The sequence below is a fragment of the Cellulosilyticum sp. I15G10I2 genome (assembly GCF_900095725.1).
GTDB lineage: Bacteria > Bacillota > Clostridia > Lachnospirales > Cellulosilyticaceae > FMMP01.
Window position 1 is genome coordinate 1 of the sequence record NZ_FMMP01000028.1, and the last position, 115343, is coordinate 115343.

Annotated in this window: 115 protein-coding genes, 1 rRNA gene, 1 riboswitch and 2 other annotated features (1 of these 119 running past the window's edge); of the genes, 22 read left to right on the plus strand and 94 right to left on the minus strand. The window is 34.5% G+C overall.

Features of this window, described 5'->3' with window-relative positions:
• The 9 genes from BN3326_RS18890 to BN3326_RS18930 all read right to left on the minus strand — a co-directional run.
• Window positions 1-402: ribosomal RNA gene (locus BN3326_RS18890) — 16S ribosomal RNA — on the minus strand; the annotation flags it as partial.
• 562 nt (window positions 403-964) lie between these two features.
• On the minus strand, window positions 965-1780 hold the full coding sequence (locus BN3326_RS18895; protein WP_070000813.1) for an HAD family hydrolase: 816 nt from the start codon (window positions 1778-1780) through the stop codon (window positions 965-967).
• A gap of 28 nt (window positions 1781-1808) precedes the next feature.
• Complete coding sequence (locus BN3326_RS18900; protein WP_070000814.1) at window positions 1809-2612, minus strand: response regulator transcription factor; 804 nt, start codon at window positions 2610-2612, stop codon at window positions 1809-1811.
• On the minus strand, window positions 2590-4320 hold the full coding sequence (locus BN3326_RS18905; protein WP_070000815.1) for a sensor histidine kinase: 1731 nt from the start codon (window positions 4318-4320) through the stop codon (window positions 2590-2592). The genes BN3326_RS18900 and BN3326_RS18905 overlap by 23 nt, the downstream gene beginning before the upstream one ends.
• Before the next feature lie 58 nt (window positions 4321-4378).
• Window positions 4379-6034, minus strand: coding sequence for an ABC transporter permease (locus tag BN3326_RS18910; protein ID WP_070000816.1), 1656 nt, complete (start codon window positions 6032-6034; stop codon window positions 4379-4381).
• On the minus strand, window positions 6027-7145 hold the full coding sequence (locus BN3326_RS18915; protein ID WP_070000817.1) for an ABC transporter ATP-binding protein: 1119 nt from the start codon (window positions 7143-7145) through the stop codon (window positions 6027-6029). The genes BN3326_RS18910 and BN3326_RS18915 overlap by 8 nt, the downstream gene beginning before the upstream one ends.
• A gap of 78 nt (window positions 7146-7223) precedes the next feature.
• Window positions 7224-8312 carry an ABC transporter substrate-binding protein gene (locus tag BN3326_RS18920; RefSeq protein WP_070000818.1) on the minus strand — a complete coding sequence of 363 codons (1089 nt, stop codon included), beginning with the start codon at window positions 8310-8312 and terminating at the stop codon, window positions 7224-7226.
• Window positions 8313-8570: 258 nt separating this feature from the next.
• The gene (locus tag BN3326_RS18925; protein WP_070000819.1) at window positions 8571-9707 is read right to left on the minus strand and encodes an isocitrate/isopropylmalate family dehydrogenase; all 1137 of its coding nucleotides are present in this window, start codon (window positions 9705-9707) and stop codon (window positions 8571-8573) included.
• 131 nt (window positions 9708-9838) lie between these two features.
• Entirely contained in the window at window positions 9839-11212 is a 1374-nt protein-coding gene (locus tag BN3326_RS18930) for a beta/alpha barrel domain-containing protein (RefSeq protein WP_070000820.1), read from the minus strand.
• Window positions 11213-11586: 374 nt separating this feature from the next.
• Between BN3326_RS18930 and BN3326_RS18935 the strand changes: the two genes are divergently transcribed.
• The gene (locus tag BN3326_RS18935; protein WP_070000821.1) at window positions 11587-11796 is read left to right on the plus strand and encodes a hypothetical protein; all 210 of its coding nucleotides are present in this window, start codon (window positions 11587-11589) and stop codon (window positions 11794-11796) included.
• Window positions 11797-11813: 17 nt separating this feature from the next.
• Window positions 11814-12071, plus strand: a complete 258-nt coding sequence (locus tag BN3326_RS18940; RefSeq protein WP_070000822.1) for a hypothetical protein — start codon at window positions 11814-11816, stop codon at window positions 12069-12071.
• A gap of 92 nt (window positions 12072-12163) precedes the next feature.
• Here BN3326_RS18940 and BN3326_RS18945 read toward each other — a convergent pair whose 3' ends face one another.
• Window positions 12164-12544, minus strand: coding sequence for a hypothetical protein (locus tag BN3326_RS18945; RefSeq protein WP_070000823.1), 381 nt, complete (start codon window positions 12542-12544; stop codon window positions 12164-12166).
• Between the two features lie 134 nt (window positions 12545-12678).
• Between BN3326_RS18945 and BN3326_RS18950 the strand changes: the two genes are divergently transcribed.
• Together BN3326_RS18950 and BN3326_RS18955 are read left to right on the plus strand one after the other, a co-directional pair.
• Window positions 12679-13191 (plus strand): hypothetical protein, encoded by a 513-nt coding sequence (locus BN3326_RS18950; protein WP_070000824.1) that lies wholly within the window; start codon window positions 12679-12681, stop codon window positions 13189-13191.
• Between the two features lie 24 nt (window positions 13192-13215).
• Window positions 13216-13485: a hypothetical protein gene (locus tag BN3326_RS18955; RefSeq protein ID WP_070000825.1), complete on the plus strand. Its 270-nt coding sequence runs from the start codon at window positions 13216-13218 to the stop codon at window positions 13483-13485.
• On the opposite strand, the gene BN3326_RS18960 is transcribed toward BN3326_RS18955, so the two are convergent.
• Both BN3326_RS18960 and BN3326_RS18965 read right to left on the minus strand, forming a co-directional pair.
• Window positions 13440-13982 carry a gamma carbonic anhydrase family protein gene (locus BN3326_RS18960; RefSeq protein WP_070000826.1) on the minus strand — a complete coding sequence of 181 codons (543 nt, stop codon included), beginning with the start codon at window positions 13980-13982 and terminating at the stop codon, window positions 13440-13442. The genes BN3326_RS18955 and BN3326_RS18960 overlap by 46 nt on opposite strands.
• 59 nt (window positions 13983-14041) lie before the next feature.
• The gene (locus BN3326_RS18965; protein ID WP_070000827.1) at window positions 14042-14629 is read right to left on the minus strand and encodes a TetR/AcrR family transcriptional regulator; all 588 of its coding nucleotides are present in this window, start codon (window positions 14627-14629) and stop codon (window positions 14042-14044) included.
• A 137-nt stretch (window positions 14630-14766) separates the two neighbouring features.
• Here BN3326_RS18965 and BN3326_RS18970 point away from each other — a divergent pair, with 137 nt between their 5' ends.
• Entirely contained in the window at window positions 14767-15345 is a 579-nt protein-coding gene (locus BN3326_RS18970) for an NAD(P)H-dependent oxidoreductase (RefSeq protein WP_083258963.1), read from the plus strand.
• Complete coding sequence (locus BN3326_RS18975) at window positions 15345-16025, plus strand: hypothetical protein (RefSeq protein ID WP_070000828.1); 681 nt, start codon at window positions 15345-15347, stop codon at window positions 16023-16025. Before BN3326_RS18970 ends, BN3326_RS18975 begins: the two co-directional genes overlap by 1 nt.
• A gap of 44 nt (window positions 16026-16069) precedes the next feature.
• On the opposite strand, the gene leuS is transcribed toward BN3326_RS18975, so the two are convergent.
• The 9 genes from leuS to iorA all read right to left on the minus strand — a co-directional run bounded on the left by leuS (window position 16070) and on the right by iorA (window position 28462).
• A complete protein-coding gene (gene leuS / locus BN3326_RS18980) occupies window positions 16070-18469 on the minus strand; it encodes a leucine--tRNA ligase (RefSeq protein ID WP_070001197.1) in 2400 nt (799 codons plus the stop codon).
• 101 nt (window positions 18470-18570) lie between these two features.
• Window positions 18571-18786: a binding site (T-box leader), on the minus strand.
• Between the two features lie 72 nt (window positions 18787-18858).
• On the minus strand, window positions 18859-19806 hold the full coding sequence (locus BN3326_RS18985) for a DUF4349 domain-containing protein (protein ID WP_070000829.1): 948 nt from the start codon (window positions 19804-19806) through the stop codon (window positions 18859-18861).
• Between the two features lie 101 nt (window positions 19807-19907).
• Entirely contained in the window at window positions 19908-20678 is a 771-nt protein-coding gene (locus BN3326_RS18990) for an SDR family NAD(P)-dependent oxidoreductase (protein WP_070000830.1), read from the minus strand.
• A gap of 204 nt (window positions 20679-20882) precedes the next feature.
• The gene (locus BN3326_RS18995) at window positions 20883-21638 is read right to left on the minus strand and encodes a DUF975 family protein (RefSeq protein ID WP_070000831.1); all 756 of its coding nucleotides are present in this window, start codon (window positions 21636-21638) and stop codon (window positions 20883-20885) included.
• Between the two features lie 217 nt (window positions 21639-21855).
• Window positions 21856-23928 carry an elongation factor G gene (fusA, locus tag BN3326_RS19000; protein WP_070000832.1) on the minus strand — a complete coding sequence of 691 codons (2073 nt, stop codon included), beginning with the start codon at window positions 23926-23928 and terminating at the stop codon, window positions 21856-21858.
• Window positions 23929-24141: 213 nt separating this feature from the next.
• The gene (locus tag BN3326_RS19005; protein ID WP_070000833.1) at window positions 24142-24549 is read right to left on the minus strand and encodes a hypothetical protein; all 408 of its coding nucleotides are present in this window, start codon (window positions 24547-24549) and stop codon (window positions 24142-24144) included.
• Between the two features lie 202 nt (window positions 24550-24751).
• On the minus strand, window positions 24752-25987 hold the full coding sequence (gene glyA, locus BN3326_RS19010) for a serine hydroxymethyltransferase (RefSeq protein WP_070000834.1): 1236 nt from the start codon (window positions 25985-25987) through the stop codon (window positions 24752-24754).
• Between the two features lie 164 nt (window positions 25988-26151).
• Complete coding sequence (locus tag BN3326_RS19015; RefSeq protein ID WP_070000835.1) at window positions 26152-26733, minus strand: indolepyruvate oxidoreductase subunit beta; 582 nt, start codon at window positions 26731-26733, stop codon at window positions 26152-26154.
• Window position 26734: 1 nt separating this feature from the next.
• Window positions 26735-28462: an indolepyruvate ferredoxin oxidoreductase subunit alpha gene (gene iorA / locus BN3326_RS19020; protein WP_070000836.1), complete on the minus strand. Its 1728-nt coding sequence runs from the start codon at window positions 28460-28462 to the stop codon at window positions 26735-26737.
• A 192-nt stretch (window positions 28463-28654) separates the two neighbouring features.
• Between iorA and BN3326_RS19025 the strand changes: the two genes are divergently transcribed.
• Entirely contained in the window at window positions 28655-29437 is a 783-nt protein-coding gene (locus BN3326_RS19025) for a threonine/serine exporter family protein (RefSeq protein ID WP_070000837.1), read from the plus strand.
• The gene (locus BN3326_RS19030; RefSeq protein ID WP_070000838.1) at window positions 29434-29865 is read left to right on the plus strand and encodes a threonine/serine exporter family protein; all 432 of its coding nucleotides are present in this window, start codon (window positions 29434-29436) and stop codon (window positions 29863-29865) included. Before BN3326_RS19025 ends, BN3326_RS19030 begins: the two co-directional genes overlap by 4 nt.
• A gap of 73 nt (window positions 29866-29938) precedes the next feature.
• Here the strand turns inward: BN3326_RS19030 and BN3326_RS19035 are convergent, their stop codons facing one another.
• The 4 genes from BN3326_RS19035 to BN3326_RS19050 form a co-directional block, all read right to left on the minus strand.
• Entirely contained in the window at window positions 29939-30805 is an 867-nt protein-coding gene (locus tag BN3326_RS19035) for a DegV family protein (RefSeq protein WP_070000839.1), read from the minus strand.
• A 35-nt stretch (window positions 30806-30840) separates the two neighbouring features.
• On the minus strand, window positions 30841-31950 hold the full coding sequence (locus BN3326_RS19040; protein WP_070000840.1) for an aldo/keto reductase: 1110 nt from the start codon (window positions 31948-31950) through the stop codon (window positions 30841-30843).
• Window positions 31951-32158: 208 nt separating this feature from the next.
• Window positions 32159-32800, minus strand: coding sequence for an undecaprenyl diphosphate synthase family protein (locus BN3326_RS19045; protein ID WP_070000841.1), 642 nt, complete (start codon window positions 32798-32800; stop codon window positions 32159-32161).
• A 259-nt stretch (window positions 32801-33059) separates the two neighbouring features.
• On the minus strand, window positions 33060-34124 hold the full coding sequence (locus BN3326_RS19050; RefSeq protein ID WP_070000842.1) for a hypothetical protein: 1065 nt from the start codon (window positions 34122-34124) through the stop codon (window positions 33060-33062).
• A 191-nt stretch (window positions 34125-34315) separates the two neighbouring features.
• On the opposite strand from BN3326_RS19050, the gene BN3326_RS19055 reads away from it, so the two are divergent.
• Window positions 34316-35536 carry a hypothetical protein gene (locus BN3326_RS19055; RefSeq protein ID WP_070000843.1) on the plus strand — a complete coding sequence of 407 codons (1221 nt, stop codon included), beginning with the start codon at window positions 34316-34318 and terminating at the stop codon, window positions 35534-35536.
• Window positions 35537-35561: 25 nt separating this feature from the next.
• Here the strand turns inward: BN3326_RS19055 and BN3326_RS19060 are convergent, their stop codons facing one another.
• The 6 genes from BN3326_RS19060 to BN3326_RS19085 all read right to left on the minus strand — a co-directional run bounded on the left by BN3326_RS19060 (window position 35562) and on the right by BN3326_RS19085 (window position 39613).
• Window positions 35562-35987, minus strand: a complete 426-nt coding sequence (locus BN3326_RS19060) for a SoxR reducing system RseC family protein (RefSeq protein WP_070000844.1) — start codon at window positions 35985-35987, stop codon at window positions 35562-35564.
• Window positions 35988-36007: 20 nt separating this feature from the next.
• The gene (locus tag BN3326_RS19065; protein WP_070000845.1) at window positions 36008-36652 is read right to left on the minus strand and encodes a hypothetical protein; all 645 of its coding nucleotides are present in this window, start codon (window positions 36650-36652) and stop codon (window positions 36008-36010) included.
• 181 nt (window positions 36653-36833) lie between these two features.
• Window positions 36834-37487 (minus strand): nitrite/sulfite reductase domain-containing protein, encoded by a 654-nt coding sequence (locus BN3326_RS19070; protein WP_070000846.1) that lies wholly within the window; start codon window positions 37485-37487, stop codon window positions 36834-36836.
• Window positions 37488-37511: 24 nt separating this feature from the next.
• Entirely contained in the window at window positions 37512-38591 is a 1080-nt protein-coding gene (locus tag BN3326_RS19075; RefSeq protein WP_070000847.1) for a DUF4097 family beta strand repeat-containing protein, read from the minus strand.
• Between the two features lie 5 nt (window positions 38592-38596).
• On the minus strand, window positions 38597-39262 hold the full coding sequence (locus tag BN3326_RS19080; protein ID WP_070000848.1) for a permease prefix domain 1-containing protein: 666 nt from the start codon (window positions 39260-39262) through the stop codon (window positions 38597-38599).
• 30 nt (window positions 39263-39292) lie between these two features.
• A complete protein-coding gene (locus BN3326_RS19085; RefSeq protein ID WP_070000849.1) occupies window positions 39293-39613 on the minus strand; it encodes a PadR family transcriptional regulator in 321 nt (106 codons plus the stop codon).
• 179 nt (window positions 39614-39792) lie between these two features.
• On the opposite strand from BN3326_RS19085, the gene BN3326_RS19090 reads away from it, so the two are divergent.
• Complete coding sequence (locus tag BN3326_RS19090; protein ID WP_070000850.1) at window positions 39793-39984, plus strand: hypothetical protein; 192 nt, start codon at window positions 39793-39795, stop codon at window positions 39982-39984.
• Between the two features lie 140 nt (window positions 39985-40124).
• Here the strand turns inward: BN3326_RS19090 and BN3326_RS19095 are convergent, their stop codons facing one another.
• Window positions 40125-41615 (minus strand): DHH family phosphoesterase, encoded by a 1491-nt coding sequence (locus tag BN3326_RS19095; RefSeq protein ID WP_070000851.1) that lies wholly within the window; start codon window positions 41613-41615, stop codon window positions 40125-40127.
• Window positions 41616-41814: 199 nt separating this feature from the next.
• Between BN3326_RS19095 and ilvA the strand changes: the two genes are divergently transcribed.
• The gene (gene ilvA, locus BN3326_RS19100) at window positions 41815-43041 is read left to right on the plus strand and encodes a threonine ammonia-lyase (protein WP_070000852.1); all 1227 of its coding nucleotides are present in this window, start codon (window positions 41815-41817) and stop codon (window positions 43039-43041) included.
• A gap of 42 nt (window positions 43042-43083) precedes the next feature.
• Here the strand turns inward: ilvA and gloA are convergent, their stop codons facing one another.
• From gloA to BN3326_RS19125, 5 genes are all read right to left on the minus strand, one after another.
• Window positions 43084-43464 carry a lactoylglutathione lyase gene (gene gloA, locus BN3326_RS19105; RefSeq protein ID WP_070000853.1) on the minus strand — a complete coding sequence of 127 codons (381 nt, stop codon included), beginning with the start codon at window positions 43462-43464 and terminating at the stop codon, window positions 43084-43086.
• 107 nt (window positions 43465-43571) lie between these two features.
• Window positions 43572-44330: an exodeoxyribonuclease III gene (locus BN3326_RS19110; protein ID WP_070000854.1), complete on the minus strand. Its 759-nt coding sequence runs from the start codon at window positions 44328-44330 to the stop codon at window positions 43572-43574.
• A gap of 32 nt (window positions 44331-44362) precedes the next feature.
• A complete protein-coding gene (locus BN3326_RS19115; protein ID WP_070000855.1) occupies window positions 44363-44845 on the minus strand; it encodes a GNAT family N-acetyltransferase in 483 nt (160 codons plus the stop codon).
• A gap of 13 nt (window positions 44846-44858) precedes the next feature.
• On the minus strand, window positions 44859-45326 hold the full coding sequence (locus BN3326_RS19120) for a YbaK/EbsC family protein (protein WP_070000856.1): 468 nt from the start codon (window positions 45324-45326) through the stop codon (window positions 44859-44861).
• Window positions 45327-45540: 214 nt separating this feature from the next.
• On the minus strand, window positions 45541-46044 hold the full coding sequence (locus tag BN3326_RS19125; RefSeq protein WP_242876035.1) for a metal-dependent transcriptional regulator: 504 nt from the start codon (window positions 46042-46044) through the stop codon (window positions 45541-45543).
• Between the two features lie 153 nt (window positions 46045-46197).
• Here BN3326_RS19125 and BN3326_RS19130 point away from each other — a divergent pair, with 153 nt between their 5' ends.
• Both BN3326_RS19130 and feoB read left to right on the plus strand, forming a co-directional pair.
• Entirely contained in the window at window positions 46198-46440 is a 243-nt protein-coding gene (locus BN3326_RS19130; RefSeq protein WP_070000857.1) for a FeoA family protein, read from the plus strand.
• A 23-nt stretch (window positions 46441-46463) separates the two neighbouring features.
• Window positions 46464-48611 (plus strand): ferrous iron transport protein B, encoded by a 2148-nt coding sequence (gene feoB, locus BN3326_RS19135; protein WP_070000858.1) that lies wholly within the window; start codon window positions 46464-46466, stop codon window positions 48609-48611.
• A gap of 210 nt (window positions 48612-48821) precedes the next feature.
• Here feoB and BN3326_RS19140 read toward each other — a convergent pair whose 3' ends face one another.
• From BN3326_RS19140 to BN3326_RS19220, 17 genes are all read right to left on the minus strand, one after another.
• Window positions 48822-50123, minus strand: coding sequence for a right-handed parallel beta-helix repeat-containing protein (locus tag BN3326_RS19140; protein ID WP_070000859.1), 1302 nt, complete (start codon window positions 50121-50123; stop codon window positions 48822-48824).
• A gap of 178 nt (window positions 50124-50301) precedes the next feature.
• Entirely contained in the window at window positions 50302-50817 is a 516-nt protein-coding gene (locus BN3326_RS19145) for a GDYXXLXY domain-containing protein (RefSeq protein WP_070000860.1), read from the minus strand.
• Window positions 50810-52111, minus strand: coding sequence for a DUF2157 domain-containing protein (locus tag BN3326_RS19150; protein WP_070000861.1), 1302 nt, complete (start codon window positions 52109-52111; stop codon window positions 50810-50812). Before BN3326_RS19150 ends, BN3326_RS19145 begins: the two co-directional genes overlap by 8 nt.
• Before the next feature lie 180 nt (window positions 52112-52291).
• Window positions 52292-52783, minus strand: coding sequence for a GNAT family N-acetyltransferase (locus BN3326_RS19155; protein WP_330389791.1), 492 nt, complete (start codon window positions 52781-52783; stop codon window positions 52292-52294).
• Window positions 52784-52826: 43 nt separating this feature from the next.
• The gene (locus BN3326_RS19160; protein WP_070000863.1) at window positions 52827-53282 is read right to left on the minus strand and encodes a C-GCAxxG-C-C family protein; all 456 of its coding nucleotides are present in this window, start codon (window positions 53280-53282) and stop codon (window positions 52827-52829) included.
• Between the two features lie 17 nt (window positions 53283-53299).
• Window positions 53300-53989 carry an aspartate/glutamate racemase family protein gene (locus BN3326_RS19165; protein WP_070000864.1) on the minus strand — a complete coding sequence of 230 codons (690 nt, stop codon included), beginning with the start codon at window positions 53987-53989 and terminating at the stop codon, window positions 53300-53302.
• A 223-nt stretch (window positions 53990-54212) separates the two neighbouring features.
• Entirely contained in the window at window positions 54213-54935 is a 723-nt protein-coding gene (locus tag BN3326_RS19170; RefSeq protein WP_070000865.1) for an amino acid ABC transporter ATP-binding protein, read from the minus strand.
• Between the two features lies 1 nt (window position 54936).
• Entirely contained in the window at window positions 54937-55608 is a 672-nt protein-coding gene (locus BN3326_RS19175; protein WP_242876036.1) for an amino acid ABC transporter permease, read from the minus strand.
• A 102-nt stretch (window positions 55609-55710) separates the two neighbouring features.
• A complete protein-coding gene (locus BN3326_RS19180) occupies window positions 55711-56484 on the minus strand; it encodes an ABC transporter substrate-binding protein (protein WP_070000866.1) in 774 nt (257 codons plus the stop codon).
• Between the two features lie 477 nt (window positions 56485-56961).
• A complete protein-coding gene (locus BN3326_RS19185; RefSeq protein WP_070000867.1) occupies window positions 56962-57528 on the minus strand; it encodes a GNAT family N-acetyltransferase in 567 nt (188 codons plus the stop codon).
• A gap of 46 nt (window positions 57529-57574) precedes the next feature.
• A complete protein-coding gene (locus BN3326_RS19190) occupies window positions 57575-58330 on the minus strand; it encodes a hypothetical protein (protein WP_070000868.1) in 756 nt (251 codons plus the stop codon).
• 288 nt (window positions 58331-58618) lie between these two features.
• Window positions 58619-59023, minus strand: a complete 405-nt coding sequence (locus tag BN3326_RS19195; protein ID WP_070000869.1) for a C-GCAxxG-C-C family protein — start codon at window positions 59021-59023, stop codon at window positions 58619-58621.
• Between the two features lie 215 nt (window positions 59024-59238).
• Window positions 59239-61026, minus strand: coding sequence for an aspartate--tRNA ligase (gene aspS / locus BN3326_RS19200; RefSeq protein WP_070000870.1), 1788 nt, complete (start codon window positions 61024-61026; stop codon window positions 59239-59241).
• Between the two features lie 135 nt (window positions 61027-61161).
• Window positions 61162-62436, minus strand: coding sequence for a histidine--tRNA ligase (gene hisS / locus BN3326_RS19205; RefSeq protein WP_070000871.1), 1275 nt, complete (start codon window positions 62434-62436; stop codon window positions 61162-61164).
• Window positions 62437-62704: 268 nt separating this feature from the next.
• Window positions 62705-62910, minus strand: a binding site (T-box leader).
• A 63-nt stretch (window positions 62911-62973) separates the two neighbouring features.
• Window positions 62974-63873: a chemotaxis protein gene (locus BN3326_RS19210; protein ID WP_070000872.1), complete on the minus strand. Its 900-nt coding sequence runs from the start codon at window positions 63871-63873 to the stop codon at window positions 62974-62976.
• Between the two features lie 175 nt (window positions 63874-64048).
• Window positions 64049-64732, minus strand: a complete 684-nt coding sequence (gene deoC, locus BN3326_RS19215) for a deoxyribose-phosphate aldolase (protein WP_070000873.1) — start codon at window positions 64730-64732, stop codon at window positions 64049-64051.
• Window positions 64733-64896: 164 nt separating this feature from the next.
• Window positions 64897-65349: a PBECR3 domain-containing polyvalent protein gene (locus BN3326_RS19220; RefSeq protein ID WP_070000874.1), complete on the minus strand. Its 453-nt coding sequence runs from the start codon at window positions 65347-65349 to the stop codon at window positions 64897-64899.
• Between the two features lie 196 nt (window positions 65350-65545).
• On the opposite strand from BN3326_RS19220, the gene BN3326_RS19225 reads away from it, so the two are divergent.
• From BN3326_RS19225 to BN3326_RS19250, 5 genes are all read left to right on the plus strand, one after another.
• The gene (locus BN3326_RS19225; RefSeq protein ID WP_070000875.1) at window positions 65546-66175 is read left to right on the plus strand and encodes a hypothetical protein; all 630 of its coding nucleotides are present in this window, start codon (window positions 65546-65548) and stop codon (window positions 66173-66175) included.
• Between the two features lie 393 nt (window positions 66176-66568).
• Complete coding sequence (locus BN3326_RS19230) at window positions 66569-67744, plus strand: cation diffusion facilitator family transporter (RefSeq protein ID WP_070000876.1); 1176 nt, start codon at window positions 66569-66571, stop codon at window positions 67742-67744.
• 83 nt (window positions 67745-67827) lie between these two features.
• On the plus strand, window positions 67828-68268 hold the full coding sequence (locus BN3326_RS19235; RefSeq protein ID WP_070000877.1) for a hypothetical protein: 441 nt from the start codon (window positions 67828-67830) through the stop codon (window positions 68266-68268).
• 465 nt (window positions 68269-68733) lie between these two features.
• On the plus strand, window positions 68734-69408 hold the full coding sequence (locus tag BN3326_RS19245; RefSeq protein ID WP_141722960.1) for a hypothetical protein: 675 nt from the start codon (window positions 68734-68736) through the stop codon (window positions 69406-69408).
• A 45-nt stretch (window positions 69409-69453) separates the two neighbouring features.
• A complete protein-coding gene (locus BN3326_RS19250; protein WP_207646378.1) occupies window positions 69454-70743 on the plus strand; it encodes a VanW family protein in 1290 nt (429 codons plus the stop codon).
• A 118-nt stretch (window positions 70744-70861) separates the two neighbouring features.
• Here the strand turns inward: BN3326_RS19250 and BN3326_RS19255 are convergent, their stop codons facing one another.
• The 29 genes from BN3326_RS19255 to BN3326_RS19395 all read right to left on the minus strand — a co-directional run bounded on the left by BN3326_RS19255 (window position 70862) and on the right by BN3326_RS19395 (window position 97862).
• Window positions 70862-71995: an MFS transporter gene (locus BN3326_RS19255; protein WP_070000881.1), complete on the minus strand. Its 1134-nt coding sequence runs from the start codon at window positions 71993-71995 to the stop codon at window positions 70862-70864.
• 39 nt (window positions 71996-72034) lie between these two features.
• Complete coding sequence (locus tag BN3326_RS19260) at window positions 72035-73009, minus strand: YbgA family protein (RefSeq protein WP_070000882.1); 975 nt, start codon at window positions 73007-73009, stop codon at window positions 72035-72037.
• Window positions 73010-73138: 129 nt separating this feature from the next.
• On the minus strand, window positions 73139-74056 hold the full coding sequence (locus tag BN3326_RS19265) for a serine hydrolase domain-containing protein (protein WP_070000883.1): 918 nt from the start codon (window positions 74054-74056) through the stop codon (window positions 73139-73141).
• Between the two features lie 88 nt (window positions 74057-74144).
• Window positions 74145-74420: a GNAT family N-acetyltransferase gene (locus BN3326_RS19270; RefSeq protein WP_070000884.1), complete on the minus strand. Its 276-nt coding sequence runs from the start codon at window positions 74418-74420 to the stop codon at window positions 74145-74147.
• A 127-nt stretch (window positions 74421-74547) separates the two neighbouring features.
• Complete coding sequence (gene cobS, locus BN3326_RS19275) at window positions 74548-75315, minus strand: adenosylcobinamide-GDP ribazoletransferase (protein WP_070000885.1); 768 nt, start codon at window positions 75313-75315, stop codon at window positions 74548-74550.
• 2 nt (window positions 75316-75317) lie between these two features.
• Window positions 75318-75878, minus strand: a complete 561-nt coding sequence (gene cobU / locus BN3326_RS19280; protein WP_070000886.1) for a bifunctional adenosylcobinamide kinase/adenosylcobinamide-phosphate guanylyltransferase — start codon at window positions 75876-75878, stop codon at window positions 75318-75320.
• Between the two features lie 13 nt (window positions 75879-75891).
• Window positions 75892-76149, minus strand: coding sequence for a cysteine-rich small domain-containing protein (locus tag BN3326_RS19285; protein WP_070000887.1), 258 nt, complete (start codon window positions 76147-76149; stop codon window positions 75892-75894).
• A gap of 83 nt (window positions 76150-76232) precedes the next feature.
• Window positions 76233-77054 carry an energy-coupling factor ABC transporter ATP-binding protein gene (locus BN3326_RS19290; RefSeq protein WP_070000888.1) on the minus strand — a complete coding sequence of 274 codons (822 nt, stop codon included), beginning with the start codon at window positions 77052-77054 and terminating at the stop codon, window positions 76233-76235.
• Between the two features lie 11 nt (window positions 77055-77065).
• The gene (cbiQ, locus tag BN3326_RS19295; RefSeq protein ID WP_070000889.1) at window positions 77066-77746 is read right to left on the minus strand and encodes a cobalt ECF transporter T component CbiQ; all 681 of its coding nucleotides are present in this window, start codon (window positions 77744-77746) and stop codon (window positions 77066-77068) included.
• On the minus strand, window positions 77730-78026 hold the full coding sequence (locus tag BN3326_RS19300; protein ID WP_070000890.1) for an energy-coupling factor ABC transporter substrate-binding protein: 297 nt from the start codon (window positions 78024-78026) through the stop codon (window positions 77730-77732). Before BN3326_RS19300 ends, cbiQ begins: the two co-directional genes overlap by 17 nt.
• A complete protein-coding gene (locus BN3326_RS19305; protein ID WP_070000891.1) occupies window positions 78007-78741 on the minus strand; it encodes an energy-coupling factor ABC transporter permease in 735 nt (244 codons plus the stop codon). Before BN3326_RS19305 ends, BN3326_RS19300 begins: the two co-directional genes overlap by 20 nt.
• A gap of 43 nt (window positions 78742-78784) precedes the next feature.
• Window positions 78785-80080 (minus strand): glutamate-1-semialdehyde 2,1-aminomutase, encoded by a 1296-nt coding sequence (gene hemL, locus BN3326_RS19310; RefSeq protein ID WP_070000892.1) that lies wholly within the window; start codon window positions 80078-80080, stop codon window positions 78785-78787.
• Window positions 80081-80105: 25 nt separating this feature from the next.
• Entirely contained in the window at window positions 80106-81608 is a 1503-nt protein-coding gene (gene cobA, locus BN3326_RS19315; RefSeq protein ID WP_330389793.1) for a uroporphyrinogen-III C-methyltransferase, read from the minus strand.
• Complete coding sequence (gene hemC / locus BN3326_RS19320; RefSeq protein ID WP_070000893.1) at window positions 81595-82500, minus strand: hydroxymethylbilane synthase; 906 nt, start codon at window positions 82498-82500, stop codon at window positions 81595-81597. The genes cobA and hemC overlap by 14 nt, the downstream gene beginning before the upstream one ends.
• Before the next feature lie 25 nt (window positions 82501-82525).
• Window positions 82526-83758: a glutamyl-tRNA reductase gene (gene hemA / locus BN3326_RS19325; protein ID WP_070000894.1), complete on the minus strand. Its 1233-nt coding sequence runs from the start codon at window positions 83756-83758 to the stop codon at window positions 82526-82528.
• A 9-nt stretch (window positions 83759-83767) separates the two neighbouring features.
• A complete protein-coding gene (locus BN3326_RS19330; RefSeq protein ID WP_070000895.1) occupies window positions 83768-84490 on the minus strand; it encodes a cobalt-factor II C(20)-methyltransferase in 723 nt (240 codons plus the stop codon).
• Window positions 84491-85121: 631 nt separating this feature from the next.
• On the minus strand, window positions 85122-85898 hold the full coding sequence (locus BN3326_RS19335) for a sirohydrochlorin cobaltochelatase (RefSeq protein WP_083258967.1): 777 nt from the start codon (window positions 85896-85898) through the stop codon (window positions 85122-85124).
• Between the two features lie 13 nt (window positions 85899-85911).
• On the minus strand, window positions 85912-86655 hold the full coding sequence (cobK, locus tag BN3326_RS19340) for a precorrin-6A reductase (RefSeq protein WP_070000897.1): 744 nt from the start codon (window positions 86653-86655) through the stop codon (window positions 85912-85914).
• Window positions 86652-87377 (minus strand): precorrin-3B C(17)-methyltransferase, encoded by a 726-nt coding sequence (cobJ, locus tag BN3326_RS19345; protein WP_070000898.1) that lies wholly within the window; start codon window positions 87375-87377, stop codon window positions 86652-86654. The genes cobK and cobJ overlap by 4 nt, the downstream gene beginning before the upstream one ends.
• Window positions 87374-88432 (minus strand): cobalt-precorrin 5A hydrolase, encoded by a 1059-nt coding sequence (gene cbiG, locus BN3326_RS19350; RefSeq protein WP_242876037.1) that lies wholly within the window; start codon window positions 88430-88432, stop codon window positions 87374-87376. Before cbiG ends, cobJ begins: the two co-directional genes overlap by 4 nt.
• On the minus strand, window positions 88398-89150 hold the full coding sequence (locus tag BN3326_RS19355; protein ID WP_070000900.1) for a cobalt-precorrin-4 methyltransferase: 753 nt from the start codon (window positions 89148-89150) through the stop codon (window positions 88398-88400). Before BN3326_RS19355 ends, cbiG begins: the two co-directional genes overlap by 35 nt.
• Entirely contained in the window at window positions 89143-89712 is a 570-nt protein-coding gene (locus tag BN3326_RS19360; protein WP_070000901.1) for a decarboxylating cobalt-precorrin-6B (C(15))-methyltransferase, read from the minus strand. Before BN3326_RS19360 ends, BN3326_RS19355 begins: the two co-directional genes overlap by 8 nt.
• Entirely contained in the window at window positions 89702-90310 is a 609-nt protein-coding gene (locus BN3326_RS19365; RefSeq protein WP_070000902.1) for a cobalt-precorrin-7 (C(5))-methyltransferase, read from the minus strand. Before BN3326_RS19365 ends, BN3326_RS19360 begins: the two co-directional genes overlap by 11 nt.
• Window positions 90307-91428 carry a cobalt-precorrin-5B (C(1))-methyltransferase CbiD gene (cbiD, locus tag BN3326_RS19370; RefSeq protein ID WP_330389794.1) on the minus strand — a complete coding sequence of 374 codons (1122 nt, stop codon included), beginning with the start codon at window positions 91426-91428 and terminating at the stop codon, window positions 90307-90309. Before cbiD ends, BN3326_RS19365 begins: the two co-directional genes overlap by 4 nt.
• Before the next feature lie 3 nt (window positions 91429-91431).
• Window positions 91432-92064: a cobalt-precorrin-8 methylmutase gene (locus BN3326_RS19375; RefSeq protein WP_070000904.1), complete on the minus strand. Its 633-nt coding sequence runs from the start codon at window positions 92062-92064 to the stop codon at window positions 91432-91434.
• Window positions 92065-93441, minus strand: coding sequence for a cobyrinic acid a,c-diamide synthase CobB (locus BN3326_RS19380; protein WP_070000905.1), 1377 nt, complete (start codon window positions 93439-93441; stop codon window positions 92065-92067). It abuts the gene before it with no gap.
• 11 nt (window positions 93442-93452) lie between these two features.
• Complete coding sequence (locus BN3326_RS19385) at window positions 93453-94529, minus strand: pyridoxal phosphate-dependent aminotransferase (RefSeq protein ID WP_083258968.1); 1077 nt, start codon at window positions 94527-94529, stop codon at window positions 93453-93455.
• Window positions 94530-95364: 835 nt separating this feature from the next.
• Window positions 95365-96321, minus strand: a complete 957-nt coding sequence (gene cbiB / locus BN3326_RS19390) for an adenosylcobinamide-phosphate synthase CbiB (protein ID WP_070001202.1) — start codon at window positions 96319-96321, stop codon at window positions 95365-95367.
• A gap of 20 nt (window positions 96322-96341) precedes the next feature.
• Window positions 96342-97862: a cobyric acid synthase gene (locus BN3326_RS19395; protein ID WP_070000906.1), complete on the minus strand. Its 1521-nt coding sequence runs from the start codon at window positions 97860-97862 to the stop codon at window positions 96342-96344.
• A gap of 121 nt (window positions 97863-97983) precedes the next feature.
• Window positions 97984-98197: riboswitch (cobalamin riboswitch) on the minus strand.
• Window positions 98198-98622: 425 nt separating this feature from the next.
• Between BN3326_RS19395 and BN3326_RS19400 the strand changes: the two genes are divergently transcribed.
• Window positions 98623-99210 carry a dipicolinate synthase subunit B gene (locus tag BN3326_RS19400; protein ID WP_070000907.1) on the plus strand — a complete coding sequence of 196 codons (588 nt, stop codon included), beginning with the start codon at window positions 98623-98625 and terminating at the stop codon, window positions 99208-99210.
• Window positions 99211-99314: 104 nt separating this feature from the next.
• On the opposite strand, the gene BN3326_RS19405 is transcribed toward BN3326_RS19400, so the two are convergent.
• The 11 genes from BN3326_RS19405 to BN3326_RS19455 form a co-directional block, all read right to left on the minus strand.
• Window positions 99315-100574, minus strand: coding sequence for a helix-turn-helix domain-containing protein (locus tag BN3326_RS19405; protein WP_070000908.1), 1260 nt, complete (start codon window positions 100572-100574; stop codon window positions 99315-99317).
• A 168-nt stretch (window positions 100575-100742) separates the two neighbouring features.
• Window positions 100743-101849 carry a GTP-binding protein gene (locus BN3326_RS19410; protein ID WP_070000909.1) on the minus strand — a complete coding sequence of 369 codons (1107 nt, stop codon included), beginning with the start codon at window positions 101847-101849 and terminating at the stop codon, window positions 100743-100745.
• On the minus strand, window positions 101846-102121 hold the full coding sequence (locus tag BN3326_RS19415) for a thioredoxin family protein (protein ID WP_070000910.1): 276 nt from the start codon (window positions 102119-102121) through the stop codon (window positions 101846-101848). The genes BN3326_RS19410 and BN3326_RS19415 overlap by 4 nt, the downstream gene beginning before the upstream one ends.
• 5 nt (window positions 102122-102126) lie before the next feature.
• Window positions 102127-103482, minus strand: a complete 1356-nt coding sequence (locus tag BN3326_RS19420) for a uroporphyrinogen decarboxylase family protein (protein ID WP_070000911.1) — start codon at window positions 103480-103482, stop codon at window positions 102127-102129.
• Window positions 103483-103716: 234 nt separating this feature from the next.
• Entirely contained in the window at window positions 103717-104604 is an 888-nt protein-coding gene (locus tag BN3326_RS19425) for a CobW family GTP-binding protein (RefSeq protein WP_070000912.1), read from the minus strand.
• Between the two features lie 83 nt (window positions 104605-104687).
• A complete protein-coding gene (locus BN3326_RS19430; RefSeq protein WP_070000913.1) occupies window positions 104688-106064 on the minus strand; it encodes a methyltransferase MtaB domain-containing protein in 1377 nt (458 codons plus the stop codon).
• A 276-nt stretch (window positions 106065-106340) separates the two neighbouring features.
• Window positions 106341-107411, minus strand: coding sequence for a nicotinate-nucleotide--dimethylbenzimidazole phosphoribosyltransferase (gene cobT / locus BN3326_RS19435; protein ID WP_070000914.1), 1071 nt, complete (start codon window positions 107409-107411; stop codon window positions 106341-106343).
• Between the two features lie 31 nt (window positions 107412-107442).
• Window positions 107443-107994 (minus strand): DUF2284 domain-containing protein, encoded by a 552-nt coding sequence (locus BN3326_RS19440; RefSeq protein ID WP_070000915.1) that lies wholly within the window; start codon window positions 107992-107994, stop codon window positions 107443-107445.
• Between the two features lie 15 nt (window positions 107995-108009).
• Window positions 108010-109269: a helix-turn-helix domain-containing protein gene (locus BN3326_RS19445; protein WP_070000916.1), complete on the minus strand. Its 1260-nt coding sequence runs from the start codon at window positions 109267-109269 to the stop codon at window positions 108010-108012.
• Window positions 109270-109408: 139 nt separating this feature from the next.
• A complete protein-coding gene (locus tag BN3326_RS19450) occupies window positions 109409-110044 on the minus strand; it encodes a corrinoid protein (RefSeq protein WP_070000917.1) in 636 nt (211 codons plus the stop codon).
• A 40-nt stretch (window positions 110045-110084) separates the two neighbouring features.
• Complete coding sequence (locus tag BN3326_RS19455; protein ID WP_083258969.1) at window positions 110085-111842, minus strand: ASKHA domain-containing protein; 1758 nt, start codon at window positions 111840-111842, stop codon at window positions 110085-110087.
• 345 nt (window positions 111843-112187) lie between these two features.
• Between BN3326_RS19455 and mgrA the strand changes: the two genes are divergently transcribed.
• The 3 genes from mgrA to BN3326_RS19470 form a co-directional block, all read left to right on the plus strand.
• Window positions 112188-113183, plus strand: a complete 996-nt coding sequence (gene mgrA / locus BN3326_RS19460; RefSeq protein WP_070000918.1) for an L-glyceraldehyde 3-phosphate reductase — start codon at window positions 112188-112190, stop codon at window positions 113181-113183.
• A gap of 239 nt (window positions 113184-113422) precedes the next feature.
• On the plus strand, window positions 113423-115174 hold the full coding sequence (locus BN3326_RS19465; RefSeq protein ID WP_070000919.1) for a GGDEF domain-containing protein: 1752 nt from the start codon (window positions 113423-113425) through the stop codon (window positions 115172-115174).
• 53 nt (window positions 115175-115227) lie between these two features.
• A protein-coding gene (locus BN3326_RS19470) for a Ppx/GppA phosphatase family protein (RefSeq protein WP_070000920.1) crosses the window boundary here: on the plus strand, window positions 115228-115343 show its 5' end (the start). Its footprint extends 814 nt past the window's final position; the window shows 116 of its 930 coding nt (coding positions 1-116); its start codon is at window positions 115228-115230; its stop codon lies off the right edge, out of view.

Consider the following 115343-nt stretch of genomic DNA (forward strand, 5'->3'; position numbering starts at 1 on the left):
ACGCGGCGTCGCTGCATCAGGCTTGCGCCCATTGTGCAATATTCCCCACTGCTGCCTCCCGTAGGAGTCTGGGCCGTGTCTCAGTCCCAGTGTGGCCGTTCACCCTCTCAGGCCGGCTATGGATCGTCGCCTTGGTGGGCTGTTATCTCACCAACTAGCTAATCCAACGCGGGTCCATCCTATGCTGATAAATCTTTGCTACCAAAGTCATGCGACCTCGGTAGATTATGCGGTATTAGCAACAATTTCTCGTTGTTATCCCCCTGCATAGGGCAGGTTACCCACGCGTTACTCACCCGTCCGCCACTAACTAAGAGAGCAAGCTCTCTTAGTCCGTTCGACTTGCATGTGTTAAGCACGCCGCCAGCGTTCATCCTGAGCCAGGATCAAACTCTCATATAAAAGTTTGTCCAACAACATTTAAGTTGCATTTGACTTAATTACTTGTACTTTTAAAGAACATCGCTATTCTTTAAGCACTTGATTCGAACTTTGTATAAAGTTCTTTTGAATCGACTGGTTTTATGGTTACTATTCTATTTTCAAAGTTCATTGAATTATGCAATATCAAGACTTTACGTCCCTTTGCTTGATGCCGTTAACTAGTAGCGACTTTTACTATTATACATGATTTTTGACACAAGTCAACACCTTTTTTTAAAAATCTTTTTATTTTTTTCTTATAGCCTTAGATACATTCATTAATATATGTCATTTCTCTAAAATTATACATAATTATTTAATACTTACTAGGTTACTCATCATGGCCTCTGTCGGAACACGTATCCATCATAATCTTGTACTGGATATCAAAAGTTGAAAAAACTATATACCGCTCTCCCCTTATAAAACCTACCATTACAAACGTAATCCCTCCATGGTATTTCCTGCTATTTTGAAATAATCTTGCATTTTTTCATCGTGATAACATTAAGATGCAGATATTTTCCTCATTCCATAAAACTCAGACACTAGGCAAGATATGGGTGATGACTTCAAAAATAGCATCCTCATCATTGCTTACAGTTAATAAATCTGCAGAATTTTTCGCACCTTCTGAAGCATTACGAGTAGCAATTCCTACTGTAGCCATTTTTATCATTTCAATATCGTTATCATAGTCTCCTATGGCTATAACCTTTTTATTCTGTGCCCCTGTAAGTTTAATAAGCTCTTTTAAAGCTGTTCCTTTTGACACCCCAAACGGCAGGATTTCAAGGTATGTCGGTACTGAGAATACTGTATGGATTACACCTTCTTCTAGTGTGCTTTTTAAATATGTATCACACTCTACTAGTTCTTCATGAATCCCATTTAAGATAATTTTCATCCATTCTTTATGTAAAATACTTTCGATATCTGATAATTTAAATGCTTGTTTTTCTGCCAATACTACTGGATCTACTCTTTTATCATGATTAACAATATAGATTGTTTCTGTTGTAAAAACTTGAATACATAACGTACTATACTGTTCTAAAATCCATTTTATAACATCAACTATTTTATCTTTATTTAAAAAACTGCAAGCTATAAATGCTTTCTTACCAAGATCATAAATTGCGCCGCCATTATAAAGTATACAAGCCTTATTAATACTTAATCCGTCTAAATAAGGCAATACATTTTGAACAGTTCTGCCTGTTGCTATAGTAAACTCTCCTCCTTGTGAAATGAAATCACGAATTGCCTCTTTATTTTTTTTTGAAATAGCTTTATTTGTTGTAATAAGTGTCCCATCTAAATCACTAATAAATAAAATGTCTTCATATTTTTTCAAATCATTCTCTCCAATCTATTATAATTTTTTAACCTTTATAGATAATAAAACTACTGTTTCTAATAAATTCTGTAGGTGAATTTTGTGTATACTTTTTAAATACATTGCAAAAATGCTTATATTCACTAAATCCTGTTAAATCTGAAACCTCATAAACACGGTAATTACCTGTATGTAAAAACTCAATAGCTTTTTGTATACGATATTTATTAAGCACCTCTAAAAACGTTTGAGATGTTTCTTCTTTAAATTTCCTGCTCAAGTAACTGGCGCTTACATTTAATGTCTCAGCGATTAATTCTATACTGACTTTCTTATTATAGTTTTCTTTTATTTGATTAATTGCTTCTATAACATAATAATTATATTGAGTGTTTGATTGAATATAAATATCTATGTCTATAAGATCAATAGCCTTTTTATCTTTTGTGCGTTCAATAATTTCATTATAAGCACGCTTTTCTTGGATTTCCTTTTTTAACTTCTGAATCACTTCAAAAAGCATCTCTTCATCCACAGGTTTTAAAAGGTATTCACATACTTGTAAATTGATAGCCTTTTGAGCATACTCAAACTCTGAATAACTAGTTAAAATAATACTTCTAAACGTATATATCTCTTTTGCCTTCTCAATCATTTCAATCCCGTTCATCTTCGGCATAATAATATCTGTTATGACAATATCTGGATTAAGTTTTTGGATTTTTTCAAGCCCCTCTTCACCGTTACAGGCTTCATCAATTACTAAACACCCCATTGCTATCCAGTCGATAGTATGTATAAATCCTTTTCTTATCATATCTTCATCTTCAACGACCAATACTCTCAGCATAACACTCACCTCTTTTATTGATAGGCAATATGATTCTTACAACTGTTCCTTCAAACTTTTCACTTCTAATATCAATGCCGTAATCTTCTCCATACATAAGTTTTACTCTTCTATGTACATTATACAGTCCAATATGCGAACTATTGTTTGTTGTTCCATTTAATATAGCTTTAATATGATTGAGATGCTCCTCCTCCATTCCTATCCCATCATCAAATATGACTATAATGAGTCTCTCTTCAACAAAACATACTTTAATTCTTATCTCAAGCGTATCTCTGCTTTCAAAACCATACTTAATGGCATTTTCAATGATTGGTTGAATAATTAGTTTAGGAACTATACAATTTTCAGTTCCCTCCTCAACACTCATAGTATAAGTAAAACGATTAGAAAACCGGTTTTTTTGTATCTGTAAATAATTTTTAGTGTATTCTAGATCCTCATTTATAGTTACATCACTAATATTACTACTAATGCTATAACGAAGTAACGTTGAAAGATTAACAATCATTTTACTGGCTGCCCCTGGATCCATTTTAGCCATATATTTAATGTGTTCTAATGTATTAAATAAGAAGTGGGGATTAAACTGTGACTCAAGTTGTTTAATTTCGGACATGATAGTCTGCCTTACTCTTTCTTCATTTGTAATAATGAGATTTTTAATACTGGCAAGCATCATATTATAAGATTCACCAATAATTTCAAACTCATCATAGGACTTTATATCAAGTATTACGTCTAAATTCCCTTGTTGCACTTCTTTAAATGCATCTACAATTCTATCTATAATACGAGTTTTTTCAAAAGCTATTTTTTTAGCGATTATAAATATAGCTAAAATGAGCATTGCAAATACTAAAATGAAAAATAATCCTACCCAAGTAAATACTGATAACAAACTGCCTAAGGGATTTATCGCATATATTGCAAGTCTATTTTGTAATATATGTTTTCTTAAAATATAATATTTATTTTTTTCCACTTTAGCATAGCCAATAGTATTTCTAAAATCTGGCTTTAATTTATCTAAAAAATTGCTATACACAGATGTAGTTGCTAAAAAAATATTATCATACCTATCCGTAACTACTATTTGACTTACAGAATTTCCTATGGATTTGATAAATTCTTCTCCGTATAAAACAAAAACAATATACCCTTTTATTACTTCTTGATTTATAATAGCTCTTCCGATAATAAGTTCAGTTACCTTTATATTATCCTTATAAACTTTGTTACATTCAAAAACAACATCATAAGGATTTTGTTTCATCCGCTTAATGATACCCCATGAAATATTATTGTCTTTCGTTACAAAACTAGGTATATTTTGCCTGCTTCCTACTAACATATCCGTGCTAGAATCAAAGATATAAAAATCTACCTTTTCTTTAATCTTATTAGTAAAAGAATAAAGTTCTTGATAAACATTAGTCTTTTGCTCAATATTATCTAATGACTTATAAAAATCGCCGCTTACGGCTATCTCATCTGTTTTATCAATAACTAATGATATAGTTTGCTCAAGTTCATAAGATATGTGGTCTATATTTTCCTTAGTTCGATAAATAATAGCATTATTCCAGATAAAAAACACTGCTAAATAACTCACAAAAGTAATAATTACAATAGGAATAAGGGCATAAACCACAAAAGTCTTCCTGATATCATTTCTAAAATCATTTCGTCTTTGATTGTTCATACCCTCACCTCATCTTATAAACTTTATTATATTATCTATGATTGCTTGTTTTTCATCTCTAAAGGCTAATTTCTTTGTTTCTTGAGAGCTTAAAGAAGATAACGAGCGAAATAACAGTCGTTAGTGTTAAAATGGTTGAAAGAGCCGCTGCCGTCCCATAGCTTGCACGGATAACCTCTGTATATATGGAAACTGACATCGTCTTAGTATTTCCAGTATACAGTATAATAGATGCACTTAGTTCATTAATAACCGTAATCCAACTTAGGATCGCCCCTGCCAAAACACCTGGCAGCATCATAACAGCTGTTACTTTAAAAAAAGTTCTGAGCGGCGAACACCCTAGACTTATAGAGGCTTCTTCCATGCTCGGACTGATTTGGTAAAGTATCGCCGCACTCGAGCGAAGTGTATAAGGTAAACGTCGTATAACATAAGCAATAATAATAATTAAAAAGCTTCCACTTAAAAGCACAGGCTTCTTATTAAATGCAAGAAGCAGTGTAATCCCAAGTACAGATCCTGGTATAATATACGGAAACATTGTTGTTGAATCAATAATTGAGGTTAATATGTTTTTTCTTCTTGTGGAGATATACGCAATAAACATACCCAATATAATGATAATAATAATTGCTATTAAACCGTATAAGTAGGTATTGGTAATAGCCTTCCCAAGATTTTTAAACACCATTTGATAGCTTTTTATTGAGAAACCTGCTACGAACATAGAACCCTTCGTCTTTAAAAATGAAGTATAAATAACAGTCAGCTGTGGTATAATCGCTAAAAATACAATGCTATAAATAAACGCATGTATAAATAGTGATTTTATTCCTGATATTTCTCTAGCTTGTATAGGTCTTAGGGAACTCATTGTAAATGACTTTCTATTCACCAAATACTTTTGTGCAATAAATAAAAGTGCAGTTATTAAAACCATTATAGTCGCCATCGCGGCTGCAAAATTAGCTTGCCCTCCTACCTCACTTATAAACTCTGAATATATAAGTACGGGCATTACGTTGTAGCCTTCTCCAATAAGCATCGGTGTTCCAAAGTCTGCAAGAGCATTCATAAACACCAGCAGTGAACCTGCTAATATAGTTGGCAATATCAAAGGTAATATAACAGTTATAACTTTTTTATAAGAATTACACCCCAAACTTTCTGCTGCTTCACTTAAAGATACATCTATCTTCTTTAAAGCACCTGATACATATAGGTAAATAAAAGGATATAGCTTTAATGTAAAAACGAGTAATATGCCTCCAAAACCATAAACCGACGGCATTTGAAAACCAAATAAGTTAGAAAAAAACTTTGTTAACACACCACTTCTGCCACCTAATAGTATCCATGAATAGGCTCCAATAAAAGGGGGTGAAAGCATAGATATAATAACCAGAATCTCTACTACTGCTTTCCCTTTTATTTTATAACTCGTCATAAAATAAGCCAGCGGTGCACCTATTGCTATTGCTAATAAGGTTACACAAATTGTTACACTAAAACTATTTAACATAGATTGATAATAGTATTTTTTTTGAAAAAACTTTATAAAATTATCTAAAGTAAGTGTTCCTGTTAATGGATCTTTAAAGGCACTTATGAATAATGATAATAAGGGATAAATTAAAAACAATGCAAAAAGCCCCATAATAATTAATGTTATAATATTCCAAAAGTCAAGTTTAAACTTATTTTTATTCATACTCAGGGGCCTCCTCAATTAGATTTTTTAACCCATCCTCAGTAAAAATATTTATCTTACTTGGATTAGGCCTTAATCTTATCTGCTCTCCCACCTCATAAGTTCTTTGTGCATGCCCTATATCTTGCGAAAATTCTATGCTTGGCTGCCCCGGAAGCAGCATCTCTTCATCAAATTCTACTTCATAATTAACATACTTGCCTAAGAAAGTTCTGCTTTTAATTTTAACCGCTAACCCTTGTTCACTTATTGAAAACTCTTCTGGTCTTACTGAAATAACAACAGGTATTTCCTCTTTATCTCTATGTAGTAGATTATTCATCTTAATCTTATAGCTATTTTCAAATGTTATTTCAGCCTCTCCTCCATTATTAAACAGCCTTCCTCTAAATAGATTTGAGTGACCTATAAAAGTAGATACAAAAACATTGGATGGACGAATATAAATCTGGTGTGGCTTTCCTATTTGTTGAATAACCCCATCTTTCATAACAGCTATCCTATCTGAAATAGCAAGTGCTTCTTCCTGATCGTGGGTAACATAAACTGTTGTAATACCTACTTCTTTTTGAATATCTCTTATAGCGCTACGCATCTCAACTCTTAGTTTTGCATCTAAGTTAGACAATGGTTCATCCATAAGCAAGACACTTGGATGAATAACAATAGATCTTGCTAGAGCAACCCGTTGTTGTTGTCCACCCGATAGTTTTTCAGGCAATCTATCTTGATAACCTTCAATTTTTACAACTTTTAGGATCCTATCAACTTTTTCATTCATTTCTGATTTTTTAATCTTTCTTAATTTTAAGCCATATTCTATGTTCTGTCTAACTGTAAGATGTGGAAAAATAGCATAATTTTGAAACACCATACCAATATTGCGTTTATGAGCAGGAATACTATTAATTATCGTATCACCAAATTTTATATTTCCACCTTCAATACTATTAAAACCGGCTATCATTCTAAGCAGAGTTGTTTTTCCACATCCTGATGGCCCAAGTAGTGTGAAAAACTCACCATTCTCTATTTGAACTGATAAATCAGGTATTACTGTAATATCTCCATATCTTTTAATTACATTTTCTACATTTATCGCCACACTCATCATACTTCCTCCTTATAAAATGAACCCACAACAAAAGTTGTTGTTGTGGGTTTAAAATATTATTTTTTACTTCACATACTATTGTGCACTTGTAAATATATCTTTAAATCTATCTAGCCATTCTTGCTTCTTAGCAATAACAACTTCTTGATCATCGTATATTAAGTTAATTTCTTCTATCTTTTTTAACCCATTAGGTGGTGCAACATCTTTTCTTACCGAGCGCCTGTTAAGTTGTTCAATAATAATTGTCTGAGCATCTTTCCCTGTGATAAAATCTATAAATTTCTTCGCATTTTCTAAGTTTTTAGCTTCTTTTATAATATAAACGCCGTCTGCTTTAGAAATAACCCCTTCTTTCATGTAAACAAGTTCTACAGGAGCGCCATCTGCTACATATTTGGCACCACCTTCTTCAAAGGTAAGTCCAACAGCATACTCTCCATCTGCTACCCCCTTATATACCGCCGAAGAGCCGCTAAGCAACTTACCATCAAGATTTTTACATAGTTTTTCTACGTAGTCCCATCCTTGTTCTGGTTCTCCATTTCCCATTGCATATAACATATTAATAAGATGTTCAAAAGACGAGGATGATTTAGAAGGATCACAATGTGCGATCTTTCCCTTTAGGGCTGGATTTAAGAGATCTTCATAGCCTTCGATCTTAATGTCACCTATTAAATTTTTATTAACCATAATAACACTTGGTATATCTGTAAATCTTGTTAAAGATCCCTCTGTATTTTTCATATTATCAAGTACATACTCTTCATTAATAGACTGATAATCTTCGAAAAGATCCTTTTTAGGTTCCATTGTTGATAAAGAACCACCCCAAAAGATATCTCCAAGCGCATTACCTTGCTCCGCCTCTACTCTTTTTAAAAGTTCTCCTGTTCCCGCTGCTACTACTTCTACCGAAACACCTGTTTGTGTTTCGAACTCACTAACAAGCGGATTAATAAATTCAAGAGGATGCGGGCAGTACACAACAAGATTCTTTGAGCCTGTATCCCCCCCTTTGTCTTGTGCCACTGCTTTTGTCTCTTTTTCTGTAGATGTTGATGTTGTCGATGTGTTTGTTTGTTTACTACTACAGCCTGTAAATGCTGTTGATAAAACCATAGCTGCTAAAAAAGCCGAAAATATTTTTTTCATGTACATTCCCCCATTTTTTAATAGATTTGCTAGTTACTAGATACCATAAGTTATCTTAACTCAATATTAAAGGTTTATCTGTATTTCCTCAATCCGAAAAAACTATTAAAATATACTAAAAAATGAACTATACAAAAAAATACAGCCTATGATTTTGAATCATAAGCTGTATTTCTATATTCTATTTATTCATTTTTACACCCATTGCTTGTGATACTGTCACAAATGAAAATTTGAAAGTGTTTTTCTTTCAACTTTTATATCTTATAAATTCTCAATTACGCAGTTCGCAAACTCTGCGCCTGTTGCCCCATCACTTCTTCCTGTCATTTTAACAGTATCATTTGCAGTTTTGAGTGCATTTAATACTTGATCAGCTTTTTGTGGATAGCCAATGTGACGAAGCAGGAGTTCTGCAGCTTTAATCATACTTGCTGGATTTGCATAAATTTGTCGTCCAGTTTCAAGCATTCTTGGCGCACTCCCATGAATTGCTTCAAACATCGAATATCTATTGCCAACGTTAGCACTTCCAGCAGTACCTACGCCACCTTGTATCTGTGCAGCTTCATCCGTAATAATGTCTCCGTATAAGTTTGGAAGTACAAATACTTCATACTGACTTCTAACCTTTTCATTAATAAGGTTTGCTGAAATGATATCTACAAACCAGTCATCTACTTGAATCTCTGGGTAGTCTTTAGCTACGTCATAGCAAATTTCTAAGAATTTACCATCTGTTTTTTTAAGAATATTAGCCTTTGTAATAATTGCTACGCTCTTTTTACCATTGTTGCGGGCAAAATCAAAAGCCGCTTTCGCAATTCTTCTTGTCCCTTGAGTTGTTATTACCTTAAAATCAAAAGACATATCTTCATCAATAGCAATACCTTTGCTTCCAAGTGCATATTCACCCTCTGTATTTTCACGGAAGAAAGTCCAGTCAATCCCTTCTTCTGGTACAGCTACAGGCCTTACGTTAGCAAATAAATCAAGTTCACGTCTCATTGCAACGTTTGCACTTTCAATATTAGGACCATCACCTTTGCTTGGTGTTGTTGTAGGCCCTTTAAGAATAACATGACAAGCTTTTATTTCTGCAAGTACATCATCTGGAATTGCTTTATTAACTGCTATACGATTTTCTATAGTAAGACCCTCTATTTGTCTAAATTCAATTTTTCCGCTTTCAACATCTTCTTTAAGTACTGCACGAAGTACTCTTTCTGCTTCTGCTGTAATAGCTGGGCCTATACCATCTCCGCCACAGCATCCAATAATGATTTTATCAAGCTTCGCGTAATCAACAACCTCTGTATCCTCTTTCATTCTTGCAACGCGAGCAAGTTGCTCTTCCACTACTTTAGTAAAATGCTCTTTAGCAGCTTGTATTTTATCCATCTCACTAACCTCCTGATCTATTCTCTTAGTATTTTAGAATCCGCTAATATTATACCAAACTTTATACTATATTGTCCAATTTGTCCCAATTCTATTTCAATCTGCTTCGATATCTTAATATAAATAAATTACTAACTGTACAGATTTTGTACTAAATAATCATTAATAAATCCTTCAAGTTCTTCATCGCTCATCACAGTAATACGACCTTCGTCATACTCTTTATCTACCCATTCTTTAATCTTCAAGCAAAGCGGATGACTTTTTTCTAAATCTTTCAGCATAGGGAACTTTGTGTTTGTATTAATCCAATGTGCAATGCCAGCAAGTCCTGAAGTATTACTAATAGACACTCTTACAGGTCTATTTAAAAATTTATCTGTATCAAAAATATTATAAATCTCTTCATTTTTAAGCAGTCCATCCGCATGAATACCTGCACGGGTTACATTAAAGTTTTTACCTACAAATGGTGTTCTTTCTGGTATTTTTTCTCCTATTTCATGTTCAAAATACTCTGCAAGTTCAGTAATAACCGTAGTATCCATCCCATCTAAAGTCCCTCTTAGTTGAGCGTATTCAAACACCATCGCTTCAAGAGGGGTATTACCTGTTCTTTCACCTATTCCAAATAAAGAGCAGTTTACCGCGCTGCATCCATATAACCACGCTGTAGTTGAATTGGCTACTGCACGGTAGAAATCATTATGACCATGCCATTCGATCCATTCGTTGGGAACACCGCCATATTGATGCAGTGCAAATATTATTCCTGGTACACTTCTTGGAATCATTGCTCCAGGATATCCTACGCCATATCCCATTGTATCACATGCACGAATTTTAATTTGAACACCTGTCTCTTCACTTAATTTCATAAGTTCTCTTACAAAAGGCACAATAAAGTTATAAATATCTGCTCGTGTTATATCCTCAAAATGACATCGTGGTATAACACCCTTTTCAATACATTGTTTTACGATTTTAGTATAATGTGCAATAGCTTCTGATCTTTTCATATGTAATTTGTGGAATATGTGATAATCAGAGCAACTAACAAGTATCCCTGTCTCTTTAATGCCCATTTGTTTAACCAGTTCAAAATCTTTTTCTGAGGCTCTAATCCATGATGTAATTTGTGGGAATTCATAGCCAAGTTCCATACATTTATAAACAGCTTTTCTATCCTTTTCACTGTATAAGAAAAATTCGCTTTGTCTGATGACCCCTTGCGGGCCACTTAATTTATTAAGCAATTTATAAATATGAACAATCTGTTCTGTTGTATAGGGTGCTCTTGACTGCTGCCCATCTCTAAAGGTCGTATCTGTGATAACTATTTCTTCTGGCATTATCATAGGCACACGCACATTATTGAATGCTATCTTAGGAATTTCGTCATATGGGTAAAATTCTCTAAACATATTAGCCTCTTCACGTTCTTCTAATTTATACCTATATTCAGGACTTTCAAGTAAATTAGACCGCTTATTTAGTTCAAACACTTTATCACCCCTGCACTTTTTAGTTTACAATCCTTTAATTGTCGCACAATTCACCTATGTATAATTGTATACAATTATACTCTTTCTGTCAATAATTTGCTTTTAAAATATTAATTAGATTTCTTAATTTTTTATTTTTAAAAAAATGATTTACAAGAGTAACATTTTTTACCATATTACATACTATATTATGGAAGATACATTAAAAAGAAAATAAGTGATTTTTATCCATTTCTTTAATTTTATTGAAATTTGAAAAAAATAATACAAGCGATAGAAAAAAATAATTTTTTTCCCTTTTTTGGTAATTCAAGTCATTTTTTTAAACTTAGTTTAATACAATAAAATATGTAAGATATATAAGGAGGTCTAATATGTCCGGCTTCAGCGGATGCTATGATTATGGGCCCGCTTCATATAACACATGTGGTTCACCTTCTCATAGCGATTATAAAGGATCTTGGTTACTCCCTGTACTACTTATACTTGCAGCTTTCTTCTTCTGTGGTGGTCTTAGCTGGATATTGATTTTACTTGGTATTATTTTATTATTTGGAAAAGAGTTATTTAATTTTATTATTTAATATAGGAGGTAAATATAATGGATGATAGTAGAATTTTTGCAGGTAATACACTTTGGATATGGATACTTTTAGCATTCCTACTTTTTAGCAACTATGGTCGTGGCGGTGCTGGCGTAGGCGGTATCTTTGGTGGTGGCGGCCTTGAGTGTGCATTCCCTAATTTATTTGGTTGTGGTGGAAATACTTGGATGTGGATTATTATAGCTGTTCTTGCTTACATGCTTTTAGCTGGCGACGGCTGTGGCGCAGGCATATTCCGCAACGAAATTCAATAACATATTTTACTGCATTATTAGCACGCTAATTACTAGAGAGGCATAATAAAAGGAGATAGCCTAATGGCTACCTCCTTTTATTATGCCCTTATTTACTCCCCTTTTTCTATCGCTGTTATTAACTTAAAAAGAATTAACTTATAAGTTAATTTTTTTAGACTTTCTCTATCCTTGTTTTCATCCCTATATAAATTGGATAACATCTCATAATCCTTAAAACTTCTTTCAATCATATCATTATAAATTATTAAATCTATAACAAATTCAAGCATCTTCTTTTCTTCACTCATAAAAGGAATAAGTGCTCTAATCAGTTGTGCTTCCTTACATAGATTTTCTTTACACTCTTGCCTATAGCCATTAATTTTACTTTTCAAATCAGATATGTATGTTTTATCCATATACCCCCATATAAGAGAAGCTATTTCATTTAAGTCCCTTTCTAAATTTAAAGTAACCAATTCTTTTTCCATCACTTATCAACTCTTTCAAATATTATTTCACTAATATTTTATTCTGTACGTCTTATAAAAATAACTTAATTAGTTCTAATATATTTATCCTCGGTCATACATTATAAAAGATACTATTTAAAAGGAGGGTTTTTATGATCTCACTGGACTCTGCTATGAATAATGATTTTTTGATGATTTCTAAGTCATTGGTTCCTTATTTAGATCCTGATAAACAAAGGGCTGTAGCTATATTTATTAAAGCGTTCGAGTTAATGTCTACTATAGATTTGTTTTCAAAAGAAGAATTTGTAAGATCAATAACTATACCACGTGATACAGGATGGGAAAAAAAATTTCTTAATGACATAAGGACAAATCTTTCTGATGATCGTGCGTATTTTATAGATGCTATCTTGAAACTTTCGGAAGTTAAAGACTTACTTGCTGTAAAAACTACAGAGCCCTATAATTCTAGCTATACAGGCAATGATCCATTGACTGCTAACATACCTCTTCCATCTTCTCCAGATCCAAATCCACAAAGTACAGCCCCTACTAATAGCGCTTCTATTAATAAAGCTTCTGATGTAATCGACAAACTTTCTGGTGTGCTTGAACCTAATCAACTTCAAATTTTAAAAGTATTATCTAGTTTTATCAAATAAACTTTAATCAAGGAGGTCTAAATTATGGACTTAATGAATCACCCCGCTTTTAAAGGTGTGGATCAGGGCTTTTTATCTACATTGCAAGGGACTATCAATTCTTTATCTTATAAAAGTGATATAGAAATTATAGGAACGCTTATGGCTGTTTCTAATGAAGCCAAGAAAAAAAACGTTAACTTTACACCCGATATGCAGGCTGCTTTACTAGATCATCTAAAAAGCCGCATCCCAGTTAATAAACGGGCTCAATTTGAAGCATTTGTTTCTTTAATGACCTCTAAAATGGGCTGACTATATGCTTTTGCCAATTGAACATAATCTTCTGCAGATTGTTTAATGTGCTGTACTTGGGCTTCATCAAGAGGCTTTAAAACTCTTGCTGGAGTCCCTATTACTAACATGCCATCAGGAATAATTGTTCCTGCTGTCACAAGACTATTAGCGCCTATAATACAGTTTTTCCCTATACGCGCCCCGTCCAGTATTGTACTTCCCATACCAATTAATGTGTACTCCCCTATTGTCGCCCCATGAATAATTGCACTATGACCTATAGTTACCCCCTCTCCTATATAAGCTGAATCTTGTTTGGAAACATGTATCACCACATTATCTTGTACATTCGTATAGTCTCCTATAGTAATAGTCTCAACATCTCCTCTTAAAACAGCATTGTACCAAATACTGCATGCTTTACCTATACGTACTTTACCTATTATGTGTGCTCCCTCCGCAACAAAACAACTTTGATCTATTTCAGGCAATTCATTTTTATATGGATGAATCATCTCTTTCCTCCTTATTTTTTTATCTTTTTATTGTAAAGTCTATATTAGACTGCTTACATTTATATAGGCCCTATCGTAAGCATTTTTCCAACTAATTCTTCATAATCTCCCTCATACTCAAAACTTTCATTGATAATAAGTGTAGAGATCCCATGTACAATACTCCACATACTTAAAATGATATAATTAATCTGCTGCTCGTCTTGTACATAATTTTTAAGATAGGTAGTTGCTCCGGTACAAAAAACCTCAAAAGGGTTACCCTTTTGATAAATAAAATGCTTTCCTTTGAGGCATACACTCACTTTATAATCACTAAAGAATATAAACTTAAAGTATTCTTTATGCTCAAGCATAAACTTTACATAAGCCTTTCCAACCTCAGCCATACTTGTTTTCTTGTTTTTCCCCTCTTCTATAGCCTGTTTTAAGCATTCACTAAAACTTTGTAACACCCGTTCTGATATCACCTCCATTAACTCTTCTTTATTTTTAAAATGTTTATAAGGTGCAGTATGACTTACACCACACATAGCCGCTACTTTTCTAAGAGAAAATCCTTTTATCCCTTCATCATTAATCAAAGTAAGCCCCTTTTCTATCATCTCTTCTTTTAAGGTGCCATGATGATAACTCATTTTTTCCATGTTATTCTCCTTTTTTTAATGCTAAATAAAAAATCTTTTTATCTTCATTTTATTATATCCAAATATGTTGACACTGTAAACATACAATGCTATAATCTCTTTAATGTTTACACCGTTAACATAGAAAGGGGTTTTATATGCATACAACCATCATATATGATAATTCTAATCTTCATCCAATATCAAGTTCGCTTAATACGATCTTCCATGACCATTTATCAAACATTCAAACAATCAACTGGTATGCTATAGATAAGGATTCAGCTAGGCATTGTATCGGATGCTTTAATTGTTGGGTGCAGACTCCTGGCAGCTGTATTTTTAAGGATATTACAACACCTATTAACAAAGACATTATTAACAGTGATCTGCTTATTTATGTAACACCTCTCTTATATGGCTCATACAGCCCTGCTATCAAAAGAACATTAGATCGTTTAATCCCTACTTTACTTCCTTTTTTTAAAAGGTCTAAAGGTGAAGTGCATCACAAACAACGTTATATTAAACGTCCCAATCTTATAATGGTAGCTTATAATGATAACATTACACCTGCTGAAAAAAACACCTTTACCGCTCTTACAAAAGCAAATGCTGCTAATCTTGATGCATCTGATCCTGAGGTTTATTTCTGTAGTAATGAAAATGATATGTTAAAAGTTGCTATTGATATTAAAAAATATCTTTCAAAAGATAGTATGGAGGGAAATATCTAATGGCTAAAATTTGTTTTATAAATGGAAGCCCTAAAACGGGCGAGAGCTGCTCTTTATATCTTATAGATTATATCTGGAGAGGGCTTCAAAATACTTTTAAAGAAAAACTTATAATAAATGCACTAGAACTTCTAAACAAACCAAATAAACATGATCTTTTTGAAAATATTCTATCTTGCAAGTTAATTGTTATTGTCTTCCCTCTTTATGTTGATAGTTTACCTTCTAGCTTGTTAGAGGCACTGGTAAATTTAGAGGCTTATAAAAAACAACACGCTATAAATGATTCAAATCCCCTTGCGCTTTATGCACTTGCTAACTGTGGCTTTATTGAGGGACATCAAAATAAAAATGCACTTAGCATTTTAGAAAATTATTGCCTAGCAACAGGTTTTAAGTGGTGTGGAGGCATAGGACTAGGCGGCGGTGAAATGATTAGATCTACAAAAGATCAAATTCCTTTAAATTCTAAAGTAGCGCGTCCTGTTTACGATGCACTCTGTTTACTTATCAATAGCATCAAAGAACTTGATTCTTTACCCTATGATAAAAAAATTATTTTTGGTAATTATAAATTTCCAAAATGGTTCTTTATCTTGATGGGAAATAAATTTTGGCTGGTTCTTGCTAAAAAAAATAATGTTACTAAAAAACTGATGTACGCAAGAATAGCTAAATAAATAGAAATGGGCACAGATTCTGCAGAATCTGTGCCCATTTCTATTTATTTAGCTACAATGTTAACGATACGACCTTTAACATAAATTTCTTTTATAATTTGCTTGCCTTCGAGCTTAGCTGCAGCTGCTAGTCTTGCTTTTGCAAGTACACTTGCTTCCTCTTCATCAGTGGCTACTGTAATCTTACCGGCTACTTTACCACTAATCTGAATAGCTATTTCGATTTCATCTTCTTTCATTTTTTCCTTATCATAAACTGGCCACTCGTTTGCAAATACACTGCCGCTACCCTCTAGTGTCTGCCAAAGCTCTTCGCTGATATGTGGTGTAAATGGTGCAAGCAGTATAATAAGCGTTCGGATTGTATCCTGATCAATACCACCTTGTTTCTTTTGAAGATCCAGAAGCTTATTGGTATATTCCATAAAACCGCTAACTACTGTGTTAAGGCTGAAACTTTCCATACGTAGTGTAATATCATAAATCATTTTATGTCGGATTCTTTCCATATCTTTAGTAGCCGGTATTGCTTTATTCTCATCAACTAGTTTCCATACTTTATTTAAGAAACGGTATACGCCTTCAATCCCTCTATCATCCCACTCTGAATCAAGTTCTGGTGGTCCAATAAAAAGCTCATACATACGTAGGGAATCACAACCATATTTTTCTACAAGCTCATCCGGTGAAACTACATTACCCTTAGATTTGCTCATTTTCGCACCATTTTTTGTAACCATGCCTTGATTAAAAAGGCGTGTAAAAGGTTCTTCAAAATCTACTGTGCCGATATCATATAAAAATTTAGTATAAAACCTTGCATATAAAAGATGAAGAACGGCATGTTCAATCCCGCCCACATACATATCTACCGGCAGCCATTTTTTCATATCTTCTTTACTGATAAGTTCTTTATCATTGTGTGGATTGGGATACCTTAAGAAGTACCACGAGGAGCCAGCCCATTGCGGCATTGTGTTGGTTTCTCTTTTTGCAGGGCCTCCGCATTTTGGACAGGTTGTATTAACCCATTCATCTATTGCTGCAAGTGGCGATTCTCCTGTACCTGTTGGTTCATAGCTTTCTACTTGTGGTAATGTAATAGGAAGATCTTCTTCTTTTACCCCTACTACGCCGCAATGTTCACAGTGGACTACGGGTATAGGTTCACCCCAGTATCTTTGACGTGAAAATACCCAGTCACGAAGTTTATAATTAACCGTCTTTGTTCCAATACTTTGTTTTTCGAGGTACTCTGGTATAGAAATCTTTGCTTCACTTGATTTTTGACCATTAAATTCTCCTGAATTAACCATGATGCCTTCTTCAGTAAATGCTTCTTTTAAGTCTTCAATCTCTCCTGTTTTTGAAATAACTTGTACAATAGGAAGCTTAAATTTTGTCGCAAAAGCAAAATCACGTTCATCATGAGCAGGTACACACATAATAGCGCCTGTTCCATAGTCCGCAAGTACATAATCAGAGATCCAAACAGGAAGCTTCTCGCCATTTAGCGGGTTGATCGCATATTTGCCTAAAAATACGCCTGTCTTATCTTTATCTGCCATACGATCAACCGATGACTTAGTAGATGCATCAAAAACATATTTTTCTACTTGTGCCTTTTGTTCTTCCGCTGTAAGCGCCATAACAAGTTCATGTTCTGGGGCAAGAACCATAAAAGTTGCACCATATAGCGTATCTGGTCTTGTTGTAAAAACTTTAACTTTTTTGTCTGCTCCTTCTATTTCGAAGTCAATCTCTGCACCGTAACTTTTACCAATCCAATCTGACTGCATCTTCTTAACTTTTTCCGGCCACTCAAGTCCTTCAAGGTCATTTAGAAGTCTTTCTGCATAAGCTGTTATCTTAAGCATCCATTGACGCAGATTTTTCTTTGTGACTGTGCTGCCGCATCTGTCACAAGAACCCTCTTTCACTTCTTCATTTGCAAGTCCAGTTTTACAAGATGGGCACCAGTTAATAGGCATTTCTTTTTCATAAGCAAGACCTTCTTCGAACATTTTAAGAAAGATCCACTGTGTCCACTTATAGTAATGAGGGTCTGTTGTATTCACTTCTTTATCCCAGTCGTAAATCGCACTGATATCGTGCAACTGGCGTTTAAAATTAGCTACGTTTTCGGCTGTAGCAATAGCTGGATGTACTTTCTTAGAAATAGCATAGTTTTCTGCAGGAAGCCCAAAAGCATCCCATCCCATCGGGTGAAGTACGTGGTAACCATGAAGAATTTGATAACGGCTCCATACATCTGAAAGTACATACCCTCTCCAATGCCCTACATGCAGTCCATTTCCTGATGGATAAGGAAACATATCCAGACAATAATAAGGCTTTTTATCTGGGGTCTCTACATTAATTGGTGCCTTATCCCAATTTGCTCTCCACTTTTGTTCAATTTGTTTGTGATCATATTTCACAATATATTCCTCCTTTAGTACGTCTATCAATGAATACGCTTTAAATTAACTACTACTTGCTTTCGTATTTCAAAATAAAAACCTTTCGTCTCCTAATTCATATATTAAGAGACGAAAGGTTATTTCCGCGTTACCACTCTAATTCGCAAAATTCTCTTTGCGCACTTTATCTTCTTTAACGGGAAGCACCGCCATTACCTACTCCAATATTCAGTATGGAACTTAGCGATGAGTTCATATTAATTGTTTTACTGCTTTACACCACCCAGCAGCTCTCTTAAAAAACGCCTTATACTACTACTTCGCATCATTGTATTTAAAATATTTGATTTTTCATAGCAAATTTTATCATATACGCGCTAGAAAATCAACGCCTAAATACAATTCCTTTATTATTTATCTTCTTCTGAGCGCTGAGCTTTGACTTTGCTATTTTTTTTAAACCTTTTACTAAGAACGATTATTATAATTGCACTAGGTACGATAAGAATTAAAAACGGTATAACAGCTACTATTATTAATACAAAGCCTTCTAATAAACGCTTAAGCCCTTTTATAGATTCTTTAAATGTATCATTTATTTTATCGCCAAAAGTAATAATAGGTCTAGACTCTTCAATTTTAAAGACCTCTTCAATAGATATATTAATTGTACTCATATCTACCAACTGATCATATTGCTGCAAAGTACCACTTAACTTTTCAATTTCATAAGTTACCTGACCCAGTTCTTGTTCTATTGTAAAAAGGTCTTTAAGTGAGCCTGTTTGTTCTAGAAGGACTAATAATCTTTCATGTCTTGTTTTTAAAGACTTAAGCCGTATTTCCGTATCCACATATTCACTTGTAATGTCTGTGCTGTTAGACGTTGTATAAACAACATTTCCAAATTCACTTGACTGATTAATAAAAGCATCAAAGTGTTTTTGAGGAATACGCACAACGAGAGATGCACTTCTTGTATTCTGATAGTTATTATAGAAGTTACTCCCCTGTATATTCGAATTTTCTACATACCCCTCCAAGCTCTGTACCTTCGCAACGATATCTTCTACACTTTTTTTAAAATCTTTAGTCTGCAATTGAAGTTCTCCCGTTTTAATCATTTTACGGTTATATCCCACATCTGTATTAACATTGGGACTTTCAGGTCTTGCTACCTCTTCTCTAACAGCTGTCCCTGTTGCAGTATCCATCATCATACCTTCTGACTTTGCTGCTTGATTTGCAGTAGAAGTCTCTGATCTTGCTGACTTTTGAGCCCCACACCCATATAGACTAAATACCAAAACAGCTGCTACCATGACTTGCAAAATTTTAATTAGAACTTTATTCTTCATTTCTTTCTCCCCTTTCATGATCTATTATTCATTATCTTTTTTATTAAGACGTTTCTAGTAAGTTATTTGTTCCAGTGTAAGTCTATTTACATTACTTTAGATCACTTCAGATACAAAGATTTTTGATACTTCGCTACTATTTGGCTCGCCCAACCTCGGGGTATTTTTACAAATAATTTATTCCCAAGCCCTGGAATAATTATCGTCTTGCGCTTCATCAATCCTTTAAAAGCTACCTGCGCTACTTCCTTAGCCCCCATTGCAAATTTTGCATCTTTTTTGCCCGCTTTTTTTGAAAATTCTGTTTGGGTTGCTCCGGGACAAAGAGCTGACACTGTGATGCCAAATGGTTTAAGTTCTATCTGCAGTGCCTCTGATAGTGATAACACATAAGCCTTAGTTGCATAATAAACAGCTGTATAGGGACCAGAATGATATGATCCAGTTGAGGCTACATTAAGAATCTTGCCTTGTTTGCGTTTTACCATTTCCGCGCCAAAGAGCTTAGTAAGTTCTGTTAAAGCTATTATATTAAGCTGTATCAATTTAAGATCTTCTTCAAATACTTTATCTTGAAACGCACCTACATATCCAGCGCCTGCATTATTAATAAGTATATCTATTTCAATACCCATTCTTTTAACCTTTTCAAATACTGCTTGTCCTGCCCCTATTTGTGCTAACTCTTCCTGAATGATATCAATCTTAATATCTCTTCTTTTAATTCCCAGCTCATGTTTTAAAACGTCAAGCTTATACATATTTCTGGCTACTAAAATGAGATTATAACCTTTTTCTGCAAATAACTTAGCAAGTTCACGTCCAATTCCACTTGAAGCGCCTGTTATAAGCACTGTATAATCTTTAGGCATTAGTTCTTCTCCTAACTCTATTAAACTTAATGATGTTTTATAATATCATTATATGTTTTTTCTGAAAATTCATCAAATATTTTTTATAACTTCTATTTAAATAGTACTATAACATAACTTCTATACTTATAAAAAAGCAACATCTCATTTTATTTTGAGGTGTTGCTTTTTATAAGTATCCTCTATTTGGATTACATAGAGTAATTAAGTTGAAGTGTTGTTTAATTCTCCATCTTGAATCAATCTATTTTGTAATGCTCTTCTTCTTAATGTAATATATAACTCTGCCTTGGTTGCATTAACATAGGGGTGTACAAATAAGATTCCTACGCCACAGGCTAATGCACCTAATAAATACCATCCAATAAAAGATAAATCTAATACCCATATATTAGCTTTCTCTCCCATAGTCATTTGGTTGCTTAACGCGACAGCTCTTTTATAATCAATTTCAGGATTATCTGCTAAAATATACGGAACCATGCTATAAGCATATCCTTTTATAATCCCTGGAATAACAAGCAGCAGACTCCATAAAAAGATTAAAAGATTTGTATAAAACATTGTTTTAATAACATTCATGTATCTGCCATTTTTAAAACCATACCCCAATAAATCAACTTGTGCATCTTCTATAGTCAGGCTCATAAAAAACCTTCTAGCACCTACCTCTAAGGGATTAGCTAAAAATATACTAAAAGCTAAACTAATAATAAAAAAGCCAAGCCCTGCTATAATAGCTATTAAAATAGCAGGTCCAACCCAGTCCCAACTTATATTGCCACCTCTTATTTGTTTTTCAATAAAGACTCTGCCATCATCCCTCTGGTTAAATCTTTGAGTTATACTGGAAAAACCACCTGATACCAATGCTAAAATAAAACTGACCAAGAGTGCTTTCCAATACGATCTTTTAAGCACTATCTTAGCTCTTTCCTTAAGTTCTTCCCGTGTCCACATATCTACCCCTCCTTACATATAGTTTAACATATTCAAAATTATTAATCTATATACCATTTTTCAAATGTAACATTTTTATTTTTACTCATTGTCCCCTTGTTTTTCAAAAATCCCTTGATCTCTTTTTTCTAAAAGCATTCACCCTAAGAGAGATTATATCCTCATAATATAGTGATGATATAATCTCTCTTATTAAAGTATTATTTTAATAATCTACTTATGCCATTTCTTTTCTAGCAGCTATAACTTTCTGCTGAACATCTACTGGTGCCTCTTCATATTTTTCAAATCGGTAATAAATATCTCCCCTACCTTGCGTCATTGAACGTACATCAGTTGCATACGTATAGAGTTCTGCCATAGGAACTTCTGCTACTATAACTTGTTTTTGACCTTTGATTTCCATGCCAATCATACGTCCTCTGCGCTTTTTCATATCCCCCATAATATCACCTGTATATTCTTCAGGTGTTGTTATTTCAACATGTGCAATAGGTTCAAGAATAGTGGGCTGAGCTTTTACCAACCCTTCTTTAAATGCAATTGTAGTCGCCATCTTAAATGCCATTTCTGAGGAATCAACCGGATGATAAGAACCATCTAACAACACTGCTTTGAGTCCTACGACTGGATAACCCGCAAGTACTCCTTTACCGATACATTCTTCAAGACCCTTTTCAACCGCCGGGAAGTATTGTCTTGGTACCGCGCCTCCAAATATTTTTTCTTCAAATACATAGGGAAGTTCTAAATCCCCAGATGGCTGAAACTCCATAACAACATCTCCATATTGACCATGTCCGCCTGATTGTTTTTTGTGCTTTCCTCTAATATTAATCTTTCCTTTTATCGTTTCTCTATATCTTGTTGTTGGATTTTCTAGATAAACATCTACCTTAAATTTAGATTTAAGCATACTCACTATAATATCAAGTTGTTGCTGACCTAGTCCATAAATAACCGTCTCATGTGTTTCTTTATCATATTCTATATAAAATGTTGGGTCCTCTGACATAAGCTTGCCAAGAGCACTCGACATCTTTTCTTCATCTCCCTTACCCATTGGGAATATTGCCATTTTAACATAAGGTTTCGGAAAGTCTACAGCATTAAATATAATTGGTAATGTTTTATCAGATAATGTATCTGACGTTTTAGGGGTTTTAAGCTTAGCGACTGCGCCAATATCACCTGCATAAAGTTTTCCTACTTCTTTTTGTTCTTTACCTACAAGTACATAAAGATGAGATAGTTTTTCCATTTCTTCTGTCCGAGTATTAAGAAGCATATCATCTGTACTTACTGTTCCCGTCTTAACTTTAAATAAAGAGAATTTTCCGATGAAGGGATCTACAATTGTTTTAAAGATAAATAAAGATGTTTTTTGACTATTAGTACAAGTAATTTCTAATTTCTCATTAGTAGTCATTTGAACAGCCATATCTTTATTACCTTCGTCCGGGGATGGGAATAAAGATATCATGGTATCCATTAGCACTGATATTCCTGTACTATTTACAGAACTGCCACAAAGTACGGGCACAATTTGTTTTTCCATAACACCCTTTTTAAATGCAGCCTGGATTTCTTCAAGTGTAATTTCTTCTTCTGCAAAATACTTTTCCATAAGTACTTCATCTGTTTCAGCCACTGCTTCTAGAATCATTGTTCGGATAGGTGCTATTTTTTCCTGTAGTTCTTCTGGTATAGGGCATGTTACAACTTTACTGCCATCAAATCTTCGTCCTAGCATTTTAAGAACGTGTACATAGCCTACAAACTTACTTCCCTCATACCAAGGTACTTGAACGGGTGCAATACTCATTCCGAATTTTTCCTTGCATTCGGTAAGTATCGCTTCAATATCAACATTTTCAGCATCCATTTCTGTAATAAACATCATTTTAGGTACATCAGCAGCTGCAGCATATTCCCAAGCCTTTTCAGTACCTACTTCCACCCCTGCTGTACCTTTTATTATAATAAGTGCACTATCTGCCACACTCATCGCTTCTTTTACCCCGCCTGCAAAATCAAAATATCCTGGAGTATCTAATATATTGAGTTTATAATCTTTCCATTCTACAGGAATCAGTGATGTTCTAATCGAAATTTTACGTTTAATTTCCTCTGGATCAAAATCACTTACAGTATTACCTGCATTAACCTTTCCTAGTCTATTTGTCATACCCGCTGTATATAACATTGCTTCTGCCAAGGTCGTTTTTCCTGCACCACCATGTCCTAGCAGTGCAATGTTCCGAATGAATTTTGTTTCATATAATTTCATATAATTACCTCCTCCAGATGATATAATTATTTGTACCTCTTATCTTAATAATTCTATATTATCAATAATTTATCCTTCTTTTATATTTTATTTTTATACATTTATCATATAAAAAAGATTTAAATTATCTAAATAGTTGAAATAAGCTATAAAAAAGACAAATAATATTTACTATATTATTTGTCTTTTTTATTTATTCCTATTCATTCCTATTCATTTTATTAGGTGCCACTGCTTATTAACTAAGTGTATTAATGTTTCTAACTCTGTTTTCATATCAATTCCACTTACTATGCTATTAATAGTTTGTATATCTTGCCCTTGTATGCCCTCAATCCCCTGCGACTCCAAATAGCAAATTATATAGTTATGCATCAATCTATCAAAGTTTTTAATAAATGAATTAATAAGATAGTCATTTAAAACTAACATTTGCATTATAGTTGAATCAATATTCAAATTCATATGTGTAAGAACCGCTTGATTAATTATATTAGAAATAACTGATTCTACAGATCCTGCCCTCATTTCTAATATTTGAGTAAGTATTACCATTTCATCCAGATCATTGTATTTATTTTCTGTTTCCAGCGTAAGATAAAGTTCTTTTAACTGCGTCATCTCAACCCTCCCTTCAACATTTTCCCCTCTTTCTACCTTCTTTTTTGAGTTGACTCATTATACCATTTTACCAATCATTTTACATTAGAAGTTTTCTCTAATTAATTTTCTTAAAACCTTGGTACATTTTAGGTTCTTTTAAGAATACAATAAAAAAACATTACTTGTTTTGACAAGTAATGTTTAGTAATATTTTTTATTTTTAGTAAAGTGGGTATTTATCTAATAACTTAGCAACTCTTTGTTCACATTCTTTTCTATTTTTTTCAAAATCGCTAAGAGTGAGATAAATAATATCAGCTATTTCATCCATATCTTCTTCTTTCATCCCTCTTGTTGTAACAGCTGGCGTTCCTAGCCTAATACCACTTGTAATAAAAGGAGATGCAGGATCAAAAGGTATAGTATTTTTATTACAAGTAACGCCTATTTCATCAAGCATATTTTCTGCTTGTTTGCCTGTTATATTCATATTTCTTACATCTACGCTCATAAGATGTGTATCTGTACCACCTGATACGATACGAAGATCTCTTTTCATAAGTGCCTGAGCCAGTGCCTCTGCATTTCTAATAATTTGCTTTTGATAAGTTTTAAAATCATCTTCAAGCGCTTCTTTAAAACTTACAGCCTTTGCTGCAATCACGTGCATAAGCGGCCCCCCTTGAATACCAGGGAATATAGCTTTATCAACAGCCTGTGCGAATTCTGATGTACAAAGTATCATACCACCCCTTGGACCTCTTAAAGTTTTATGAGTAGTTGTTGTTACAAAATGTGCATAAGGAATAGGATTTGGATGAAGGCCAGCAGCTATGAGTCCCGCAATATGTGCCATATCTACCATAAGATATGCGCCTACTTCATCTGCTATTTCTCTGAACCTTGCAAAATCTATCGTTCTTGCATAAGCACTTGCACCAGCAATAATCATTTTAGGTTTGTGTTCGAGCGCAAGTTCTCTGATATTATCATAGTCTATTTGCTCTGTCTTTGCATTTACTTCATAAGAAACAACATTGTAATGTTTACCTGATATGTTAACAGGACTGCCATGTGTTAAATGTCCCCCATGACTAAGATTCATCCCCATAACCGTATCTCCAGGCTTAAGTACTGCGAAAAATACCGCTTGGTTAGCTTGTGATCCTGAGTTAGGCTGTACATTAGCATGTTCCGCTCCAAAAAGCTTTTTAGCACGTTCTCTTGCTAAGTCTTCAATTTTGTCTACTACTTCGCAGCCACCATAGTAACGTTTCCCTGGATAACCCTCTGCATATTTATTAGTAAGTGGACTTCCCATTGCTGCCATAACAGCTTTAGATACAAAATTTTCTGAAGCTATCAGTTCAATTTTATTTGTTTGTCTATTCGTTTCTTCTACAATCAGATCTGCTATTTCACGGTCTACGCCGTATAATTCTTCTAAAGAATACATGTTTTACACCATCCTTATATTGTATGTCTATTCATTATATTATTATAAATAATATTTTTTCTATTATGCTATAATAATCTCTAATTATTATTATAATAATATATTTAGCTAAAAATGTATAGTTTTTTTTCGAACATTTTCAACATATAAAGATAAAAGGTTCATTATTTCTTCAAATAAGCATCATATCCTTTTCTTAATGCTTCTTTATTCATCTCTATAGTGTGTTTAGGAACTGTTTTTTCAACAATTATTTCCCATTCTTCCAGAGTGTCTCCGACATAGGCGGCATAAGCACCTATCATAATCATATTAACCACTTTTACATTGCCTATAGCCTTAGCTATTACCAGTGCATCTATACAACAAGTCCGCTCACAACTTGCTTTTATTTGTTCTAGTATGTTTTCTGGATACTTCGCTAACCCCATTACAACTGGCATTGGATCAATCTGCTGTGTATTAACAATCATGACGCCCTCTTTTTTAAGATATGGCATATACCTTAGTGCTTCTAATTTTTCAAAAGCAAATATGATATCCGCCTGTCCTAGTTCAACAAGAGGTGAATATACCTTTTTACCATACCTCACTTGCATCACAACACTTCCCCCACGTTGTGCCATCCCATGTACCTCTGACATCTTTACATCATACCCTTTTGACATGGCATAATTTCCAATAATACGCCCCGTAAGGAGTGTCCCTTGTCCTCCAACACCTGCAATAAGTATATTTTTTGTCATCTTAATTCCCCCCTTTGCCGATAGCGCCTTTTTTGCATACTGATTCACACAATCCACAGCCCGCACACAAAGCTTCATTGATACTTGCTGAGCTTTCTCCTTTTTGAAGAGCCGGGCAGCCAAGACTTGAACATAATCCGCAATTTGAACACGCCTCTTCAACTATTTGGTAAATATCCCATTTTTCTTTAATAAGCAGTTTGCAGGGAGCTTTCGTAATAATTACAGAAGGCTCATCTTTTAGAATTTCTTCTTTTAGAGCTTTTTCTACTGCCTTCATATCATAAGCATCTACCACAACGACATTGGGAACCCCAATAGCCTTGCATAATACTTCTAAGTCAACAGCATACGCGCTCTCCCCTTTTAAGGTTTTGCCAGTAGCTGGATGTTCTTGATGTCCAGTCATCCCCGTTGTGGCATTATCAGCTATAATAATAGTTGACATCCCTTTATTATAAACTACATCCATAAGACCCGTAATGCCTGAGTGAATAAATGTCGAGTCACCTATAATGCCTACTACATTTTTTGCAAACGTTCTGCCTTTGGCCTTTTCCATCCCATGAGTCATTCCAATACTTGCTCCCATACAGATACAAGCATCCATAGCAAGATGGGGCGGCATCGAACCTAATGTATAGCACCCAATATCCCCCATTACCTTAAGCTTTAATTTTCTAAGGACTGCATAAACACTACGATGCGGACATCCTGGACAGAGGACTGGAGGCCTTACAGGCAGCGGCAATGCGGCGGTGACTTCTTCAGTATTCATCCCAAGAACTGTTTTAATCTGTCTAACAGTAATCTCTCCTTGTCTGCTAAATAATGTTTTTCCTTCCGCCTTTATTCCAAGTGATCGCACTTGTTCTTCTATAAAAGGCTCGAGTTCTTCAACTATGTATAATTTTTCAACTTTACTTGCAAATTCATTTATAATATCAAGAGGCAATGGATTAACCATATCTAGTTTTAATATACTAGCATCTGTTCCAGATTCTTTAACATATTGATAACATATTCCGCTTGTAATAATGCCTATCTTGCTGTTTGTCTCTTCAAGTTTATAAAGCCCAAGTGTTTTTATGTCACCAGCAAGTCTATTCATTCTCTCTTCTACAACCTTGTGTCTGACTCTTGCATTAGCTGGCGTCATAACATATTTACCAATATCTTTTTTATAAGGCTTAAGCTCTGTCTTCTGCCTATCATTAAGTTCAACAATGCCTTGAGAGTGAGAAACCCTTGTTGTGAGTCTTATAATAATTGGCGTATCATACTTTTCACTAAGTTCCATGCCTATTTTTACATACTCTTTACATTCCATACTATCAGCTGGCTCCAGCACTGGAACATTAGCAGCTCTTGCAATAAGCCTTGTATCTTGCTCATTTTGCGAACTATGCATCCCAGGATCATCAGCTACCAAAACCACAAGTCCTGCATTAACACCAGTATAGGCAGCTGTAAAAAGCGGATCCGCTGCAACATTTAGTCCAACATGTTTCATTGCAGCAACAGACCTTGCTCCCCCAAAACAACTTCCTATCGCTACTTCCAGTGCAACTTTTTCATTAGGTGCCCATTCCGCATATATATCATCATATCTTGCAATAATTTCTGTAATTTCCGTACTTGGTGTCCCCGGATAAGCAGCAGCAACTGTAACTCCTGACTCATACGCCCCCCTAGCAATCGCTTCATTTCCAAGCATTAATTTTTTCATCGAAAGCCTCCCTCTTAGATTTAACGCAATAAATTGCAACTCATTTCCATAATATCATCACTATTCTTTATTTTTCAAGTATTTATCTAAAATTTAGTATATTTAATACAATTCTTTATTCTATATACATAGCTTTACACAAAAATATAATAAGAGTATACTAATAAAAATGTTATAACAAAGAGGTCTATTATGAATACAACTTATTCCCATGAATATCTATTGAATTTTGCCGTAAAAGCTGGTGAACTTATGTTAAAGAGCGGTGCCGAAACTTATCGTGTCGAAGATACTATTACCAGGATTCTGCAAGCTCATCATTATCGTTTTGTTGATACTTTTGTTATCCCCACTGGTATTATTGTTACAATAGATGATCCGGACTTTTCTATATGCACCAAAGTATGTCGTGTTAAAAACCGCTCAATACGCCTTGACCGTATTGAGCTTATTAATCAACTATCGAGAGATTATGTATTAGGAAGTATCTCCTTTGATGAAGCTTCCCATCAACTTACACAAATAGAAAATATGACAACTTATTCTCCCTTAGTAGTTATTTTATGGCTAGGCATAAGCAGCTCATTTTTTGCAATTATGTTTAAAGGGAATTTTCTAGATTTTTTGCTTACTTTTCCTATAGGTATTTTAATAGGAACCATTCATCATACGCTTCGCAAAAAGTATATAGTAAGTTATTTCGTACTTTTTATCTGTTCACTTTTTATAGGTTTTAGCGTAATGGGCTGTTATTATATTTTAGGTGATCGCATTCATATAGAACCTATTGTAACAGGTTGTATTTTCCCACTTCTCCCTGGTGTTGCCTTTACTAATGCTGTGCGTGATGCTATAGGAGATGAGCTTTTATCAGGCATATCTCGTGGGGTTGAAGCACTTCTTATTGCCATTTCTTTAGCTGCTGGAATAGGCATTTCCTTGAGTATCGGTTTTAAAATAGGAGGACTACTATGATACTTAGCATTTTAAGTGCATTTATTTCAACAATTGGTTTTTCAATATTATTTCATGTTCTAAGAAAACATCTTCTTATTTGTGGAACCGTAGGAGCCCTTGGCTGGTGTATCTATCTCTTAGGAGAAAATAGAGGTTTTACGAGTGTTTTGTCTACTTTTTTAGCAAGTCTTTTAGTCACTCAGCTTTCCTATATTCTTGCAAAAAAACTCAGAACACCTATTACAGTGTTTCTAATAGCAGGCATTATCCCTCTTGTCCCTGGTCTTGCACTATACCGTACTATGTATTCTCTTATGATGGCAGATTATACGGCTGCTATTGAGTATGCCATGCTTACTTTTGAGATAGCTGGTGTAATAGCTGGTGCCATTGTTATTATCTCACTATTGCCGCTTGTCTGGAGAAAAAGAGCCTCATCTAAATAGCTTATTATCATCCAGCTCCGCATCTTTAAAATAATAAGGCAAGCACCTAGGTGCTTGCCTTATTATTTTAAAATTATCGCTTTTCTCCTAAGCAAAAGATTGCTACAGTCCCAGGACCTGCATGAGAACCTATGGCTGCCCCTATTGGGTTAATCATCACATCTTTAACTTTTAACTCTTCCTTTATAGACGCTATAAGGCCTGCTACCTCATCCTCGCAACCCCCATGACTTATAAAAACTATCTGCTCTTTTGGGTTTACAATATTTAATTTAGTCTGCTCTAGAAGTATATTTAGAGATTTTTTTCTCCCTTTAGCTTTAAAAACTGGGGTTAATTTTCCTTCATCATTAACATTCATGATCGGTTTAATACTAAGTATTGTACCAATTGCAGCAGCTGTTTTTGATACCCGGCCCCCTCTATAAAGATGGTTTAAGTCTTCTACTGTGAACCAATGGTTTACTTTTAATTTGTTTTCCTCTAACCAGGCTACTACAAAGTCCTTACTTTTTCCTTGTTTTAGAAATTCATTCGCATAGTATACTAATAGTCCAACGCCTAAAGAAGCAGCTTTACTATCAACGACAGTTACAGGTACGTCTTCCATTTCCTCCCGTAACTCTTCTACCGCTAAATAGGCGCTATTGACACATCCGCTTAATGCAGATGAGAAGCCTATATAAATAACATTGTGACCTTCTTTGATATGCTTTTCAAATTCTTCTTTAAAAGTATATGCATTAATTTGTGAAGTAGTGGGCATCTCCCCTGAAAGAATAAGATCATAAAAAGCCCTGTATTTATTATCTTTACCTAATTCATCCTTAATTTCTTTATCTTTAAGATGTACCGTAAGCGGTAATACAATGATGTTATTCTCTTTAGTATAGTGATAAGGCAAATCACAACATGAATCTGTAATTAATATAGTACGCATCATTTCACTCCTTTGAATATAATTTTTTTTACTTACTATAAAGCTGATATTTCACGAAGTCTTTCTATAATAGGAAGCTTTTGCGTACAAGCACGTTCACACTTACCACAGGCTGTGCACTGCAGCGCTCCCCCTTTTTCCGCTTTGATCTGCCAATGATTTTTAATACGTCTTAAAATATCCTCTTCTTTATCTGTAATAATGTACTGATTATATGCATCCATCAACTTAGGAATAGCTATACCTTTTGGACAATCATCGCAATATCCACAGCCTGTACAGACATTGTTCAGTGAGGCCTTAAGATGAGATTTGATTTGCAATTTCTCAGCATCTGTTATAGGTTTTAAGTCTTTAATTGCTTCACAAGCTTCGTCTACTTGCTCTTTATTTGAAAACCCACAAAGTGTAACTGTTATCTCTGGATGTGACGCATTAAAACGAATAGCAGCTTTTGCTACTGTATCTTCAGCATTCTGTTTTAAAAAAGCATAGTAGTCTGCTCGCTGTGGAATAAGGCCTCCGCCTAGAGGGTTCATCGTCACAACTGCACGCTTAAGACGTTTTGCTGCCTCTAAACCTTTTTCACGAAAAGCAAAATTAGTAGCATTATACCCCAACAAAACACCCTCAAAAAGCTCCGTTTCTAACATTTTCTCAATATCCTCTCCACTCGCATGAGTAGAAAGGGCTATATGCTCAACAAGTCCACGTGCCTTAGCCTTTAAAAACCCTTCAAATAGGCCTCCTTTTTGGGTATATCTTTCAAACATATCATAATCTAAAACACACCATAAGTGCATAAAGTTAATTTTATCTATTTTTAGACGCGAAAGAGATGTTTCTATCCGTCTAAGAACATCATCACTTGTCTTATCCCCCGTTACATGGGTAGATGTTTTAGTGGCAACAAAAAAATCTTTTTTCATTTGCGAAAAAGCATACCCCAGTATTTTCTCACTTTGGTCATCACAATACAAAGGCGCAGTATCAAAATAATTGATTCCTTTTTCTCGTGCATAGTTTATAAGTTCTGCACACTTTTCATAGTTTCCCTCTTGAAAGTCTTCCTCTAAAAATCTCATACCACCAAATCCTATGATGGAAACCTCTTTGTCTGTTTGTCCATATTGTCGATAAATCATGGCTCTCCCTCCTCTCTCTTTACTATAGTATATATTGATATATTTTTCTATAATCTTCTTTAAGATTTTAAAACATTTATCTAGATTTCTTCAGCTATTAGAATAGATCTACCGATAATATAAAAAGATAGGATACCACTCAATAGTATCCTATCTTCTTATATACTTACCTACATAAGTTTATTGCGGGAAAATCAATTCAATCTAATTATCCCCCAAGTGTTATATCCTGCTGGGCATACCAATTAAGTGCATCATAAAAATGCTCTTCTTTAAAGCTAGGCCAATAGTCCTCTATTACATAAAAATCTGCATACACAGACTGTATAGGTAAAAAACCACTCAATCTTCTTCTTCCACCCCATCTAATAATAAGGTCTATACGTGATATATCGCTCGACTTAATTTGCTCGTTAATCTGCTTTCTATTACGCGTTTGGTTGCTGATATCTTGAATATCCCATTCCCATCCATAATTAACTAAGAAGTTAACACGAATACCGCCTTTTCCTATTTTTTTTCTAGTCGTATAGGGAATCAGCTCTTTGGGAAACATGCTTGACTCACTATTGCCTACTACTAAAAGTTCTGCATCTTGAGCTGCAAGCAAGTTAACAGCATCTATACAAGCTTGGGTAAAAGCCTGTCTTTGTATAGCAGGTCTTTTGGTGTTATCAGTCGTAAACCCATAATATGTAACTTCTTTAACACCCGCTTGTTTACAGAGCCTAAAAGCCTCAAGCCCTGGATCTATCCCTAAATTATACCCCTTATCTTTTGTCATCCCCTGATCTTCGGCCCATCTTCTATTACCATCAGGAATAATACCTATATGACTCGGTACTCTCATCATATCACCTCTTTTGTTAAGTATTTACAAGTTATAAATGAACTAGTCACTTTATAATTATTTTTTTAAAGGCTTAAAACTTATTTATAATATATTTTGAAAGGCTTGTAAAGCTAAATGATTATTTAAAGCCTTTATAATGCTCTCTATAAGCTATTTCATAAAAATAAGCAGAGGCAAATTGCCTCCGCTCATTCTTCTGCTTATTTTTTTGTCTATTTTTAGCTTATTGCAAGTCTATTTTATGTCACTTAATTGTTTAACCTTTGCATTTGCATTTGTTACAGCCACATTTGTTACAACTGCATGATTTTGGTGGGCATACATCAACTGGTCTAGTAGTTTTTGCATCTGTTCCTACTTCTAGAGGCTGAATACTTGGTTCTAGCAAGTCACCACATACAAATTCTAGACATCTGTTATCTTCTTCTTCTGCAATTGGAGATAGTTTTGGTGGTATAGTTAATCCACAGTGTTGGAATTTGTACTGTACGAAGTATATGGACTTAATATAAAGTGTAAGACCAATTGCAAAACAATTCTCATCTTGTGCGACTACTTTTGCGAGCGCTTGTGCTGAAACCCCTTGTTGAATTGTATTATTCACATCAAATTTAAAACATGCTTTTGAATCATGACAGCACTCAACTTTTTTATTGCCTTGGCTTGAAACAAAACCTATATAGTTAATAGTTGGAACAAGTTTATTGCATCCACATGGATTTTCAGGTGCATAAGATACACCATAAGGTGTGTATAGGTCAAATGTTACTGCTGCTGGATTTGTACATGGATCGAATCCACATTCACATTCATCGCCTAAATATCTAACAGTCATCATACCTTGTGCCAATACCTTACAGCAAGCATCTAAACATGTTACTGCAAATGTAACATCAATATCTTTTAAAGTGATGCGGCTTAAGTTAGGATTACCTTTTGTAGGTCTGATGTCTGAAAATCTTCCTCCAACTGGATCAACGAAATTAAAGTCAATATCTACTACTTGTAGCTGTATACTACATGCACATTCTAAATCCTTTTTAGATAATCCATCAAAAAGGACATCTGTTTTCTTATGACTATCACTTTGGCACAAATCCTTTAGCTCATTAAGGCAAATTACGCGGCAAAGGTTAATACCACTTTCATCAAATACTACGGGAGACATTAAAGTAAGAAGTCTAGGTTCCCCAATTGGTGGACATGTTGCAATTGATTCTAAAGGTGATAGTTTATTTTCAGCAGGATGACATATGTCACAAACGCCTGCATTAGGTTTAGCGAAAAATTTAACGTCATTCTGACAACCACATTTACTCATAGTTTTAAACCTCCTGTATGATTCTTCAAATATGAGAATCATAATTTGTCGTTTCCAATACTATAATATGGAAAATAAGGTCTTTTGGTGACATATATGTATAAATTTATTTTTTATTAAATATATTTATATAGGAGTCATTTTTTATCATTATGCTTTATGTGAACCCTAAAAAAATGGGAGGTTTTGCTATGTCTTTTTTACTTAATTTTAATAGTAGCTTTTCTGTAGTAGACAACAACTCTAAGTACGGCATTTTTTGTCAGCTTTATAATCACACTGGAACATCACGCCCCCTACAAGTCCAAACACTCAATTGTAATGATTATAGTGCTACAATGGATGCTAAAGGCAACTTGCACGTAATCGCTATGCCTACTCGCTATCAAATTCTCTATTTTTGTTATGAAAATGGTCATTACTCAAAAAAAACACTCGTTGAAAACACAACAGAGACATATGCTTTTTCTAATCCAATCATTCACAGCATTAATAATCAACTTCATGCCTTTTACTTATCAAATAGGGTTGGCTCTAACGCTTATGCCATTGTTCATCAAACTTTAAACGCGTCATCCGTTGAGACTCTCCTCGATACTAACTACACCTTAAAAAGCATAAAAAGTTTTTCATATCAAAATAGCATCTACATTTTTTATATGATACAAAATGATGATTACCTTATTAATTGCCTTAAAATAACCGGCAGCCAAAAAGAAGAAATGACTTTACTAACCTCTAAACTTCCTATTTGTGACTTTTCTGTTTGTATTAACGAAACCCATATAGACCTAGCTTACGTGGCAGAACTACACGGTAAATATCAGCTCGTATACTATAACTGTGGAACAAATTTATCCACACCACTTTGTCATACTCTATCGCCTTCAAACCCTGCTATATTTTGGTATAAAGACTACTTGTGGATTAATTATCTAGAAGATAATAAACTTTATGCCCTTCTCTCAATAGATTCTGGTAATACTTTTAGCTCTCCAGTACTTACCTCTATTCAGAATAATACCGGGAGGTATGGTTTTATAACCAACAAAGAGTGCTCATTAAGATGTACAGAACTTTATGCTTCTGTAACCAATTCAGTACGCATTAATACGTTATTTACAATTGATTTTGATCACATTCATCTTGATTCTAAAGTGCCTCTTGAACTTGAACTCTTAGTCGAAGGACTTACCCTATCCCAAAATTCTTATTCACAGACTGCTAAGCTTATGGAGGAAAATGTAAGACTTAAAGAAGAAAACCGGATGCTTAAGATAAAATATGAACAGCCGCCTGTCTCTACGCCTTCTTTACTCACAGGAGATGAGAATGTATCCTCCTCTGTTAAATCTGCTGCGAGTGCATTTATGGAAGAATTAACTATTTGGGATGCGCCTCCCCGACTTTAATATTATAAGCATAAAAAATAGCACCTTAGTAGGTGCTATTTTTTATGCTTATAATATGCGGCAGCATCTTGTTATATTTATTTTTCTTATCTCTATTTTTTATGATCACAAATGTCATCATCATACCTAGTACTGCACCTAGGATCATCAACAACTCAGAATCTATCTGTGATATAAAAGCTGAAATAACATACCCTACTAAAATACCAACTATTAGCCCAGCCAGTGGAAGTCCATACATTATAAAAGTAGCTTTTAAAAAAGTTTTATTATCTGCAGATATTTCAACCGTATCCCCAACCTTACTAGACACATTGTTAATACACTTTAATGTACATGATTTAGCTTCATGGACAGCATCACAAGCATGACAATCTCCGCACATATCCTGCCTTTTAATCTGAACAATCGCATACTCTCCTTCAATCTTTTCTACTATTCCAATTGGCATATCGTTCTCCTTGATCTATGTTAGTCATCTAAATGTCTGTTAAATAAACTTCTTATAATAAATATAACTCCAATTAAGATAAGTAAAATGCATCCTGTCTGAAGTATAATATTTCTCGCCATGATGCTCAATGAATCAGCTATAAGATAAGTGCCCATTACTCCAAATATTAAAATAGGTAAAATAGGCCAGTTTTGTCTTTCTATTACCCATATAAACAGAAAAGCTAAAACTGTAAATAACATCAAAGAGCCTATTGAAAAATAATAGCCGTATATCCCTAATGGTTCTTTAATAAACACAAAAATCCCCCAAAAGGTCAAAAGTGCTCCTACAGTTAAAATAACCGATTTTCTTTTAGTTATGTACACTACTAAAAGCATAATACCCGGTATTAAAATCATACGGGCCAATAAACTCGAGGTATTAAGCAGTGTTCCCAGAAACAAAACCGATACATTTATAAAGAAAAATATAGAAGCCATAAGCATTATTTTATTTTTAGTTCTTGCAAATAGTATCATAAAAATAACACCTGCAAGTAAATTTGCATATTCATAAAAATATTTTTCTGGCAGCAAGTTATTAAGATATAGTAAAAGAACAACTCCCGCGAATATACAGGTTATTCCCGTGTTTAAAAGGATATTTTGTTTGTTATTCAACGCTATCACCCTTTCAATTATACTAAATATATCCATAATAATTATAGTCTATTTTAACGCATTTTAATAGTGATAAAAATTCATTTTTTTTCTTTTTATAATAACGGGATAGGCTTAAAAGCCTATCCTGTTATTAGTCTTTTACTTGTTTTAAAATTAATAACCATAATCTTTCCCCTATTTATATCCCGGAATATCTTTTAAATGCCTCAACTCCTATACGATCTATCAAAAATCCTAATTTCTCTCCTGGCTCTGCCTGTTCTTTATAGCATATCATAACGCGGTCTACTAACTCTAAAGCTTCTTTTTCCGTAAGATTTTCTGCTATTATATCTGCAAGTCTTGGATGAAAGCCACTGCTCCCTCCAGCTACCACACGAAATCCTGAAACATCTGCTATGACTCCCACATCTTTACTATAAACACTTCCACAAGCATTTCTGCATCCCGCAACCCCTATTTTAGTCCTGCAAGGCATAGATTGCCACTGATATTTGCGCGCTAACCTCATGCCCGTTGATATCGTATTATACTTTGATCTTTTGCAATAACCAGCCGGGCACATTTCTACATTTTTAACACTATTTTGCTCCTTAACAGCAGGCTGCATATCTAATTCATCCCAAATAGCTTCCAAATCTTCTTCTTTAAGATCTGTTATAAGCAGCCTTTGCCCTGATGTAATCTTAATAACCCCCTTATATTTTTTGACGATTTCTCCTATTTTAATCAGTTGTTCTGCTGTAATAAATCCACCTGGGATATACGGCGTAATAGCATAACGACGTTTTCCTTCTTTTACTTTTTGTAAATTACCATAATGTTTTCCCATACGATTCCCTCTTACTTATCTTATTTAGTTTTGATTGACTGTAATATCTCCCGATGCTGTATTTATTGTCAGTGTCGCGTATGGCCCCTGGCCAATTACTGCTTTAGCTTCACTCGCTTTTCTATTTTTATAATCCATATCAAGTGTACCTTGTATCTCCCCGGATATACATTTAGCCTCCATTTCAAAACTGATGCCTTCTGCAAGTGCTATATCAATATCCCCTGAGGTCGCACTTAGCTTAGAATATTCTTGGATTTCCTGATAAGCTGCTCTTATATCCCCGGACGCTGTTTTTATCTCTCCTGAACCGTATACGTTTTTCAGACTTATATCTCCTGATGCTGAACTAAGATTGTACTTTCCGCCTATAAGTTCTTTAAACCTAATATCTCCAGATCTTGTTTCTATATCCCCTGAACCTTTTATAAAATCTATAGTTATGTCTCCTGAAGCTGTACTTAAGGCATACTTACCGCTCTCTAAATACTTCATTCTTATATCTCCAGAAGCCAAATCACCATTAAAATTCTGTGCAGTTATCATATAATCTGCCCTGAAATCTCCTGAAGCTTGATTTACGTCTATGTCTCTTAGTTTCAAATCACTAAGTATTTTAACATCACCTGAAGAAGTACTAATCTTTAAATCTTGTGTATATGTTTTGGGAAGTAATAATTTTACTTTATGTCGATTAAAACCCGCTCCAAATAAAATAAATCGTTGTCTTCTTTTACCAGCTTCTACTATAAGTTTACCATTTTGATTAACAAGAGTAAATAATTCATCTTCATTTAATTTTCTAACCGCACTCTCTATAATATTTATAGTCTTATCATCTGTTATAGCTATCTCTATATTGGTGCTATTAAATTTAAGTTCTATTTCTTGTATTCCTGCACCACTTACTTGCTCTTCTTTTAATACTTTAAGATTTTTGCTTTCTCCAGATGATAGATCAAAATCAAAATTAAAACTAAAGCCCTCATTATTATTTTCATGCATACTTTTTTTACTTACACTACTTAAAAAACTAATAAGACCTATCGCTATAATAACTAATATAATGAGTTCAATAATTTGCAGGATTCTTATTTTTTTCACAAAATTCACTCCCTCGTATTACGCATATCAAATACTAACTTAATAATCTGTTCAATAACTGCACCTATTATAAATATAATCCACGAATATGCCCATATATGAAGTGTAAAACTTATAATAAGATAAATAGCAGTAATCAGTGTCCACATAATAGATATAAGTGATTTACATAGCTGATTTTTTTGAGCATGCCCTTGCTTCCACGCTTTGAACTCTTCTACTAATGTTTCATCTGCTTTTATATAATTTGGTTTTGACATAAAGTGATAAATAAGCATACATGTAGACGCACCAGCTATAACTAAAAACACCATAACTGCTATAACGCCATCTACTCCAACTACTGCTACAAGCGTGATAAGCGAAATTACACTCAGAATATATAAACCTACAGAACCTGCTACAACCATTGCTGTTTTTTTACGTTCCTTTTCTTCTCTTTCAACACTTAACACATCATTTTGTTTAAGCCCTCTTATAAGTTCATCAACATCTCCAATACTTGCAATGACATTATTATAAGCCTCTTCGGGTGGCTTACCTAAACTAGCCAAGTCATTGTATTTCTCGGTTAGATTGACAATAAGTTCTTCTTTTAGTTCAAATGCTTTTTTTGTTTGAGGTGCCTCCTCAAATAATTCATCTACTTTATTTCTTATTTTACTAATCATTATGATCCCTCCACTAATAAGTTTTTACATTTAAATAAGCTGATCAATTAGTTTTTTAGCTTCTTCCCAATCTTTTTTGTTATTGGTATAAGCAGCTTTGCCAAGAGGCGTTATACTATAGTAACGTCTTCTCGCCCCAGTTGTCTCATCCCCCCAATAAGATAATATGAAACCCGCTTGCTCTAGTCTGCGAAAAGCACTATACAAAGTAGCTTCTTTAAGTTCATACTGATGATCTGTCTTTTCTTGTATAGCTTTATTAATTTCATAACCATAGCTATCCTTTACTATCAATTGTGCTAATATAATCGTCTCTGTATGCCCTCTTATTAAGTCCGATGTAATGGACATCCTATCACCTCGCTTTTCATCTTACTCCTTAATTATATTTATATATTAGTATTATATACCTCGTCTGTCAAGGTATATTTCATATTTATATATATATCTATATAAATCTTTATAAATAGGTATACATTTTTTTTCTTGGTTCAAACTATTCCTATATCTTTTATAAAAGAGGTGACAAAATGAAAAGATATATAGATATAACGCCTAAATCTAAAACAAACACTTCAAATCTTATAAATACCCCAACTAAAAATAAAACTTCTTCCTCCGAACCTAATGACGGCAGTTTTATAGCCTATGATCCAAAAGATAGTTTTAGTTCTAAAGGAACCGTCAGATACGGTGAAGAAACAGATGTAGATGATATCTAAAAAAAGAGAGCCTAGAAGCGAGCTAGCTCAAAAAAGACTAACCGTGGCAATCATCTCCAACGTTAGTCTTTTTTGAGTGTCTTTTGCTTATTTTCATTTACCGCTTAAATAGCACTTATTCATTAAACGACTTAATCATCTTAGAGTTTATCATAAGTTTGCGCGAAAATTTCCTTTTCTATCACATAAATATCTCTGTTGTCATCTTTTTTAACCGCCAGATAATCGCCGATCTTGCCATACATATATTTTTCTCTATCCCATGCGGTAAACACTTTAACAGCCTTTTTTAGAGGTCTCGCATAAATGTAACTTTCGCCTTTTGAAATGCACTTTTTGGCGTACTGGCGCAGATGTATGGTGCTGCTGTCTTTTTTATTTCTTATACTAGGAAAGTATTCAAGTTCTAAGTCATATTGCTCTTCTAAAACTGTATAATTCTTTTCAAACTTTTCTTTTGTAGTAGGATATACCTCTCCTTTTATGCCAATCATGGCATAAATATCTTGATTGGCCAGCAAATCAAGATCTCCCTCAAGCGTTCTTATAACAATGGGTGTATTATCAGGTAATATATCTGTTAAGGGTACAAAACCAACTGGCAGAGCTCTTTTTTTATAAAGCTGCATGTCATCTATTTCGCCATAGTCTTCTATACTATAAATAACATCAAATGACCTATAATACCTTGTAAGTCTTCTTAAAAAATATTCATCCGCATTAAGGTACGCATGCCTTTTGTCAAATTCTTTTTGACTAATAAATCCTCCTGCTTTTTCTATATGCCCCCCTCCAGAGCCTATACCTTCTGCGAGGTAAGCTGCAAGTTCATTGGCCATAATCTCTTTAACACAACTTCTAACAGAAAATTTAATTCCTCTATTAATTTGATTATAAACCACACATACATAAACGCTATCTACTTGAAGTGCCAAATCGCTTATAAAACCTAGTATATTAGGATCACACTCCTGCGCTTTTACAAGTACAAATTTATTCACTACATTATAAGAATGTCTTATAAGTGCCATCCCTGCAATTTCAAGTTCTCTTAGAGTAAGCACAGAACTTTTTAGCTTTCTCATGACACTATTATCTATTATAAGACTCTCTTGCATATCCTTATCAAGTGGATGATTGATTTCTGAGAACCCCCCGCTATCTGTAAAAAGTCCATAGTATAGTGCTGTAGCAATATCAATATGTTCATTAATATTAAAACTTTCTTTACTTATAAGATCCCACACTAATGTACAAGTACTTGCCAAAAAACTTCTTATTTCAGATCTTGCTATCTCATCTACCTCGGGCAGATGATGATCTATAATAGCTATATCTCTTGCATTAAGTTTTGTAACATTTCCTGCTCCATATTGACAATCTACGGTTATAAGCAACCCTTCAATATCTATTTTTTCTACATATTGTATAGGGATATCAAATTCCTCAATGAGCATTAGAATATTGGGTTTAGTGATCTTAAGTTTTCCGCTGTAAATAAGGCTAACCTCTTTATTTTCATTTTCAAAAAATTTATACAAAGCATATCCTGCGCCTATGCTGTCTGGGTCTGGATTATCATGGCATTGAATCACTATCCTCGAATAATTGTTTAAATCCGAAAGCTTCATAATATGCCCCCTATACTTTTTTCGTTCCTCTCATTATTTTAGCATAACTCATTGCTGTTTAAAACGCCAATACATCATTATAGCAAAATATTCTAACAAGGAGAATTCATTTTATTATTTGCATATACTATATGCATTGATTATAATAAGAAAGATATTGCTCATTGAAATGTTAACTCTATATCCGGAGGTTTTACCTATGTCCTATGATACCCATAAAACTACACTCACCTTACAGCATATTTTGGCTGCCAAAGAAAAAATTAAAAATACATGTGTTGAAACTAAGCTCATTTATAGCTATGAACTTAGCAAAGAATTTGATAATAAAGTTTATTTAAAACCTGAAAACCTACAAATAACAGGTTCTTTTAAAATACGCGGTGCACTTAACAAAATTATGAGCCTGACAAATGCTGAAAAAAGCAACGGACTTATTGCTTCGTCTGCAGGTAATCATGCACAGGGTGTTGCATACTCCGGCCACTCTCTCGGGATAGATGTAACGATTGTCATGCCAAAAACAACACCCCTTATTAAAGTAAAAGCAACTAAAAACTGGGGAGCAAATGTCGTTCTGGCTGGTGATGTATATGATGAGGCCTATGAAGAAGCTAGAAAACTGGAGCAAGAAAAGGGTTATACCTTCATTCACCCCTTCAATGATATAGATATTATGGCAGGTCAGGGTACAATAGCTCTTGAAATACTAGAAGAACTCCCTGATACCGATATTATTTTAGTACCTATTGGGGGGGGCGGTCTTATCAGTGGTATAGCTATTGCGGCTAAGGCGATTAATCCCCACATTAAAGTCATCGGTGTCGAATCAACAGGTGCACAGGCTATGAAGTTATCTATGGACTCTGGCAAGCTTGTACATCTTCCTTATGTGGATACCATTGCAGATGGTGCTGCTGTTAAAAAACCTGGGCATTTAGCATTTGATATTATTAAAGATTATGTGGATGAAATTATTACTTTAGATGACCACGACCTAATAGAAGCTATCTTTTTATTAGTTGAAAAACATAAACTTGTTGCTGAAGCAACAGGCGCACTTTCTGTAGCTGCTTTAAAGAAACTGGATGTGACTGATCAAAAGGTGGTTTCGGTTATTAGTGGGGGGAATATTGACGTCCTTACTATGTCTTCACTACTTAATCATGGTCTTTACTCTAGAGGAAGACTCTTTTGTTTTTCAGTTAAACTTAAAGACACACCAGGCCAGCTTGTTAAAATAGCTCAAATACTTGCCCAGTTAGGTGCCAATGTCGTAAAACTTGATCATAATCAGTTTAAGGCACTTGATCGTCTCACTTACGTTGCACTTGAAGTAACCGTTGAAACCAACGGTCATCATCATATTAAAGAAATTACAAGCACTTTGGAGAGCGAAGGCTACCATATTGAAGTTATTTACTAAAGCAAAGAGGGCAAACGCTTAAATAGTCTGCCCTCTTTGCTATTATCCTCGTATTACTTCAACTTTATAGCCATCTGGATCTGTTACAAAATAATACCTTGGTTTTTCTCCCGGAAGTCCCTTTAGATCGGTTACTGCATAACCAAGCTCAATATGTCTTTGTCGAGAGCCTTCAAGATCTGGCGTTGACACAGCTAAATGACTGAAACCATTACCTATTTCGTAAGGCTTTTCTGGATTATAATTATAAGTAAGTTCCACTTCATAGAATCCAGCTTCATCTGTTAAAAAAACTAAAGTAAATTGATGTTCTACAAAGTCCTTTCTCTTAACTTCTATTAAGCCCAGTGCATCTTTGTAAAAGGCTAAGGATTTATCTAAGTCCATAACTCTTAAACAGGTATGAAGCATTTTATATTTCATGATCTAGTCCCCCTTTTAAATTTCCACAACTATCTTTTCATAACTCTATTATCTCACTTATCTTATCATATCACACTCTATTTGCCTACTCTTATAACTGCTGCTAATTACTTTAAGTTTATTTCAAGTCCTACTGGACAATGGTCAGACCCTAGTGTCTCAGAATAAATAGTGGCATCTGCTAAATAATCTTTAAGTCTCTTAGATACCACAAAATAATCGATTCTCCATCCTGCGTTATTTTGTCTTGCTCTAAATCTATAGGACCACCAACTATAAGATCCTTCCTTATCAGGATAGAAATAACGATAAGTATCTATAAATCCGGCATCTAGAAGCTTGCTAAATTGTTCTCTTTCTTGTGGGCTATACCCCGCATTTCCTTCATTTGCCTTAGGGTTTTTTAAGTCAATAGGTTGATGTGCAACATTGAGATCTCCACATAAAATAACCGGTTTATTCTCATCTAACTTCATTAGGTATTTCCTAAAATCCTGTTCCCATTCCATACGATAATCAATACGTGCAAGCTCACTTTGAGCATTAGGTGTGTACACTGTAACCATATAAAAGCTGTCAAACTCTAAAGTAATAACCCTTCCTTCTGTATCATGCTGTGGTATGCCTATGCCATAGTCTACACTCAGTGCTTCTTTTTTCGAAAAAATGGCTGTTCCTGAATAACCTTTTTTTTGTGCATAATTAAAATACTGATGATATCCCGGAAGGTCCAGCTCTATTTGCCCCTCTTGCAGCTTAATCTCCTGAAGACAAAAAATATCTGCGTCTATTGTTTTAAAAAAATCTAAAAAACCTTTAGTCACACAAGCTCTTAAACCATTTACATTCCATGATATAAGTTGCATTATTTTCCTCCTTATTATATCATACTTATTTACTACTGCAAAATGAGCTCCATCGGTAAATAGACAATGCCGTTTGTTTCTTGAAGATCCCCTTCTCCTTGAACTTTAAAACCTAAACTTTTATAAACTTCTACTGAACTTGGATACGCATTAACTGTTATTTTCTTGACTTGTCCGCTATCACTCAAAAGAATCTTATCCAGCGCCTGTGTAAATAAGAGCTTGCCTACGCCTTGCCCATGATAAGTTTTGTTTACAAAAAACAGTGCAATATGGTCTTTATCTTTAATGGAAATAGTTCCTATAATTTTACCTTGGTATTTAGCTAGAAGTGTAAATGCCTCTCCATTCTCCTCCCTGTCTTTTAAGGATAACGGTGCTATAAATTCTTTAAATAATGTAATACCTTCTTCTAAGAAATCTCCAGCAACAAACTCATCAAAAACCTCTAAAATCACATTGCTTAGTTCTTCAGTTTCTTCTTCTTTAAGTAGTTCAATATTTACACCTTGCATAGCTTCTCTCCTCCTAAATAGTTATCTTACATACATCTATACATTTTCCCCCTGTAATATCTATAAGCTCATCTGGTGTCATTTTTACAATGGCATTAACACCTCCAGCTGCCGGATAAATAGTATCAAAATGAACAATGCTTTTATCTATATATATTTCTACTTCTTTTGGCAGTCCAAAAGGACATACACCACCAACAGGGTGACCTGTCTTTTCAAGCGTTTCTTCATAAGACATCATTTTAGCTTTAGTACTAAATGTCGTTTTGAACTTTTTATTATCTATTTTAGCTATTCCTGAAGCAACAATGAGAATACTTTTGTCTTTAACATTAAAAGCTATTGATTTCGCAATCCTTTCTTCATCAACCCCTAATGCTTTAGCTGCCAATGTAACTGTTGCACTGCTTTCTTCTAAAAAAATAATCTCCTTATTAAAATTATTTTGGTGAAAAAATTTTTTAACTTCTGCTACTCCCACGTTCTCTATTCCTTTCTATATTATGCTCTTTTCATAACTATAAAATTGATCTTCTCTAAAAGTATCTGTTTCTTCTAATATAATCATCCCTTCGTCCTTTTATATCTTAACCTTACATAGGATAGAAAGTTTTTAATTTAATTATATAATAAATTCTTGTAATATACAAAACCGTTGTAGAGTTATTTTTTATTAGTGGGATGTATCATTACTTTTATTGGTTGGATTCGAAACTAATCTCTTTATAGCATCTCTCTTTAAACATCTTATACTGTTCAATGATCTCAGGATTATCCTCTAAAAACTTATTGAATAGGTCTAAGCTTTTTACTGTGTTAAGGCTCATATCATGTTCCATCATTTCTGTATCTTTAAGCAGCGTCTCTTCTATCCCAAGTTTTCTTAAAAACGCTTCAATAATCTCATGTCTTTTTAAAAGAAACTGACCAATCTTCTGTCCTTCATCAGTTAGTTGTATAATCGCATATTTTTGGTACTCTATAAGTCCTAAGTGCTTAAGTTTTTGAACAATTTTAGTCGTTGATGAAGGCCTTACATTTAATTTTAATGCTAATTGATTAATACGAATATAACCCTCCTTTATACAAATACGATAAATCATTTCCAAGTAATCTTCCATACTTGAAGTTAATAACTTCTGCTCTGAATTTAACATTTGATAGCCTCTAACGGTATGAAATTCTTTTACTTCCTTCAAATTATTCACCCTCTTTTATCACCATTTTTTTGCAAAACATGCTACAAACTTAAACATTAATGCATATAGTAATTATTAGCTTTAACAAATAAAGTTTCCTATGACTAACTTATGATGTAAAAACATAAAAAATTATAAAAAGGAGGTAATTTGATGAATCCAAACTTAATCCCTCTACACGATCTTCCTATAGGCTGTAGGGCTAAAGTAAAAAAACTAACTTGCAGTGGCGTTTCTCGTAGGAGAATACTGGACCTTGGACTTATTTTTGATACAACCATAGAATCCTTAAGCAAAAGTCCTTTTGGTGATCCTATTGCTTATGCAATCAGAGGTACTGTTATTGCTCTGCGCTTAGAGGAAACATATAAAATTTTCGTTGAATCAATAGAGTGAGTATAGTAAAGGAGGATTTATAAATGGGGTTGACTAATCAATCTACAGGTGCTGGTGCTTTAAAAGAAATGTTTGAAGTACAAATTGAATCACCTGACGATCTTATCATTGCACTCGCTGGCAATCCAAATACTGGTAAAAGCACAGTCTTTAACAGCCTCACGGGTCTTAATCAACACACAGGAAACTGGCCTGGCAAAACTGTTGCCAATGCTCAAGGGAAATATACATATAAAGATGAAAAATATATATTAGTAGATTTACCAGGCACCTATTCTTTACTTGCAAGTTCTGTTGAAGAACAGGTTGCAAGAGACTTTATTCTTTTTGGTAATCCTCATGCAACGGTAGTCGTTGTTGACGCAACTTGCTTAGAAAGAAACCTAAACCTTGTGCTTCAAATACTAGAAATTACAGATAAAGTAGTTGTATGTGTTAATCTTCTGGACGAAGCCAACCGTAAAAAAATTAATATTGACCTCAAAAAGCTATCTGAACTTTTAGGAGTACCCGTAGTAGGAACTACTGCAAGAAATGGTAAGGGCCTCAATGAGCTAAAAGAATCTATCCAACAAGTCGTACGAGGGGAACTTAAAACCACCCCAATTAAAATCAAGTACGATATGCTTCTTGAAAAGGTAATCCAAGAAGTTAAACCCCACATACACCAGCTTATAGATCATAAAATAAATAATGAATGGACTTCTCTTCGTTTGATTGACGGGGATGATATGTTATTAGAATCTATGAATAATTACCTTCATTTTGATTTAGCAGGAGATAAGCTGTTAAATCAAAAAATAGATCAAGTGCATATGTATCTTAAAGAGGAAAATACAGATATAAATGATTTGAGAGACCATATTGTTTCCAACATTATTAAAACATCTGAAACTATTTGTGATCAGGTTGTTTTTTTTGAAGATAAAGAATATAACCAAACGGATCGTAAAATTGATAATATTCTTACTTCCAACCTCTTTGGCATACCCATTATGATAGGACTCTTAGGCATTATTTTCTGGCTGACAATAGAAGGGGCCAACGTCCCATCAGCTCTGCTTGCCGATGGATTATTCTGGATCGAAGATCAGCTGAGTGCCCTTTTTATGTGGCTTAATACACCGGCTTGGCTACATGGTGCTCTTATACTCGGTATATACCGAACACTTGCTTGGGTTGTGTCTGTAATGCTGCCTCCGATGGCTATTTTCTTTCCTTTATTTACTTTGCTTGAAGATCTAGGCTACTTGCCACGGGTTGCATTTAACTTAGATCACTTTTTTAAAAAAGCCTGCGCTCATGGCAAGCAAGCTCTAACCATGTGTATGGGCTTTGGCTGTAATGCTGCTGGAATTATTTCATGCCGTATTATTGATTCTCCACGCGAAAGACTTATTGCTATTATTACGAATAATTTTGTACCATGTAATGGACGCTTTCCAACTTTAATCGCTCTCTCTACTATCTTTATCGCTGGAACTACCGGTGCTTTTAGTTCTCTAATAGCAGCCTTATCTGTATTGGGTGCCATTATATTAGGCGTAGTACTCACACTCTTTATATCTAAGCTATTATCCAAAACTATATTAAAGGGGCTGCCATCTTCATTTACTTTGGAACTACCTCCTTATAGAAAACCCCAGGTAGGAAGAATTATTATTCACTCTATTTTTGACCGTACTTTGTTTGTACTGGGACGCGCTGCCATGGTAGCTGCCCCTGCTGGTCTTGTGATTTGGCTTATGGCTAATATTATGATAGGTGATATAAGTATTCTGACCCATTGTGCCTTATTTTTAGATCCTTTCAGCAGGTTATTAGGTATGGATGGTTATATTATGATGGCCTTCATACTAGGCCTTCCAGCTAATGAAATCGTTATTCCTATTTTAATAATGGGTTATATGTCTAAAGGCTCTATGTTAGAACTTGGTAGCTTGGAGCAGACGAGACAATTATTTGTTCAAAACGGTTGGAGTTCACTAACAGCCATTTGCACCATGTTGTTTGCATTAAACCACTGGCCTTGTGCTACTACACTCTGGACAATTCGCAAAGAAACGCAAAGTTTAAAATGGGCTTTAATTTCTTTTTTAGTCCCAACACTCACAGGAATAGTAATATGCTTTATTGTTGCTCAGGGTGCGATACTGCTTAACCTAGTATAATTATTAAGAGAAGGCTTCTTTATGCATTGATGCCTAACATCACTTTTTATTAACTTCTTTCCCCCCAGATACAAGAAAGTGTGCAAAAAATGCACACGCTTATGAAACAAGAAAGTTGGGTCCCTTGCAAGCAAGACGTACTTTCCTATCTCATAAAGATAGTACATAAAGCTAACGCATAAAGCCTTATGTACTATCTTTATATATTTACTATTCATAGTAATAAATATTTTGTCCTTCACATCTGCTAAAAATATTTTTTTTATTGATAATTACTTGTGACTCATAAGCACATACAATCCCCCTTTTGTATGCTTTGCAATATAAAAATTGATTATCACATAATATAAGAGGATATGCTATACGCTTAAAACTTTTAGGAATAGGTATAAAGTCTATTTTGCTTCCAAAAAGTGTAATCATTTTATTTTCTTCTCGATATCTTTTTTTCACATCAACACCTGTTACTATATCTTCTTTTACCCATGGAATCAAATCAGCAAACCTATAGATTGCCCCACCGTTATAAGCACTGCAATCTTTAAAAGAAGTTCCTAATACTTCTAAATTACTATTTGTATAGATAGCTCCTCCACTGCTTTTTTCTGATCTGCATCCTGCGAAATAGCTTGTTTTTATACGTGCCTGGCAATCCCAAAGCGTGAGACATGATCTATTTGCAGTATTTGTAAAAGTACTGTTTTCTATAAAAAGTTCTCCATTTATATGGCACCATATACCTGTTGCATCATTGCCGTCAAAGTGACTGTTTTCAATATGTACAGTTGTATCCATAATCACAAACATGACCCCACGCAGCTCCTTGTTGCTCTTAAAATTAGAATTTCGTATTTCCAGATAGCCCTCCTCTATTTGAATAGATGCACTTATTTCTACTTGTGCTTCGTTAAAAATGAGTTTTGCTCCTTTTAACACCTTGATATTTCCTGATACTTTATAAGACTTTGTAATAATAAGTTCTTCACCTTTTTGGAGAATACACTCCTCCTGCAAAATACAGTTTTCATCACTGGCATAGCACTCTAAAGAATCTTCCTCTAGATCGTACTGATTGCCCTTATACTCTTTGCTAATTTCTTCTAAATAGTATTTATTCTGATAATCTAAACGCCTTCTATGGGCTTGCTTTATATAATTAAATTCTGATTGTGTTATATCTAGAAATTTTATGGCCGGATCAATAGCAATTAAAAGTTCCTGGTCAGTTTCACTTGTTCCATCCAGCATACTATAGAGGTCCATAAGAAAACAATATTTTTTATCCTGTGTATCTAGAACACTTACTACTTTATCCTTAATTGCTTGGTATTGTCTTGCAACTTCTAGAACCTTATCTAATTCTTCATCATAAAGCTCCATATCTTTTACAAGTTTTTTTAAATACTCTTCTTGTCTTTTTGTGGGCTCTCCCTTTTCAAATACAACCATAGCAATCCCTAAAACATAGGTATATTTTCTTTCAACTGTTTCGTATGCAAATGGATGTTTCATTTAAATTCCCCTTTTTTATTTCGCTATAAAGTATATCGTCATTTACTTGTATTCTATGAATATTAAGGCAATATAAAATTAATCTATTTGACTGACTTATATTTTAATAACAAAAAGGATTAAGTTGAAATAACCAATAGACTGCCTCTATTTCATCTTACTCCTTTTTATGCTTTTATTATTCAAAGTAATTTTCTATTAACTTATCTCCAATATAAAGTCCTTCTACAATACTTCTGCCATTTTTAACTTTTACAACAACTAAACCTTGTTCATTATTTTCCCTAAATAGCTCTTCTGCTTTTTGAGCAACTGCTTCATTAATAAAATACTTTGTAAAATATGTTTGATAATACTCTTCTCCATATTTTTGTGCTACAATATAATCCACTTCTTTAGGTTTCTCTTTATACGTGCGATCTAAATATGCGTAACCTTCATTGTCTTTTGCAATAGTAATGTAGCACCGTCCTGTATAATCACCAAGTTGATTTGTTATCGTATCTGTATCAATTATATATGCAAGATATCTTCCTCTTAAAGGATCTATAGGATCATATCCTTCTATTTTAAATTGATAAGTATTTCCTATAAGCGCTACAATTTCATAAGATAAGCTAATATATAAAATAATTAAGAACTGCACAAAGAAAGTAATGATTAATAATTGAAACCGCCTATTATTTTTAAACATTTCTTAGCTCCTTTTTACGTTTTTTCATAAGATAAAAGTTAGCTAATAAAAAAACTGCCCCGCAAGTAATAAAAACAATACCTTTAACTAAAAAAGAAAATTCACTATCAAAAAACCTTGCAATTGTAATAGCTGCTAAAAGTAATAGTCCCATATTCATGCGACCTTGACTACTATAATTTATACCCTCTTTTAAAGTAATAAACGCAAGTGTTACAAAAAATATATTTAATAAAATGGCAAGGACCGAAGATGTATGTGGATTTAATAATCCTAGCACTCTAAAAGTAATAATCATAATTACTGCTATCAAATAAATATAGATACGTTTTGTGAAATTTCTTTTTAGTTTTATAAGCCCTATCACTATTCCGATAGTTATTACTAAAAAGAAGGCTATAATGATCATGTACTCCCCTGCTACGTTACTTGTATCTATATAGTACCAAAACTCTTTAAAGGTAAAAATAAATAACATAATATAAAGTCCTATATTTCCTATAACAGCAAAAGGTCTCGTTCCCAATGAAACATCTTCTTCATAGAGCCCTGCATCTATACCTAGAATAAGTATAAAATAAACGATATAAAGTTCCCGAAGCAGCACCCCATCGTGTACAAGTGAAGTGATAAATAAAAAGCCAGCTAATGCTATAAATGCACTGGACCAACTCGTTTCAATATTTACTCTGTCTTTTTTGTACCATTTGATAACATAAGGTATGCTTGCACCTATAATGCTTATGCCTAAACCTAGTTTGATCCATAGTTCAATTAAGTCAGTCATAAACATGCATATACTGCCTAGTATTAAATATGCAGCTAATGTTAAGGTCGAGTCATATAAGTAAATAAGCGGTAGCGTCAACAGTGTTATAATAAAAAACAGCATCCACTCTTCGGCTATTATATGGTATATCTGTCCGCTCATTACTACTGCCGTTACAATTCCTATAGTTGTAAAAACAGCTATAGCTTCTTTAATCCATCCAGAGATATGCTTTTTGAGAACAATCATTCCCATGAGGCTTCCTATTAAAAAAGGCAAAAATGAAAGTGTTACTTTTGCACCTCTGGGGAAAAGATCCCAGTTTTTAGCAAGGATAAGTATAATCCCTAGTCCTATAAGAATAAATCCTAATATACCAAGTACACCACCTAACTTATTTGATTCTTGGATAACTCTTTCATTATAGTAGCCTTCTATTTTTGTTACTGTATCAGTATCTACAAGACCTATCTCCCGCCATGTTTTCATCTCACGAGTTAACCATCTGTCATATTTACTTTTCACACGCTACCTCCACGGATACTTTTTCATTAATAGATTATCTATTGATACACTATTTGTCCTATCACTATACTTTGTTATTTTACTTTTTTTATACACCTTCCCTTTATATAATCTAATCCTAACTAAGCTTCTAAACCCAAAGAAAGTTCCTGCCTGCATTCAATTGTAAATATTTTCTTCCTATTCAGCTTTAGCTGCTAACTGATTTAATGCCTCCCCGCTTACGCGGTATACAGTCCATTCATCCATAGGCACGGCACCTAAGTGCTTATAAAAGTTGATTGATGGTTCATTCCAGTTTAAACACCACCATTCAAGTCTTCCACAATTTCTTTCTAGTGCCAGCTGTGCTAAGTATTGTAACATGAATTTCCCGAGTCCCTTCCCCCTCATACCCGGCTCGATGTAAAGATCCTCTAAATAGATTCCCGCTTTTCCTAAGAAAGTGGAAAAGTTATAGAAAAACAGCATGAAACCTATAGGCTTACCTTCATATTCACCTATAATAACTTCGGCAGTCTTTTGCTTAAATAACCATTCATTTAAAACCTCTTCTGTAGCTACCACTTGATCTAATAGGTTCTCATATTTTGCAAGTTCTTTAATAAAATACATGATTAAAGAACTATCTTCCTCCCCGGCAAATCTCATCTTAAACTTATTATCTAACATATCTCTCATTCCTCTCCTTTTAAATAATTATCGTGCCTGGCCTTTAGTTATTTAGCTTTGGTATTTCAATTTTATTGTGTATAAATACGTTATTTAAATGGTCAACAGAAAATAACAGTGCTTTTTTAGTAAGTGCTTCACATAAATGAGGGGGATCTGTTTTTTGAAACCCTCCTGGCCTTAAATCGGAGCATCGTATGCTCCTAAAATGTTCTTCAAAACTTTCAGCAAAATCATAGCACGTCTTTACTATTACTGACTGCTCTAGCCCTATATGTGTTCCATAAATACCTATAAACATTAAACACCCCTCAACAAGCCCACATTGCGCTCCGTATTTTCCTGCGCCATGCATTCCTTGAGCTGCGTCAATCACTTGTGAAGATAGTTGAATATTATAAATAGCACTTAATGTTTTTAGTGAGGTCGTAGCACAATTATAATCTTCCTCCCAATAAAATTTATATACTTGCTCATCTATAAAGACACTTAGATCCATATTCCTTTTCTCCTTTTCTATCTCAGCGCATATTTCGCTGCCTCTGTTGCATGAATAAAAGCCGTATCATAAAGTGGTAGGCTACTATCTTCTTGCTTAATCAGTATCCCAATCTCCGTACATCCTAAAATTACTGCTTCAACGCCTTTCGCTTTAAGAGCATCTATTATTTTTATAAATCTTTCTTTTGAAGATGTTTTAAGTTTTCCTAAACACAATTCGTCAAAGATCACTTTATTCACGAAGTGTCTCTCAGCCTCATTAGGTATAACTACTTCTAACCCTAAATCTTTAAGTTTACCTTTATAAAAGTGTTCTTCCATCGTGTACTTCGTACCTAGTAAACCCACCTTAGTCTTTTTATCATCTATCAGTGTTTTGGCTGTAAGATCTGCTATATGTAGAAATGGAATGCTTATTCTGCTGCAAATCTCTTTTGTATTCTTATGCATAGTATTGGTACATAAAATAATAAAATCAGCCCCAGCCTTTTCTAATGATTTAGCAGCGCTGCTTAGTATCTCTCCAGCTTTATCCCACTCACCTTTTAACTGACATCCTTCAATCTCCTGAAAATCTACACTGTATAAAATACATTTTGCACTATGTAGTCCCCCTAAAGCCTCTTTTATATATGTATTGATAATCTTATAATAACTCATTGTTGACTCCCAACTCATTCCACCAATAAGGCCTATTGTCTTCATCTATTTTCCTCCTTTTTAATAACTGAATAACTGTGTCACCATACTATTCCATTAATTTTCTACATTATAGCATATGTCCTATAATATTTCTCAATATTCACTTAATATTCTACCTCGATAGCTTTTTTGTCACTTAATAAAATTATATAATATAGAAAAAACACTTAGAAAAATAATTCCAAGTGTTTTTTCTGTGTTATATAGGACATATTTTCTAAAACCATTACCATACTGTGTTTAAGAAACTTATTAGTCTTTCGTGTTTTGGCTTATTAAATATCTCATCGGATGTTCCCATTTCTGCAATTTTTCCTTCAAATAAAAAAACAACTTTATCAGACACTTCTTTTGCAAAACCCATCTCATGAGTAACAATAATCATGGTCATTCCCTCCTTAGCAAGGTTTTGAATAACTTGAAGTACTTCTCCAACAAGCTCTGGATCGAGCGCTGATGTAGGTTCGTCAAATAGCATAACAGCCGGCTCCATTGCAAGAGCTCTTGCGATGGCAACTCTTTGCTGCTGACCTCCGGATAACATAGCTGGATACTCATAAGCTTTTTCCTCTAAACCAACTTTTTTTAGTAGTTTTAATGCTTTTGTCTCCGCTGTCTCCTTATCTATCTTTTTAATAACAAGCGGTCCTGACATCACATTTTTAATAACAGTCATATGCGGAAATAAATTAAACCTTTGAAAGACCATTCCTACTTTTTGACGCAGCTGATTCTTATCTGAACTAGATCCCGTTATAGGATGTCCATCAATAATAATATCTCCGCTATCTTTTTTTTCTAAACAATTAATACATCTAAGCAGTGTACTTTTTCCTGAACCGCTCCCCCCAATAATGCTTACAACTTCTCTTTCATTAATTGTGAGATCAATTCCTTTTAAAACTTCTAGTTCACCAAAATTTTTATGTAAATTTTTTATTTCTATCATACTAACTCCTCTCATTTACTTTTAACTTCATCTCCAGTTTTGCAAGAAGTTTAGTTAAAGACAAGATAATAATTAAGTAGTAGCAAGCGGCCAGAAAGAAAATAGGAAATACTTGATAGGTTGCTGCAACATATTGTCTGGCTAATAACATTGTTTCGGTAATAGTTATAACACTTGCTAAGGATGAATCTTTAACAGCTATAATAAACTGATTGCCTAAGGCTGGCACAGAACGTTTAAAAGCCTGTGGCAAAATGACATGCTTAAAAGATTGTGTTTTTGTCATTCCCAGTGCCCTTGCAGCCTCATCCTGACCATAATCAATAGACAAAATAGCGCCTCTAAAAATTTCACTAATATACGCGCCACTGTGAAAAGCGAGCCCAATAATCGCTGATGTAAATCTTCCAATTTCAAACCCTATTTGAGGCAAACCATAAAAGATAAAAAATAATTGTAGCAATAATGGTGTGCCCCTAACAAGCGTAACATAAAAATCTGCAATCCTACTTAGCACCTTACTTTTTGAAAGCTTCAATAGCGTTATAAATAGTCCAAATAGTGTTCCTAGTATAATAGAAAATATTGACAACTGCAAAGTTGTTAAAACACCTGGTAAAAATTTGGGCATAAACTTAATAACTGTCTGTACAAATTCTATAATCCCTTCCACTTAGCACCTCCCTGTTGTACGTAAGAAAATACTAAGAAGATTGCGATATATCCTCCTTAGTATTTTCAGTTCTTAGTTATATTAAAATTGATTATCCATAGATTACTTTTCTAAAATATTAACGCCAAACCACTTATCACTAATCTGACTATACGTTCCATTCTCAATAATTTTATCTAAGCTTTCATTCAGTGCATTTAGTAACTCTTCATCATCTTTTCTAACAGCTATACCAATATTCTCTGCATAAAGCATAGGGCCGACTGGCTTAATATCAACACCATATTTCTCTGGAGCTTGTAGCCCTACAAATTTTGCTGTTACAAGTCCATCTGATCTGCCTTGTTCTACTGTCATAAAATTATCTACATCACTTTCGAATTGTAGGATTTGTGTGATATTTTCCATTTGAAGCAATGCATCGTGAAAAGTTGTTCCCGTAACTACTCCTACTTTACCATTTTCTAATTCTTCAATACTTGTTAATTCTGATGAAGAAACTGTAAAAAACTGAGCACCATCATAATAGTACGGCTGTGTAAAGCTTACTCGTTCAAGTCTTTCTTCTGTAATAGCCATACTTCCTATAATCGTATCAAATCTTGAACTTTCAAGTCCTCCTATAATACCATCCCAAGCTGTGGTAATAGGCACCGCCTTAACCCCCATTTGTTCAGCTAAAGCATTGGCAATATCAATATCAAAACCATCTAATTCACCCTCCTCGTTAATAAAGTTAAAAGGTGGATAGGCTCCTGTCATTGCAAATGACATTTCTTTTGACTTTTGGATTTTTTCATATGTACTTTGATCCTTATTACATCCCATAAGCAATACAACAACTGATGTTAACATAAATAAAATAATTTTTTTCATTTTTGAATCTCCTTTTTAATTTTTATTTGGTCCTCGTAACTGAATAAAATAGCCTAAGTTACTTGCACGAATATATCCCTCCCTTACATTATTTACCAATTTAAAAAATAAAAAAGACACTCTAACTCTATGATTAATAGAGTTAGAGTGTCTAAACTTCGCACAAAGCTCGTTTTACGCCACCAAAGATAGCATAGTCCATGACCATTTGATCCTAGACAGACCCCAGTTCTAATATATAACTTTCATTTTTCAAATAAATTTTCGTTTCGGTGAAAGCCTTACTAAATTCCACACTTAAAATACGTAATCCAGCTCGACAATCAACTACTCATCCATTCTACTTCACGATTATCTATATAATAATTATTATTTAAATTAATATATCATATTTTAATATTTCTGTCAAATTAAACAGTACATTTTTTCCCAAATACAATATGCTCAGAAATTAACTCTAAATCTATTTCTATAGCATTACTTTCTGCAATTTATTTTATACTGGCCCTCACTCCAGTCTTGTCTTAAGAGGCCATATTTGATTTCATCAACCCAACTGCCCTTTTTATACCTTGCAAGCTTAAAAACACCTTCCTGGCTCATTCCTAACTTTTTCATAATTGCTTCTGAGTGCTGATTATTGGCGTGGCAGCTTGCTACAACTTTATGTATATTCTTATTATTAAATAAAAAATCTATGAGTGCTTTTCCCATTTCTGTTGCATAACCTTTACCCCAGTATGCTTTTTGAATGAAATATCCTATTTCATATATCCCGCCCAAATTATTTTCTATCAACACTTCATAATCTATAATACCAATAGCCGTCTCTCTGCCTTTTAATGCAGCAATATATTGTGTTCCCTGATTCTCATCTTCTTGTATAACTAAAGCCTTTTCAAATGCATACCTGGCTTCTTCTTTTGAACTAAATGCCTCTAAATATGTATATTTCATAACTTCTTGATCTGAAAAAAGTTGACAATAAAAACCAAAATCTGTTCTACTAAGTTTTCTATAGCTTAATCGGTTACTAGCAAACATATTTTCCTCCTTTAAAAATGACCTTACTCTTTAGGTATCTTTATAATTAGTTAATAAATTTAATGGTAGGCAGTATCCTATTAACTTCTTCTAATATACTTTTAGTAATCCTTATATTGGAGTGAGGTCTTCTTGATATATCAATACGATATTTTTCTCCTTGACTATTATAAACCCAAAGTATAATGGTATCTTCAGTACCAAATCGAAAGCCTCTTATTAAGTCATTTTCAAAATGATACATTCCGGTTTGGGCTGATACAGGAATCAGTTGACACTTGAGAATAAGAAGCATATAGAGCATATCTATTTTCTTCTTTTGGTGAATACCTATCAAATTCTCTTGTGTGATGTTAAGCACAATTTTATCAAACTCATACAGTGAACAGATAACCTTTTTATCATAATTCTGGGTCAGATAACTATAAAACTGTTGTGCCTTTTTGGCGCCAATCATATCATTTATAAAATCTTGCACAAGTAAATGACCCTCTTGTGCTATACTTATTTGAAAGTTTTCTGATTGAAATACATATGTATTATTTTTTTCTTCAGTTAACCGCATATCTGTCCAGGGTACGTCCAAACTTATTCCTAGCGCATCTATTCCTCTCCCCAAACCTTTTTTTCTTTCTAGTTCCAACTTAAGCGGTATCTGAGGTGCCCACGGATATTCCGTTGCTGAAGTTTGTAATTTAATAACTTCAATCCTTATCCAATCTAAAAACAACTTACTGCTTCCTATTACGCCTATTATCAGCGTTAAAATAATACTTAAACAAATAATCCATGATTTTTTCATATTTTACCTTTCTGATCAATCATTTTTACCCCTTTGCTTGTGATACTGCCACAAATGGAAAGTTGAAAGTGCTTTTCTTTCAGCCTTATAATCTATTATTTGTCATAAGTTGTTTTTGCATAGATTTTTATCTAAATTTACATTTCTATAATATCTATTTAAATTTGTCTTATTTTATGCTAAGAACACAAAAAAGATGGTACTAAACGTTGCTATAAACAGAGGCTCACTTTCCATAGTATACTACCTGCCTTCTCTTATAGTCCCTCTCCTTTTTATACCTGCTCTCTATAAATGCAGTAAATCATCTAAAATTTTGCATGAAGTTTCGATGTATTTTCCACATAAATCATGGGGATTTCCCTCGTAACCTTCTAAGAGTTCTCCACACACTGTAGACTTATGCACTTCACGAAAGTGCTCATGAAAGGTCTTAACCAGTTCAAACGTTTTAAGTCTAGCTTCTGCATCCTCGGCTCTTGTTCTGCCATGTATCAGACTTATCACCATATACGCTCCTGTTACAACACCACATTCTCTTTTCATTCCCCCCATACCGCCCCCAAATGCTTGTGATACCTTGAGTGCTGTTTCATAGTCCATACCTAATTCTTTTGCATAGGTTGCAAATACAGCCTGAGAGCATGAAAAACCCTCCTTAAAGCAATCTAATGCCTCTTGTACTTTGCTCATCTTGATAACCTCCCGAGTAATATTTATCTTATTATATTATACATTTTTTTAATAAACTATTTACGGTATTATAAAAAAGTGCTTAGACTTCTTCAATTATTTATTATATGAGTAAGATGCTAAAATTTCAATCTTTTAAGATAATGCATTAAAGAGACTACCTGATGATAAAACTCCCATTCTGCCTCAGATAGTCTCTTGATTATATAGTTTTTTTATTCTTCAACTTTAGTAATACTAAGTGCTAATTCTTCTAATTGTTTATCTTCAACAGGTCCTGGTGCTTCTGTCATCAGACAGCTTGCATCCTTTACCTTAGGGAAAGCTATAACGTCTCTGATACTATCTGATTGGCACATCAACATGATGATACGATCTAGCCCAAATGCAAGGCCCCCATGAGGCGGTACCCCATATTTAAAGGCATTGAGTAAATAACCAAATTGACTATATGCTGCTTCCTCACTAAAACCAAGGAGCTCAAACATTTTTTCTTGCACTTCTTTTTGATAAATACGAATACTTCCACCACCAAGTTCGCAGCCATTTAAGCAAAGATCATAGGCTTTAGCACGTACTTTTCCTGGATCAGTCTCCATAAGTGGAATGTCTTCATCTTTTGGCATTGTGAATGGATGGTGCATAGCTACATATCTGTTTGCTTCCTCATCAAACTCAAGAAGCGGAAAATCAGTTACCCATACAAATTTAAACTCGTCTTTTGATATAAGTTCTAAACGTCTTGCGGCCTCTAATCTAAGTGCTCCAAGTGCTGCATAAACTACTGACGGTTTATCAGCTACGACTAAGATTAAATCGTCCGTCTCAGCCCCCATACGCTCTTTAATCTGAGTCAAGGTTTCTTCGCCTAAGAATTTTGCAAATGAAGATTTTTCTTCGCCATCCGCTTTAATCTGATGCCATGCTACACCCTTTGCTCCAAAGTCTTTACCATAAGCTACTAAACTGTCAATTTGCTTACGACCGATATCGCCCATGCCTTTTGCATTAATTGCACGAACGGCACCGCCTTCTTTTAAAGCATTTTCAAATACTGCAAAACCACATCCCTCTACTAGGTCTGAAAGCTCTTTAAGTTCTAATCCAAAACGAATATCTGGCTTATCTGAGCCATATCTATTCATTGCTTCTTGATAAGTAAGCCTAGTGATTGGCAGCGTAATATCCATATCCATTGCTTCTTTAAACACCTTTTGTATAAGTCTTTCATTAATACCTATTACATCCTCAACATCTACAAAAGACATTTCCATATCGATCTGTGTAAACTCAGGCTGTCTATCTGCTCTAAGATCTTCATCACGGAAGCACTTAGCAATCTGAAAGTATCTATCGTATCCTGAAACCATAAGGAGCTGTTTAAAAATCTGTGGTGATTGAGGAAGACCATAAAAACTTCCTGGGTGTACTCTTGAAGGAACGATATAATCTCTTGCACCTTCTGGCGAACTCTTGATGAGTATGGGTGTTTCTATCTCTAAAAAGCCTTCTGTTTCTAGGAACCTGCGTACCGATTGTGCGACTTTACTACGCAAAATAAGATTATTTTGCATATCAGGCCTTCTAAGATCAAGGTAGCGGTATTTCAGTCTAAGTTCTTCTCTTACATCACTATTTTCTACTATTTCAAAAGGCGTTGTTTCTGCCTCTGAAAGAATACGAAGCTCTTTGACATCAATCTCAATATCTCCAGTTTTCATAGACTTATTAGCATCTTCTCCACGGGATACAACTACTCCCCGTGCAGCAATAACATATTCTGATCTGAGCTTTTCAGCTTTCTCAAATATCTCTTTCTCAGTATTTTCGCTGAAAGATAATTGTAAAAGTCCTGTGATATCACGTAGTGTAATAAAAAGCAGCTGCCCTAAATTTCTTCTTCTTTGTACCCATCCTGTTACAATAACTTCCTCTCCAACGTTTGCCGAAGATAGTGCCGTACAATGATGTGTTCTTTTAAGTCCTTGCATTGACTCTGACATGTGTTAACCTCCATCTTAGGCGGAGTACTTATATCCACCTACTACATTTATTTATCTTTAATATTATCTTACACCTAATAATTAACATGATACGGCTATTCATTATATCTTTAATTACAAGGATCTGTTTGTAATTTATAGTGTCTCACTTAACATTTTTTTCACACTATCTGCCAATTGATCAAAAGATACTGTTATAGCTTCTCCTGTTGCCATATTTTTAACTTGAACTGATTTCTCTTCCAATTCACTTTCACCAATAATGGCCGAGAACTTTGCACTAATCTTATTAGCATATTTCATCTGTGCTTTAATGCTTCTTTGAAGATGGTCACTTTCTGCACTTATGCCTGCTTGTCTTAAATGATTTACCATCTTAAAAGCTTCTACCATAGCCGTTTCACCTCTATACCCAATAAATATATCACGGTAAGTCGGACTAACTGCATCTTTATTTTCTGCCTCACGTACAAGAAGCAGTCTTTCCATTCCTGCTCCAAAACCTACTGCTGGGGTCGGTTTGCCGCCTATTTCTTCAACTAATTTATCGTATCTTCCTCCGCCACATACAGTGCCTTGAGCACCTATATCATTTGAAATAAATTCAAATACAGTTTTAGTATAATAATCAAGACCTCTTACAATACTTGAATCAACACTATACGCTATATTCATAGCAGTAAGAAGCTCTTGAACCTTCTCAAAATGAGCTTTACAACTTTCGCCTAATGTATCCAAAATAGTAGGAGCACCTTGTAGCTCTTGTTGACATTTTTCATTTTTACAATCCAGCACACGCAGTGGGTTTTTATCCATTCTTTCTTTACATAATTCACAAAGATGTTCTTCTTTTGAACGTAGAAAAGTTTTCAGTGTTTCATTATATCTTTTTCTGCATTCTGGACCACCTAATGAGTTGATATGAAGCTCTACATTTTTAATCCCCAGTCTTTTAAGAAGCGTCTGCCCTATTGCAATAACCTCTGCATCTGCTGTTGGACTCTCACTGCCAAACATCTCAATCCCAAACTGATGAAATTGTCGTTGACGCCCTGCCTGTGGTTTTTCGTATCTAAATGTAGGTGAGATGTAATATAGCTTAATAGGCTGGGTTTCTGCATGCATAGCATGCTCAAGATAAGCCCGTACTACTGGGGCTGTACTCTCTGGTTTTAAAGTAATGTCATTATCACCTTTATCTATAAAAGAGTACATTTCTTTATTAACAATATCTGTAGTCTCACCAACTCCTCTTTTAAAAAGTTTTGTAAATTCAAATATTGGTGTTCTAATTTGATTAAATCCAAAATCATCACATAGGTTTCTAATGATATCTTCGATATCGAGCCATTTCCTCATCTCATCTCCAAAGATGTCTTTAGTTCCTTTAAGCGCACGAATTTCTTCCATAGCTATCCCTTTCTCTTAACTTAATATTTATACTTTTCCTGACTATAACTTTCACATTTTAAATGTTTAACTTATTCACGTTGTTATTTAATTATGAAAACATTCTAAGAAACAACTTTAGTCAGATGAATAACCTAAGTTTTAAAACTGTTTCTCTCTACAAGAAAGTGTGCAAAAAACGCACACACTTGTGAAACTGGAAAGTTTGGTCCCTTGCAAGCAAGATGCACTTTCCTATTTCACAATAAAAAACGCCCCTGACATCACTGTCAGGGACGATATTACCGTGTTGCCACCCTGTTTCAAAGACATCTTAATGTCTTTGCACTTATAAGCCTTTAACGCCAGCCATGCGTCGCTTTCTACTATACTTTCAAAAGCGCTCTCCGAGATGTCTTCTAATCTTGTGTGAGCTCTCAGCTAATACTCACTCTCTGGCTTTAAGATTATACTCTTTCTCATCTACAATTTTTCCTATTTTGCTAGTTTATATGTTGTTTCTCTATATTGTATCAAAGTTTATTATTTAGTCAAGCCCTAAAATAACAATTCATCAATAGCCGCTACAAGTCCATCAATAGACGGTTTACTGATTTGCCTATCTGCCTTTACTTGTTCTCCTTTATGAAAAAGATCTGCTGTTATAAGTGATGAGAAAATGACTACTGGCAATTCACTTAAGAGTGGATCTTCTTTTATCCTTCTGGTAACAGTATGTCCATCTAATATAGGCATTTCTATATCTGTTATAAGGAGATCTATTTCTTTATTGAAATTTTGTCCATGTTTTTCTTTAATTTCAAAAATAGACTTTAGTACATCTTGTCCATTGTCAAATAACGTAAGTTGTGTGTATCCACCTGCTACTAAGACTTCTTTAAGCAGGTTTCTAATTGTTTTAGAATCTTCTGCTATATAGATTTTCTTGGTCATTCTTTCAGATTTAAGTGCTATTTTATCCTTGCTCTTAAGATATACATTGTCGGACTCTGATAAATCTGTTATTATTTTTTCAAAATCTAATAAAAGAAGTATTCCATTATCTGTTAAGATGTTTCCAACTGAAAGTGTTGATTTTAACAACCTGTCCGGTTTTGTAATGTCTGACCACTTAATTCTTTGGATGCCGACAATACTATCTACTACAAACATCACTTCTTGATTATTAAATTCACATACTAAGGCCATTTTAGTATTTGTTAGGTCTGTTGGCTTATTATCTAATATATAGCTTAGGTCCACAACAGTCATAACTTTATCTCGCACACTTGCAAGTCCTAATATACTTTTATTAGTGACTGCTCCTGGTCTTATTTCGCCTAATTGTATAATCTCTCTTGACTTTAATACATTGATACAATAAGCATTTCCGTTGACGATAAATACAATTATTTCTAATTCTCCTGTTCCTGCTTCTAATAAAACTGAGTTTTTCATCTTATCACTTCCTTATTTTTATCTTTTATCCACAAATGCTTTTGTATACCCTATTATTTCTGTTTTAAAACATTTTTTGATCTATTATTACCTATTATACTTTAATTCTTCTTTAAGTTCAATTATATGATGAAAATGCCTCTAGTTAATTAACTAAAGGCATTTTCATCATTCATTAATAGTCGCCGTCATTTTCTGACTTTAGATTTGAAACAATAGCAATACTTTTACTTGTACCCAACCTATCTGCGCCAGCCTCAATAAGTGCTCTTGCCATATTTAAATCACTCACGCCACCAGCTGCTTTAATTTTAATTTTATCCCCAACTATACTTTTCATAAGCCTAATATGTTCACAGGTTGCCCCTCCTGTTCCAAAACCTGTAGATGTTTTTATAAAATCTGCTCCCGAAGCTGTTACTATTTCTGTCACTTTTGCGATTTCATCCACTTCAAGATAACAGGTTTCTATAATAACCTTTACAATCGTATTCATGTCTATTTGTTTTGCAGCCTTTACGACTTCTTCTATATCATATTGAACAAAATCATATTTTTTATTTTTTAAAGCCCCTATATTAATGACCATGTCTATATCCGTTGCACCATTTTTGACAGCTTCTTGTGCTTCAAAAGCTTTGGCAGCTGGTGTTTCATTGCCTAATGGAAATCCTACTACTGTTGTAATACCAACCGATGTACCTAATAAAAGATGTGTTGCCATAGCCACGTAACAAGTCGGAACACATACCGTTTTAAAGTTGTACTTAATAGCCTCTTCACAAACCTTCTTAATATCTTCTTCTGTTGCTGTTGCCTTTAGACAAGTATGATCAATAGTCTGTGCTATTTCTACCATAGTAACCCTTCTTTCTTATTTATTATCTTTTGATATTCTTTGTTTTCATATTAGCATATATTGGCTATAAAGTATACTCTATAAGCTTTTTCACTCTATCTATCTGAATTTATTTTTATTACTAAATATATAGTTGAAAAGCTTCCTCAACTCCCCTGCTGCTTTTACTGTTTGTATCTTTTTATATTTTTATACTGCTTTTTGCCTACATCTATTTCTGAACTTAAATGTATTGGATGCAGCTTACCTGTTTCTATCCTTTTTTCAATTGCATTTTCTGTAATAATATACATACTTGAGATAAATATAGGGCTGTTTTCCTCAACTTTTAAGGCTACTAGTATATTGTCCTTATAGTTTTTAATAAATTCTATTCTATGGTAATCTTTATATACTGCGCCTATATAATCAGGAGATCTAATGATTTCCACAAGCTTATGAAAATATTTTCTAAAAGTATAAGGATGCCTTTCTCGTATATGTTTTATAACGCCTGGATAAATAATAATCTCTTTAGTATTAATACTCAGCTCTAACTGTTCTATGATTTCATTTCTTATATATCCAACTAATTGCGTCTGGCGACTCATCTTATCCAAATTAATCTTTTTTCCCATAGGTTACTCCTCTCTATTAGTTATGAGGATAAACTTATTTTATTATGTTTATGTCATTTATATTACTAGTATATTTCAACTATGCCCGCCTTGCTCATACTATTATTTTTTATTTATTTATTATTTTATTTTGCATATAATTTATTGCTTATCCATATATATGTATTAGGACATCTTATTAAAAAGGAGGGTAATCATGTCTAATCCTAAATTCATGGTATTTAAGTTAAAAGATCTCAAAATTCCTCTCATCATTTTCTTAATCGCTATTGCACTATTTATGTTTTTATTATTTAAAAACAAAGATGCAACGCAAACCTTTGCTCCTTCTGATACCTATCAGGATGGCAAATACATAGCAGGAATTTCGTTATCTGATGCAGAAATGGATTTAATTGTGGAAGTACAAGATAGTAAAATTGCTTCCATAGCCTTAAAAGGACTAGATGAAAAAACATCTATGCTTTATAAGGATCTGACATATGGTATTGATTATGTAAATACCTATGTTACTGCAACTCAATCTTTAGAGCTGCCTCTAAACACAAAAGCTTCAGCAGCAACTCACTTGCTTATGGATGCGATCAAAGTAGCTCTTTCAGATGATGAACACACACAAATCACCTCCACTTATGAAAAATTAAACCTCACTAACACAGAAGCTACAGCAAATACTTCATTAGACCTGCTTAATGCAGATACAGCTAATGAACAAGTAGATGCAGATTCTGCCAAAACACAAGTGCAAGATGCTGCTGAAGATAATGCAGCTATTGAAGCTTCTGAACACACTTCTATAATAGAAGAAGAAGTTATTGAAGAATAAAAAAAAGACTATTTCCTATTTCAGGAGATAGTCTTTTTTACTATTTCTAAATAATACTTCTATTATAAATAGTGATAGTTTATACTTTATATATAGATTTTACATCTTTAATTTTTAGTTAGTCACTATAATACGTGATGTCAAATCATTCTGAGAAACAACTTTATAGTGATGAATACCTCAAGTCTATATGTTGTTTCTCTATAGTGTTAATAAAAAAGACTGAGGTAATGAAATCTAATGTTTTGTAGCGGCAATGCTTGTCAAGTTATCTTTAAAAGTTTATACTAAATTATTCATTTATTATAATTTCTAAAATACATAGATGTATTAAGCATAATTTTATTAAAAAATCTTATGATAATACTAAGTGAGTAACTTATGGAGGGGTATATGTTAACAAACTATTTATTAAAACGTATTACAAAAAACAACAGTGATTTTAAAGATAGATCCGTGCGAGGCAAAATAGGCTATCTGTCTGGTATTATAGGCGTATTAATTAACTTGATTCTTTTTTCCATTAAACTTACTGTAGGTCTATTCACTTCATCAGTAGCTGTACTCGCCGATGCTTTTAATAACTTATCTGATGCGGCTTCTTCAATTATTACCATTATTGGTTTTAAACTTTCTAATAAACCAGCTGATAAGGAGCATCCCTATGGTCATGGCAGAATCGAGTATCTTTCCGCACTAATTATAGCCTTTTTAGTAATGCTTGTAGGATTTCAATTTATTAAAACTTCAGTTAATCGTATTTTAGATCCTACGCCTGTGAACTTTGAATGGCTTTCTTTTATTTTGCTTTTTATTTCTATCTTTTTTAAACTGTGGTTGAGTATGTTTAATAGAACACTAGGGCGTAAAATAGATTCTTCTTCACTTAAAGCAACTGCTACAGATGCTATGGGTGATGTATTTACTACCTCTGTTGTCGTCATATCATTTTTTGCAGCTAGATTTACAACTTTTCCTATTGATGGTTATATAGGCTGCATAGTAGCGCTTATTATCCTTTATGCAGGTTTTAACCTGATAAAAGATACCGTTAACCCACTTATTGGTGAAGCCCCAGACCCAGAGCTTGTCCTTGACCTTACAAACGGGGTTCTTGCTTATGATTATATTACAGGGGTACATGATTTAATTGTGCATAACTATGGTCCTTTAAGAACTATGGCTTCTATCCATGCAGAAATACCCGCTGATATTCCTATTATGAAGATTCATGAAATTATTGATAAGGCTGAAAGAGAACTTAGTGAAAGACTACAGCTGCACTTAGTTATTCATATGGATCCCATTGGTGCAATGACTGAGGAGATGGTTAAACTTAAAAATGAAGTTACAAAAATTATTAAATACAATCCTCTTATTAAATCAATGCATGACTTTAGGATTGTAGGTGAAGGTGACCATAAAAATCTTATTTTTGATATTGTAGTTGATGCCCATAATTTAGAAAAAGTTATTTCTGAAGAAAAACTTAAACTAATGATTAGTGAAGCTGTTAAAGAAATAAATGCTTCTTATGAATGTATTATAACCGTTGATAAAGAATATTAACTTCTTAATTAAGTGGAACTTTTTATTTTTAAGAGCGTCTATATAGGTATCAACAAAAAATTATAATAGAGAGGATTATAACTATGAAAATAAAATTTCCAAAAATTCATATTGTTTTACTTAGCGGACTTCTTTTATTTGGATGCGCGCCTCGCGACACTGAACCTATTCCTCCGATAAACCAAGATAATAATGCTGCCGGTATTATCCTTGAAGGTGCTGATCAAGCCAAAAACATTAATGTAGAAGATGTAGAATCTGTCACACTTTATGATTTAGAAGATAATATTGTTGAAAAAGATCTCGACAAACAAGATATCGTAAAGGCTTTTAATGACAGTATGATAGATGATACTTCTTATATCACAATGATTACGGGATATAAGATGGTTATTTCATTAAGAAATAATACAGAGATTCAAATTATAAGTTATGGCGATGATAGCAGAGTGGTAGCTTCAACTGAAACAATGTCATACCATCTTATAAGTCCTGATCTTGCCAAAATCCTATTGGAAAATTAGTATTTAATGCAAAAGTCTTGCCATTCTTCAATTCAAAAGAATGACAAGACTTTTTTATTTTTTTACTAAAAATACCTTGTTCCTACAAAATACGTATCATTTCTAGAATATAAGATTAATTTTTTAATATATAATTGGGTATTTATTGATATAACTTTTATGTTAAGGTATAATGTTTTATATATTTCAGCATTCATAGGAGTAAACAATGATAGTTCTAGTAATATTATGCGGATTGCTTTCTGCTCTTTTAATTACAAATCTCTTTATTTATATTATAAATAAATTTTTTCGCCATTTAAATTATCAATTAACTAATGCCTTTTATTATCTGCTTTCTTTTTTTATTATGATTATTGCAGGTTTATTAATAGGTTTGGGCATTATACATACTGTATCATAATTAATTACTATATATTTAATAACTACTAATCTGCAGTATTTAATAATAACATACGCGGGCGTATGAATAATTTTTTTAAAAGAAAGGGTATGCAAATGGGAAAGATATTGTCTGTACTTGAGAAATACAAATTAATAGAAAGGGAGGATGAGAAAATGTCATCATCTGAAAATTTAGCTCAAGATGCTTTAGATAGCGCTCCAATCACTGTCTCTGATCAAGACAAAACCGATTATCTTATTCAAACCGATATTCAGGAGAATCTCTCTCATTCTGAATCAGCTCACTCTTCAAATGATTCTTCCCCTTCGATAAATTTTGATAAGACAATGAGTCTTGGAGAAATTTATACTATGTACGGCTTAAATAAGGACGTTGTAACTGATACAGTTTTTGTACTTGAAAATTTAATTAATGCCTTACCAGCTGAATTGCCAGAATACGTAAAGAAAACAACTCTTAATAACATTTTGATTGCATCCTCTATGAATCTAGAAAATCTATTATCTGATGGTACCACCAGATATACTTATTTAAATAAATTTTCAAATGATTATGCTACTCAGGCCGAAGACGATATTACCGCCCTTAAACAAGAGATTGATAAATTAACTGCTATCATTAATGACTATCATCAGCAAATCAAACGCAAGGAATTAATGACTAAAGAGCAACTCTCTCTTATTAAGCTTGAAGAAGAGCGACTTCAAAATATCCTTGGTTTTTTTGGTAAGTAGTACGATATGATGACTTCTTGCAACAAAACTTTTATCATTAAACTCTTGTTTATTCAACTTTTATGCGGAATGATAAGTCTCAGCTTGGGGTTAAAATGGGGAATTTCTTTAGATTTATTAAGATATGAAAATAAACTTTATAAAAATATGATTGTAGCTGGTATAAATGTTGGCAATATGTCTCGTGATCAAGCACTATCAGTCATTAAAACGCAGTATATAGAAGCTATTTTAGAGAAAGAGCTTACTTTAATATTAGAAGATAAACTATTTACAGCTTTAATTAAGGACTTTTTTATAGATTCTAATGTGGCTGAAATGATTGATGCAGCTTATGATTATCCTAATGATTTAAAGCCATTAGAAAGATGGTTCTTTCTTCTGAATGATACTGAAAAACACTTTGATGTAACGCTTAACTTCGATGAAACAGCAATTGATTTATTCGTTGCAGAAATTGTATCTAGTATTACGCATGAGCCTAATGATGCTGCAATTTTTGTTAATAAAGGTGGCGTTATAGCAGTATCTCCACACTCAGATGGCTATATCCTCGATAAACACAAGTTGATTGATCAAATCAATTTATCTTTAAAAACTTATTCTGAGTCAACTATAAATATACTTAATTTTGCAGCTAAAAGAGAACCTCTTTATACAACTTCTCTTTTAGAAAATATCGATACATGTATTACAACATTTAATACTTCTTTTATTCCTAATACCAATAGAGCTACAAATATTATTCTAAGTGCCGAAGCAATTAATGGGACACTTCTAGCACCTGGGGATCTATTTAGTTTTAATACTATTGTAGGGAATACAACATCTGAAAAGGGTTATAAATCTGCTCCTGTTATTGTTAATTCTAAAATCTCTCAGGGAATAGGTGGCGGAATATGTCAAGTTTCTTCAACATTATACAATGCTATTTTAAGCGCTGGATTATCGCCTTTAACTAGAAGACCTCACTCTATTCCTGTTAATTATGTTCCTCTAGGGCTAGATGCCACTGTGAGCTTTAATAATATAGATTTTAAATTTGAAAATACACTGGATTATCCTATCTACATTGAATCTTATGTTGAAAAAAACCAAGTCTATGTTAATATCTATTCCAATCATAGACTAATGGATAGATCTTATAAGCTTAAATCTGAAGTCTATCAGTCCGTTCTAGCACCCTCTAAGTTCAGCTCTGGTCTTAGTTCATCTGCAAGTACTAAGGAACCCGTCAATATGCGCAATAAAGGATATAAAGTCAAGGTATCACGAGAAACATACGAAAAAAATGTTTTGATAAAAACAGAAACTATTTCTTTAGATACCTACTAACCATCGAACTACCCTACATTACATATTTAAAAACAGAGCCTTCTTAAATAATTAAGAGGGCTCTGTTTTTACTAATATTTCTCTTTACTTCTTCATTTTTAGTTGTTATTATATACCCTTATACTATTTTAAATCTTATTGTTAATAAACTGGCTGCTATCCCAATAAATCCTGTAACTATAAAACCTGTAGTAAGCCCAAACTCTCCAGCTATAGTACCTAGGATGATAGGTCCAATGATCATTCCTACTCCGTAGACAGCTTGGAAAATCCCCATTGCAGTGGCTCTTTTACTTGCTTCTATGTTTTTAATACTAAGCCCCATAAGCAGCGGAAAAACCATCCCCCTTCCTGTACCAACTAAAAGTTGAGCCCCCATTAAAATCCATAATGATGAAATAAAAGGTGTTATCATACAAAGCAGCGCACTAAGCATAAAACCATAAACTAATGTTTTGGTTTGCCCCCATAAATGCACAAGCATTGTACCTGCTAAGGTTGGAATCCATATACCTGGTATATTGCCAATAGCAGTAAGTAAACCAAGCTGCATACTATTTGCACCTAGTTGCTGAGCTACAATAGGTACAAATCCAAAAGTTGTAGCAAAAGTAATAAGCTGAGACAAAATAGCTAAGACAGATACTTTAACTAATGTAGTGTCGGCAGCAATTAAAAAGAGTTCTTTGATATGTACTGGTACCAATTCTATTTCTTTATTCTCTCGAATCATAAAGCTTAAAATAAAACCAGCTATGCCCCCTATAGCTCCAAGCAAATATAAAGATCTTGTTCCAAACTGCAAAGATATAATCCCTCCTAAAACCATGGCAATAATTTGCCCTACAGCATTATAACTATTCATAATACCTATGGCCTTAGGAGATTCTTCATGTTTATAGTAACTTGCAAATAATACAGTAAAAGTAACCCAAGTAGATGCTGCCACTCCTGCTAGAAGCCGTGTTACTAATAACGAAAATACACTGGGAAAAAAGAATGTAATAAGTGCACTTACTATTGTCGCCAGCATCCCAATCTGAATAAATATCTTTCTTCTATTAAGTCTATCCGAAAGTATACCAAGTGGAATTCTAAGCAGCATTTGTGTGAAGCCATAGGCTCCTGTAATAACTCCTATTATCTGATAACTCGCTCCTAGATCCTTTGCATAAGTTGAAAGTTCTGGCACATAGGCGTATAAAGAAAACCAAAAAAAGCTTGTTGCAATCATAAATAACATCTTATTCATAAGCCATGAATCCCCCTCTGATTCGTTAAATATTATCAACTATATACCTTTTCCTGAATCAGTAACTTCTGTCAAATCAGCTGGAAAAGCTTCAAATATCGTTTGATTCATTAAATACTCATTCTCAAATCTTATCACCCACCCATGAATAAGAGCTAAGGGTACAGAAAAAGGAACTTTTTTATTCCCATAGCTTTCTAAATTATCTAGAAAAAAAGCTTTTTCGTGTTGAGAAACATTCTTTGAAAAATAACCAAACAGATGAAGAAGCATATTTACGTTACGCATGGGTCCCACAGCTGTGGCTAATGCTTTATTAAGATATACTTCATATACGTCTAATAAATTTTCAATATCTCTTTTTTCATTATTAGCTACAAGTTTCCCTAATTTTTTTAAATTGGCTGGACTATATGCCATAAGTAAATATTTGTTATCACTATGAAATTTTATTAATGCTTTAATACTCTTTTTTTGCTTAATTCCCCTAAACTCAGCTATAGTAAATATGCGTGTATAAAAATGTTCTCTTATTGTATAATTCATTAACCGCCCTTCATCCTCTATTGCAATCTGCGAAAAATTTTCTAGAAGTTTTTCTGCAAATATGCCACTCGTCTTTTTAGGCATGGAGGATGCTTTTCCATAGTTTTCATACATCTTTACATCTTTTATACCACACGAAGGTGAACGCCCCTTTAAAATAATGCCATCTACTTCTTTAGATATCAGTTCTTCCAAGAAAGTATTTGAAAAAGCTTGCATTGCCTCTGTTACATCTTCACCTGTTTTTGAAAAAACCAGTCTCTTGTTATTCTCTTTATCCGAAATAATGCGTAATGTCTGTCTAGGAATAGGCAGTCCAATGGCTACTTCTGGGCATACAGTGATCCATTTAGCATAGGGTTTTAAACGCATTACAAAAGGACATGTTGAACTTGAGCCATCATATCTGCACGCTTGACCTTCTATACAACTACTCAGTAAAATTGTTGGGCTTTTAAACTTTCTCATGTCTCTATTCTCCGGTCTGATAAGGTTAAATACTTTTATATTATTAAGTAGTACTAGATCTATCTGAGCTCTATTATACTTTCTTTATTATTATAATTCTGATATTCATTTAAAATTTGGTTTTATATCTTAGTCAAGTTGGTGTACAATGTCCTCAAATACAGCATGAATAATATCATTTTTTGCTTTTTCTTCATGAGCCGTTACTGTTATAACTGCTCCTTTACTCGGTATAACAATACAAAGCTGACCATACTTTCCATCCATACGGTAAGCGCCTTCAAAAGCACATTTCCATATCTGATAGCCATACCCTGAAGAATTCTCAGCATTGGTTGGATCAATCCTCTTATTATCTATCGTATCACTTATAGCATCATTGATGTAATTTTTACTTATAATTTGCCTATCTTTATAACTACCTTTATTTAACAGCATTTCTCCGACTCTCGCAAACTGATCCGTTGTTAAGTATAAACCTGAAGCTGCAAGACTGTGTCCTTGGGGGCAAGAATGCCACTGGGGATTAAAAATTTCTAAAGGTATAAATAGTCTTGAGACTAAAAAATCTCGTAAGTTTTTACCACTTATCCGTTCTACGATACGCCCTAACATATAGGTGCATGCATTAGAGTAGTAAAAAAAGGTTCCCGGCTCTTTTGTAACTGGTACTTTGAAAAACAGTTCTGCCCAATCATTTGTCATCATAGTATGCTCATCACTATTAAACCAATATGCTAACTTTCCTGATGCCATATGCAGTAAATCACGTATCTCTATTGCCTCACTGCCTGGGGCGGCAAGGATTCGATATTCTGGAAAGAAATCTAATACTTTATCATTAACAGCAAACTGCTTATCCTGAATACATAAACCTACTGCCAAAGAAGCAATTGTTTTTGCAGCTGAATAAATACATACAGGATCATCCGAGCGCCACCGATGGCTCATGCTCTCCCCATTTATACGCTGTACCTTTATGCCATAAATACCAAAACCTTTTTCTGCAACTGTCAATCTAAATTGATTTAATATAGATTTATTCATCATCTACCTGCCTTTTAATTAATCATTTTACTTAATTTAAACTGTAACATAGTTTTTGAGGAAATACCTTTAAGATACTGTTGTTGCTTTATTTTGAAAGAATATCACTGCATTCAGTATGCTGCTCAAACCACTTGACTGCATAAGAACAAGTCATAATAGCTTTTTTATTTTGGTTTTTAATTGTTTGATAAGCTTCTTGGAGAAGTAATGAAGCAACGCCTTGTCCACGTAGTGTCGGATCTACAAATGTATGGTTGATATTAACTACATTATCCTTAACTTCTGGGAAAGTAACTTCCGCAATAATTTCCCCTCCTCCATTTATAGCAAAAATTTTATTGGGTTCATATGAAAAATTCATCTTTATCTTCCTCTCGTATTTCCTTTATTGTTATTATTCAAGATTATCATTTACCTCTGTTTTTATTCATAAAACACGCAAAACCACTTGATAAGTTCTTCTTTAAAATAAGTCATTATTTAAAAAGCTAATGTATTATAAGCAAATAGATACCTACTAGATAGCCAAGCTCTGCAAATTCACAGATTGTCCCAAGAATATCTCCCGTTATCCCTTCAATTTTCTTGTAAATTGATTTTATAAATAATCTAACCCCTAAAAATATGACTATCAGTAATCCAACATGTCCTAAAAACTTTACGCCTATAGCTTCTGCTAAAAGGTATAATACACCTAGCACCCATGTCATTGCGTAACTTACACCTATCACTAACACCTTTAGTGTTGTCTTTCCTATAAAAATATTTCCCATTCCTGTTTCTCTTGGCGTCCTGGTCCTATAGCATGACCACATGGAACTCATTCTGCCGTATATAGGCATAATCATAATCCCCCACAGATTGTCTGTTTCAAGTAAATAATAAATAAATACCACTTTAAACAAAAGCAAAAAAACTATAGCTAAAAGTGCATTAGTTCCGAGCCTTGAGTCTTTCATGATCTCTAATATTCTTTCTTTATTCCGATAACTATAAATGCCATCAAAGGTATCCCCTACTCCATCTATATGAAGCCCTCCTGTTAAAATCACTGAACCTAGCAGAATAATAACAGCTGTAATGCTCTTATTAAATAAGAATAGACTGCCTAAACCAATTACGTAATATAATACCCCTAGCACTGCGCCTACTAAAGGAAAAAACACAAGACTTTTATAAAACTCATCGTCCATGCCTAAATCCATATTAATAGGAATACGTGTTAGAAACTGAAGTATGCTCATAAACCTCTTCATATCTAACCTCTTATCTTAACTGGTATACCACACACTACCAGATATACTTCATCACTATCTGCTGCAATCTGCTGATTAACTCTGCCTATAATATCAGTATAAACTCTTGTCAACCTAGTTGCCCCTATTACACTCATACCAATCTCATTAGTTACAATCACAAAATAGAGATCTGTTTTTTTAATAGCTTTAATCAAAAGACTTACTTGTTCCTTAATATGAGCTTCAACACCATCAATTGCAGCATAATCACAAGTCTCAAAATCAAGGTCTTCTTTAAACATAATGTTATTTACCAAAAGTGTTACACAGTCTAGAATAACCGTGCTATTTGTCTGTGCAATCTCCGGAATCTTCTTGTAAATATCCTCATATACTTCATAGGTTGTCCAATGGCTCGGTCTATTTGCCCTATGCTTTTTAACGCGATCTTTCATGTCCTCATCAAAAGGAATACTTGTTGCAATATACGCTGTGCTATTATTTTGAATTCTGCATAATTCTTCAGCAAATCTGCTTTTACCTGATCTTGCGCCTCCTGTAACAAATACAATCTTACTCATGTCTTCACCCCTTTTAGCCTTTCTTCCCTATTTCAATAACCTTTTGTATATGCGCCTGTACATGCTCATAACCTTGTAAGGTATGTGGCTTAATACATGCCATACAATTCTTAATCCCCTTTTTTGTATAAGAAAAATCTCCTCCACACTTATCCTTTAAAGCATACAAGGGACAATAGCAAAATAGACAGTTAAATACTTTATCATCCTCTACCTTATGGCAAGGAAAATACTCACACGCTCTGTTTTGAAAAAACTTGTAATGTTCCATTCACCTTCTCCTTATAACTGAAGATTTAAATGAAGGCCGCAGAGAAATCCATGATTTCTCAAACAGCCCTATTAAAATTATACCTACTCTCCAAGTCCCTCTTTCCTATTGGCATGGTAGTAAGCATAAAGATCCTCCTCTTTTCTAAAAAGCGGCATTCCCATATACTTATGCACCTTCACCAACCAAGGTTCAGCAAGTCCTATTTCACAAATAACACTATCATTAGTAAAGACAGCTTCAGTCTGACCTTCACGCATAACACATCCTTGATCTAAAACATAAATATAATCACAAAGATGATAGATAAGATCCATATCATGGCTCGAAATAACTACCTTTGTGTTGCGCTTACTAACATCCTTTATAATGTCTTCTATGGCTGTAACACTTTTAGGATCAAGCCCCGCAGTTGGTTCATCAAATAACATCACTTCATTTTGCATCGCAATGACGGAAGCAATAGCAACTCTCTTTTTTTGACCATGACTTAAAAAATGTATAGGCTGCTCTTTAAACGCCATGGCCCCCACACTCTCTAGGCTCCCATCAACCCGCCTTTTAACTTCAGCCTCATCTAAACCTAAGTTTCTAAGCGCAAAAGCAACATCTTCATAGACCTTTGAATAAAATATTTGTTTATCAGGGTCTTGAAAAACAATGCCAACCTTTTTTCTAAGCTCTCTTAAACTTTTTTTATCATATTTTATCGTTTGATTATTATACAGTACTGTTCCTGAGGTAGGTTTGAGTACACCTACCATATTCATAAATAAGGTGGACTTTCCAGAGCCATTAACTCCTATTATGCCTATAATGCTACCTTTATTTAAATCTATGTGAATATTCTTAAGTGCAACATTACCTTCATCATACTTAAATGTCAGCTCACGCGTTGTTATCATCTGTCCACCTCTTATATATAAAATTCACCATCATAGAGCTTAGTATCTAAAGCGATACTCATATCCTGGTATCGTATCATAATTCTTGTAAATAAAGTACTGATTAAAATCCCTAAAGAACGATAGGCTGTTTTAATGTTAATATAGCCAAAACGCATCTCTTGTGCAATATAGATCTCTGAGACTTCTTCTAAAAAGATAAAGATAAAGCGATAGACAAGCATAATAATTTCTATCACCTCTTTAGGCATATGCAGTTTTTTAAGCACAAGTATCATTTGATTAAACCCCGTTGTGAGAGTTATAAAATAAATACATGAAATTGCTGCAAAACATCTCATTAAAATATAAGCAGACCTTATCAATGTAAGCTTTGAATACCCTATATAGTATCCGAAAAATTGCAGATAAAATAAAAAACTATGTGCTTCATTTGAAAAATAAAATAGGGTAGCTAAAATACTTGAAATAATAAATACACTGGGAAAACTGATAAGCTTTATGTATATTTTTTTATTAACTTTTGCCACACTCATAATTAAAATATTCATACCTATGATAATAGTAGCAAGTGCGCTTAAGTTATCCCATAAAACTGAAAGGATTAAAAATGCTGCCCCTAAACCACATTTCAAATAAGGATTTGTATGGGCTAAGCGATTATTATAAGCAATCTTATCTATGATCAGCATATTTCTTTTTCCCTTTGGAATAACCTATATAATAAAAAATAACGGCTGTTCCTAGGGCTGCTTGAAGACTAAAAAGCAATGTTTCAACTTCACCACTTGGCGGCTCAAACATAAAACCCATCCATGGTTCATAATCTGGATTTATTTCTGCTATCATAGCCTCAGCTGCCCCATCTGCTCCTTCAAATTCTGCATCTTTGTTAATCATCAAAGGAAGTACCATTAATAAAATGACTAATGCACCTAATACTAAGTTTTTATTAACACTCTTTAACTTCATAGCCTTCAACTCCTTCTGGATTGTTTTTCAAAATAAGATCATGCACAATATTCGTTAAAAACCCTTCTGCAGCTGCTATAGGTATCTGGGTGAGTAAAAATACTGATAGGAATTTCACAAGAGAAGTCATAATACCTCCCACAGGGTCTGGAAAAGCTAAAGCTAGTTGTACAGATGTTATCACATAAGTTGCTATATTTCCAAGTGTTGCCGCCATAAAAACACTAAGCCCTTTATTCATCTTTCTTTTTTTCATTAACATAAATATCCCATAAGATACAAAAGGTCCTACAACTGCCATAGCAAAAGCATTTGCGCCAAGCGTTGTGAGCCCTCCATGGGCAAGTAATAACGCTTGGAATAAAAGAACAATAGTTCCTATAACTGCCATAACCTTAGGCCCAAATAAAATAGCACCAAGACCTACCCCTGTAGGGTGAGAGCTGCTTCCAGTAACAGAAGGCATTTTAAGTGCTGATAAAACAAATACAAAAGCTGTTATCAGTGCAATAAGCACTTTGTGATGCGGATTTTTAGCAAATATTCTTCTTAAATCTTTAAGGCCTAACATGAAAAATGGTATAAATACAACTGCCCAAATAACAGCCCACTTAAATGGTAAAAATCCCTCCATGATATGCATACCAAAGGTGCAGACTGGCGCTATAATAAGTAGTAATATAATAGTTAAAAGTGATACATTTGACTTTTTCATATACTTTCCCCCTTCTATCTGAAATATTAGTAAATAACGCTATTTATAAATTATATGCACATTTCAGTGCGTTATAATTTGCTTCGATCGTTTGATCCAACTCTTCTTGCGTATGAGCTGTAGATATAAACATGGCTTCAAACTGTGCCGGTCCTATAAGTACCCCTTGCTCTAACATTGCTTTAAAATAAATATTGAATTTCTCTAAATCACAGTTTTTAACATCATCATAGTTTTCTGCTTTTCCTGAGATAAAGAATAATCCTATTAATGAACCTACCCTTGTAACAGCTAAATCAAGGCCTAATTTTTTTAGATTACTTTTTATGCCTTCCTCGAGGTAAGCAGCTTTTTCATTTAACACCTCATAAACGTCAGGATGATCCCTAAGATATTCGAGAGTATTTTTACCCATATGCATAGCCAGTGGATTGCCCGAGAGCGTTCCTGCCTGATAAACAGGACCTACTGGTGAAATCATATTCATTATAGCCTCTTTACCACCATACGCACCTACAGGAAGGCCTCCTCCTATAATCTTACCAAAACACGCCATATCCGGTTCAATGCCGAAGTATTCTGGTGAGCTGCCATAACCTAGTCGAAAACCTGTAATCACTTCATCAAAAATCAGTACACTTTGGTATTCATTCGTTATATCTCTAAGCAACTGCAAAAACTCTTTTTTACCTGGCACAAGCCCCATATTACCTGATATGGTTTCAACGATCACGCATGCAATATCTGAGCCATGTGTCTTGAAAATTTCTTTTAGTTCCTCCATGTCGTTATATCTGCCTACCAACGTATGCTTAATCACATCTTCTGGTATACCTGGACTGGTAGGCACGCCATAAGTAATAGTTCCAGATCCCGATTTTACTAAAAGCGCGTCTGAATGACCATGATAGCATCCTTCAAATTTTAAAATCTTCTTCTTGCCCGTATAACCTCTTGCTGCCCGTATCGCACTCATGGTAGCTTCCGTTCCAGAATTCACCATCCTTACTTGATCAATCCCTTTATACGCTTCAACAATAAGCTTTGCCATTTCAACTTCAATTTGAGTGGGCACGCCGTAGCTGGTTCCTCTTTTTAACTGTTCCATAACCCCCTCTAGAACTACCTCATTCCCATGTCCTAAAATAAGTGGTCCCCAAGAACAAATATAATCAATATATGCGTTGCCATCAACATCATAAATTTTACTGCCCGCGGCATGGTCTATAAAAATAGGATTGAGTCCTACTGATTTAAAAGCTCTTACCGGGCTGTTAACGCCTCCTGGCATGTATCTTACGGCTTCTTTATAAATACTTTCCGAACGTGTATGGTCCATTTCTTTGCCTCCTATTAACGCCTTATTAATCATTAATGATACATTCTATCAATCCCTCTATTGTATAAATTTCAGGCTCTTTATATACTGTAAGTCCATACTCCAGAATTGTCTTTGAAGTAATTGGCCCTATAGACACGAGCTTAGTACGATTAAGCTTACTTATATGCTCTCTCCCTATCCCTCTTATAAAATTCTTAACAGTTGATGAACTTGTAAAAGTTATATAGTCGATTTTATCTTCATCAAGCATCCTCAAAATCATGTCTTTATCTATCGCTTCGGTTACAGTATTGTATAGATCTATAGCCTTAACACTGCAAATTTTACTTAAGTTTTCTACTAAATATTCTCTTGCAATAGCTGATTTTGGTATCAATATACTGTCTTCACGTTTAAGTTCTTGACTTAAAGATGTATAAAGCGCCTCCCCAATCGCTCTTTCTGGAATAATATCTGGTCTTATACCTTGTTTATTTAAACTGTACACCGTTTGAGGTCCTACTGCACAAATCTTCATATGGGCTAAACCTCTTGAGTCTAGACCTTTTTCTCTGAGTCTATTGAAGAATATATCCACTGTATTTTGGCTTGTAAAGATGAGGTAATTATAGGCTTTAAGTGAAGATAAGCATTCATCTAACTCATGATTATCTTCTATCTCTTGTATTTTTATCACAGGGAGTTCTATAGCATTTCCTCCCATGTCACTAATCTTTTCAACGAGTGCACTACTTTGTTCTCTGGCCCTTGTTACAATCACGTTTTTACCAAAGAGTGGCTTCTGTTCAAAGAAATTAAGTTTATCACGAAGCCCTACTACTTCGCCTATCACAATAAGTGTAGGGGGTTTAACTTCTTTTTCTAGTGCAAGCTCATAAATATTCTCTAAAGTGCCTGTTACAACACTTTGATTAGGCCTAGTTGCCCAGCTAATAAGAGCCACTGGCGTTGCTGGACTTTTACCTTCTTTGATAAGATTTTCACTAATGTTTTTAAGATTTGCAACGCCCATTAAAAACACTAAAGTGCCTTTTACACCAGCAAGAGCTTCCCAATTAAGTTCCGTGTTTTCATCGTCCTTTAAATGACCTGTAATAACATGAAAGGAAGAAGCAAAATCTCTATGGGTAATAGGAATCCCTGCATAACAAGGACCGGCTATAGCTGAGGTAATACCTGGGATAACTTCAAACGGAATATCGTTTTCAAGTAGGTACTCCCCTTCCTCTGCCCCCCGGCCAAAGACATAAGGGTCTCCCCCCTTCAGCCGTGTTACAATCTGCCCTTCTTTTGCTTTACGTACAATAACTTCATTAATCTCATCTTGTGTCAAGGTATGTTGACTAGACGCCTTACCAACATAAATGCGTTCACATCCAGCTTTAGCCTCTTTCAAATAGTTCACATTCGCCAGCCTGTCATACACGATAACATCTGCTTTTTTAATACATTCCATGCCTTTAAGCGTCATTAATTTATAGTCTCCAGGACCTGCTCCAACTAAATAAACTTTACCTTTTTTCACCTTTAAGCTCCTTTAACATCCTATTTGCCAGTTCACAGCCTATTTGTTCAGCATCTTCTAATTGACCTTCTATTGACTTGATAAGCATTCTTTTTCCTTCCTCATCACCAAATAAACCACGCAGTATGATATGCTCTTCATGAATCGTACAATAAGCGCCTACTGGCATATGGCAGCCTCCATTAATTGCACTTAAAAAAGCTCTTTCTGCTTTAATCTGGATCTCTGTGCTGCCGTCATGCAGTGGCTTAAGAAGTTCTTCTGTCTGCACATCATTTGCTCTTACCTCTAACGCCAGAGCACCTTGAGCAGCAGCCGGAATCATAATTTCTACCGGCAAATAACATCCAATTACCTGATTCATCCCCAATCTATGAACCCCCGCTGCTGCCAGTACAATACCTTCTAGACCCTCTTCTTTAAGTTTACGAATGCGTGTATCAATATTGCCCCTTATCGGCACAATTTTAAGATCTGGTCTATAACTTAGGAGCTGATATTTTCTGCGCTTGCTTCCTGTACCAATCTTAGCCCCATAAGGCAGATCTTCAAGCGATGTATAGCCTTCTTTTAAAACAAGAATATCTCTTGCATCTTCTCTTTTAGGAACATAAGAAAATTTAAGTCCTTCTGGTACAACAGACGGCATATCTTTCATACTATGCACTGCTAAATCTATTTCCCGACTAAGCAGATGCTCTTCAATTTCTTTAGTAAATAATCCTTTTTCTCCTATTTTATCAAGGGGCTGATTTTGCACCCTATCTCCAGTGGTTTTTATCACTTTGATCTCGAATTCTATATTTGGATGATGTTTCTTAAGCTCACTAATTACCCATTTTGTTTGAGTAAGGGCAAGCATACTCCCTCTCGTTCCAACGATCTTTTTCATATGGCTGCTCCTTCTATCAAAAATCTTATAGTTCAAATAATTCTTCTATTACTTTTATATAGTGTTCTCTTTGATCTTTATCTTTGATTTTCTTTAAATTGGCAGTTGGTGTACTTACTAAGTTTTTTAAAGCAGCCCCTACCATTTTATCAATTACTTTTTTATCTTTTACAGACAAATCTGTTTTTCTATAAATATACTCTAAAGTATATTTTTGAATCTCGTTCTTTTTTTCGTTCAGAAGTTCTAAAGTATTATCTATTGAAGCAAGTTCAATCCACTCTGAAATGTCACTCATCTTATCCTTAATAATCTCTTTGGCAGATTTCGCCAGTTCTTTTCTTTTTTGATTATTTTTTTTACAGATTGTCTTTAAGTCGTCTATATCATAAAGCTCTGCTTGCTGCATATCACTAATCTCTGGATCTATATCTCTAGGAAGTGCAATATCTATCATATAAAGTTTCCGGGTAAGCTCCGGCATATCTTGTTTTTGCAAGATAACATGAGGTGAGGCTGTTGCACAAACTACAGCATCAACTTGACTTAATAGATTATATCTATCTTTATAAGCTACTGGTATTACATTATCATAAATGGTGCTTACTTCTTTAGCCCTTGTATGGCTCCTATTGGAAACATAGATCGTTTCTAACTGCTCATCCTGTAAATATTTAATAACAAGTTGGCTCATCTTGCCAATTCCAATAACCAAAATCCGTTTTTGATATAAACTCTGCATTTTTTCTTTGAGAAACTTTACAGCTATATAACTAACTGATAAAGGATTCTCGGATATTTTAAGCGTATTTTTAATCGTCTTTGAAGTGCTTATAGCTTCTCTAAAAATCTTATTAAGCATTTTGCCACTTGTCTCTTCCTTGGCGGCCACTTCCCAAGCTTCTCTTACTTGCCCAAGTATTTGATCTTCTCCTATAATGAGTGAATCAAGCCCTGCTGCAACATAATAAAGATGCTTAATTGCCTTTTTCCCTGTTTTATAGATTAAATACTTTCCTACTTCCTGTTCACTTAAAAAGCCAGCATAAAAATCTCTTACGTATTCGATCTTATCTTCTATCTTTTCATCCCAAATATAAATTTCACTACGATTACAAGTCGATAAAATGATGACTTCCTGAATGCCTTTCTTTTTTATAGCATGAAGTGCCTCTATTTTTTTTGTATGGGTAAAAGAAACCTTTTCTCTTATACTTATAGGACATAAATGATTGACGCCTACTACTCCTACACTCATAGCTGCCTCCTAGTCATTAACGCTTACCTTTTGTAAATACTGTTTATTAATTAAGATCGTTGAAAAATATGAGATCTTCTGTGTACTGTCAATAGCTCTAAGATCTGTATAAACCTTTTCTGTCCCTTGAGAAGAGTTGCTTACGAGCACCGCGTAATCCATTAAACCATACTTTTCAATCTTATCCCGAATCATTTCAAATTTTTTATAAACTTTCATTAAAACCATACAACTGTATTTTTGCATCGCATCGTCAATAACCTTTTCATCAGCTGTACAAGGCAGAACTACAAGGGGCTCAGTATCCATCACCAGCGGCAGATTTTGACTGGAAGCAATATTAGAAAATGAAGAAATTCCTGGAATGGTCTCTACTTCTACCTGGTCTATAAGTTTTTCCATAATATAGACATACGTACTATAAATCATAGCATCCCCTAAAGTAATAAACCCAACATTCTTACCACTTTTTACATCCTCAATGATTTCCTTCGCAACACTTTCCCACATAACTTCCTTCTCCGCTTTATTAAAACTCATTGGAAAATGTCTGTACTTAACTTCTAAGTCTCCTTTAAAATGAGGCTTCGCAATAGATAAAGCAAGACTTCCACCATTTTTTTCTGCTTCAGGCGTATATAAAATATCTATGTGATTTAATATTTCAACTGCTTTCAAAGTGAGTAAGGAACTATCTCCAGGTCCTACTCCAATACCATAAAATTTAGCCATTGTACCTTCCTCCTTATCATTCTATCAATTTTGTATAAGTACTTTCTACTATATGCAGCTATCTTTTTAAACCTATTCACCTCTAGTATCTACACTAAGTTTTAATGTCAATACTATAAATGAATAGGGGGGATTTGTAATTTAAGTGTTTTTTAATAGGTCCGCAGGGGAATTTTAGGGTTCTCCAGTTGCTCGCTTGCGTATTTCTAAAAATCTAAGCACTTTCTTTAAATGAACGCCGCAAACTCGCTGCGCTCAAACAGTGCGGCTAAAAGCCATTTAAATAAACTGCTAAGATTTTCTATACGAAATACTCCAGAGGCAACTTCCGAACCCTAAAATCTCCCCTGCTAGTCTTCAAAATATACAAATTCGCAAACCTAGTTTAAATTTTCGTGCAGTCTGCTTCTGTCAACCTCATCACTAACAAAAGAACATCTTCATATTCCTCACAAGAGGTAATACTCTACTACCTTAATAACCACCTATAAGCTAAACTACTATGACTCTATCATATATTCAATGACTAGCAGGGGGAGGGGGAACTTTTGATGCGACTCGGGTTTGGCAGTGGGTAGGCGGGAGCATCAAAAGTTTTCCCTCCCCTTGCGGCCCTAAGTTAAATACATCACTACACCTCTATGCAACTCATTGCGTGCTCTACAAACAACTGTTGAATATGGGGATTTTCCCCTAACCCTTTAAGAATAATATGGACCTCAAATCCATTTTCTATTAGGCAAGTTTTCCATGAGTCCTCTTCATCGCTAGCCATATCATTGATGGCGTGGTCGCCGGCTACCAGCATAAAAGGCATTAGATAAACAGTTTGAATATGGTCTTCCTTAAGCTGTGTAATGACGTTATCTAAGGTTGGATAACCTTCTACTGTACCTACATAAGCTCTTGTATTTTGCTCTTTAAAGGCATATTCAAGAGCGCAGTAAGCACTAAAAACCGGATGGGTTGTACCGTGTCCCATAAACACAATGGCCGCATCTTCTTTTAAACTTGGTATTTCTTTAAGGGTTGCTTTTACAGCTTCTTGATAATCTTCTATTGTTGTCAGAAGCGGTCTACCTATCGTCAACTTACTGAATTTCCCCTCATATTCTTGTATGTGTTGTTTTAACTTATCAAATTCATCGCCACATATAATGTGAAGAGACTGTACAATAACCTCATCATAACCTAACTCATAGATTTTATAAAGCGCCTCTCTAGGCGTATCAATATGCACATGATCTCGTTTAGCTATTTTATTAATGATCATCGTTGAAGTATATGCCCTAAACAAATCATACTCACCTAATGCCTGTTTGATCTGCTCTTCACATTTATCAATCGTTTTTTCCCTTGTTTCAATATAACTTGTTCCAAAGCTAACAACTAGCACAGCCTTTTTCATAATAATGATGCTCCTATCTTTTTAAAATATCTTCTATATGATGTACCACATAAGGGTAAGTAAGTGTTGCTCTTTGAATTACAACCACAGGAATGTCTAAACTTTTGCAAGCTTCTATTTTTTCTAAAAAGCCTCCCTCTTGGCCGCTTTCTTTTGTAATGACTAAATCTATCTCATACGCGCTGTACGTAGCTTCATTCATAACCTTACTAAAAGGACCTTTCATTGCTACTATTTGATCTGCATTAAACCCAATATTTTCACACATTTTAAGGACATCACTGGTTGGCAATACTCTTGCTATTAAAGTTTTATTAGTTAATTTCTTCCAAAATGACTCTAAATTTTTACTGCCCGTACTTAGAAAAATACGATTCCCTATTGATAATGCCGCCTCACAAGCTTCTTGAATACTTTGTACAACGTAAAGCTTATCATAGCTTACCTTTTCTAGAAGAGATTCCCTCTCATAGCGCACATAATATGTATCAGTCTTCTTGGCTACCTCAATTGCTGTTTTAGAAACTTCTATGGCATAGGGATGCGTTGCGTCAATAATGGTATGAACGTTATCTTTTAAGATTAAATGACTCATACTTTGCAAATCTAGAGCTCCCACTAGGACATTAGACGTAGATTGAAGTGCTAGTGTTTTACCATATTCTGTTGTGACAGTTACCTTATAGTTTACACCCATCTTATTCAAATAGTCGCAGATTAAAAGGCTGTCAGAGGTACCTCCTAAAACTAAAATCATACTTCATACCCTCTTGGCGTAATCATATAATCGTTATGAATAAAAGTAGACTTATTGCCAATAATCACTATGGTTGTCATATCCACACTTTCGTAATCCATATTTTGATACGTAACAATTGTTTTTGACTCTTCTGGTCTTCCGACATCTTTTAAAATACCTACTGGTGTATCTGGTCCTTTAAACTCTGCCATGATACGAAAAGCTTTTTCCAGGTGTCCGCTTCTGCCTTTACTCCTTGGATTATAAAGACAGATTACAAAATCCGCTTCTGCCGCAAGTCTTAATCTTTTTTCAATGACATCCCAAGGTGTCAAAAGATCACTTAAGCTAATATGGCAAAAGTCATGCATAATAGGTGCCCCAAGCAGGCTTGCCCCTCCTATACTGGCTGTAATACCAGGTATAACCTTTACAGGAATATCTTCATTTTCTTTTGTAACAAGTTCTAAAACTAGACCTGCCATTCCATAGATCCCACTATCTCCACTGCTGATCACTGCGACTTTTTTACCTTGTTTAGCGCACTCTACTGCGAGTTTACATCTATCTATTTCTTGACGCATGCCATTTTTTATAACTTCTTTATCAGCTATAAATGCTTCTATCAAGTTGATATACGTTTTATAACCGACAATAACCTCAGCTTCTTCTAATGCCGAGATAGCCTGCAGTGTCATTGTTTCTTTTGCTCCTGGCCCTATTCCTATTACGTAGATCATAATTTTATCCTCCCTATTGCAAAAGTGATTCCTTGATATTTATGCTTTTTGATCCATAAGTTACCCCCGCTTAATAGATAAGCTACGGGCTCTGCTACACTATATACGCCGATATTTTTCTTAACAAACTCTGACTTTTCAAAAAGATGCTCTATCTTTTCTATTTCTGCTCGAGATACAATTTCAAAAGGCAACTCTAATTTCTCGGCTAACTTAATAATAGCCTTCTCATGGGCTTTAACATCTATACTGGCTAAACACTTAATAGCATGTGTATCTATATTATAGTGTTCTAAGAAGTGATTAACGCTATCTTCTAGCAGCTGCTTGTTTGTATCTTTTCTGCAGCCAATCCCAATGACTAAATTTCTTGGAATAAGCTTGATAATCTTATCTGATGGAGAGTCTATCCTCTTTTTATGGGTAATATAGATAACTTTTTCGAGTGCTTCTAGGTTTTCTAAGCTGTCTAGTAATGTGAATCCTCTTGTGTCAAGCCGATAGTCTTCTTCTTGATACAACCCAATTTTCCCCTCGTGTACCAGCCTATAGTTAATGTCTTTAACAGTTTCTCTAAAATGCTCTATATAGCCATCTATACTTTTTGCTATATTATCTAAAGCAGCCTTACTGTTCACATCTGTAGAAGTTGTAATAACTGGATTAGCATCTAGGAGGCTGCTGAGTTTATGCGTCATTTGATTGGCGCCTCCTATATGTCCGCTTAAAAGGCTGATCACATTTTTTGCCTCTTCATCTATTACAAGTATCGCTGGGTCTTTAAATTTATCTTGCAAATAGGGTGCTATCATACGTACCACGATCCCTGTTGCCATAATGAAAATAAGTGTATCATATTGCTTAAAAAGTTCACCTGTCATCTCACTTAAGGACGGGCTAATTTCAATAGTTCCTTTTTCGCAAAGCTTAGAAGTTGTATAGATATCTCCAGCACCTAGTTTTAATTTAATAACTTTAGCCAGTTCCTTCGCCTTTTTAGTAACGGTGATTAAAGCTATTTTAGAGTCTGTATTCATGGACAAAATCCTTATCATAAAGCTTAGAGTTGTTATACTCACTGCCTAGAAATTTTCCTACCATAATAAGCGCAGTTTTCTGGATATCATTTGCTTTAACTTTGCTCTCAATATCTTTTAAGGTTCCCTTAACGATTTTTTCATCTTTCCACGTCGCTTTATAGACTACCGCAATATCTGTATCTTCCGGATAACCGCCTTCTGTAAGCTGATCAACCACCTTCCCTATCATTTGTACAGATAAAAAGATAACCATAGAAGTTTGGTGCTGGGCAAAGGCTTGTAAAGATTCTTTAGGGGGCACCGGCGTTCTGCCTTCTGCTCTTGTAATAATAACACTTTGTGAAATCTCCGGCACCGTATATTCAACTCCCAGTGCTGATGCTGCGCCTAAAAAGGAGCTTACACCCGGGGTACAGTCATACTCGATTTGCAATTTATGAAGTTCTTCTACTTGTTCTCTAATGGAGCCATAAATTGAAAAATCTCCCGTTTGGAGCCTTACAACTTTTTTATTTTCATCAATTCCTTTTTTCATCACTCGAATAATTTCACCAAGATCCATACTGGCACTGTCATGAATCTCACAGCCTTCTTTGCAGTATTCGAGAAGCTCTTTATTAACAAGTGACCCTGCATAAATCACAACATCAGCTTCACTTAGCTGCTTATATCCTTTTAAAGTAATAAGCTCTTTATCTCCAGGTCCTGCCCCAACAAAATGTATTTTATTCATAGTTTTTACGCTCCTTATTACAAGATAATAGATAAATGGGATTGAAGGGTTTAAAATATTCACCCTTACCTAACGTTTGAAGCTTACATATACTCAGCATCGTCGCTTCAACATTTACAAAGGGACTTTCTTTTAGTAAATGCAAAGCTTCATAAAAATTATCTAAGAGTAAGAAGTTCGCAACTAAGCTTCCCCCTTCATTTAATAAGTCGTAGCTCCATTCAATAATTTCTTTAAGACTGCCATCACTGCCTCCTATAAAAATAGCATCTGCCTTTCCAGGTAATTCTATAGGGGCACGACCTTGTATCACTTTTATATTTTTTAGTTCAAATTTCTCTTTATTATTTTGAATAAGCCTGATCGCTTCATCGTAATGCTCTATCGCTATCACTTCCAGCTGATCGTAAGTAGCTGCTGCTTCTATGCTGATACTTCCAGTTCCAGCTCCAACATCTAAAAATCTCTTCTTATTTTTAAGTTCAAGCTTATTAAGAGCTATCGCTCTTACCTCTTCTTTTGTTATAGGGACTGCTCCAGTAATAAAATCACTATTTTTCATCTAAAATCACCACAACATTTCTATCAAACTTGATTTCATCTGTTAGTTCTTCGGGCTTAAAAGGGGTAATCTTTTCATTAGAATAAGTAAGATTTTCCCCTACTATCACTACTTTTTTTAGATTTCTTCTGAGGATTTCCTGAGCTATCTGACTTGGTCCTACTAAATGATCTGTTACCATAGCTACCTTAGGATATGAGAGCACTCTATCAAAGTCTGGCTTCTTTCCATGACTGCTTGTAATATACAAATCATTCATATCAAGCGGTATTCTAGAAAACATATATTGAACGGCACTTATGCCTGGTACAATATTAAGCTGAGTATGTGGGATGCGCTCAGATAAATACTTGCCAATGCCATAGATCAGAGGATCTCCGCTTGCGAGCAGAGCTATCTTTTTATCAGTATTAGCCTTAAGATATATGACCAATTCTTCAAGATTTGAACCCATTTCTAATTTCAAACCTTTAAAATCTTTGATACTCTCTAGATTTCTTTTGGCCCCTATCACTATCTCTGCCCCGTTTATAATCTGTGCACCAGCCTGAGTAAGATAATCCTGATCTCCTGGCCCAATGCCTATAACATAAATCATCTTAACACCTCCTTCAGCTTATCTGCTTGTTCTGACTGTCCTAATAGCTTGCCATCAAGAGAAAATAGAATAACTTCTGTCTGAATCTGTTCTTCTCTAAGGTGAAGATCTACACGCTTTTTACATTTAGTTGCGATAATAGTATACAAGTCCTCATAACCATTAGTATCTATAATATCCATAGCTTCTTCTGTTGTTAAACAGATACTTACTTTTTGCAGCACTTCAAGAGGTGCGCCCATCAGGGCTAAATTTGCAACTAAAATTTCACTTCTTGCATCTGCTATATGGCTATGGGTATTAAATATGCCTGCAGCAAGCTTAACATATTTTCCTAAGTGTCCTATTAAGAGAATATCCTTGTAACCTATGCGCTTAGCCTCGTCCAGCATATACCCGATAAAGTTACTCGTTCTGACAATGTATCTGGGACTCAGCCCCAGCACTTCTTTAGCAAATCTTTCTCCGTGATTTCCACTTACTAAAATAACTTTGTTAATGCCCTGCTGCTTTTTCATTTCTAGTTCCAAAGAAAGCGACTTTTTCCATCCATCATCTGACATGGGTTCTACTATGCCAGTTGTACCTATGATGGAGATGCCCCCAACTATACCTAAGCGAGGATTAAAAGTTTTTTTTGCTATTTCTTCGCCATCTGGCACCTCTATCGTAATATCTGCCCCTTGCTGATCTCCTAAAATCTTGGCCACTTCTTTTAAAATCATGTCTCTAGGGGTTTTATTGATAGCTGGTCCTCCGACTTCTAGGCCCAGACCTTTTTGAGTAACTACCCCCACTCCAGTTCCTCCAAATATTCTAAGCTCTCCTAATTGATTAAGCTTAACTGTTGCATAGATGTATGCCTGATGGGTCGCATCTATATCATCTCCGCCATCTTTTTGAATCGCGCAGGTTACATAGTCCTCTCCGATTGTTACGTTTTCAACCTTTAACTTAAGCGTAATGCCTTTTGGTGTATCTATTTCAATCGTCTCAACTTTATTTTGAGTTATCAGTATTTTGGCAGCTGCTCTTGCTGCTCCTGCTGCACAAGAGCCTGTTGTATAACCTCTTCTATACTTTTTACCGCTTATATAAACGAACTCTTCCATAGTCATTTCCTATAGGGCATAAAGTACAGCATTGATAATAGCCGCTGCTAGATTACTGCCGCCTTTTCTGCCTTGTGATAAAATATAAGGAATATTTGTTTGTGCTAGGGTTTCTTTTGATTCAGCAGCACCAACAAATCCAACTGGAACCCCTACAATAGCTGCTGGCAGCAGTTCCCCCTTTTGTGTAAGCTCTATAATTTTATAAAGAGCTGTAGGCGCATTACCAATAACAAATATTTTTTCTCCTGGCTCTTTAGCCGCTATCTCTACAGCAGCCATAGATCTTGTCATCTCTTTTTCTTTTGCAAGTTTTACGACACTTTCCTCACTTATATAACATGCGCTCTTGCACCCAAAGGCTTTAAGCTTTGTTTTATTAATCCCGCTCAGTGCCATCTGAGTATCAGTATACAAGGTTGCGCCATTTTTTATAGCTTCACTAATAGCATTTACTGCCTGCTCTGATATTTTAAGAATATCTAGGTACTCAAAATCAGCGGTTGTATGAATGGCTCTTTTAATGATTTTTTCTTCTATTTCACTCTTAAATACATAGCTAGGTCTTATCTCATCAATAATGCCTTGAATAATCTCAAAGCTATTTTGTTCAATAAGGGCTGGGTTCTTAATATACGCCATCTATCCATTCCTCCTGTCTGTTTGTAAATCTTCTGTATCGTTTAAAAAATGGTTCAATGCACTCAAATTACTATAAAAATGAAGATGCAGATAAGTGGCAAGCGTGTTACCTTTGCTATATCCGCCTGACCACTGGGCAACTATTTTACCATCCCTTTCTTTAGTCATTATATAAACTTCTTTTTCATCTGTTTGAAACTCAGAATGATGAAACTCATGTCCTTTTATCTTTGTGCCCACCTTAGAGAGAATGGTGTCAAGCTGAGCTTCTCCTTCACAATAGCCAAACCTTTTAAGTCCCTTGGTCATAATACTCTGCCCTTTAAATATCCCTACCATTTCAAAAAGTTCACCTTCTAAAGTCTTAAGTCTTTCTCCAAGGTACATAAGTCCTCCGCATTCTGCGTAAATAGGAATACCCCTATGATGCGCCTCTTTGAGTGCACTTCTCATACTTTTATTCTGCTCCAATTTTTTTGCAAAAACTTCTGGGAAGCCCCCTCCTATATAGATATAATCACACACTGGCAGCTCATTATCTTCTAGTGGACTAAACTTTTTAATACTGAGGCCTATCTCTTCTAAAAGTTCCAAATTATCTTCATAGTAGAAATTAAATGCCTTATCATAAGCTAAAGCCAGGACTTTACCTTTTATTCTTGGAAGTGTTGGTTTAAAATGCGTGGTAACATCTTCGCTTTCACAAAGCTCCAGCATACGGTCTATATCAATGTATTTCGTAATTTCTTCTCCTAAATGTGTAAGCTTCTCTTCAAGTTCTTCCATCTCCTGACTAGGTACAAGTCCTAAATGCCTTGATGGTAATGCAAAATCAGGATTAGGCGGAAAATAGCCAAGTACCTCTACTCCTGTATATTTCTCAACCGCATCCTTAACGAGCTTAAAATGTGAGGGTGTCTTAACATTATTAGCTATTACCCCTTTTAGATTAACCCCTGGGTCCAGCATCTTATAGCCTAATACCATAGCTGCGCCAGAGGCTGCCATGGCTTTAGCATCTATCACTAATATTACCGGCAGTTTAAGGAGTTTAGAAATGTAGGAACTGCTGCAGCAGTTAATATCTATGCCATACCCATCATAGAGCCCCATAACCCCTTCTACAATAGCTACATCCGCATCTTTGGAAGTTTTATTGAAGAGGTATTTAAGCATGTCATCTTGTAGCATATAGCCATCCAGATTTCTGGAGGCGCTTCCTGTTATATGGGTATGATAAGCTGTATCTATATAATCAGGACCTACTTTAAAAGGTTGTACTTTAAGACCTTTGCCTTTGAGTGCTTTCATAATCCCCAGCGTTAAGGTTGTTTTTCCGACACCGCTATTCGTACCTGCAATTAATAGTTTTTTCATTTTGATCACCTTTATAGCTTAAATAGCCCTTCGTCTTTTAATTTGCTAATCAATAAGTCATTATTTTTTGGTGTTTTTATTGCTATTCTTATAAAATATTTATCTAATCCTTTAAAATTAGAAGCATCTCTAATGAGTAAGTTATACCGTACAAAAAGTCTTTGTTTAAGTTCCTCTGCTGTAATTCCTTTAAGCTCAAGAAGTATAAAATTTGCGTCTGTCGGGTAGGTTCTAAAAAAGCTGCTCTCATTTAATGCTGCTAACATCCGTTCTCTTTCTTTTTTGAAGTAGGACTTTGTCGTATGAATATAATGCTCTGCTTCAAAAATATGATTTGCTAAGACCTCCGCAAAACAATTAATGGTCCATGGTTCTTTATACATAGCCATTTCTTTTAAAAGATACTGATTGGATGTGATGCCATACCCAAGCCTAACCCCTGGAAGCCCAAAAAACTTCGTTGCAGCCTTGATAATAATGAGGTTTGAATGATCCTGAATAAGCTTTAACAAACTATACTTTGCTTCATCCTCTACAAATTCTATAAAGGTTTCATCCACTATCAACTGTTTATTATAGCTAGTGAGCAGATCTAAGAGTGCTTGTATATCTTGTACTTTACCCGTTGGGTTATTGGGATTACAGATGAAAAGGCTTTCAAAATCATCTATTCTCTTTTGTATGACTTCAAGGTCCAGCGTGAAGGTGTTTTGTTTATGTAAATAAAAATCTATGATTTTTATTCCGTTTAATCTAGCACTTCTTTCATATTCTGAGAAAGTTGGATTAATAATAGCGAGTGGCCCTTTGATACACTTCATAAGGAGATACATAATCTCTGTAGCGCCATTTCCCGGAATAATATACGCTGGGGAACAGCCTAAGTACTGTGCAATATTCTTTTTCAACTGTGTATAATGAATATCAGGATAGTTATAACTTTTACTTAAGCCCTCTAAAATATAAGTTTCTAAATTTTCTACTGTATAAGGATTAATATTTGCACTAAAATCTAAGATATCCTTGGGATCTTTATGGTATTTAGCTGCCATATCATCCACATTGGCACCGTGTCCTAGGTTAATCAAGGGTGGTCACCTCCTTTGCTCAGGTATAATCGCCTTACCTTTAGCGAGTTTATTGATAGTAGTATTTCTAATATTAAGTATTTAGTAATAAGTCCGCTCGGAGGGGGTGGGAGGACTTTTGTTGCTCCACGCCTACCCATCAGACTGTCTGAAAACTACATTCATAATTCTTTCTTGGTCCGCAGGGGAATTTTAGGGTTCTCCAGTTACTCACTTGCGTATTTCTAAAAATCTAAGCACTTTCTTCAAATGAACGGTCGAAACTCGCTACGCTCAGACAGTCTCCCTAAGAACCATTTGAATAAACTGCTAAGATTTTCTTAACGAAATACTCCAGAGGCAACTTCCGAGCCCTAAAATCTCCCTCTGCTAGCCTTTGGAATATTTAGGCTTGAAATAGTTTTAGGACAGTCTGCCACAGCCAACCCGAGTCGCCCCAAAAGTCCTTCCACCTCCTCCGAGCTAGTCACTGGTAAATCTGGGGGAAATAGGGTATATTGATAGAGCTATTTCATAATGAAATGGTATAAATGTCAATATGACTAGACTTATTTAGCTACTCATAACTTCCGACTACTTTACTTCACCTATATTCTATAGCATGCTTTATTCTGAGACAGTTGATTTTGTATGGTTTCAAATCCTATAGCTCACCTTAATTTGTTTTTTATTTATAAGCTTATCTCTAATAGCGCATAGCGAGGTAGGCCGGAGATGTTTTTTGGTCTGATCTCGGGTATGGCGGTGGGTAGGCGGGAAAGACAAAAAATATCTCCGGCCTGCCAAGCGGACCTACTATCAAGACTTCAATTATAAAGACACCCCATTTGTAAGCTTAAACGATCAGACTAATCAAGTAATAGCCTAATGAAAACACTACGAGTGCAACCAGTGATGTCCCATACATCAACTTATTAGTCCTAAGAATATCCTCATTTTCTATGGCTCTTCGGGCGTCTCCTATAGTCGGTTTATGCATCACTTCTCCAAAGTAAGTATTGGTGCCTCCGAGCTGCACCCCGAGTGCCCCTGCTACTGAGCCTTCTGGGTAGGCACAGTTAGGGCTTTTATGATTTTTCCTGTCTCTTATGGCTATTTTAATAGAGGCCCTGGCATCTAATCCTAAAAGAAAACTTGCCAGCATCATTAAAATTGAAGTTATTCTTGCAGGTATAAAATTCGCTACGTCATCCATTTTAGCTGATACAAAACCTATATCTTTATACTTCTCATTTTTATAACCTACCATTGAATCCAGTGTGTTAATCGCCTTATAGGCAAATGCTAAAGGTGCCCCTCCAATAAAAGCGTATAATAAAGGAGCTATAATGCCATCTACCGTATTTTCTGCTACTGTTTCTACAGTTGCTCTTATAATTTCTTTTTCGCTGAGTTCGGTAGTATCACGGCCTACTATAAAGGACAGTTGCATTCTTGATGCCTCTAGACTTCCAGTGCAAAGTGTCTGATATATTTTTACTGCCTCATCTTTTAAACATTTGGTAGCAAGCGTTGTGTAGATTAAGAGTGTGTTTGTCGTAATATATATGAGAGGCTGCCCCTGACTCACTTTAACAATCCCATACACCATAAAATAAGTGGTTCCTACTACAACAAGCCAAAGGATTCCTCCACCTATTTTTAGGGATAATCCTTTTTTCATATGTTTTCTTACTTGTTTTTCTACTAACCTTGTAAGCTTGCCTATAAATCTTACAGGATGCGGAAATGCATAGGGATCGCCGAATACCAAATCCAGTATGTACGCCAAAATAATGATGAGTAAGTGCATCTGAAGGAAGGTCATCTTTATCACCCTCTTATCATTTTATAAATAGCTTCCATATCAACATTTTCTCTTACGATTTGTGCTATTTTATCATACTCTTTGTCTTTAAATGCTTTAAAAGAAGTAACTTCACTGACTTTGCTCTCCAAGCCTTTTTGAGTTCTTATATAATTAAGCAAGCTTCTTGTAAAATCTAACTCATCAAAGATCCCATGAAGATACGTTCCCATAACATTGCCTTCTTGATTCATGCAGCCTTCTAATAACTGAACTTTCTTACCTAGCTTCTCTTTAATCGTTAAGATAGGTTTCACTCCATTTCCAAGGGTACTGATACCCATATGAATTTCATACCCACTTACCTTTTTACCTGCTAGGTTTTGTAAATATCCTGGTAAGTCTTTATTAACAGTCCCTTCAACTTGAGTAGTTACTTTTTCGGCTTCAAATACTGTTTCTATATCTAACAGACCTAGTCCTTCTATTTCATTAATACCACATTCTATGCCACTAGGATCACATAGCTTTTTACCTAATATCTGATACCCCCCACAGATTCCAAAAATCAATTTTCCTTTTTGACTAAGCGCTGTAATTTGCCTTGCTAGTCCACTTTCTTTAAGATAAAGCAGATCTTCGATAGTATTTTTACTGCCTGGAATAATGAGAATATCTGGATTGCCGATAGACTTTCCTCGGGTAATATATTTGATACTGACATCTTCTTGGGTCTCAAAGATGTTTAAATCTGTGAAGTTTGATATATGAGGGAGACATACCACTTCTATCTCGATATCCTTTTGTTTATGATTTTGGTGGTTAAACCGCGTTGTTAAGCTGTCTTCGTCTTCAATATTGACATGCATGTATGGAATAACCCCTAAAACTGGTATCTTAATAATATCTTCTAACATTTTAATGCCCGGTTCTAATATTTTAATATCCCCTCTGAACTTATTGATAATAACCCCTTTTACGCGTTTTTTCTCTTCTTCGCTAAGCAGCATAATCGTCCCTGCAAGTGCTGCAAAAACTCCGCCTTTATCGATATCTCCGATTAAGATAACAGGTGAATCTGCAAGCTCTGCCATCCCCATATTTACAATATCTTTGTCTCGTAGATTAATCTCAGCTGGGCTGCCTGCCCCTTCTATCACTACCACATCATTGTCATGGCTTATAGTTTCATAAACTTCCTTAATCATTTCTGCAAGCTGAGGTTTAAATTCATGGTACTCTACGGCGCTCATATTGCCATATACCTTGCCATTTATAACAACTTGACAATGTTTATCCGCATGAGGCTTTAAAAGCACTGGGTTCATTTTAACATTGGGCTGTATCCCTGCTGCTTCTGCTTGAAAGACCTGTGCTCTTCCCATTTCCAGACCTTCATCTGTTATATAGGAATTAAGTGCCATATTTTGAGATTTAAAAGGAATAACTTTAAGTCCATCTTGGTAAAATATTCTGCAAAAAGCTGCCACAATAAAGCTTTTTCCTGCATTTGATGCTGTTCCCTGAAACATAATTGGTTTTCCCATGCTTAGTCCTCCTAACCTTACATTTTATTACAATGTATCAGCAAAATAAAAAAAGCCCCCAAAAGGAGCTTATACATATAATACTGGTGTATTATCGTATTACCGCCTTTCCCTCCGAAAGCGTAACATTCCATTTTAGGCAGGTCTCCTGGCTAACAAATCATCCAACTTATTCACCTTCCCATACTTTAATGTACAGTGGCTAATGAATATAGTACTTTATATTCATGAATAAATTGTCCTTGTTTACAGTAGCGGGGGCTGCAGCGTTTTTCGCATTTCCCTATTAAGCATAAGTTTATTAAACTTGATGCACCTAAAACTTTAGAATATCAACTTTATTTAATTAGACTCATTTTTATTATAATGATATATCTAAAATACATTTTTATATAGAATTATATTATTATTTATATAAAATTATTATTTATATAAATATAATTTTATATAAAGCTATAGAGAAACAACATATAAACTTGACCTATTCATCACTATAAAGTTATTTCTCAGAATGATTTCACACCACATATTATTGTGAATAACTAAAATTTAAAGATGTGAGATCTATATTATTAATATAGCACTATTATTACATAATTTACAAGTTAATGTCTCTATTAAGCAAAATTTTAATGACAGGCTGCTTAATAGAGTATTAGTATTACGTTTGTACCAGTAATTTTATGGTATTTTATTGCCTTCTTTTTAATATAAATATTGAATGAACATTATTTCTTTTTTATAAATAAGGAGGTATGCTATGCAACTCAAAGGTTTAAAGATTGGTTTTGGTTTTACCGGTTCTTATTGTGTATTTGACCAGGTGTTTCCACAGCTGCAGAATCTAGTAGATGCCGGTGCTGAGGTAGTTCCTGTTGTTTCTTATCAAGTAGCTGTTACTGATTCGCGCTATGGTACTGCCAAAGACTTTTTAAAACGCATGAAAGATATTACTGGCAAAGAAGCTATTCAAACAATGTCTGATGCTGAAACTCTTAATAAATATGAAAAGCCCTTAGATATTTTCGTTATTGCGCCTTGTACCGGGAATAGTCTGTCAAAACTTGCTGATGGTGCAACAGATACCCCAGTCCTTATGATGGCCAAAGAACTTTTTAGAAACAATAAGCCAGTCTTATTAGGCATCGCCACCAACGATGGACTTAGTATTAGCGCTAAAAGCATTGCAGCTTTACTTAACACTAAACATATTTACTTTGTTCCTTTTGGACAGGATAATGTTAAGGATAAACCCAATTCTTTAGTCTCTGTATTTCCATTAATGATCCCAAGTGTTTTACAGGCATTAAACAAGGAGCAGCTTCAGCCAATCCTTGAAAAGTTTTAATACAATCAACATAATATAAAAAAAGTACCCCCTACAGTAATTTTCTATCTCAGATTGACTGTAAGGGGCACTTTTATCTATTGATATGTAAAACTATTTTTAAGTTAGCTTGATCCTTTTAATTCCTTATATCTTTTAGGTGATAATCCAGTATACTTTTTAAATACCCGTGAGAAGTAACTTTGATCTTCAAAACCTGCTAAATACGCAACATCCGCCAAAGAAGTTTCATCAGCAGCAAGAAGCTTTTTAGCGCCCTCTATTCTTATTTGATTAAGATAAGTCGCAAAATTAATACCTGACTCTTCTTTAAAGATTTTGCTGAAGTAATTTGGGCTTACATGTACAGCACTAGCAACTTCTTCTAGTGTAATCTTATTCATGTAATTTTGCTTAATATATTGGATCGCCCTTTTAATTGAGTCACCATGCCTGCTGTTTCTATAAACAAACACAGCATCCACAAATCGAATCAATATTTGATTCAGACAGAAATATAAATCATCTATGGTATCTACTTCTAAGACTTGTTTAATATACTGTCCATTAAGACCAAAGATCTCTTTTGTACTTACTCCACCTTCAACAGCACCTCTCGATAATAAAACAATCAGCTCTACAAGTCTTGTTCGTATGGTATCTAAATCTGCTACGGCAATTACAAATAAATCGCCAAGAATACTATTTAGGAGTTCTCTTGCTTTTTCTATATCACAATCTCTAATGGCTGCTATCAAAAGCTTTTCTTTTTCTATTGAATATGTTCTAGGTGTGTCGTTTGTACTGACATTTTCACTTAATAAATATTCATGAATTTTTATCTGTTGTTTTTGTACATCATTTCTTATTTTTACATTAAGCTTACCTATATCTGTAGACGCCTGGTTTGCAACGAGTTCTATCATATTCGAAAGTGCAGTTACTTTATAAGGCTCAATTGCATCAATATCATCTAACGCTTTTAAAAGTGTCTGTATTTCATTCGTACTAATTTTATATTTAATAGCTATCTCTTCAAACAGATATTCATACTTGTCCGATATTAAAATGGGACCGCAGAAAAAGGCTCTTTTTTTGCCATCTTCTTGATGAATAGGCATAATGATATGTACAAGTCCTATATCACAGTAATAGATGTATGCCAGTCCAAATCTTTGGGCCTGCTCATAAGCATGCATAGTAAGCTCTTTACAAGAATAATCTTGTTTAAGCAGCTTATGCAGTGTACAACAAAGCTGATTGCTGCATTGTACCGGTTCGTAAGCACTGCTGGTTTCCAGCTCTATATACTTGCATTTTATATTGGTACATACTTCAAATGTTTTTGCCATATTAGCCATATCTTCAGAATTCATATTATGCATAAATCACCTATATCCTTAAGTTTTATAACTATAAAATGACATATCCTACTTAATTACTTATATTATACTCTTTTTTTGCATTTACATTCAACCTGTATTTCGTTCCTCTTTTATAGGCATGCTTAAAACCTCCCTAAAACTTATACCCGTTTCTTAGGAGGCTTTATATTATTTCATACGGTATTTAGGATTAGGCTGAGCCGGTGCAAAACATTCTATCTTGAAATCTTGCAGTACCGCATGATATTGTTGTCTCACTTCATCTACTACCCGCTCTATTGTGGTTTTAAGATATTGTGGTTTGGAACTTACTCTTGCATTAATAATAAGATTAAACTGACTTTGCATCTTTTCCATCTTTTTATTAAAATCCGGCTCCTCATCTATGCTGACTAGACTTACTTTGAGGTAGTCTTCTTGAGCTATAGCATAAAGCTTTAAATGTGCCACCTCACTGTGAGTTATCCTAAACTCTTTTTGACATTTTTCTATAATAGCAAGCATCATCCCAGATACATCTATGGCTTCTTCAAGTGTTACATAACAAGCTGCATTAAGCCATCCAAGATAAGCCTCTGCTAAACCATAGACATCATAATCTATATCTAAAGTATTCATTTGATCCATGTGCTCATCAATCAGCAAATTAGCTAAATAATCAAGTCCAAGCTTATCTTTTGCACTAATAGGAATAACTTCAGCAGCCGTATATTTTTGCTTAATATAACTTATAATCTTCTCTACTTCTATTTCATTAAGTAAGTCAATTTTATTTAAAAGAATAACATTGGCTTCTTCTAATTGTTTAGTAAATAGATAGTTAATTTCATTTGGAAAAAGGCTGTTTTCTTCCTCCATCATGACCCTTTTTATACGTTTAGGATCAACTACTACAGATAAAGGCGAATAAGAAAAAGTACTAACATAATTCTCCAAAAAAACTTCTTCATTAATAAGAGGTTTAAAAATGGTGGCTATAAGGTCTGTGCAACTTCCTACAGGCTCAGCAAGTATAATATCTGGAAAATTGACTTTTGCTAATTGATCTACCTTTTCAGTAAACACATCAAAGTTACAGCAAAAGCAGCCTCCTTCTACTTCCATTACAGAAAATCCTGCGCTTTTTAAGAATTCTGTATCAACTAGATCACTGCCTTGATCATTTGTGACGATACCTACTTTTAATCCAAGCTCTCTGTACCTCTTTGCAAGGTTTAATATGAGGGTGGTTTTGCCTGCTCCTAAAAAGCCTCCGATAATAGCCAGTTTAATCATCTTGACTCCTCCTCTATAAGCTGTTTCAAATATCTTTTATTTGGAAGCGATCCCGCACTTATTTGCTCATCCTGAATAAGAATGATAGGCATTTTTTCTACTTCTATGCCCTTTATGCCTTTTAATTCATTAATATGGTGCATTTCTATAATGGTAAAAGTTACTTCTGGCATCTGGTGCGCTAGCTCTTTAAACATTTCCTTAATAAGGTTTGTTATAATAATACATGCACTGCAAGGTTCATCTAATGTCACCAGTTTCACTTCTACCATAGATTTTACACTCCTTTTGCTTCTACTATTTCTTTTAATTGTGCCACAAGTTCTTCTTTGCTTGGAATAATACTTACATGTTTAATTTGTCCATCAATGCAAATGGTGGGTATATTAGATACGCCTAATTTTACCATTGTGATGACAGCTTCTTTATCTTTCACCTTATGTTCTTTATAAACAACTTTACCCTCAAAACCTTCGCTTGCTTTACGAACAGCTTCCATCATGTATTGGCATGGAGCACAGCTTTCTGAGTCAAGTGTGATAACATCTATCCTAACATGGTCAAGACTTGGATAATCTGGAAGTGCCGCATCTACACCGTCAAGTACATTAACATCTTCTAAAAACTCTGCTATTTCGCCGTGAACCAATGAAGAAATGGCTTTGATGTTATCTACTGGTGTTGAAAACGGCATATCACAGCCTGGTGCTAAAATATAACCTTTTGTACCACCTACTGCCATACAGTTTTGGGCATCCTTGATACAGTCTGTTACAGTCCCAAATAAAAGTGACAGCGTCAGTTTAACATTGCCTCCAAAAGATACGCCATATTTGCCTGCAACTTCTTTCACATAATCAAGTGGGATATTTTCATCTATTGAAATATTATTTGGTTTACACTTGCACATTTCTTCTACATTCTTCTTCGCATCTCCGCATACAAAGAAAGATGAAAGTTTACCTTGCGCCCTGATAGCCTCAAATACGCTTGTTGCATAAGGTGCTACAAATTCTGCAAAACTGTCTGGTGAAATTTGCGAAGTCATAGGATCTACAATAGCTACTATATCTACCCCTGCATCCATATACATTTGAGCTGTAGCAATACATACCTTCTCACAAAAAGCCATGACACTATGCATGTAATCTGGGTCATCCATCATATCAAAAAATATCTCTGTACCTCTTAGATGAAGGGCTAGTGTATAGGGCCCTGTAATGAGACCATATAATGCAATTTTATCTCCAAGTGCCTCACAAATCCTTTTTGTTGCTTCCATAACAATTGGAAACCTGCCGTCTTTTTCAGTTGGTACTTTTAAATCTTCTAGTTTAACCCCATCAACTAATGGATGTGTTGCAACAGAAGGCGGATTATTCTCTGCATATTTAAGTCCACAGCCTAAAGCTTCTGCCTCTACTTGAAGATCAAAAAGGACTGGAAGTCCATCTGGCCTGTAGTCCTCGTAAGCCTTTGTTACGCCATTAAAAATATGTTCACTGCTCTTAAAATACTCTTCTGCATTAACCCCTATAAGACTTGCTGCATGACATCCTACAAATGGTACCCAGGGTGCTCTTTCGGTTTGTTCATTTCTTATGGCATCTAAAACTAATTTTTTAGCATTCATATCCCAACCTCCAGCATTTTTGATTTTATTATATAACACCAGCAGGATTTTATATTTTAAGAACTTATGTTTTTTATTATTTTTTTATTGCTTCACGCTTAGTAAATAGACATTCACAAATAACATTCTTTTAATCAATAAATGGCGTTTAATATTAAAACTTAACTTTTTAAGACTTGCCTCCTCACTTTTAGGATTATTTAGCTATTATTAAAATGCTACATCATAAGATATTTACATATTTCCTATCAATACTAAAGTATGATCTTTAATAGGCATCACAGTTTCCTCTAAACTATAGGTCCCATCTACATATTGAAAAAGATAGTTCTTTTCCTCTATATTTATAAAACCTTTACATCTTAATATAGCTTTAGCTTCTAAATCCTTGATAAGTATCTCAAATGCCTCTCTGCTATAGTTTTTTTCTGCTTGAAGGGTCTCGGTTGTAAATTGATGAGGGATAATCTCATGTTTTTGGTAAATAATAGCGGAAGTCACTCTGATCTTTCGGGAGGAAAATTTTTTAGTGGACTGCATTTTATTTACAATTTGTTCTAATTCATCCATCCCTAGATCTTCCCACGGCTTCATAATAATAGGAGCCTTGCTGTTAAATATTCTAATCTCATTTTTTAGAACCTTTCTATCTCCTTGCTCTGAAATCTTACTGACAACGATTACATGCGCCTGTTTAATCTGTACACCGAGTAAGGCATTATATTTATGACGATAACGCATAAAATGCATACTGTCTACGACTGTAATAATCTGATTCAGCTTAAACATTTGAAAGTCTATGGTGTTAAAAACACTCAGCATCTCATCTATAACAAAAATACCAGATGGTTCTATGATCACCCTGTCTGGTTTGATATGATCTCTTATCTCTTGCAGACTAAGTTCTAAATTGCCCTTTAAAGTGCAGCACAAGCATCCGCTTGTCATCTCATAGACCCCTATATTTTCATCTTCAAACAGATACTTATCAATATTTACGCTGCCATATTCATTCTCTATAATAACAATCTTCTCACCTCTTTTTTTATAAACCGTAATTAATTTATTGATAAGTGTTGTCTTACCTGCTCCTAAAAATCCGCATATTATATCGACAAGCATAGCTCTCTCTCCTTTGTTTATAAGTCTATAAAATCCCTCAGACAGAAAATACTGAGGGATTTTATATTTATTAAAAGATATAACTACAGATCATATTTTTTAGGATCAAATTTAACTGGATCACACTCATCTTTCATCTCTTCAATAAATGCAGCTTCATCATTTATAATCCCTGCCACTTGCTCTCCCAGCGTATCTAATATACTGAGCTCTCTTTCTTCGATAAGGACTTTACCAGCTTTGTGAGCATCTTTAAGTGTTTGTATCGTTACTTCTGCTGCTTTTTTAACTCTATTGAAATGTCCGTCAACACTAAGAATTTCTTTTGATAAGTCCATAACTACATCTGGTCTTAAAACATAAGCTTGAGGATCATAATAACTATCAGAGTCTACGAGTAAGTCTCTCATAAGAAGCCTTGTAGCGTCGCCTCTCTTAGTAGCTTCATTCATCAGCCTGCAATCATAGACAAGCTGCTCAAAAGAAACAGTTGGTGCCATTCCTCCTAGAAGCTTGATATTTTGTATTGCTTCATTACTCCAAAGGTCTGCCATAGCTGCCGCTATATTACCGACTGGTGAAAGGTGTGCACAGGCTGCTGTTTTACCTTCCATTGAGATAGGTGTTCCTGTAATTGCTTTTACATATACACCTTCATAACCACAGTCCTTATGCGGCCCTCTTGCCCCTTCTTCATAAGCAACAAGCGATCTTACAGCGGTCATAACCCTAATAACTGCTGCGTAAGATTTTGTTACAAACTTACGGTCTGCAAGCACCATCGCTGTATTTGCAAAACCGCATGCTGTATCTCCAGCCGTTACTGCACCTGTTTTCCTGGCGATATCGTCAATTGCTCTCCAAAGTTTTTTCATATCTTTGCAGCCAAGGACTCCTAGTGCAAAAACAGCTTGTCGCATATCAGCAAACATCGTTGCATCATCATGAACTTCTTTGCCCCCGATAGACTCAATCGCTAAGAGCTCTGCTCCAGCTTTTGCAGCCCCTTCAAATAGTGTCATAATATTATCCCAATTTTGCCCGCTCCACATATGCGTGGTGGCTCTGTCTTCTCTAATATCAACAGGTGTAATTCTCACAGCACCTTTTATGCCATACTTATTTTCATAATGATACATGATGTCTCTAACTACCTTGGTTACTTCAATCCCCCACTGCGGATTAAAAGTCATTGGCGGTAATACTTCTATTTCTGCTACAAATTCTGGTACATATAAATCTACTGCTCTTTTACAGATATCTTCCATAAGACCTCTGTATTGTTCTAAAACTTGCGGCATGGTATCCTGTGTAATACTCATCGTCGGAAGTGTAAAGTTAATTTCCGGAATGACGTTTCCCCCACCGATTGATAAACCGTTTTTAAGTATGACTGGTTTTTTTGATAAACCATATACAAGCTCGTCTGCTGATTGATATGCTAGATTTTTAAATACCATTATTATCTCTCCCTTTTATTTAAATTAAATTTTAATTTTAAAAAGTACGTACGCTGTTTGTTTGTAGTTACAGTATACTTAAAAGAGAGATAAATAGATTTTAATTTAATCCTTTTATTTGAAAGATTTACGTGACTTAAGCTGCCTTACTTTTAGTAAAATAGAATAACTTCACCCTCTATTTATTAGTGGTATTTACTATAAATTCTTTGCTCATTATTTGAGAGAAATCGTTTTTATGACTTTTTATTCTTTTTTTGCAAATAGCTATACTTCTTATTTCCATATCCCTATATAATTCTTTTTCTCAATAGACGCTTCTTCAAAAGTTGCCATCGTATATAACGTATGAAGGGCCATATCCATCAACTGAAAGGTCAATGTACAGCCTGTTCCTTCTCCGAGTCTCATATCAACATAAAAGTAAGGTTTTAACCCCAAAGCATCCATTGCAATACGCATGCCTGTTTCCTGTGACATATGAGATGGGAACATATAATGTACACACTTAGGCTCTATTCGGCAGGCACAAAGTGCTGCAACAGCAGAGATAAATCCATCTATCACTACTGCTTTTTTATTTCTTGCAGCTCCAATAAATACACCGCATAGTCCTGCTAAATCAAAACCGCCTACTTTTGCCAGGACATCTATGATATCCTCTTTCTCAGGATTATTTTTATCAATTGCTCTGCTGATGGCATTTACCTTTCTATTAAAGGTATCTTCTTTTACACCTGCTCCTTGGCCAACAACATTTTTTATCTCCTCACCAGTAAGTACACTCAGTACTGCTGCTGATGTAGTCGTGTTGCCTATTCCCATCTCCCCTGTTCCAAATACTTCATAGCCTTCACCAACCAACGCTTCAACAGCTTCTATGCCAATATTAATGGCCTTTATCGCCTCATCTTTGGTCATAGCTGGCTCATTACACATATTGGAGGTACTCTCTCTAATCTTTTTATTATGTACAAGAGGCGAATTGATTTCTCCCTTTACCCCTATATCCACTATGTAAATATCAGACTTTGAAAAACTTGTCATCCTGTTAATCCCGGTTATCCCTCTTGTAAAATTATAGGTAACTTGCTGGGTTACATCTTGTGGACATTCACTTACACCCTCATCATATACCCCGTTATCTGCACACATAATTACAACTACCTTTTTATTGATATTGATCTTTTGAGTGCATTGTATACCGGCAAGCTTTATCACTATTTCTTCTAGCTGCCCTAGAGCTCCTACAGGCTTTGTGAGATTATCAATATATTTTTCTGTTTCTGTTTGAATCACTGTATCCGTAAGTTGTATCCCTTTTGCATATTCTAAAACATTATACATTTATAACGCCTCCTAAAAATCTTAATGCACTCTATTTAAACAATACAGCACTCATATAAGATACTGTATTTGGTCCGTTATTATAAGGTATACCGCTTGTATTTGCAAGTGCAGTTACATCTATGCCATAGCCTTCTATCGGTGCAATCAGTTGATCTGGAAATCTGCAAGGCTGGTTTTCTAAGTAAGTACATTTCTCACAGTATTCGCATCCTCCTGCACTTAATGCCATCTTATCTATTTCAGGATATATTTCTTTAATTCTGTTAAAAATTTTTTCCAGAACTTTTTTATGTTCCTTTTTAGATTCCAGCATCCCCTCAAAATCAAAAGAGTCTTCTAATTGATAAACCGTCTGTATCACTAAAGCTTTGGCATATTCCTCTGCTCTTATTTTAACTTCTTCTAGTTCTCCTATCCCCGGAGGACATGCCCAATTTGTGCCGTATTTCCCACACACATTACTTTTACACATATCTCTTAGTTCTTGTCTAAACACTATTTTCTCTACATCAATCACTGCAACGCGATCAGCTTTTAATACCGAACATTCTTGTTTTAACAATTCAAAGTCAATGTTCATCTTAAACACCTCTTTCTAATCTAGATCCTGACTGTGTCTTATATAAGACTGCCTATATTTTTTAGGCGAAATATCCATAAGCTTCTTAAATACTTTAGTAAAATAACTTTGATCCGTAAATCCTGATTTAATCGCTATTTCTTCCAGTGTCATATCCTCATGCATTAACATCTTTTTGCTGTTTTCAATCCTAATTAAATTAAGGTAGTGGGTAAATGTCTTTCCCATACTTTCTTTAAAGATTTTACTTAAATAATTAGGTGTAACTTTAGCAATCCCTGCAACATCTTCTAATGTTATCTTATTCATATAGTTTTCTTTAATATACATACAAGCTTTATGAATAATATCTGCATATTTTATCTCTCTGTTTTTAAATAATAGATCCATAAATCTCTCAAGCATCGGTGTAAGCCACAGGTAAAGTTCCTCGATGGTATTAATTTCAAAAATTTCTTTCATACAAATACCATTGAGCCAAAATACCTCTACATAGTTTACGCCTCCGGCCAAAGCACCTTTAGACAGGATCACAACGAGCTCAAGTATTCTTGTAATAAGAATATCTGTATCTTCTCCGCCGCTTGCAAAGAGTTCTACTAGTATTTCATTTAATATTTGCTTAGTTTCTTCTATATTTAAATCCTCTATGGCACTTAAAAGATATTTTTCCTTATCAATAGAGTACTTTATATTGCTTATGCTCAGGTTTTCTTTAATTCTATTAATAGATTGGTACAACTCTTCTTGCTGCTTATTAACAAGTGTTTGATGGTCTATGGATTTTACATATTCTATATCGCTGACACTTTTTGAAACTAAAAGAAGCATTTCTGAAAGTGCTGTAACCCTCTGAGGTTTTATTTGCTGTATAGACTCAAGGTAAATATAAAGATCATGGGCTTCCTTTAGCGGAATATCATTTTTGGCAACTAACTCCTCAAAAAGATATTCTTGTTTATCTGTTATAAGCACAGGGCCCCCATACACAGCTCCTTGTATTCTTCCCTCGCTGATAATAGGTGCAATCCAATGGCAAAAACCAATAGGACAATAATAAACATAACATTCTCCAAGTCTTGCAGCTTGCTCACAGTAATACTTTTTAATATTCATACAAGGCAGCTTCTTGCCTGTTAATCTCTTAAACTCCTCACAAAACTTTGTATTACAAGGAATATTTTCAGCATTATCTTTAAACATAATATAATGACTTGTAACTTCTGTAGCTTCGTGATAACGCATAATACTTAACTTAACTTTTGCTTCGTCCACTTTGATTTTGCCTCCTGCTCTAAGTCCTATATACTTATTATATACTTAGAATAAGGTTAGTCTATAAAAATATATGAATAAAGAGTGCGCTCAACATTTTGAGGGCACTCTTAAAAATAGAAGTTTCATAACTTTTTTATTAAGCTACTACAAACTCTTTTGCAACTTCTGCACATGTTGCAGCATCGGGTGTAAAGGCATCTGCACCAATCTCATCTGCATAAGATTGTGTTACTGGGGCGCCTCCTATCATAACTTTGATTTGATCTCTGAGTCCTGCTTCTTTTAATGCATCAATCACAACTTTTTGTTCACCCATAGTGGTTGTAAGCAGTGCTGATAAAGCTACAATTTCTGGATTATGTGTTTTAACAGCTTCCACTACTTTTTCTGCTGAAATATCGATGCCTAGGTCAATGACTTCCAAGCCTTTACCTTCTAACATCATTTTCACTAAGTTTTTACCAATATCATGGAGGTCACCTTTTACAGTACATAGCACAACTTTACCAATCGCTTTTACGCCCATATCCACAAGTTTAGGTTTAAGAATTTCAGCACCTGCATTCATTGCTCTGGCAGCGATAAGTACTTCTGGTACATAAACTTCATTTCTTTTAAATTTACCACCAATAATATCCATCCCTGCAAGCAAGCCTTCATTAAGAATAACATCTGCTGCAATACCCTCTTCTAGTGCTTTGTTAATAAGTTCTTTAACGTCTTTTAATCTACCTTTTTGTAAGCTTTCAGAAATTTGAAGTGTAATACTCATTATCCTAATCCCTCCATAATATATGTATTTTTATTTTTTATTAAAAACTCATAGACTCCATATAGTAATCCATGAACTTTACACTGTTTGATAGTTCTACATACCTGCACTGCTCTTTTATTTGATGTGCTGCATCTAAATGCTTCTTATTTAAAAGAACTTTAATAGCACCCATCCCCGCAGAGTTACCAATACTCTCAATCTTATCTTCTAGGGCTCTTGGCAATAAGCCTATTCTAAGCGCACTTTCTTTGTTCATATAACTTCCAAATCCGCCTGCAACATATACTTTATCAATTTGCTCTATACGTATACCACTTTCATAGATCATTGTATCTATGCCTGCCCTTATTGAACCTTTTGCCAATTGAATTTCTCTAATATCTTTTTGTGTAATATAAATTTTTGTATCATCTTGCTTTTGGGCTATTTCAAGAGCACTCATTTCTTCTACTTCTACTAAATCGTCCCCTTCTAAATAACCTGTTTCATCTATGTAACCTTGATTCAACATATAGGCTATCCCATCAATAAGGCCTGATCCACATATACCAATAGGTGGTTCGTCATTTATTGTGGCATAAGATACTTTACTTCCCCCGTTAAATATCTTATTAATGGCCCCAAAAACCCCCCCTACTCCATAAGCAATATTTGCTCCTTCAAAAGCAGGTCCTGCTGCCGTAGCACAACATGTAATCTGCCCGTGGTTAACTAATGCTATTTCTCCATTAGTACCAATATCTATAAGCAGTACGCAAGTATCTTTCTTGTTCATCTCGGTTGCAATCATGCCACTTACAATGTCAGCTCCTACATAAGCTGCTATACTGGGCAAAATCAGTGCCTGACAATGGCTAGGCACATCTAGATCCAAGTCCAAAGCACTTGTATAAATAGATTCTGTAAAAATTGGAGTAAACGGTGCAGTCCCTATATCCTTAGGGTTTGCCCCTATAAACAAGTGCATCATCACTGTATTGCCGACTATGATAAGTTCATCCAGCTGATCTTTATTGAGGTTATTTTTATTGAGTAAACTTTTTATCATACTATTGATCTGACTGGTAACCACTTTGTGAAGTGCCTCTAACCCTTTTGTTTCATGCGCATACTTAATACGTGCAATAACATCAAAACCAAAGTTTTTTTGATAATTAATTTCTGATATAACATCTTTATATTCACCAGTTGAAAGGCTATATAAATAACTTACAATAGTAGTTGTCCCAATATCTATAGCAATACCATAACCTTCTTCTAGTTTTTCTGTAATACCTATTATCTTATTGTCATCATGAATAACAATAACTTTATCTGCCTGTTCCAAAATAAAATACGATAATTTTTTAACAACTTCTACACTTATTTTATTAGCCCCTATCTTCTTTTTTAAAGTAGTAGCATAATCTTCTTTTGCATCATGCTTTAATGTATTTATAGCTATACAGGTTCTTTTAATAATTGGATCTATATCAGTCATTTCATAGTTGTTTTCCGCAATCTGATATCTATTGTATCTAAGTTCAATAGTAATATCCTCTGTTACCTGTAGCATACAAGCCAAATGCATGCCTAGTTTTATTTCTTCTTTATTAAAAACACGCTTTTCTTCTGGCGTATGAGCTATATCATTTTTAATTTGAACCTTGCATTTTTTGCAAGTCCTATTGCCTCCACAAGGGGCGTGATACTCATGTTCATGAACAAGTACATTATGAAGTAATTCTCCATTTTCAGCATCTAATATTTTTATAAGTTTATTATGCTCATCAACTATTCTCACCTGATGTTCCATGACATTCCCCCTTATTTATTTTCATTCTATACTATTTTTCCTATACCCTCTATGAATTTATTATTCTTTTTTGTACTTTATTACCACACATGCAGAAAGCTTTTTTCTATTTTAGTAATCACTTTATAAATATAAATAAGTATAGGAAAATGAAATTCATTTTTATATAGTGTTATATTAAAATCTCATAAATTTTTGTAATATAAAACAAACTTTTTCTATCTGTTAAAATAATTAAGACATTATACTATGTTTAAGCGTTATAGGAGAATGTTTTTACTGTCATAAAGAGGCTATACTGTTAGATATCAAGTAAGCTTATTTTAAAAAACAGGAGGTGTCAATATGGCATATGTAGCACGAGAAGATCGTTACGAAAATATGAAATATAACAGATGTGGTAACAGTGGCTTAAGGCTGCCGGTCATTTCTTTAGGTCTTTGGCATAATTTTGGTGATATTAATGTCCTCTCAAATAGCCGTCTGATGCTTAGACGTGCATTTGATCTTGGTATAACACACTTTGACCTCGCAAATAACTACGGTCCCCCGCCAGGTTCAGCTGAACTTAACTTTGGAAGCATTCTAAAAGAAGATTTAGCCCCTTATAGAGATGAACTCATTATTTCTACAAAAGCAGGTTACACAATGTGGCCAGGTCCATATGGAGATTGGGGATCTAAAAAATATTTGGTATCTAGTTTAGACCAGAGCTTAAAAAGAATGAGTCTCGACTATGTTGATATTTTCTACCATCACAGACCAGATCCCAATACACCTTTAGAGGAAACAATGGGCGCACTTGATTTAATAGTAAGACAAGGCAAAGCCCTATATGTCGGTATTTCAAACTATAAAGCCGATGAGGCAAAAAAAGCCATCACTCTTCTTAAATCACTTGGAACGCCTTGTCTTATTCATCAGCCAAAATACTCTATGCTTGAACGCTGGGTAGAAGACGGGTTGCTTGATGTTTTAGATGAAGAAAAAGTAGGTTCTATAGCTTTCTCACCTCTGGCTGGAGGTAAATTAACAAATCGTTACTTAAATGGTATTCCACAAGACTCTAGAGCCGGTGGCCAAAGTGTTTTTATGAAACCTGAAGATATTACAGATGGTTTACTCAAAAAACTAAGAGCCTTAAATGATCTAGCAGCTAAACGTAATCAAACACTCGCCCAAATGGCTCTGGCCTGGGTTCTTCGCGAAAATAAAATCACCTCTGTATTAATAGGTGCCAGTAAGGTAAGTCAGATTGAAGATTGTGTAGATACTATTAAACATTTGGAATTTACAGTCCAAGAAATAACTGTTATTGAAGAAATACTTAGTTCCTCATAATGGCACTATGTGTATTTAAATTTTAAAAAGGTTACAGACGCTAAGGTCTGTAACCTTTTTAATTTCATATTGAGTTACTTATATCCATTTTTCTACATTTTCTTTGTATTTAATACCAATTTAAAGAAAATTTTACACAAATCTAACTTTCAATCACGCCTATAGTGTTATGATGAAAGAAAAACTTACAATACGGAACCAATAGTTTTTATTTTATGTACTTAAGAAAGGTCTAGAAAATGAATCCTCTGCCATTAACTATTAAGGAACAATTTAATAACATCATTGAAGAAAAGCAAATTAAGACTGTTTTCCAACCTATAGTATCACTTCGCGATACCTCTATTTTAGGTTATGAAGCACTTAGCAGACTTACTAAAAATATCATTATTCAAAATCCTGATGAGTTATTTTCACTGGCAACTCAATATAATAGATTATGGGATCTAGAACTATTATGCCGCACTAAGGCTCTTGAGGCAGCCCATAAGCTTCTGCCTAATGAAAAACTATTTCTTAATGTTAATCCTAACGTTATTCACGATATAAAATTTAAAGAAGGTTTTACAAAGGAATATCTAGAAAAATATGCAATGAAGCCTGAAAATATTATTTTTGAAATAACAGAGCGCAATGCTATTAAAGACATTATAGGCTTTAGATCTACTATCACACACTACAAGCAGCAAAATTACAAAATCGCTATTGATGATGCTGGTGCAGGTTATTCAGGCCTTAATCTTATCTGCGATGTTAAGCCTCACTACATTAAACTTGATATGAACTTGATTAGAAATATTGATACCGATAGTATTAAGTATGCCTTAGTTAAAAGTATGATAGAATTATCAAAGCTTTCTAATATACATCTGATAGCTGAAGGCATTGAAAGAATAGAGGAGTTATCTACCCTTGTCACCCTTGGTGTCCAATATGGGCAAGGCTATTTTATACAAAAACCCCAGGAAACCATTTCGCCTATAGATACTTGTGTAATAAATACCCTTCAAAAACTTAATCAACAAAGAAATCATCTTTATACCAACTCTCTTTCCTATACTTATATAGGTAATCTCTGTAAAGAAGAAAAAACAGTAGATCCTGCATCTACTGTTGAAGATGTCTATAGCTTATTTTTGTCAAATCCGTCTCTCCTTGGCGTATGTGTTATAAAGAATAAACAAGTCATCGGAGTCGTTACAAGAACACTTATAACTACGCATCTTAGCGGGCGCTATGGCTTTAGCTTGAATCAAAAAAAAACTATCTCGACACTTATGCAGACAAAATTTCTGTCTGTTGATTATCAAACATCAATCAACACAGTTGCCAAGCTCGCTATGTCCAGATCTACTGATAAATTATATGATTTTATAACAATTACCCACAATAATAACTATTTAGGTATTGTAACGGTTAAAGAATTACTTGAGAAGGCAATGGAAGTTGAAGTAACAAATGCGAAACAGCTTAATCCACTTTCTGGACTTCCTGGAAACTTAGTTATTGATCAAAAATTAGCTGAATGCTTGTGCTCTGGATCCCCTTTTAGCGCTCTCTATTTTGATCTAGATAACTTCAAAGCTTATAATGATGTCTACGGTTTTGGCAAAGGAGATATTATGCTTAAACTGCTTACTCAGATTATCATTACACATAAACCTCCAAATGGTTTTGCAGGTCATATTGGTGGAGATGATTTCATTATGATACTTCCTTTTCATGATTGTACTAATTTATGTGAACAGATTATATCTGATTTCGAAGTCGCTGTTCGCAAATGTTATACTGAGGAAGATCTTAAAAATGGCTATATTGCTTCAAAAAACAGACACGGTATTTTAGAAAAATTCCCCATCGCTACATTGTCTATAGCTGCTATAACTAATCAAAATACGCAATTTGATAATATGAATGACTTTTCAGCAGAACTTGCAAAACTCAAGAAAAAATGCAAACAGCAGGATTGCAGTATTTGCTATATTTGCTAAATTCTTATCTATTTGATAGAATCAAAATATCTATCACAAAGCGGAGGTATACTATGCATTATGGATTAATTGACCTAGGTTCTAACACTGTAAGACTGGTAATTTATAAATTTAATCAGAATAAATATGTGAAAGTATTTGATGAAAAAACCTACTTAGGTATTCTTAA

Coding starts and splice junctions, on each gene's coding strand:
- BN3326_RS19270 (WP_070000884.1), bottom strand. CDS start 74,420: ATGAATTTTTCATATGAACCCAATAAAATTTTTGCTATAAATGGAGGA.
- BN3326_RS19440 (WP_070000915.1), bottom strand. CDS start 107,994: ATGAACATTGACTTTGAATTGTTAAAACAAGAATGTTCGGTATTAAAA.
- BN3326_RS18960 (WP_070000826.1), bottom strand. CDS start 13,982: ATGATTCATCCATATAAAAATGAATTGCCTGAAATAGATCAAAGTTGT.
- feoB (WP_070000858.1), top strand. CDS start 46,464: ATGGGGTTGACTAATCAATCTACAGGTGCTGGTGCTTTAAAAGAAATG.
- mgrA (WP_070000918.1), top strand. CDS start 112,188: ATGGCATATGTAGCACGAGAAGATCGTTACGAAAATATGAAATATAAC.
- BN3326_RS19055 (WP_070000843.1), top strand. CDS start 34,316: ATGTCTTTTTTACTTAATTTTAATAGTAGCTTTTCTGTAGTAGACAAC.
- BN3326_RS19060 (WP_070000844.1), bottom strand. CDS start 35,987: ATGCCAATTGGAATAGTAGAAAAGATTGAAGGAGAGTATGCGATTGTT.
- BN3326_RS18900 (WP_070000814.1), bottom strand. CDS start 2,612: ATGCTGAGAGTATTGGTCGTTGAAGATGAAGATATGATAAGAAAAGGA.
- BN3326_RS19230 (WP_070000876.1), top strand. CDS start 66,569: ATGTTAACAAACTATTTATTAAAACGTATTACAAAAAACAACAGTGAT.
- BN3326_RS19415 (WP_070000910.1), bottom strand. CDS start 102,121: ATGGTAGAAGTGAAACTGGTGACATTAGATGAACCTTGCAGTGCATGT.
- BN3326_RS19465 (WP_070000919.1), top strand. CDS start 113,423: ATGAATCCTCTGCCATTAACTATTAAGGAACAATTTAATAACATCATT.
- BN3326_RS19145 (WP_070000860.1), bottom strand. CDS start 50,817: ATGTTTAAAAATAATAGGCGGTTTCAATTATTAATCATTACTTTCTTT.
- BN3326_RS19220 (WP_070000874.1), bottom strand. CDS start 65,349: ATGGGAAAAAAGATTAATTTGGATAAGATGAGTCGCCAGACGCAATTA.
- BN3326_RS19095 (WP_070000851.1), bottom strand. CDS start 41,615: ATGAAGCTTTCGGATTTAAACAATTATTCGAGGATAGTGATTCAATGC.
- hisS (WP_070000871.1), bottom strand. CDS start 62,436: ATGGAAGAAATTCGTGCGCTTAAAGGAACTAAAGACATCTTTGGAGAT.
- BN3326_RS19300 (WP_070000890.1), bottom strand. CDS start 78,026: ATGAAGTTAAAGAGTGTTAATAAAAACTTAGTATTAGGTGCATTAGTC.
- cbiD (WP_330389794.1), bottom strand. CDS start 91,428: ATGACTATGGAAGAGTTCGTTTATATAAGCGGTAAAAAGTATAGAAGA.
- BN3326_RS19405 (WP_070000908.1), bottom strand. CDS start 100,574: ATGCATAATATGAATTCTGAAGATATGGCTAATATGGCAAAAACATTT.
- BN3326_RS19255 (WP_070000881.1), bottom strand. CDS start 71,995: ATGAATAAGATGTTATTTATGATTGCAACAAGCTTTTTTTGGTTTTCT.
- BN3326_RS19195 (WP_070000869.1), bottom strand. CDS start 59,023: ATGAGCAAAGTACAAGAGGCATTAGATTGCTTTAAGGAGGGTTTTTCA.
- BN3326_RS19245 (WP_141722960.1), top strand. CDS start 68,734: ATGAATAATTTTTTTAAAAGAAAGGGTATGCAAATGGGAAAGATATTG.
- BN3326_RS19025 (WP_070000837.1), top strand. CDS start 28,655: ATGAATACAACTTATTCCCATGAATATCTATTGAATTTTGCCGTAAAA.
- BN3326_RS19395 (WP_070000906.1), bottom strand. CDS start 97,862: ATGGGAAAACCAATTATGTTTCAGGGAACAGCATCAAATGCAGGAAAA.
- BN3326_RS19005 (WP_070000833.1), bottom strand. CDS start 24,549: ATGACGCAGTTAAAAGAACTTTATCTTACGCTGGAAACAGAAAATAAA.
- BN3326_RS19380 (WP_070000905.1), bottom strand. CDS start 93,441: ATGAAAAAACTATTAATTGCAGGTACGAATAGCGGTGTCGGAAAAACA.
- BN3326_RS19260 (WP_070000882.1), bottom strand. CDS start 73,009: ATGAGAAAGTTTAAAAGCCCAACAATTTTACTGAGTAGTTGTATAGAA.
- cbiG (WP_242876037.1), bottom strand. CDS start 88,432: ATGATAAGGATTTTGTCCATGAATACAGACTCTAAAATAGCTTTAATC.
- BN3326_RS19190 (WP_070000868.1), bottom strand. CDS start 58,330: ATGAAAAAATCATGGATTATTTGTTTAAGTATTATTTTAACGCTGATA.
- BN3326_RS19235 (WP_070000877.1), top strand. CDS start 67,828: ATGAAAATAAAATTTCCAAAAATTCATATTGTTTTACTTAGCGGACTT.
- cbiB (WP_070001202.1), bottom strand. CDS start 96,321: ATGCACTTACTCATCATTATTTTGGCGTACATACTGGATTTGGTATTC.
- BN3326_RS19030 (WP_070000838.1), top strand. CDS start 29,434: ATGATACTTAGCATTTTAAGTGCATTTATTTCAACAATTGGTTTTTCA.
- BN3326_RS19290 (WP_070000888.1), bottom strand. CDS start 77,054: ATGATAACAACGCGTGAGCTGACATTTAAGTATGATGAAGGTAATGTT.
- BN3326_RS19420 (WP_070000911.1), bottom strand. CDS start 103,482: ATGAATGCTAAAAAATTAGTTTTAGATGCCATAAGAAATGAACAAACC.
- BN3326_RS19425 (WP_070000912.1), bottom strand. CDS start 104,604: ATGCTTGTCGATATAATATGCGGATTTTTAGGAGCAGGTAAGACAACA.
- BN3326_RS18925 (WP_070000819.1), bottom strand. CDS start 9,707: ATGGATAAAATACAAGCTGCTAAAGAGCATTTTACTAAAGTAGTGGAA.
- BN3326_RS19165 (WP_070000864.1), bottom strand. CDS start 53,989: ATGAAGACAATAGGCCTTATTGGTGGAATGAGTTGGGAGTCAACAATG.
- BN3326_RS19330 (WP_070000895.1), bottom strand. CDS start 84,490: ATGGCTAAATTTTATGGTATTGGAGTAGGACCTGGAGATAGTTCCTTA.
- hemA (WP_070000894.1), bottom strand. CDS start 83,758: ATGAGTGTAGGAGTAGTAGGCGTCAATCATTTATGTCCTATAAGTATA.
- BN3326_RS18975 (WP_070000828.1), top strand. CDS start 15,345: ATGGCTAAAATTTGTTTTATAAATGGAAGCCCTAAAACGGGCGAGAGC.
- BN3326_RS19450 (WP_070000917.1), bottom strand. CDS start 110,044: ATGAGTATTACACTTCAAATTTCTGAAAGCTTACAAAAAGGTAGATTA.
- BN3326_RS18910 (WP_070000816.1), bottom strand. CDS start 6,034: ATGAATAAAAATAAGTTTAAACTTGACTTTTGGAATATTATAACATTA.
- BN3326_RS18940 (WP_070000822.1), top strand. CDS start 11,814: ATGGATGATAGTAGAATTTTTGCAGGTAATACACTTTGGATATGGATA.
- BN3326_RS18985 (WP_070000829.1), bottom strand. CDS start 19,806: ATGAAGAATAAAGTTCTAATTAAAATTTTGCAAGTCATGGTAGCAGCT.
- BN3326_RS19115 (WP_070000855.1), bottom strand. CDS start 44,845: ATGCAAGGTGTAAATATTGAACTACTTAAAGAAGAAGAAACTGAAGAA.
- BN3326_RS18990 (WP_070000830.1), bottom strand. CDS start 20,678: ATGCCTAAAGATTATACAGTGCTTATAACAGGCGCTTCAAGTGGAATT.
- deoC (WP_070000873.1), bottom strand. CDS start 64,732: ATGGTAGAAATAGCACAGACTATTGATCATACTTGTCTAAAGGCAACA.
- BN3326_RS19225 (WP_070000875.1), top strand. CDS start 65,546: ATGTCTAATCCTAAATTCATGGTATTTAAGTTAAAAGATCTCAAAATT.
- BN3326_RS19080 (WP_070000848.1), bottom strand. CDS start 39,262: ATGATTAGTAAAATAAGAAATAAAGTAGATGAATTATTTGAGGAGGCA.
- cobU (WP_070000886.1), bottom strand. CDS start 75,878: ATGAGTAAGATTGTATTTGTTACAGGAGGCGCAAGATCAGGTAAAAGC.
- fusA (WP_070000832.1), bottom strand. CDS start 23,928: ATGAAATTATATGAAACAAAATTCATTCGGAACATTGCACTGCTAGGA.
- BN3326_RS19045 (WP_070000841.1), bottom strand. CDS start 32,800: ATGAGAGTACCGAGTCATATAGGTATTATTCCTGATGGTAATAGAAGA.
- glyA (WP_070000834.1), bottom strand. CDS start 25,987: ATGTATTCTTTAGAAGAATTATACGGCGTAGACCGTGAAATAGCAGAT.
- cobK (WP_070000897.1), bottom strand. CDS start 86,655: ATGATTTTAGTTTTAGGAGGTACCTCTGACAGCCTTTTAATCTGCGAC.
- BN3326_RS19090 (WP_070000850.1), top strand. CDS start 39,793: ATGAAAAGATATATAGATATAACGCCTAAATCTAAAACAAACACTTCA.
- BN3326_RS19410 (WP_070000909.1), bottom strand. CDS start 101,849: ATGATTAAACTGGCTATTATCGGAGGCTTTTTAGGAGCAGGCAAAACC.
- BN3326_RS19355 (WP_070000900.1), bottom strand. CDS start 89,150: ATGAATAAAATACATTTTGTTGGGGCAGGACCTGGAGATAAAGAGCTT.
- BN3326_RS19015 (WP_070000835.1), bottom strand. CDS start 26,733: ATGACAAAAAATATACTTATTGCAGGTGTTGGAGGACAAGGGACACTC.
- BN3326_RS19070 (WP_070000846.1), bottom strand. CDS start 37,487: ATGGGAAAACATTATGGTAATTTACAAAAAGTAAAAGAAGGAAAACGT.
- BN3326_RS19365 (WP_070000902.1), bottom strand. CDS start 90,310: ATGATTTATGTTATAGGCATTGGGCCAGGAGATCAGGATTATCTTACT.
- BN3326_RS19140 (WP_070000859.1), bottom strand. CDS start 50,123: ATGAAACATCCATTTGCATACGAAACAGTTGAAAGAAAATATACCTAT.
- BN3326_RS19210 (WP_070000872.1), bottom strand. CDS start 63,873: ATGAAAAACTCAGTTTTATTAGAAGCAGGAACAGGAGAATTAGAAATA.
- cobT (WP_070000914.1), bottom strand. CDS start 107,411: ATGTATAATGTTTTAGAATATGCAAAAGGGATACAACTTACGGATACA.
- BN3326_RS19180 (WP_070000866.1), bottom strand. CDS start 56,484: ATGAAAAAAATTATTTTATTTATGTTAACATCAGTTGTTGTATTGCTT.
- hemL (WP_070000892.1), bottom strand. CDS start 80,080: ATGGACCATACACGTTCGGAAAGTATTTATAAAGAAGCCGTAAGATAC.
- BN3326_RS19430 (WP_070000913.1), bottom strand. CDS start 106,064: ATGGTATTTAAAAATCTAGCATATCAATCAGCAGACGAGCTTGTATAT.
- BN3326_RS19035 (WP_070000839.1), bottom strand. CDS start 30,805: ATGCGTACTATATTAATTACAGATTCATGTTGTGATTTGCCTTATCAC.
- BN3326_RS19050 (WP_070000842.1), bottom strand. CDS start 34,124: ATGAGTAAATGTGGTTGTCAGAATGACGTTAAATTTTTCGCTAAACCT.
- BN3326_RS18935 (WP_070000821.1), top strand. CDS start 11,587: ATGTCCGGCTTCAGCGGATGCTATGATTATGGGCCCGCTTCATATAAC.
- BN3326_RS18995 (WP_070000831.1), bottom strand. CDS start 21,638: ATGTGGACACGGGAAGAACTTAAGGAAAGAGCTAAGATAGTGCTTAAA.
- BN3326_RS19360 (WP_070000901.1), bottom strand. CDS start 89,712: ATGAAAAATAGTGATTTTATTACTGGAGCAGTCCCTATAACAAAAGAA.
- gloA (WP_070000853.1), bottom strand. CDS start 43,464: ATGAAATATAAAATGCTTCATACCTGTTTAAGAGTTATGGACTTAGAT.
- BN3326_RS18950 (WP_070000824.1), top strand. CDS start 12,679: ATGATCTCACTGGACTCTGCTATGAATAATGATTTTTTGATGATTTCT.
- iorA (WP_070000836.1), bottom strand. CDS start 28,462: ATGAAAAAATTAATGCTTGGAAATGAAGCGATTGCTAGGGGGGCGTAT.
- BN3326_RS19265 (WP_070000883.1), bottom strand. CDS start 74,056: ATGAATAAATCTATATTAAATCAATTTAGATTGACAGTTGCAGAAAAA.
- BN3326_RS19305 (WP_070000891.1), bottom strand. CDS start 78,741: ATGAAAAAGTCAAATGTATCACTTTTAACTATTATATTACTACTTATT.
- cobJ (WP_070000898.1), bottom strand. CDS start 87,377: ATGATCTACGTAATAGGAATAGGGCCAGGAGCAAAAGAAACAATGACA.
- BN3326_RS19455 (WP_083258969.1), bottom strand. CDS start 111,842: ATGGAACATCAGGTGAGAATAGTTGATGAGCATAATAAACTTATAAAA.
- BN3326_RS18965 (WP_070000827.1), bottom strand. CDS start 14,629: ATGGAAAAAATGAGTTATCATCATGGCACCTTAAAAGAAGAGATGATA.
- BN3326_RS19285 (WP_070000887.1), bottom strand. CDS start 76,149: ATGGAACATTACAAGTTTTTTCAAAACAGAGCGTGTGAGTATTTTCCT.
- BN3326_RS18905 (WP_070000815.1), bottom strand. CDS start 4,320: ATGAACAATCAAAGACGAAATGATTTTAGAAATGATATCAGGAAGACT.
- BN3326_RS18970 (WP_083258963.1), top strand. CDS start 14,767: ATGCATACAACCATCATATATGATAATTCTAATCTTCATCCAATATCA.
- hemC (WP_070000893.1), bottom strand. CDS start 82,500: ATGAAAAAGATCGTTGGAACGAGAGGGAGTATGCTTGCCCTTACTCAA.
- BN3326_RS19170 (WP_070000865.1), bottom strand. CDS start 54,935: ATGATAGAAATAAAAAATTTACATAAAAATTTTGGTGAACTAGAAGTT.
- cobS (WP_070000885.1), bottom strand. CDS start 75,315: ATGAAGAGGTTTATGAGCATACTTCAGTTTCTAACACGTATTCCTATT.
- BN3326_RS18920 (WP_070000818.1), bottom strand. CDS start 8,312: ATGTACATGAAAAAAATATTTTCGGCTTTTTTAGCAGCTATGGTTTTA.
- BN3326_RS19110 (WP_070000854.1), bottom strand. CDS start 44,330: ATGCAACTTATATCATGGAATGTAAATGGTTTAAGAGCTTGTGTGACT.
- BN3326_RS18955 (WP_070000825.1), top strand. CDS start 13,216: ATGGACTTAATGAATCACCCCGCTTTTAAAGGTGTGGATCAGGGCTTT.
- BN3326_RS19040 (WP_070000840.1), bottom strand. CDS start 31,950: ATGATTTATCGACAATATGGACAAACAGACAAAGAGGTTTCCATCATA.
- BN3326_RS18945 (WP_070000823.1), bottom strand. CDS start 12,544: ATGGAAAAAGAATTGGTTACTTTAAATTTAGAAAGGGACTTAAATGAA.
- cbiQ (WP_070000889.1), bottom strand. CDS start 77,746: ATGCTGATCATAGATAAGATTGCTTATAATAATCGCTTAGCCCATACA.
- BN3326_RS19185 (WP_070000867.1), bottom strand. CDS start 57,528: ATGTTTGCTAGTAACCGATTAAGCTATAGAAAACTTAGTAGAACAGAT.
- BN3326_RS19335 (WP_083258967.1), bottom strand. CDS start 85,898: ATGAAAAAGGCTGTGCTAGTTGTTAGCTTTGGAACAAGTTATATTGAA.
- BN3326_RS19085 (WP_070000849.1), bottom strand. CDS start 39,613: ATGTCCATTACATCGGACTTAATAAGAGGGCATACAGAGACGATTATA.
- BN3326_RS19130 (WP_070000857.1), top strand. CDS start 46,198: ATGAATCCAAACTTAATCCCTCTACACGATCTTCCTATAGGCTGTAGG.
- BN3326_RS19400 (WP_070000907.1), top strand. CDS start 98,623: ATGCAACTCAAAGGTTTAAAGATTGGTTTTGGTTTTACCGGTTCTTAT.
- BN3326_RS19155 (WP_330389791.1), bottom strand. CDS start 52,783: ATGTTAGATAATAAGTTTAAGATGAGATTTGCCGGGGAGGAAGATAGT.
- aspS (WP_070000870.1), bottom strand. CDS start 61,026: ATGTCAGAGTCAATGCAAGGACTTAAAAGAACACATCATTGTACGGCA.
- BN3326_RS18915 (WP_070000817.1), bottom strand. CDS start 7,145: ATGAGTGTGGCGATAAATGTAGAAAATGTAATTAAAAGATATGGAGAT.
- BN3326_RS19160 (WP_070000863.1), bottom strand. CDS start 53,282: ATGGATCTAAGTGTCTTTATAGATGAGCAAGTATATAAATTTTATTGG.
- ilvA (WP_070000852.1), top strand. CDS start 41,815: ATGTCCTATGATACCCATAAAACTACACTCACCTTACAGCATATTTTG.
- BN3326_RS19375 (WP_070000904.1), bottom strand. CDS start 92,064: ATGGCGTATATTAAGAACCCAGCCCTTATTGAACAAAATAGCTTTGAG.